At 75.1% G+C, this 115,343-nt stretch carries 88 protein-coding genes, 2 tRNA genes and 1 pseudogene (2 of these 91 cut by a window edge); 35 read left to right on the top strand and 56 right to left on the bottom strand.

What is annotated here, in order from left to right; all coding sequences use genetic code 11:
* Positions 1 to 199: the beginning of a hypothetical protein gene (locus tag BMZ16_RS12380; protein WP_089800833.1), read on the bottom strand. 1,322 nt of this gene lie to the left of the window's left edge; 199 of the gene's 1,521 nt are visible here — the first part of the coding sequence; its start codon is at positions 197 to 199; the stop codon falls past the left edge of the window.
* A 283-nt stretch (positions 200 to 482) separates the two neighbouring features.
* Here BMZ16_RS12380 and BMZ16_RS12375 point away from each other — a divergent pair, with 283 nt between their 5' ends.
* Together BMZ16_RS12375 and BMZ16_RS12370 are read left to right on the top strand one after the other, a co-directional pair.
* Complete coding sequence (locus tag BMZ16_RS12375; protein WP_177199686.1) at positions 483 to 2,249, top strand: tyrosine-protein kinase domain-containing protein; 1,767 nt, start codon at positions 483 to 485, stop codon at positions 2,247 to 2,249.
* Positions 2,250 to 2,253: 4 nt separating this feature from the next.
* Positions 2,254 to 4,449, top strand: coding sequence for an acyltransferase family protein (locus BMZ16_RS12370; RefSeq protein WP_089800829.1), 2,196 nt, complete (start codon positions 2,254 to 2,256; stop codon positions 4,447 to 4,449).
* Between the two features lie 209 nt (positions 4,450 to 4,658).
* On the opposite strand, the gene BMZ16_RS12365 is transcribed toward BMZ16_RS12370, so the two are convergent.
* A complete protein-coding gene (locus BMZ16_RS12365) occupies positions 4,659 to 5,303 on the bottom strand; it encodes a hypothetical protein (RefSeq protein ID WP_089800827.1) in 645 nt (214 codons plus the stop codon).
* A gap of 88 nt (positions 5,304 to 5,391) precedes the next feature.
* Positions 5,392 to 10,029 (bottom strand): LamG-like jellyroll fold domain-containing protein, encoded by a 4,638-nt coding sequence (locus BMZ16_RS12360; protein ID WP_143082829.1) that lies wholly within the window; start codon positions 10,027 to 10,029, stop codon positions 5,392 to 5,394.
* Between the two features lie 217 nt (positions 10,030 to 10,246).
* Between BMZ16_RS12360 and BMZ16_RS12355 the strand changes: the two genes are divergently transcribed.
* The 3 genes from BMZ16_RS12355 to BMZ16_RS12345 are packed head-to-tail and all read left to right on the top strand — an operon-like array spanning position 10,247 to position 12,950.
* Positions 10,247 to 10,960: a CDP-alcohol phosphatidyltransferase family protein gene (locus BMZ16_RS12355; RefSeq protein ID WP_089800824.1), complete on the top strand. Its 714-nt coding sequence runs from the start codon at positions 10,247 to 10,249 to the stop codon at positions 10,958 to 10,960.
* Positions 10,957 to 12,246, top strand: coding sequence for a polysaccharide biosynthesis protein (locus BMZ16_RS12350; RefSeq protein WP_089800822.1), 1,290 nt, complete (start codon positions 10,957 to 10,959; stop codon positions 12,244 to 12,246). The genes BMZ16_RS12355 and BMZ16_RS12350 overlap by 4 nt, the downstream gene beginning before the upstream one ends.
* Complete coding sequence (locus tag BMZ16_RS12345) at positions 12,243 to 12,950, top strand: acyltransferase (protein WP_089800820.1); 708 nt, start codon at positions 12,243 to 12,245, stop codon at positions 12,948 to 12,950. Before BMZ16_RS12350 ends, BMZ16_RS12345 begins: the two co-directional genes overlap by 4 nt.
* A 38-nt stretch (positions 12,951 to 12,988) precedes the next feature.
* Here the strand turns inward: BMZ16_RS12345 and BMZ16_RS12340 are convergent, their stop codons facing one another.
* The 6 genes from BMZ16_RS12340 to glmU all read right to left on the bottom strand — a co-directional run bounded on the left by BMZ16_RS12340 (position 12,989) and on the right by glmU (position 21,315).
* Positions 12,989 to 15,049 carry a glycoside hydrolase family 71 protein gene (locus BMZ16_RS12340; protein ID WP_089800818.1) on the bottom strand — a complete coding sequence of 687 codons (2,061 nt, stop codon included), beginning with the start codon at positions 15,047 to 15,049 and terminating at the stop codon, positions 12,989 to 12,991.
* A gap of 277 nt (positions 15,050 to 15,326) precedes the next feature.
* Positions 15,327 to 16,853, bottom strand: a complete 1,527-nt coding sequence (locus BMZ16_RS12335; protein WP_089800816.1) for a sugar transferase — start codon at positions 16,851 to 16,853, stop codon at positions 15,327 to 15,329.
* A gap of 170 nt (positions 16,854 to 17,023) precedes the next feature.
* The gene (gene pth / locus BMZ16_RS12330; RefSeq protein ID WP_089800814.1) at positions 17,024 to 17,644 is read right to left on the bottom strand and encodes an aminoacyl-tRNA hydrolase; all 621 of its coding nucleotides are present in this window, start codon (positions 17,642 to 17,644) and stop codon (positions 17,024 to 17,026) included.
* 89 nt (positions 17,645 to 17,733) lie between these two features.
* Positions 17,734 to 18,351 carry a 50S ribosomal protein L25/general stress protein Ctc gene (locus BMZ16_RS12325; RefSeq protein ID WP_089800813.1) on the bottom strand — a complete coding sequence of 206 codons (618 nt, stop codon included), beginning with the start codon at positions 18,349 to 18,351 and terminating at the stop codon, positions 17,734 to 17,736.
* Positions 18,352 to 18,664: 313 nt separating this feature from the next.
* The gene (locus tag BMZ16_RS12320; protein ID WP_089800811.1) at positions 18,665 to 19,648 is read right to left on the bottom strand and encodes a ribose-phosphate diphosphokinase; all 984 of its coding nucleotides are present in this window, start codon (positions 19,646 to 19,648) and stop codon (positions 18,665 to 18,667) included.
* Entirely contained in the window at positions 19,645 to 21,315 is a 1,671-nt protein-coding gene (glmU, locus tag BMZ16_RS12315; protein ID WP_089800809.1) for a bifunctional UDP-N-acetylglucosamine diphosphorylase/glucosamine-1-phosphate N-acetyltransferase GlmU, read from the bottom strand. Before glmU ends, BMZ16_RS12320 begins: the two co-directional genes overlap by 4 nt.
* A gap of 242 nt (positions 21,316 to 21,557) precedes the next feature.
* Here glmU and BMZ16_RS12310 point away from each other — a divergent pair, with 242 nt between their 5' ends.
* The 4 genes from BMZ16_RS12310 (at position 21,558) to BMZ16_RS12295 (ending at position 28,467) form a co-directional block, all read left to right on the top strand.
* Entirely contained in the window at positions 21,558 to 22,184 is a 627-nt protein-coding gene (locus tag BMZ16_RS12310) for a TIGR00645 family protein (RefSeq protein ID WP_089800807.1), read from the top strand.
* A gap of 81 nt (positions 22,185 to 22,265) precedes the next feature.
* Positions 22,266 to 23,507, top strand: coding sequence for an MFS transporter (locus BMZ16_RS12305; RefSeq protein WP_089800805.1), 1,242 nt, complete (start codon positions 22,266 to 22,268; stop codon positions 23,505 to 23,507).
* Positions 23,508 to 23,666: 159 nt separating this feature from the next.
* The gene (locus BMZ16_RS12300) at positions 23,667 to 25,295 is read left to right on the top strand and encodes a hypothetical protein (protein WP_143082827.1); all 1,629 of its coding nucleotides are present in this window, start codon (positions 23,667 to 23,669) and stop codon (positions 25,293 to 25,295) included.
* A gap of 214 nt (positions 25,296 to 25,509) precedes the next feature.
* Positions 25,510 to 28,467, top strand: a complete 2,958-nt coding sequence (locus tag BMZ16_RS12295) for a glycoside hydrolase family 2 TIM barrel-domain containing protein (RefSeq protein WP_177199685.1) — start codon at positions 25,510 to 25,512, stop codon at positions 28,465 to 28,467.
* A gap of 79 nt (positions 28,468 to 28,546) precedes the next feature.
* Here the strand turns inward: BMZ16_RS12295 and BMZ16_RS12290 are convergent, their stop codons facing one another.
* From BMZ16_RS12290 to BMZ16_RS12265, 6 genes are all read right to left on the bottom strand, one after another.
* Positions 28,547 to 29,785, bottom strand: coding sequence for an ROK family transcriptional regulator (locus tag BMZ16_RS12290; RefSeq protein WP_089800801.1), 1,239 nt, complete (start codon positions 29,783 to 29,785; stop codon positions 28,547 to 28,549).
* Entirely contained in the window at positions 29,776 to 32,403 is a 2,628-nt protein-coding gene (locus BMZ16_RS12285) for a beta-galactosidase (protein WP_089800799.1), read from the bottom strand. Before BMZ16_RS12285 ends, BMZ16_RS12290 begins: the two co-directional genes overlap by 10 nt.
* A complete protein-coding gene (locus BMZ16_RS12280) occupies positions 32,400 to 33,326 on the bottom strand; it encodes a carbohydrate ABC transporter permease (protein WP_089800797.1) in 927 nt (308 codons plus the stop codon). The genes BMZ16_RS12285 and BMZ16_RS12280 overlap by 4 nt, the downstream gene beginning before the upstream one ends.
* On the bottom strand, positions 33,326 to 34,306 hold the full coding sequence (locus BMZ16_RS12275; RefSeq protein WP_089800795.1) for a carbohydrate ABC transporter permease: 981 nt from the start codon (positions 34,304 to 34,306) through the stop codon (positions 33,326 to 33,328). Before BMZ16_RS12275 ends, BMZ16_RS12280 begins: the two co-directional genes overlap by 1 nt.
* Positions 34,306 to 35,601 (bottom strand): ABC transporter substrate-binding protein, encoded by a 1,296-nt coding sequence (locus tag BMZ16_RS12270; RefSeq protein WP_089800793.1) that lies wholly within the window; start codon positions 35,599 to 35,601, stop codon positions 34,306 to 34,308. The genes BMZ16_RS12275 and BMZ16_RS12270 overlap by 1 nt, the downstream gene beginning before the upstream one ends.
* A gap of 183 nt (positions 35,602 to 35,784) precedes the next feature.
* Positions 35,785 to 35,856, bottom strand: a tRNA-Gln gene (locus BMZ16_RS12265).
* A 128-nt stretch (positions 35,857 to 35,984) separates the two neighbouring features.
* Here BMZ16_RS12265 and BMZ16_RS12260 point away from each other — a divergent pair.
* Entirely contained in the window at positions 35,985 to 36,590 is a 606-nt protein-coding gene (locus tag BMZ16_RS12260) for a TetR/AcrR family transcriptional regulator (protein WP_089801124.1), read from the top strand.
* Positions 36,591 to 36,638: 48 nt separating this feature from the next.
* A complete protein-coding gene (locus tag BMZ16_RS12255; RefSeq protein WP_089800791.1) occupies positions 36,639 to 37,157 on the top strand; it encodes a MarR family winged helix-turn-helix transcriptional regulator in 519 nt (172 codons plus the stop codon).
* 49 nt (positions 37,158 to 37,206) lie between these two features.
* Here the strand turns inward: BMZ16_RS12255 and BMZ16_RS12250 are convergent, their stop codons facing one another.
* From BMZ16_RS12250 to BMZ16_RS12180, 16 genes and pseudogenes are all read right to left on the bottom strand, one after another.
* Complete coding sequence (locus BMZ16_RS12250) at positions 37,207 to 37,602, bottom strand: ArsR/SmtB family transcription factor (RefSeq protein ID WP_255366610.1); 396 nt, start codon at positions 37,600 to 37,602, stop codon at positions 37,207 to 37,209.
* A 69-nt stretch (positions 37,603 to 37,671) separates the two neighbouring features.
* Entirely contained in the window at positions 37,672 to 39,042 is a 1,371-nt protein-coding gene (locus tag BMZ16_RS12245; RefSeq protein ID WP_369822580.1) for an ABC-F family ATP-binding cassette domain-containing protein, read from the bottom strand.
* Between the two features lie 9 nt (positions 39,043 to 39,051).
* A pseudogene (locus BMZ16_RS20055) lies at positions 39,052 to 39,534 on the bottom strand (ATP-binding cassette domain-containing protein); the annotation flags it as partial.
* Between the two features lie 45 nt (positions 39,535 to 39,579).
* A complete protein-coding gene (locus BMZ16_RS12240; RefSeq protein ID WP_089800787.1) occupies positions 39,580 to 40,695 on the bottom strand; it encodes an ABC transporter permease in 1,116 nt (371 codons plus the stop codon).
* On the bottom strand, positions 40,692 to 41,603 hold the full coding sequence (locus tag BMZ16_RS12235; RefSeq protein ID WP_089800785.1) for an ABC transporter ATP-binding protein: 912 nt from the start codon (positions 41,601 to 41,603) through the stop codon (positions 40,692 to 40,694). Before BMZ16_RS12235 ends, BMZ16_RS12240 begins: the two co-directional genes overlap by 4 nt.
* A gap of 125 nt (positions 41,604 to 41,728) precedes the next feature.
* The gene (locus tag BMZ16_RS12230) at positions 41,729 to 42,388 is read right to left on the bottom strand and encodes a response regulator (protein ID WP_089800783.1); all 660 of its coding nucleotides are present in this window, start codon (positions 42,386 to 42,388) and stop codon (positions 41,729 to 41,731) included.
* Positions 42,389 to 42,430: 42 nt separating this feature from the next.
* Positions 42,431 to 43,846, bottom strand: a complete 1,416-nt coding sequence (locus BMZ16_RS12225; protein ID WP_255366608.1) for a sensor histidine kinase — start codon at positions 43,844 to 43,846, stop codon at positions 42,431 to 42,433.
* A complete protein-coding gene (locus BMZ16_RS12220) occupies positions 43,843 to 44,778 on the bottom strand; it encodes a 4-(cytidine 5'-diphospho)-2-C-methyl-D-erythritol kinase (protein ID WP_177199699.1) in 936 nt (311 codons plus the stop codon). The genes BMZ16_RS12225 and BMZ16_RS12220 overlap by 4 nt, the downstream gene beginning before the upstream one ends.
* The gene (gene rsmA / locus BMZ16_RS12215; protein WP_089800779.1) at positions 44,778 to 45,737 is read right to left on the bottom strand and encodes a 16S rRNA (adenine(1518)-N(6)/adenine(1519)-N(6))-dimethyltransferase RsmA; all 960 of its coding nucleotides are present in this window, start codon (positions 45,735 to 45,737) and stop codon (positions 44,778 to 44,780) included. The genes BMZ16_RS12220 and rsmA overlap by 1 nt, the downstream gene beginning before the upstream one ends.
* 173 nt (positions 45,738 to 45,910) lie before the next feature.
* Entirely contained in the window at positions 45,911 to 47,182 is a 1,272-nt protein-coding gene (locus BMZ16_RS12210) for a resuscitation-promoting factor (RefSeq protein WP_255366607.1), read from the bottom strand.
* Between the two features lie 254 nt (positions 47,183 to 47,436).
* Positions 47,437 to 48,633, bottom strand: coding sequence for an aggregation-promoting factor C-terminal-like domain-containing protein (locus BMZ16_RS12205; RefSeq protein WP_089800777.1), 1,197 nt, complete (start codon positions 48,631 to 48,633; stop codon positions 47,437 to 47,439).
* A gap of 148 nt (positions 48,634 to 48,781) precedes the next feature.
* The gene (locus BMZ16_RS12200; RefSeq protein ID WP_089800775.1) at positions 48,782 to 49,714 is read right to left on the bottom strand and encodes a TatD family hydrolase; all 933 of its coding nucleotides are present in this window, start codon (positions 49,712 to 49,714) and stop codon (positions 48,782 to 48,784) included.
* Positions 49,715 to 49,717: 3 nt separating this feature from the next.
* On the bottom strand, positions 49,718 to 51,505 hold the full coding sequence (metG, locus tag BMZ16_RS12195) for a methionine--tRNA ligase (protein WP_089800773.1): 1,788 nt from the start codon (positions 51,503 to 51,505) through the stop codon (positions 49,718 to 49,720).
* A 10-nt stretch (positions 51,506 to 51,515) separates the two neighbouring features.
* Positions 51,516 to 52,676, bottom strand: a complete 1,161-nt coding sequence (locus tag BMZ16_RS12190) for a PH domain-containing protein (RefSeq protein ID WP_089800771.1) — start codon at positions 52,674 to 52,676, stop codon at positions 51,516 to 51,518.
* Between the two features lie 36 nt (positions 52,677 to 52,712).
* Complete coding sequence (locus tag BMZ16_RS19305) at positions 52,713 to 52,880, bottom strand: hypothetical protein (RefSeq protein ID WP_177199684.1); 168 nt, start codon at positions 52,878 to 52,880, stop codon at positions 52,713 to 52,715.
* Positions 52,881 to 53,085: 205 nt separating this feature from the next.
* Positions 53,086 to 54,333 (bottom strand): PQQ-dependent sugar dehydrogenase, encoded by a 1,248-nt coding sequence (locus tag BMZ16_RS12180; RefSeq protein ID WP_255366606.1) that lies wholly within the window; start codon positions 54,331 to 54,333, stop codon positions 53,086 to 53,088.
* Positions 54,334 to 54,501: 168 nt separating this feature from the next.
* On the opposite strand from BMZ16_RS12180, the gene BMZ16_RS12175 reads away from it, so the two are divergent.
* Complete coding sequence (locus BMZ16_RS12175; protein ID WP_089800766.1) at positions 54,502 to 55,086, top strand: isochorismatase family protein; 585 nt, start codon at positions 54,502 to 54,504, stop codon at positions 55,084 to 55,086.
* 43 nt (positions 55,087 to 55,129) lie between these two features.
* Here BMZ16_RS12175 and rsmI read toward each other — a convergent pair whose 3' ends face one another.
* Positions 55,130 to 55,978 carry a 16S rRNA (cytidine(1402)-2'-O)-methyltransferase gene (rsmI, locus tag BMZ16_RS12170; RefSeq protein ID WP_089801117.1) on the bottom strand — a complete coding sequence of 283 codons (849 nt, stop codon included), beginning with the start codon at positions 55,976 to 55,978 and terminating at the stop codon, positions 55,130 to 55,132.
* Between the two features lie 205 nt (positions 55,979 to 56,183).
* Here rsmI and BMZ16_RS12165 point away from each other — a divergent pair, with 205 nt between their 5' ends.
* Entirely contained in the window at positions 56,184 to 58,049 is a 1,866-nt protein-coding gene (locus BMZ16_RS12165) for a phospholipid carrier-dependent glycosyltransferase (RefSeq protein WP_089800764.1), read from the top strand.
* A 6-nt stretch (positions 58,050 to 58,055) separates the two neighbouring features.
* On the opposite strand, the gene BMZ16_RS12160 is transcribed toward BMZ16_RS12165, so the two are convergent.
* The gene (locus BMZ16_RS12160) at positions 58,056 to 59,525 is read right to left on the bottom strand and encodes a family 20 glycosylhydrolase (RefSeq protein WP_089800762.1); all 1,470 of its coding nucleotides are present in this window, start codon (positions 59,523 to 59,525) and stop codon (positions 58,056 to 58,058) included.
* 197 nt (positions 59,526 to 59,722) lie between these two features.
* Between BMZ16_RS12160 and BMZ16_RS12155 the strand changes: the two genes are divergently transcribed.
* Positions 59,723 to 59,989 (top strand): GlsB/YeaQ/YmgE family stress response membrane protein, encoded by a 267-nt coding sequence (locus BMZ16_RS12155; protein WP_089800760.1) that lies wholly within the window; start codon positions 59,723 to 59,725, stop codon positions 59,987 to 59,989.
* A gap of 103 nt (positions 59,990 to 60,092) precedes the next feature.
* Here the strand turns inward: BMZ16_RS12155 and BMZ16_RS12150 are convergent, their stop codons facing one another.
* Entirely contained in the window at positions 60,093 to 61,484 is a 1,392-nt protein-coding gene (locus BMZ16_RS12150; RefSeq protein ID WP_089800758.1) for a UTP--glucose-1-phosphate uridylyltransferase, read from the bottom strand.
* 305 nt (positions 61,485 to 61,789) lie between these two features.
* Here BMZ16_RS12150 and BMZ16_RS12145 point away from each other — a divergent pair, with 305 nt between their 5' ends.
* Complete coding sequence (locus BMZ16_RS12145; protein WP_218143353.1) at positions 61,790 to 62,839, top strand: glycoside hydrolase family 6 protein; 1,050 nt, start codon at positions 61,790 to 61,792, stop codon at positions 62,837 to 62,839.
* A gap of 85 nt (positions 62,840 to 62,924) precedes the next feature.
* On the opposite strand, the gene BMZ16_RS12140 is transcribed toward BMZ16_RS12145, so the two are convergent.
* The 4 genes from BMZ16_RS12140 to glp form a co-directional block, all read right to left on the bottom strand.
* Positions 62,925 to 62,997: transfer RNA gene (locus BMZ16_RS12140), tRNA-Ala, on the bottom strand.
* 121 nt (positions 62,998 to 63,118) lie between these two features.
* Positions 63,119 to 64,258, bottom strand: a complete 1,140-nt coding sequence (locus tag BMZ16_RS12135) for a hypothetical protein (RefSeq protein WP_089801113.1) — start codon at positions 64,256 to 64,258, stop codon at positions 63,119 to 63,121.
* 80 nt (positions 64,259 to 64,338) lie between these two features.
* Complete coding sequence (locus BMZ16_RS12130; RefSeq protein WP_089800756.1) at positions 64,339 to 64,950, bottom strand: GNAT family N-acetyltransferase; 612 nt, start codon at positions 64,948 to 64,950, stop codon at positions 64,339 to 64,341.
* A gap of 4 nt (positions 64,951 to 64,954) precedes the next feature.
* The gene (gene glp / locus BMZ16_RS12125; RefSeq protein WP_089800755.1) at positions 64,955 to 66,199 is read right to left on the bottom strand and encodes a molybdopterin molybdotransferase MoeA; all 1,245 of its coding nucleotides are present in this window, start codon (positions 66,197 to 66,199) and stop codon (positions 64,955 to 64,957) included.
* Positions 66,200 to 66,321: 122 nt separating this feature from the next.
* Between glp and BMZ16_RS12120 the strand changes: the two genes are divergently transcribed.
* Positions 66,322 to 67,005 (top strand): 5-formyltetrahydrofolate cyclo-ligase, encoded by a 684-nt coding sequence (locus tag BMZ16_RS12120; protein WP_089800753.1) that lies wholly within the window; start codon positions 66,322 to 66,324, stop codon positions 67,003 to 67,005.
* Positions 67,006 to 67,049: 44 nt separating this feature from the next.
* On the opposite strand, the gene BMZ16_RS12115 is transcribed toward BMZ16_RS12120, so the two are convergent.
* The gene (locus BMZ16_RS12115) at positions 67,050 to 69,632 is read right to left on the bottom strand and encodes a penicillin acylase family protein (RefSeq protein ID WP_089800751.1); all 2,583 of its coding nucleotides are present in this window, start codon (positions 69,630 to 69,632) and stop codon (positions 67,050 to 67,052) included.
* A gap of 244 nt (positions 69,633 to 69,876) precedes the next feature.
* On the opposite strand from BMZ16_RS12115, the gene BMZ16_RS12110 reads away from it, so the two are divergent.
* The 3 genes from BMZ16_RS12110 to mscL all read left to right on the top strand — a co-directional run bounded on the left by BMZ16_RS12110 (position 69,877) and on the right by mscL (position 71,793).
* On the top strand, positions 69,877 to 70,236 hold the full coding sequence (locus tag BMZ16_RS12110) for an FmdB family zinc ribbon protein (RefSeq protein WP_089800749.1): 360 nt from the start codon (positions 69,877 to 69,879) through the stop codon (positions 70,234 to 70,236).
* A gap of 204 nt (positions 70,237 to 70,440) precedes the next feature.
* Positions 70,441 to 71,130: an SAF domain-containing protein gene (locus BMZ16_RS12105; RefSeq protein WP_089800747.1), complete on the top strand. Its 690-nt coding sequence runs from the start codon at positions 70,441 to 70,443 to the stop codon at positions 71,128 to 71,130.
* 126 nt (positions 71,131 to 71,256) lie between these two features.
* Positions 71,257 to 71,793: a large conductance mechanosensitive channel protein MscL gene (gene mscL / locus BMZ16_RS12100; RefSeq protein ID WP_255366603.1), complete on the top strand. Its 537-nt coding sequence runs from the start codon at positions 71,257 to 71,259 to the stop codon at positions 71,791 to 71,793.
* A gap of 77 nt (positions 71,794 to 71,870) precedes the next feature.
* On the opposite strand, the gene BMZ16_RS12095 is transcribed toward mscL, so the two are convergent.
* Together BMZ16_RS12095 and BMZ16_RS12090 are read right to left on the bottom strand one after the other, a co-directional pair.
* The gene (locus BMZ16_RS12095) at positions 71,871 to 72,209 is read right to left on the bottom strand and encodes a hypothetical protein (RefSeq protein WP_143082826.1); all 339 of its coding nucleotides are present in this window, start codon (positions 72,207 to 72,209) and stop codon (positions 71,871 to 71,873) included.
* A 71-nt stretch (positions 72,210 to 72,280) separates the two neighbouring features.
* On the bottom strand, positions 72,281 to 76,801 hold the full coding sequence (locus tag BMZ16_RS12090) for a hypothetical protein (protein ID WP_089800742.1): 4,521 nt from the start codon (positions 76,799 to 76,801) through the stop codon (positions 72,281 to 72,283).
* A gap of 383 nt (positions 76,802 to 77,184) precedes the next feature.
* Here BMZ16_RS12090 and BMZ16_RS12085 point away from each other — a divergent pair, with 383 nt between their 5' ends.
* Positions 77,185 to 78,507, top strand: coding sequence for an MFS transporter (locus tag BMZ16_RS12085; protein WP_255366601.1), 1,323 nt, complete (start codon positions 77,185 to 77,187; stop codon positions 78,505 to 78,507).
* Positions 78,508 to 78,602: 95 nt separating this feature from the next.
* The gene (locus tag BMZ16_RS19300) at positions 78,603 to 78,827 is read left to right on the top strand and encodes a hypothetical protein (RefSeq protein WP_089800740.1); all 225 of its coding nucleotides are present in this window, start codon (positions 78,603 to 78,605) and stop codon (positions 78,825 to 78,827) included.
* Positions 78,828 to 78,911: 84 nt separating this feature from the next.
* On the opposite strand, the gene BMZ16_RS19805 is transcribed toward BMZ16_RS19300, so the two are convergent.
* From BMZ16_RS19805 to BMZ16_RS12070, 3 genes are all read right to left on the bottom strand, one after another.
* Positions 78,912 to 79,034 (bottom strand): hypothetical protein, encoded by a 123-nt coding sequence (locus BMZ16_RS19805; RefSeq protein ID WP_255366599.1) that lies wholly within the window; start codon positions 79,032 to 79,034, stop codon positions 78,912 to 78,914.
* 169 nt (positions 79,035 to 79,203) lie between these two features.
* Positions 79,204 to 80,499: a helix-turn-helix domain-containing protein gene (locus BMZ16_RS12075; RefSeq protein WP_089800738.1), complete on the bottom strand. Its 1,296-nt coding sequence runs from the start codon at positions 80,497 to 80,499 to the stop codon at positions 79,204 to 79,206.
* A gap of 55 nt (positions 80,500 to 80,554) precedes the next feature.
* Positions 80,555 to 81,496 (bottom strand): CPBP family intramembrane glutamic endopeptidase, encoded by a 942-nt coding sequence (locus BMZ16_RS12070; RefSeq protein WP_143082824.1) that lies wholly within the window; start codon positions 81,494 to 81,496, stop codon positions 80,555 to 80,557.
* A gap of 148 nt (positions 81,497 to 81,644) precedes the next feature.
* Here BMZ16_RS12070 and BMZ16_RS12065 point away from each other — a divergent pair, with 148 nt between their 5' ends.
* The 4 genes from BMZ16_RS12065 to BMZ16_RS19965 all read left to right on the top strand — a co-directional run bounded on the left by BMZ16_RS12065 (position 81,645) and on the right by BMZ16_RS19965 (position 85,515).
* Positions 81,645 to 82,034: a hypothetical protein gene (locus tag BMZ16_RS12065; protein ID WP_089801108.1), complete on the top strand. Its 390-nt coding sequence runs from the start codon at positions 81,645 to 81,647 to the stop codon at positions 82,032 to 82,034.
* Between the two features lie 73 nt (positions 82,035 to 82,107).
* Positions 82,108 to 83,385 (top strand): sensor histidine kinase, encoded by a 1,278-nt coding sequence (locus tag BMZ16_RS12060; RefSeq protein ID WP_089800734.1) that lies wholly within the window; start codon positions 82,108 to 82,110, stop codon positions 83,383 to 83,385.
* A gap of 121 nt (positions 83,386 to 83,506) precedes the next feature.
* Positions 83,507 to 84,202: a response regulator gene (locus BMZ16_RS12055; RefSeq protein WP_255366597.1), complete on the top strand. Its 696-nt coding sequence runs from the start codon at positions 83,507 to 83,509 to the stop codon at positions 84,200 to 84,202.
* A gap of 2 nt (positions 84,203 to 84,204) precedes the next feature.
* On the top strand, positions 84,205 to 85,515 hold the full coding sequence (locus BMZ16_RS19965) for a sensor histidine kinase (RefSeq protein ID WP_304441041.1): 1,311 nt from the start codon (positions 84,205 to 84,207) through the stop codon (positions 85,513 to 85,515).
* Positions 85,516 to 85,608: 93 nt separating this feature from the next.
* Here BMZ16_RS19965 and BMZ16_RS12045 read toward each other — a convergent pair whose 3' ends face one another.
* A complete protein-coding gene (locus BMZ16_RS12045) occupies positions 85,609 to 87,273 on the bottom strand; it encodes a GH39 family glycosyl hydrolase (protein ID WP_089800730.1) in 1,665 nt (554 codons plus the stop codon).
* Between the two features lie 317 nt (positions 87,274 to 87,590).
* Between BMZ16_RS12045 and BMZ16_RS12040 the strand changes: the two genes are divergently transcribed.
* Complete coding sequence (locus BMZ16_RS12040; RefSeq protein WP_089800728.1) at positions 87,591 to 88,736, top strand: YihY/virulence factor BrkB family protein; 1,146 nt, start codon at positions 87,591 to 87,593, stop codon at positions 88,734 to 88,736.
* Positions 88,737 to 88,790: 54 nt separating this feature from the next.
* Here the strand turns inward: BMZ16_RS12040 and BMZ16_RS12035 are convergent, their stop codons facing one another.
* Positions 88,791 to 90,425 carry a non-homologous end-joining DNA ligase LigD gene (locus BMZ16_RS12035; protein WP_255366630.1) on the bottom strand — a complete coding sequence of 545 codons (1,635 nt, stop codon included), beginning with the start codon at positions 90,423 to 90,425 and terminating at the stop codon, positions 88,791 to 88,793.
* Positions 90,426 to 90,459: 34 nt separating this feature from the next.
* Complete coding sequence (locus tag BMZ16_RS19795) at positions 90,460 to 90,591, bottom strand: hypothetical protein (protein ID WP_255366596.1); 132 nt, start codon at positions 90,589 to 90,591, stop codon at positions 90,460 to 90,462.
* Positions 90,592 to 90,801: 210 nt separating this feature from the next.
* Between BMZ16_RS19795 and BMZ16_RS19295 the strand changes: the two genes are divergently transcribed.
* The 3 genes from BMZ16_RS19295 (at position 90,802) to BMZ16_RS12025 (ending at position 94,916) form a co-directional block, all read left to right on the top strand.
* On the top strand, positions 90,802 to 90,945 hold the full coding sequence (locus tag BMZ16_RS19295; protein ID WP_177199682.1) for a hypothetical protein: 144 nt from the start codon (positions 90,802 to 90,804) through the stop codon (positions 90,943 to 90,945).
* A gap of 62 nt (positions 90,946 to 91,007) precedes the next feature.
* Positions 91,008 to 92,876 (top strand): glycoside hydrolase family 15 protein, encoded by a 1,869-nt coding sequence (locus BMZ16_RS12030; RefSeq protein WP_089800724.1) that lies wholly within the window; start codon positions 91,008 to 91,010, stop codon positions 92,874 to 92,876.
* Positions 92,877 to 93,035: 159 nt separating this feature from the next.
* Positions 93,036 to 94,916 carry a glycoside hydrolase family 15 protein gene (locus tag BMZ16_RS12025; RefSeq protein WP_089800722.1) on the top strand — a complete coding sequence of 627 codons (1,881 nt, stop codon included), beginning with the start codon at positions 93,036 to 93,038 and terminating at the stop codon, positions 94,914 to 94,916.
* On the opposite strand, the gene BMZ16_RS12020 is transcribed toward BMZ16_RS12025, so the two are convergent.
* Entirely contained in the window at positions 94,913 to 96,628 is a 1,716-nt protein-coding gene (locus BMZ16_RS12020) for a CocE/NonD family hydrolase (protein ID WP_177199681.1), read from the bottom strand. The genes BMZ16_RS12025 and BMZ16_RS12020 overlap by 4 nt on opposite strands.
* Positions 96,629 to 97,224: 596 nt before the next feature.
* Between BMZ16_RS12020 and BMZ16_RS12015 the strand changes: the two genes are divergently transcribed.
* The 4 genes from BMZ16_RS12015 (at position 97,225) to BMZ16_RS12000 (ending at position 100,985) form a co-directional block, all read left to right on the top strand.
* The gene (locus BMZ16_RS12015; RefSeq protein ID WP_089800718.1) at positions 97,225 to 98,655 is read left to right on the top strand and encodes an FAD-dependent monooxygenase; all 1,431 of its coding nucleotides are present in this window, start codon (positions 97,225 to 97,227) and stop codon (positions 98,653 to 98,655) included.
* A gap of 111 nt (positions 98,656 to 98,766) precedes the next feature.
* Positions 98,767 to 99,144: a YciI family protein gene (locus BMZ16_RS12010; RefSeq protein WP_089801104.1), complete on the top strand. Its 378-nt coding sequence runs from the start codon at positions 98,767 to 98,769 to the stop codon at positions 99,142 to 99,144.
* Positions 99,141 to 100,355: an RNA polymerase sigma factor gene (locus tag BMZ16_RS12005; RefSeq protein ID WP_089800716.1), complete on the top strand. Its 1,215-nt coding sequence runs from the start codon at positions 99,141 to 99,143 to the stop codon at positions 100,353 to 100,355. The genes BMZ16_RS12010 and BMZ16_RS12005 overlap by 4 nt, the downstream gene beginning before the upstream one ends.
* 72 nt (positions 100,356 to 100,427) lie before the next feature.
* Complete coding sequence (locus BMZ16_RS12000; protein ID WP_089800713.1) at positions 100,428 to 100,985, top strand: DUF427 domain-containing protein; 558 nt, start codon at positions 100,428 to 100,430, stop codon at positions 100,983 to 100,985.
* A 39-nt stretch (positions 100,986 to 101,024) separates the two neighbouring features.
* Here the strand turns inward: BMZ16_RS12000 and BMZ16_RS11995 are convergent, their stop codons facing one another.
* Positions 101,025 to 101,900: a L,D-transpeptidase gene (locus BMZ16_RS11995; RefSeq protein ID WP_089800711.1), complete on the bottom strand. Its 876-nt coding sequence runs from the start codon at positions 101,898 to 101,900 to the stop codon at positions 101,025 to 101,027.
* Positions 101,901 to 102,031: 131 nt separating this feature from the next.
* On the opposite strand from BMZ16_RS11995, the gene BMZ16_RS11990 reads away from it, so the two are divergent.
* A complete protein-coding gene (locus BMZ16_RS11990; protein WP_089801102.1) occupies positions 102,032 to 103,834 on the top strand; it encodes a thiamine pyrophosphate-requiring protein in 1,803 nt (600 codons plus the stop codon).
* A gap of 62 nt (positions 103,835 to 103,896) precedes the next feature.
* Here the strand turns inward: BMZ16_RS11990 and BMZ16_RS11985 are convergent, their stop codons facing one another.
* The 6 genes from BMZ16_RS11985 to BMZ16_RS11960 form a co-directional block, all read right to left on the bottom strand.
* Positions 103,897 to 104,304 carry a PIN domain-containing protein gene (locus tag BMZ16_RS11985; RefSeq protein ID WP_089800709.1) on the bottom strand — a complete coding sequence of 136 codons (408 nt, stop codon included), beginning with the start codon at positions 104,302 to 104,304 and terminating at the stop codon, positions 103,897 to 103,899.
* Positions 104,289 to 104,546, bottom strand: a complete 258-nt coding sequence (locus BMZ16_RS11980; protein ID WP_089800706.1) for a type II toxin-antitoxin system Phd/YefM family antitoxin — start codon at positions 104,544 to 104,546, stop codon at positions 104,289 to 104,291. The genes BMZ16_RS11985 and BMZ16_RS11980 overlap by 16 nt, the downstream gene beginning before the upstream one ends.
* 109 nt (positions 104,547 to 104,655) lie before the next feature.
* The gene (locus BMZ16_RS11975; RefSeq protein WP_143082823.1) at positions 104,656 to 111,363 is read right to left on the bottom strand and encodes a prealbumin-like fold domain-containing protein; all 6,708 of its coding nucleotides are present in this window, start codon (positions 111,361 to 111,363) and stop codon (positions 104,656 to 104,658) included.
* 159 nt (positions 111,364 to 111,522) lie between these two features.
* Positions 111,523 to 112,638, bottom strand: a complete 1,116-nt coding sequence (locus BMZ16_RS11970; protein WP_369822555.1) for a fatty acid desaturase family protein — start codon at positions 112,636 to 112,638, stop codon at positions 111,523 to 111,525.
* Between the two features lie 194 nt (positions 112,639 to 112,832).
* Positions 112,833 to 113,396: a DUF4334 domain-containing protein gene (locus BMZ16_RS11965; protein ID WP_089800702.1), complete on the bottom strand. Its 564-nt coding sequence runs from the start codon at positions 113,394 to 113,396 to the stop codon at positions 112,833 to 112,835.
* A 15-nt stretch (positions 113,397 to 113,411) separates the two neighbouring features.
* Complete coding sequence (locus BMZ16_RS11960; protein WP_143082822.1) at positions 113,412 to 113,951, bottom strand: MarR family winged helix-turn-helix transcriptional regulator; 540 nt, start codon at positions 113,949 to 113,951, stop codon at positions 113,412 to 113,414.
* A 141-nt stretch (positions 113,952 to 114,092) separates the two neighbouring features.
* On the opposite strand from BMZ16_RS11960, the gene BMZ16_RS11955 reads away from it, so the two are divergent.
* A complete protein-coding gene (locus tag BMZ16_RS11955; protein ID WP_089800698.1) occupies positions 114,093 to 114,653 on the top strand; it encodes an NADPH-dependent FMN reductase in 561 nt (186 codons plus the stop codon).
* Between the two features lie 57 nt (positions 114,654 to 114,710).
* Here the strand turns inward: BMZ16_RS11955 and BMZ16_RS11950 are convergent, their stop codons facing one another.
* Positions 114,711 to 115,343, bottom strand: the end of a protein-coding gene (locus BMZ16_RS11950; protein ID WP_369822554.1) for a DEAD/DEAH box helicase. Its footprint extends 1,536 nt past the window's final position; the window shows 633 of its 2,169 coding nt (coding positions 1,537–2,169); its start codon lies off the right edge, out of view — the gene reads right to left on this strand; the stop codon is at positions 114,711 to 114,713.

Raw genomic sequence — 115,343 nt, 5'->3', positions numbered from 1 at the left:
CCGCCCAGACCATCACCGCGAGGGTGAGCCGCCAGGCGCCGCTGCGCAGGTCGTCCGGCACCGCCTGGAGCAGCGCCAGGGGGACGACGCCGGCGAGGACGGCGGCCACCAGGACGAGGACGAGCCAGCGGACGGCCGCGGGACCGAGCCCCGCGAACCCCTCGGCCGCCGCGCGGTCCGTGCCGGCCGGGGCGGTCACGGGCAGGCGGCGACGGCGCCGCCGGGACGGGCAGCGCCGGAGGCTGCGGGGCCGGGCGTGTGCATGCAGCGAGGCTACGGACGGGGCAAGGGGTTGCCCACCCTCGGCACCCCGGCGGACGGGTGAAAAGCGCCGCAAAAGGGGACAGACGGGTGCTGATAGGGTGAAAACTGCCACTGTCGGGCCCGGCAGGCCCGGATGTCGGTTCTCATGAGAACTCCGGAGCGCCGTGCTCCGGACCTGCTCCCCGACCCGGGGCGCGTCGACACAGAAGGAGATGCCGGTGCGCGACTACGTGGCGATGGCACGTGCTCACTGGCTCGGGCTGTCCGCCTTCGCCGTCGTCGGGGTGCTGCTCGCCGCGCTGGCCTCCCTGCTCACGACGCCCCAGTACACGGCGCGCGCCGAGATGGTGGTCGTGGCCGACACCGGCAGCGCGACGGACCTGGTCCAGGGGTCGGAGTACACGCAGAAGCAGGTGCGCACCTTCAGCGCGCTGGCCACCCGCCAGGTCGTCGTGCAGCCGGCCATGGCGGAGCTCGGCCTGACCGGGAGCACCGGGGCCGTCGTGGAGCGGCTGTCCGCCACGAGCGTGCTCGGCACCAACGTCATCTCGGTGACGGCGACCGACCCCTCGCCGCAGGCCGCGGCGGACCTGGCCAACGCGGTGGCCAAGCACCTCACCGCGGCGGTCGGCGACATCGTGCCGTCGCTGCCCAACGGCTCCAAGAGCGTGCGGCTGGAGCCGATCACGACCGCGACGCCCCCCGCGCAGCCCACGTCGCCGCGCGTCGTCCTGTGGATCCTGCTGGGGGCGATCGGCGGTCTCGCGCTGGGCGCGACGCTCATCACGCTGCGCCAGCTCGTCGACACCAAGGTCCGCGACGAGGCGACCGCCCTCGGGCTCGTGGGGGCGCCGCTGCTCGCTGCGGTCACCGCCCACCGGGGGCGCGCCCGGGTCCCGGCGCCCGCGGACTCGCCGCAGGCCGAGGAGTACCGCCAGCTGCGGACCAGCGTCGCGGCGCTCGCGGCGGGCGGACGCCGGCTCGTGGCCGTCACCTCCGCCGTCCCGGGCGAGGGCACCACGGCCACGGCCGTGAACCTCGCGGCGGTGCTCGCGGCGGCGGGCGACCGCGTCTGCCTCGTCGAGGCGAACCTGCGCCGACCCCGGCTCGCGGACCAGCTGGGGCTCGGGCAGCGGGACGGCCTCACCTCCGTGCTGACCGGGCGCGTCCCGCTCGACGACGTGATCGCGGCGCAGGGGCCGGGCCTGCCGGACGTCCTGACGTCGGGGCCGCTCACCGCCCACCCCAGCGAGCTGCTCGCCACCGGGCGGATGCGGGAGCTGCTCGACGAGCTGACGCAGCGCTACGACCACGTCGTGCTCGACTGCCCGCCGGTGCTGCCGGTCACCGACGCGGTCGTCGTGGGGCGGATGTGCCACGGTGTCGTGCTCGTCGTCGGCGCCGGCACCGTCCGTCGCCACGAGGTCAGGGCCGCCGCCACGACCCTGGCCGCCGGGGGTGTGCCGGTCGTCGGCCTCGTCGCCAACCGTGTGCCGCGCACCGCCTGGTCGCGGTACGGCGACGCCCTGCCGGCCCCGGAGACGCCGGTCGCACCGGCTGCGGCACCGGGTGCGGCGACGACCGCCGAGCCCGCCGGCGGTGCGGCCGCCGACGCACCGGGTGGCCAGGGCGAGGCTCCCCGCACCCTGGGCGGCGCGGCACGTGCCGCGGACGTCGCACGCCACGTCGAGCGGACCCCGCAGCCCGCCGACGCGCCGCCGCCGCGTGACGACGCCCCGGCAGCCCCGCCCGCGGCCCCCGCGCCGGGCGAGTCCGGTCGGGCGACCCCGGAGCCCTCGGACGACACCCCGCTCACCGCCGCCGACGCCGGCCCCGACCTCGACACCGCGCGCGAGGGCCGGGTCGGCGACGGGCACACCGTCGACGCACCGCGTCCGGTGGCACAGGTCCCCCACTCCCCCCCGGGGCCGAACGCCCCGCGGGAGGCCGTGCGGCACGACGACTCGAGCTTCGTGAGGGGCTGACGCCATGACCGCGCACGCGCCGACGGACCACCGCCTGGACATCGGTGGGCTGCGCGCGATCGCGGTCCTGCTCGTCCTGCTCGCCCACACCGTCGGCCTGCCGGCCGGCGGCTACCTGGGCGTCGACGTCTTCTTCGTGCTGTCGGGCTTCCTCATCACGGGGATCATGCTGCGCGAGCACGCCCGGACGGGGCGCATCAGCTTCGCCGAGTTCTACCGACGCCGGGCACGACGCATCCTGCCCGCCGCGGTGCTGGTCGTCGCCGCCACCGTCGGGGTCGCGCAGGTGCTCTTCCTGGCCAACCGCGCGCACGACGTGCGCGTCGACGCGCTGTGGTCGACGTTCTTCCTCGCGAACGTGCACTTCAGCGCGCAGGGCACCGACTACTTCGACGCGACGGGGGCCGTGAGCCCGTTCCAGCACTACTGGTCGCTCGGGGTCGAGGAGCAGTTCTACGTGGTCTGGCCCCTGCTCGTCGTCGGGGGCCTCGCCCTCGGACGACGTACGGGGTCCCGCCCCCTCCTGCCGTTGACCGTCATGGCCGCGCTCGTGACGGTGGGGACGTTCGCCTGGGCCGTGCACCGCACGGCGACCGCACCGACCGACGCGTACTTCTCGACCGCGACGAGGGCGTGGGAGCTCGGCGTCGGCACGTTGATCGCGGTGGGCGCCGGCTGGATCGGCAGCCGGCCCGGCCGGTGGTGGCGGCACGCGCTGGCCTGGGGTGGCCTGGCGGCGCTCGGTCTCGGGGCGTTCTGGCTGACGCCCGCGTCACCGGTCCCCGGCCCGGGTGCCGCACTGCCCGTCCTGGGCACCGCCGCCGTCGTCGTCGCGGGCACGGGGGCACGGGCGCCGCGGCTGCTCGGCATCCTGTCGAACCCCGTCGCCCAGTACGTCGGGCTCGTGTCGTTCTCGCTGTACCTGTGGCACTGGCCCGTCGTCGTGTTCCTCAACGCGGTCATGGCACCCGGCCGCACGGCCCAGCTGGTGGCGATCGTGGTCTCCGCGGCGCTGGCGGTGCTGTCGTACCACCTGGTCGAGGACCCGGTACGCCGCTCGACGTGGCTCGAGCCGCGCGTGCGCCGCGCCGCGGCGGGTCCACGGCCGGCGCTCGTCGCCCGACCCGCCGCCGTCGCCTGCGTGGCGAGCCTCACCGTCCTGGCCGGCGTCGCGTCGGGCTACGCCGTCCTGCGCACACCCGCACCCGCCGGGCCGCCGCCGGGGGCGGTCGCCGCGGCGCCCCTCGGAGCCGTGCCCGCGACCGGGGCCGAGCCGGTCGCGGCGGAGCCGACCGGTGCGGCGGCGGAGCTCGCCCAGCAGGTGACCGCGGCTGTCGGCGCCGCGCAGTGGCCCGACCTGTCACCGGCGATCGACAGCCTCGGCGAGGACGACCTGGCCGCCCCCTGGGCGACGGACGAGTGCCTGGACGTGCGGGACGACGACGACGTCGAGCGCTGCCGGTACGGTGCGGCCGACGGCGCGCAGGTGGCCGTGGTGCTGGGCGACTCCGTCGCCACGAGCTACGTGCCCGGCATCGCCGACGCGCTCGGTGCGGCCGGCTTCGCGGTCCAGCCCCTGACGCTGCAGGCGTGCCCGGCGGCGGACGTCGCCGTCGACGACTTCCAGGGCGAGCCCTGGGCGCCCTGCGGACCGCACCGCGAGTGGATGACGGCGAAGCTCGCGGAGCTCCGGCCGGCGCTCGTGGTGGTCGCCGCCGCGGAGGACTCCGTGGCCCGGCTCAGCTCGGGGGCGACCGGCGCCGCCGCGTACGACGAGTGGACCGCCGGGCTCACCCGCACGCTCACGACGCTCGAGGGCCTGGCTCCGGACGTCGTGGTGCTGGCACCCCCGCCCAGCGGTGAGCACCCCGCCACGTGCGCCACGGCGCGCTCCGGGCCCGGGGAGTGCCTGTCGGCGGTCCACGACACGTGGTGGCAGGTGCGCAGGGCCGACCAGGCCGCCGTCGAGGCCGCCGGCGGCGCCGCGGCGGGGATCCGCTACGTCGACAGCCTGCGCTGGTTCTGCACCGACCAGGGGTACTGCCCGGTGTTCGTCGGCAGCACCCCCGTGCGGGTCGACCCGAACCACCTCACCGACGCCTACTCGCACGCCCTGGCCCCAGTCCTGCGCGACGCGCTCCTGCCGCCGGCGGACGGTGCCCCGGCGGACGAGCAGGCCGTGACCGCCGGCGACGCCTGACGCGTCGCCGGATCGCCACCGCGGGCCGCGGCGTGTTGCCCGGGCCGCGGGGCGTTGCCCGGGCCGCAGGGCGATGCACGACCCGCAAGGGCCGATGCCCGACCCGCGACGTGCAGGGCGGCGCTCAGACCGCGCTACGGCCAGGGCCACCGGGCCGGCCGCGGGACCAGGGTCCGCGGGCCGACCACCGGCGAGGTGCTCGGCGCCGGTCAGCCCGCCACGGGGAGCCACAGGCCGCAGCCGGTGGCGGTCACGGCCGCGTCGGTGGCGCCGACGACGAGCGTGGCGACCTCCCCGGCCGTGGTGACGGCGCCCTGCGAGCTCGTGGCACCCGCGCCGTCGCGGACGCTCCACGTGCAGCCGGATCCCGCCGTGACGCTGCGGTACTCGCCCGGGGCGACCGTACCGGGGGTCGCGGCGGCGACCGTCGACTCCCCCTCCCCGATGCCCCCGCGTGCCCGGGCGAGGGGGCCCAGCAGGTCGGGGCACAGCAGCGGCACGGCCGTGTCGGCGAGGGTGAGCGGGCCGTCGAGCGCCGCCCGGAACTCGTCCTCGCTGACCTGCACGAGGTACGACACCCGCTCGCAGGTGTGCTGCCCGGCCTCGACCACCGACTCGGGGAAGACCTCCCCCGTGCTGTTCAGCGACACGTAGAGGTCGACCGCACCGGCGTCCGGGCTCGGCGCCGCCAGCGGCGTCACGGTCGGGGCGGGCCCCAGCGGCGTCGCGTCCTCGGTCGCGCCGGCGACCACCGGGTCGGCGGTCGACCCGGTGCCCGACGAGCAGCCGGCGGCGAGGCCCCCGGCGAGCAGACCGACCAGCAGCGGTGCGAGGAGACGGGGGCGGGCGGACATCAGGACTCCTCGGGACGTGCGGGTGGCGCGGTGGTGCGCCGGCGAGATGGTGGGGCGGCGGCGGGACGCCGGTCCCGCACGGTGCCTGTCACGGCTCCGTCACCCCGGGGTCCGTGCCCGGGTCCGCCGCGGGCGGCGGCCCCGCCGCGGTGCCGGGCGTCGGCTCGGGCTCCGTGACCGGCTCCGTGGGGACGGCGGCCGGGGCCTGCTCCGGGCGCGGCGGGGCCGGTGCCGGGACCGCGGGCACCGCGTGCCGGTCACCGGGGGCGGTGCCGCCCGTGCCCGACGGCGCGGGTGCGCCGCCCTGGCCCACGGCGGTGTCCGCTGCGGCTGCGGCGGCCTCCGGCGCCTCGGCGGGCGCAGCCACCGGGGTGAACGTGAGGGTGAGGACCGGTGCGTACGCGGCGTTCGTCGCCTCACGCGACCAGAACCGCGCGTTGTCCGACCCGCCACCGGCCAGCCGCAGGGTGACCCTGCCACCCAACGACGACGCCAGCACCGCCGGGTCACCGACCACCTCGTAGGCCGTGTTGCGCAACGGCACCTGCGGCAACGAACCCAGCACCACCCCGGCACCCGTCGGCCGGTTCGCCCAGGTCACACCCGACTCGGTCCACGACCCCCCGACCACCGAGGCCGTCACCTCACCCTCCGACGCCGCCGCCGGATCGGTCGAGGTCCGCACCCCCAGCACCGCCGACGTCAGCCCCGCACCCGCCGGCGCGGCCGGCAGGTCGAACGACAGGAACGACTCCTGCGCCGAGGCCTCCGAGCGCACCGCCAGCTGCGTGTTCGACCCGTAGTTCGTCGAGGCCGCCGAGGCCAGCACCATCGCATCACCCGAGGCCTGCACCACCACCGTCACCGGCTCGCCGGCCGGCTCGGGCACCGTCACCGACACCACCTGCGACGGCTCGGACACGTTGCCCGCCGCGTCGAACGCCACGACCTTGTAGAAGTACTCACCCGGCGGGCGACCCTGGTCCACCACCGACAGACCCGTCACCTCACCGACCAGCACACCCTCACCGACCACGAAGTCCGCCGACACACCCCGGAACACCCGGTACCCGGCCACCCCACGATCGTCCGACGCCGCCGACCACACCACCGACACCGCACCAGCACCGTCCACCGACCCCGACACCCCACCCGGAGCACCAGGAGCCGACACGTCCGGCCCGAGCAGCGTCACCTCGGCGGCCGCGCCCGGCTCGCTCGCGTTGCCTGCCGCGTCGTACGCGACGACGCGGTAGTGGTAGGTCCCGACGTCGAGGCCCGTGTCGGTGTGCGACGTGCCCGTCACCTCGGCGACCTGCGTCGTGCCCGCGGGCGGGAAGTCCGGCGACGTCGAGCGCTGCAGGACGTAGCGGGTGACGGCGCGGTCGTCCTGCGCCGCCTCCCACGTGAGCCCCACGGCATCCTCGCCGGTCACCGTCGCGGTCAGACCGGCCGGCGCGTCGGGCGCCGTGGTGTCCGGCCCCGCGACGGTGATCTCGACCGTGGCGCCCGGCCCGCTCACGTTGCCCGCGGCGTCGTGGGCCAGCACCTGGTAGTAGTACGTGCCGGCCGCCAGCCCGGCGTCCGTCACCGACGTACCGGTGACGTCCTCGAGCTCGGTCGTCGACCCGGCCGGGAAGTCCGGCGAGGCGGACCGGCGCACCGTGTACCCGGTGACGGCGACGTCGTCCGTCGCCGCCTCCCAGACCAGCGCGACGGCGTCGTCCCCGACGGCCGTGGCCGTCAGCCCGGCCGGCGCGCTGGGCGCGGTCGTGTCGGGCAGCGGGAGCTGCGCACCGAGCGCGTGGTGCAGGGCCACGTCCTGGCCGGTCAGCACGGTCCCGTAGACGGCGACCTCGTCGATCGACCCCGTGAACCAGGGGCTCGTGGTGCCACCCCAGGAGGTGTCACCGCCGACCCGCCAGTACCCGGTGTAGGACTGCGCCCCCGTGGCGGCGTTGGTGCCGACCAGCTGACCGTCGACGTACAGGCTCATGCCGGTCAGCGGCGAGTGCGTCGCGACCACGTGGTGCCACGCACCGTCGGTGTACGCCGCCGGGCTGACGACCGTGTTCTCGGTGCCGGTCCAGACCCCGAACACGAGCCGGCCGTCGTCGCGCTGGTACACGTGCCGGTCGTAGTTGCCGGACAGCCCGGACCGCTCGTTGCCGAAGCCGATGAGCTTGCCACCCACGGCCGACGACGACTGGAACCACAGCTCGAGCGAGTAGCCGCGCGGGTCGGTGAACGACACGTCGGAGGCGATCGTGCCGCCGTCCGCTGCACCGGTGCCCACGGGCGTGAAGGTCGCGGCCGTGCCCGGCTCCACGACGCCCGGCGCGCCCAGGGCGACCCGGCCCGTCACGGTGCCGGTGACGCCGTAGCGGCCGGAGTCCGCGACGGTCCCGGTGGCCGACGGCTCGTCCAGGCGCCAGTACAGGTCGGGGTCCAGCCCGTGGACCGCGGCACCGTAGGCGTCGACCGGAGCGGGCGGGACGGCGGGCTCGCGCCCGGTGGCACGGTAGTGCGACTCGACCTGGGCGCCCGTCAGCGCCGTGGGGTACACGGCCGTCTCGTCGATCTGCCCCGCGAAGAAGTTGCTCGTGGGCCGCGACGGCCACCCGTTCAGCTGGTCGCCGCCGATCCGCCAGGAGCCCTCGTAGGCCTGCGCCACCGAGTTCGCGTTGCGGGCGACCCGCTTGCCGTCGACGTACAGCGCCATCCCGGTCGGACCCTGCGTCGCGACCACGTGGTGCCACTCACCGTCGTTGAACGACTGGGCGGACGTCACCGCGACGGCGCTGCCCGTGTACGTGCCGAACACGAGCCGGCCGTCGTTGGTCATGTAGACGTGCCGGTCGTAGCTGCCGGACAGGCGCGTGGCGCTGGTCCCGGTGTTCGGCTTGCCGTTGCCGAAGCCGATGATCTTGCCGCCCCGCGTCGTGGTGGTACGGATCCAGGTCTCGACCGAGTACACCGACGGACCGGGCACGGTGCGCTCGTCGTACGCGTAGCCCGTCGCACCGTCGAACGTGGCCGACCAGCCGGCGGCCCCGGTCGCGGCGTCGTCGCCGCCCCGGTGCGTCACGCCCTCCATGTAGTTGACCTGCGAGGCGCCCGACGCGGAGTCGACCCCGTACCGGCTCGACGCGAGCTCGCCGCGCCAGTAGAGCTCCGCGCCGTCGTCGATGACCGCGGAGGCATAGGCCTGCGTCGTGGTCGCCGCACGGGCGTTCACACCGCCCGACTGGGGGCTGGTGTTGGTGCCGTCGCTCGCGGTGACGCGGTAGGTGTACTGGACGCCGGGCGTCGCCGTCGTGTCGACGAACGAGACCTGGGGACGGACCCACCAGCGCGAGTCGCCCGTGACCGTCGCGATGGGCTCGCTCGACGACCCGCGGAAGACGCGGTACGTCAGCGCCCCGTCGTCGTCGTCGTACGACGCCCGCCACGCCAGCCGGATCTCACCGGTGCGCAGGGACTCCGCGCGCACCACCGGGGTCGTCGGCGCACCGGTGTCCGGGCCGTCGGCGAACCGCGTGAGCGACTGCTGGGTGTTGCCGTTGACGCGCGTGAACTCGCCACCCACCCACAGGTAGCGCCGGGCACCGGCCTCGGCGACGGTCAGCGCACGCGGGCCGATGCCCTCGCCGATGCCGTCGTTGAGCCGCGGGCGCCACGCGAGCATCTCGTTGCTCGCGTCGGCCCGGTTGGCCGTGAGGTACACGCGGACACCGTCGGTGAACTCGCCCCGGTTGTTCGACGCGCAGTCGTGGTGGTGGTGCGCCTCGTAGACGATCGAGCGGTCGACGAGGATCGCCTGCGTCGCCCCGAGGCACCGGTCCCGCCAGCGCTGCGCGAACGACCCGTAGTCGACGGCGAACGACCCGTCGAAGACGCCGCCGCCGGTCCCCTCCGCACCCGCGTAGTACCCCGTGTCGTCCGCCGTGACCGCGTGGATGACGGACGTGTCGGGGATGAAGCCGCGCGGGAAGTTCCGGACGTTCGCCCCCGTGGTGGCGTCGACCACCGCGAACCCGTGGCTGTCCTGGCCGTTGACGGTGAAGAAGTCGCCGCCGACGGCGACCGTGCTGCCGTCCTTGCCGGCCGCGACCGCGAAGCCGCGCAGCTCGGCGTCCGCGACCCACGGGAGCAGCGCGCCGTCGGTCGGGGAGACCGCGGCGAACGAGCCGCGCGGCTGCCCGGCCACGCTCGTGAAGTCGCCCCCCAGGTAGACGGCGTCCTGCGTCACCGACACGGCGCGCACGACCGAGGAGATGCCGGTGGGCCGGAACGCCGCGCGCACGGTGCAGGTGGGGACGTCGAGCGCCGCGAGGCGGGCCACGTTGGTGCCGCCCACGTTGGAGAAGTTGCCGCCGATGTACAGGGTGCGGCCGTCCGGCGCGAGCGTCAGCGCGCGGATCGTCGCCGTCCCGCCCGACAGCGTGACGGACGGGCGGCAGGACCGCGGCGCACCCGTCGTCGCGTCGAAGCTGGCGAGCGCGGAGACCGTGATCGGGGACCCGCTGCCGCCGACCGGCGGGTCGAGCCGGCTGAAGGTGCCGCCGGCGAAGACGGTGTCACCGACGGCCGCCACGGCCCAGACGGTGCCGTTCGTCTGCCAGGTCGGCAGGTCGTCGGCCGTGAACCCCAGCCCGTCCGACAGCGCGTGCGCTGCCGGGCCGGACACCACTGCTGCCCCGACGAGCGCGATGGCCGCTGCCACCGAAGCCCCGCGAGCGACGATCCTCTTCATTGCCGACCTCTCCCGGACTTCAGTCCCACGACGTGGGGGAAGAGTAGGCCTACCAAACGGTGTCAAGGGAGACATCTCGGGCATCTTCACCCCCGGTCGCACGGGCTCCCGTCGCCCGCAGGGGCCGCACGGGTGAATCACGGGAGGGGATTTGCCCCGATTGGCCGGTTGTCGCCACAGTTGGCACATGCAGAGGTGGCGCAGGACGGTCGGCGAGCTCGCCGCGGCCCAGAAGGCGGCCCGGGGGGTCTCGCTGTGGTCCCGGTACGTGAACCGCCCGCTGGGGCGCCGGCTCGCAGCGGCGGCGATCGTCCTGGGGCTGTCGGCCAACGCCGTGACGGTGCTCAGCGCGCTGGTCACGGCCGCGGGGCTCGCACTGGTGGCGCTGGTGCCGCCCACCCTGTGGTCCGGCCTGCTCGCGGCGGCCCTGCTGGTACTGGGCTTCGCCCTCGACTCGGCCGACGGCCAGGTCGCGCGGTACACGGGCACCGGGTCGGCCGCCGGCGAGTGGTTCGACCACGTCGTCGACGCCGGCAAGATGGTCGCCGTCCACGCGTGCGTGCTCGTCGGCTGGTACCGGTTCGGGGACCTGCCGGGTGAGGCGTGGCTGCTGCTGCCGCTGGCGTACCAGCTGGTCGCGGTGGTCGTCTTCGCGGGCGGCACGCTCGCCCCCCTGCTGCGCCCCTCCCCCGCACCGCCCGCCGCCGCCTCGACCGCGCGGGCCGTGGCGCTGCTGCCCGCGGACTTCGGCGTGCTCGCCCTGACGTTCGCCACCTGGGGTGCACCGGTCGTGTTCCGGTCGCTCTACGCGCTGCTCGCGGTGGCGACCACCGTCATCGGCACCGCGCTCGTCGTGCGCTGGTTCACCGGGCTCCGGGCCCCGCAGGCCGTGCTGTCGTGACGGCCGCCGGGGGGACGGGCCGCACGGGCGGGACCCTGGGCCGCGGCGTGCGCCAGACCGCGGGCTTCGCCCTCGGCATGGTCGTGCTCGCCGTGGCGTCCCTGCTCCTGGTGCCGGCTCTGATCGCCGCGGGCGGACCCCGCGCGTGGGGCGCCGTGGCCGTGGGCCAGTCGGTCGGCACCGTCGCCGCCGTGCTGATCGGGCTGGGGTGGGGGGTGTCGGGCCCCGCCGTCGTGGCCCGGGCCGGGACGGCCGTGCGCCGGCGGGAGTTCCTCGACGCGGTGCTCGCGCGCGGCGTCGTCGCGGTGCCCGTCGTCGCGGTGGCAGCAGGGCTGGCGGCGGTCCTCGCCCCCGGCCACCGCCCGCTCGCCGCCCTCGCAGCGGTCGCGCTGTCGCTGGTCGGGCTGTCCGCCAACTGGTACTTCGTCGGGACCGCCGCACCGTGGGCGCTGCTGCTGACCGAGACCGTGCCGCGCGCGGCGGGATCGCTGGTCGGCGTGACCCTGCTGCACGGCGGGGCGGCACCCGCCGTCGGCATCGGCGCGCAGGCCGGCGGGATCCTCGTCGGCGTCCTCGCCTCGACGCTCTACGTCACCACCCGCACGCGCGCCGCCGGGCCGACGCCCCCGCGGCGCACGGTCCGCCGGGTGATCGCCGGTCAGCGGCACGGCGTCGCCACCACCGTCCTCAGCGCGGCGTACGGCGCGGCCCCGGTGCTGCTGGTCAGCCTCCTCAGCCCGGCGGCACTGCCCGTCTACGCGCTCGTCGACAAGCTGCAGCGCCAGGTCTACGTCGCCGCGACACCCGTGGTGGTCGTCCTGCAGGGCTGGGTCGCCCGCGCGTCCGGCCGCACGATGCGCGCCCGGATCCGGCGCTCCCACGTGCTCGTGCTGGCGGCCACGACGACCGGCGGCGCGCTGGTGACCGTGCTGCACGAGCCCGTCTTCGACTGGTTCGGCGCGGGCGAGGTCGAGGTCCCCGTCGCAGTGGTGGCACTCGCGGCGCTGTGGCTCCTGCTCAACCTGCAGGAGTCCGTCGCCGCACGGGTGGCCCTCGTCCCGCTGGGGCGCATCGACCTCGTCGCGCGGGTCACCGCGATCGGCACGGCGGTCGGGCTCACGGCCGTCGCGGTCCTCACCGTCTTCTGGGGTGCGGTCGGTGCGCTCGTCGGCATCTGCCTGGGGCTCGTCCTGCGCCTCACCCTCTGCCTGTACGGCGCCCGCGCGGGCGCCGCCCCCTCGGCCCGGCCCGTGCCGGACGCCGTCCACCAGGAGGTCACCACATGAGCCGGCTCCTGCACCTCGCCCGGGCGGTCGTGTGGCTGGCGCCCGCCGGCCGCGCCAAGAACGGCCTGCTGCGCACGTTGGGCCACCGGGTCCACCCGGACGCGGTCGCCCGCGCGAGCCTGGTGTGGAGGGTGGACGCGCTGACGCTCGGCGCCGGCGCCCGCCTGGGACGCCACAACCTGCTGCGCGACCTCCGCGAGGTCGTCGTCGAGGAGGGCGCGTCCATCGGCCGGATGAACGTCATCACGGCGCACCCGGCGTTCGCACGCAACCCGGGCAGCGGGCGCCTGCACGTCGCGCCCCACGGCAAGATCACCAGCCGCCACAGCATCGACTGCTCCGCCGCGGTGACCGTCGGGGCGTACTCCTCGATCGCCGGGCGGTCCTCGACGCTCATGACCCACTCCGTCGACCTCGCGATCGACGCGCAGCGCGCCCTGCCGATCACGATCGGTGAGCGGTCGTTCGTCGGCACGCACGCGGTCGTGCTCGGCGGCGCGTCCCTGCCCGCACGCTCCGTGCTCGGCGCGGGCGGCCTGCTGCTGCCGGGCCTGCCGGACGACAAGCCGGGAGGCCTCTTCGCCGGCGTCCCGGCCCGGCGTCGCGCCGACGTCACCGGCCGCTGGTTCGAGCGCACCGGCACCCACACCCGGCACATCGTCCGGGTGGACGAGCAGGGCCACGAGACGGTCGAGGACTTCTGACGCGGCGGTCCGGACCGGACCGCCGCGTCGGCCGAGCGTCAGCCGCGGCTCGAGGCCGCCACGTACTGCAGGTCCTGCACGAGCGGTGACGAGACCACCGCGAACGGCGACGTCACCCGCGCGATGGTCGCCCCGCTGCGCGTCGCGGAGGCCGACACGGTGCCGAGCGCGAGCGGGAAACTCCGGGCGTCGACGCCGGCGGGTGCGGTGTACGTGTGCGTCGCGCCGCCGATCCGCACGGTCACGGCCGCCGGCGCCGTGAGGAACGTCTGGACCTCGACGGTGTCGCGCGGCTTGGTCGACGTGGTGCCGCCGGACATGAGCTCCATGAGGTCGTGGCTCAGCTGCGGCTTCGCGTCGACGGGCTGCATGCGGTGGGTGAGGTACACCGCGTCTCCCGTGACGGCCGGAGCGCGACCCTGCTTGAACTGCGTGCCGTAGTACCCGCTCACGTCGAGGAAGACGTTCCCGTGGTGCACCGAGGGCGCGAACACCGTGTTCTCGCTGTAGTCGTTCCACGCGACGAGCTGCACCATGTCCGCGCCGTCCTCGATGGCCCGCTGCCAGCTGGCACGCAGCGTCTCGAGGTTCGCCGCCTCCTGGAACACCCCCTGCATGGGCCGCGAGTCCTGCACGGAGACCGGAGCGAGCCACTGGTCGCCCAGCTCGTGGGCCTGCGCGGCGAAGTTGCGCCCGGCCAGGATGTTGCCGGGGTTGCGGGTGCCCCAGACGCCCTGCGCGTAGGTGATCGGCGCGAACGCCTCCATGTTGTCCACGGCGTTGAGGAACGTCGGCATGAACGCCGCGTCGACCCCGTGGTCGGTGCGCAGCTTCGTCAGCACCTGACGCCACCAGTCGACCGACTTCGCCTCCGCCTTGAACGCGGAGATCACGGGACGGCCGTCGGGCAGGCGGTAGGCCGACGGCTTGGCGACGTACTCGGCGAACTTGGCGGTGATGAGGTCGATGTCGGACTTGCCGGCGGACGTCGTCATGTCCAGCTGCGGGATGACCACGAACCCGCGACCGTCGGCCTGGGCGGCGTCGGCCATGCGCACGGCCCGCTCCCAGTGGAAGTTCTCCAGGTTGAGCAGGTCGACGATGAACCCGTCGATGCCGGCGTCGACCGCCTGGTCGATCTCGGTGCGGGCGTCCGTCGTCTTCCAGTCACCGGACAGCGGGGAGCGCTCGACGGGTCGGTCGCGCAGCAGGCCGCCGTACTCCCGGTGCGCGCCGCCCTCGCCGTCGGGCGCCAGGTAGTTGCGGGCGTAGTAGTCCTGCGACGGGGCGGCGTTGTCCAGCGAGATCGGGTACGGCGTGAAGTAGTGGGCGAACACCTTGGCCTGCCCGGTGCCGGCGACCTGGTACGGCAGCCGGGTGCTCTGCGGCGGGTTCGGGGCGGCCGTGGGCGAGGGCGCCGCGGACGCCGTCGGCGTCGGGCGCACCGTCGCGGTGGCGGTGGGGCGCGGCGTGCTGCTGGGCCGCGGCGTCGCGCTCGCCGACGGGCGGGGCGTCGCGGTGGTGCGCGTCGGTGTCGGCGTGGGGGCGGCCGTCGAGCCGCCGGTCGTCCACGTGAGGACGAGCCGGGGCCCCTTGCTCCCCAGCTTGTCGAGCCGGACGCCCGACGCGCGCACGTCGTACAGCACCTCGAAGGACGTCGCACCGCCGGCGACGACGCCGGAGGGGTCCAGGCGTGCCGACATGGTCGCCCCGGGGACGGCCGTCACGGGCGCGTTGAGCGCCGCGCCGCGGGCCGTGGGCCGGTTGGCGGACGTCACGGCCGAGGCCCGCCAGCCGGCCGGCACGCTGCGCACGGCGAGGCCCGGGGTCCGGGTGGCGCTCGTGCGGACCGACAGGCGCAGCTCCGCGTTCGTCACGGTGGCGCCGGCCGGCACCACGGACGTGTCGAAGGTGAGGTACGTCCGGTAGACCGACGACGTCGAGACGAGGACGTCGTACTGCGCGTAGTTGGTGCGTGGCGCCGCCGACGACGTGAACGTCGCCTGGGTCGGCGTCAGGGTGACGGACCCCGAGTCGGCGGCGGACGCGTCGTCCGCCCGCGAGAACGAGACCAGGACCACCATCGCCGCGAGCAGCATGGCCGCCCAGCGTCGGAGCGGGGAGCCGGCGACGGGGGCGGCGTGCCGCCCTGCCCGTGAAGTCGTTTCACCCATACGACGACATGATGGTGCAATTCACCCGGTCGCTCCCCCTCGCGGGTGAAGTGTGACGTACGTCACTGTCTGCGGTCGGGCGCTTTCCCGTCGCTGACCGGCACCGATCCACGGGAGGTCGCCGGGGGCCCGCAGTCCGGCATCTGGACAGACGACCGCACCGGCACCCGCGTCGCCGGGTACCGGTGCGAATGCGCCTCCGTCAGTACGCGCCGGAGCTGCGCAGGACCGCGCGGGCCGTCTTCCACAGGATCATGAGGTCCATGGCGACCGACCAGTTGTCGACGTAGCGCAGGTCCAGGCGCACGGACTCGTCCCAGTCCAGGTCGGACCTCCCGCTCACCTGCCACAGCCCGGTCAGTCCGGGCTTGACGTGCAGCCGGCGGTGAACCTGGTCCTGGTACGCCTGCACCTCGTGCTCGAGCGGCGGGCGCGGGCCCACGAGCGACATGTCGCCGCGCACGACGTTCCACAGCTGGGGCAGCTCGTCCAGCGAGTACCGGCGCAGCCAGCGGCCCACCGGTGTGACCCGCGGGTCCTGCCGCATCTTGAAGAGCACGCCCGCGCCCTCGTTGCGCGCGCGCAGCCCTTCGAGGCGGGCGTCGGCGTCGACGTACATCGTCCGCAGCTTCCACATGGTGAAGCGCCGCCCGTCGACACCCACGCGCGTCTGGTGGAAGAACGCCCGCCCGGGGGACGTGGCCCGCACGACCGCCGCCGCCGCCAGCACGACCGGCAGCGCGACCACACCCGCGACCAGCGCCAGCGTGACGTCGAGCACGGCCTTGGCGACGGTCCGCCGCCGGGGCGCGCCGACCTCCACCTCGAGCAGGGACAGCCCGGCGGTCGGGCGCACCGCGAGGCGCGGGCCGGCGACCTCGACGAGGTCCGGCACCACGACGAGATGGGCCCCGGCACGGCCGAGCGCCCAGCTCAGCCGTCGCAGCGCCTCACCCCGCAGGTGACCCGCACCGACCACCACGACGTCCGCGGCGTGGTCCACCACCACCTGGACGACATCGGCGGTGGCGCCGAGCACGGGGACGTCCGTGGCCGGCACGGAGTCGAGGTCGGACACGCAGACCCCGATCACCTCGTACCCGTGGTGCGGGGCGGCGTGCAGGTCCGCGGCGACGCGCTGCGCCGTCGCGACGTCCCCGATGACGACCGTGCGCATCATGGCCTGGCCCGCGAACCGCCACCGGTGCACCCGCCGTCGGCCCGCGTGCCGGACGACCGCGACGACGCCGACGGTCAGCGGGACACCCAGCAGCACGGTCTGGCGCGGCACGGGCAGGTCCAGCAGCCACGACAGCGCCACGAGGGTGGCCGCGACACCGGCGCCGGCACGCAGGACGGCCTGGAACTCGGTGGGTCCGTCCCCGACGCGGTCCCGGTCGTACCCGCGGAACGCTCCCACGAGGGCGACGAACAGCAGCGCCCCGAGCAGGCTGGCGAGCACGGCACGCGGTCCGTCGGTCGACCGCGCCAGCAGGGCGTAGGTCACCCCCGCGGCGACGATCGCGTCGAGCGCGCACATGAACCGCACGTAGTGGGCACCCACCGCACGCCAGCTCTCGGCCAGCAGTCCGCCGTCGGAGTTGACCGGCGTCACGCGCCGCTCGAACGGCTGCGCGGAGGCCCAGGACCGGCGGGGCTCACGAGCCGTCCCGCGTCGCTCACGTTCGTCGGTGGTCCGCCACGCGTGCTCGTCAGCCGTCAGTGTCATGGCGTCCCCCGGGCTCAGCGCGTGCCTGCAGTACCCAGGAGGCTATATGCCCTGTTCGGGCTGTTGCGGGTGATCCGTCCGATTTCACCCGTTTCACACGCAGTTGTCACCCACCGCAGAACGGCGGGTCGGTGAACATCCGGTGAACGCCCGGACGCCCGGTCGCGACCTCAGGAACGGGTGTGGAACCGCAGCTGGGCGGCCTCCAGCCCGTCGAGGACGACGGCCTCCACGGCGTCCGCGGCACGGTCGACCAGCCACGGCAAGTCCTTCTTCTCCGCGCCGGTGAAGTCCTTGAGCACGAAGTCCGCGGGATCCTGCCGGCCCGGGGGGCGCCCCACGCCGACCCGGACACGCACGTAGTCCTTGGACCCCAGGGCCTTGCTGGTGTCGCGGAGCCCGTTGTGGCCGCCCTCACCCCCGCCGCGCTTGAGCCGCACGTCCGCGAAGGGGATGTCGAGCTCGTCGTGCACCATGACCACCCGCTCGACCGGGACGTCGTGGTACCGCGCGAGCGCCGCCACCGGCCCGCCGGACACGTTCATGTACGTCGTGGGCTTGGCCAGGACCACCCGGGGGCCCGGGGCCCCACCGGGCAGCGTGCCCAGACGCACGTCCGCCGTCACGGCCTGCGGCCGACGACCGAGCAGACCCGCGCTACGGGACCCGAACGACGCACCCGTGCGCCGTGCGAGCTCGTCCAGCACCATCTGGCCGACGTTGTGCCGGTTGCCGGCGTACTGCGGGCCGGGGTTGCCGAGGCCGACGACGAGCCAGGGTCCGTCGCTCACGGGGAGGTCTCCTCCGGGGTCGGGGGTGCGGGGGCACGGCGACGCCCGGCACCGTGGACGGTACCGGGCGTCGCGGGGAGCGGGGTCGCTCAGCCCTCGGAGGCCGAGGCGGCCGACTGCTGCGCGGCGAGGTCGGCGGCGGCCGCGTCGGCGGCGACGTCGGCGGCGGACGCCTGCGGGGTGCTGATGGTGACGACCGTGATCTCCGGGTCGGTGACGAGCGTGGCGCCCTCGGGCAGGACGACGTCGCCGGCGGTGATCGTGGCGCCGTCGGCGAGGCCCTCGATGGAGACCTCGACGCCCTGCGGCAGGTGCGTGGCCTCGGCCTCGAGCGACAGGTTCTGCGTCTCGACGACGTGGATGGTGCCGGGGGCCGACTCGCCCACCACGTGGACCGGGACGTCGACGGCGACCTTCTCGCCCTTCTTCACGATGAGCAGGTCGACGTGCTCGATGACCTGGCGCACGACGTCACGCTGGACGTCCTTGACGATCGCGAGCGTCGTCGTGCCGTCGAGCTCGATCGAGTACAGGGCGTTCGAGTGCTTCAGCGCGAGCATCGTCTCGTGGCCCGGCAGGGCGACGTGCAGGGGCTGCGTGCCGTGGCCGTAGAGCACCGCGGGGACCTGGTGCGCGCGGCGCAGACGGCGCGCGGCGCCCTTGCCGAACTCGGTGCGGGCGGTGGCGGCGAGCTTGATCTCGGACACGTGTGCTCCTCAGCGTGGGGTGGCGCCGCGGTGGTGCGCGGGCGCGGGTCTTCGTGGTTCGGCCCCGTGGGAGGTGCCCCTCGGGTGGTTCGGGCGCGGGGCCCGGTGGCCTCGACGCGGGACGCAGGACGGGCACGCGGAGGCGACCACCCAGTCGATCACGGAGCCGGATGGGCCCGCGGGGATGGTGCTTCCCGCTCGACCGTCCGTCGTCCCTCGCCGAGGCAACCTGACGATCCTACCGGACGACCGTGTGCCGGACGACCGTGTGCCGGACGACCGTGTGCCGGACGACCGGGAGGTGGCGGACGTCTCAGGCGTTGCCGTCGAACAGCGAGGTCACGGAGCCGTCGTCGAACACCTCACGGATCGCACGGGCGAGCAGCGGGGCGATCGACAGCACGGTGAGCTGCGGGAACCGACGCTCCTCGGCCACGGGCAGCGTGTCCGTGATGATGACCTCACGGGCACCGCACTGCTGCAGCCGCTCGACCGCCGGGTCGGACAGCACGCCGTGCGTCGCCGCGACGATGACGTCCTTGGCGCCGGCCTCGAGGACGACCCGCACGGCCCCGGCGATGGTGCCGGCGGTGTCGATGAGGTCGTCGACGATCACGCAGCTCTTGCCCTCGACGTCACCGACGACACGGTTGGCGACGGCCTTGTTGGGGCTGCGGATGTCGCGCGTCTTGTGGACGAACGCGAGCGGTCCCCCGCCGAGCTTGGCGGCCCACTGCTCCGCGACGCGGATGCGCCCGGCGTCGGGCGAGACCACCGTGACGTTCGAGGTGTCGACGCGCGTGCGCACGTACTCGACGAGGATCGGCTGGGCCCACAGGTGGTCGACCGGCCCGTCGAAGAAGCCCTGCGTCTGCGCCGCGTGCAGGTCGACGCTCATGATGCGGTCGGCCCCGGCCGTGCGGAACAGGTCGGCCATGAGGCGGGCCGAGATCGGCTCGCGACCGCGGTGCTTCTTGTCCTGGCGGGCGTACGGGTAGAACGGCGCGATGACCGTGATCGTCTTGGCCGACGCGCGCTTCATCGCGTCGATCATGAGCAGCTGCTCCATGACCCACTGGTTGATGGGCGAGCAGTGCGACTGCAGGATGAACGCGTCCGCGCCGCGCACGGACTCCCCGAACCGCACGTAGATCTCGCCGTTGGCGAAGTCGTACGCGGTGGTCGGCAGGAGCTCGATCCCCAGTGCGTCCGCCACGTCCTGCGCGAGCTCGGGGTGCGCCCGGCCGGAGGCCAGGACCAGTCGCTTCTCCCCGTCGTGGCTGATGATGCCGGTCATCGCTGCTGCCCGTCCTCGGTCGTGGTGCCGTCCGCGGGGGTGTCCGCGGGGTCGTCGAGCTGCGCCGGCTGGCCGGGCAGGTGCGGGGGCGGCGTCACGGGGACCGACGCGGTCGCCGCGCGCTCGAGCTCTGCGCGCGCCTGCGGCGAGAGCCCGGCGACGTCGCGCGTGCCCCGGGCCCGCGCGGCCGCCTCGGCCGCGGGCGTGCCGGCGCGCGAGCGCGCCACCCAGCCCTCGATGTTGCGCTGCGAGCCGGCGCTGACCGCCAGCGCGCCGGGCGGCACGTCGCGGCGCACCACGGTGCCCGCGCCGGTGTACGCCCCGTCGCCGACGACGACGGGCGCGACGAACATGTTGTCCGAGCCCGTGCGCGCGAAGGAGCCGATGACCGTCCGGTGCTTGTTGACGCCGTCGTAGTTGACGGTGACGGACGCGGCGCCGATGTTCGAGTGCTCGCCGATCGTCGCGTCGCCCACGTAGGACAGGTGCGGGATCTTGGAGCCGGTACCGATCTGCGCGTTCTTCGTCTCGACGAACGTGCCGATCTTGCCCTCCGCGCCCAGCTCGGTGCCCGGGCGCAGGTAGGCGAACGGGCCGACGGTCGCGCCCTCGCCGATCACGGACAGGGACCCGTGCGTGCGCACGACCGTCGCGCGAGGTCCGACCTCGCAGTCGGTCAGCGTGGTGTCGGGGCCGACGGTGGCGCCCTCGCCGACCGTCGTCGCACCGTGCAGCTGGGTGCCCGGCAGCAGCGTGACGTCGCGCGCGAGGTCGACGTCGACGTCGACCCACGTCGTCGTCGGGTCGACGACCGTCACGCCCTCACGCATCCAGTCCTCGAGGATGCGGCGGTTCAGCTCGGCCCGCAGGGCCGCGAGCTGCACGCGGTCGTTGACGCCCTCGACGCTCAGCGGGTCGTCGGTGCGCAGCGCCCGCACGTGGCCGCCGTCGGCCCGCGCGATCGCGAGCACGTCCGTCAGGTACACCTCGCCCTGCGCGTTGTCCCGCCCCAGCCGCGCGAGCGCGGCGCGCAGCACCGCGGCGTCGAACACGTAGACGGACGTGTTGATCTCGGTGATCGCGCGCTGGGTGTCGTCGGCGTCCTTCTCCTCGACGATCCCCAGCACATCGCCCGTGCCCGGCTCGCGCAGGATCCGGCCGTAGCCGGTCGGGTCCGGGACCTCGGTGGTGAGCACGGTCACCGCGTTGTCGTCGGCGGCGTGCGCGGCGAGCAGCTCGCGCAGCGTGCCGGCGTCCAGCAGCGGCACGTCCCCGGCGATCACGACGACGGCTCCGGTGACGACGGCGTCGGCGGCGGCACCACCGACGTCGTGACCCGTCGCGGCGGCGTCGGCGGCGGCGGCCTGCGCGGCGGCGTCCAGCGCGGTCATGGCGACCTGGACGGCCCGGCCGGTGCCGGGGATGTCGTCCTGGTCGACGAGCAGCGCGTCCGGGTCCACGCCGAGGACGTGCGCGGCGACACGCTCGCGCTCGTGGCGGACGACGACGGCCACCCGGTCGGGCTCGAGCGCGCGCGCCGCGGCGAGCGCGTGGCCGACCATGCTGCGGCCGGCGAGGGGGTGCAGCACCTTCGGCGTCGAGGAGCGCATCCGCGTGCCCTCACCCGCTGCGAGGACGACGACGGCGGCTGGGCGGGGGACGGTCACCAGTGGGTGCTCCTCGCGGGTCTGCCCGGGTGGGCGCGAACGTCTGCCGTGACAGGACTCTACCGTCGACCCGCCGACCCGCGGCACGGCCCGGGCGCGTCGCGGGGCCGCCGCAGGCCCGTCACCTGCGACGTCCCGCCACCCCCTGTGGGAGAGGTCACCCGGTCGCACGGGAACGGGGCGCTGCGCCCACGCGTTCAGTGCGCGCCGGGATCCCGGCCCCCGTACCGACAAGGAGCACCGTGACGTCGTCGCAGCCGGCCGTCGAGACCGTCCCGCCCACCGACCCCGCCCAGCCCGTCGAGGCGGTCGAGCCGACCCGGCCGTACGCACGGTCGGTCTCGTCGCTGATCTTCTTCTCCCGCTGGCTGCAGGTGCCGCTGTACCTGGGCCTGATCGCGGCGCAGGTGGTGTACGTCTGGCAGTTCCTCAAGGAGCTGTGGCACCTGGTCGACTTCGCGGTCTTCGGCCACGAGGTCGAGTCGATGGCGGGCTTCGGCACCGAGGCCACGACGATGCTCATCGTCCTGGGCCTGGTCGACGTCGTGATGATCTCGAACCTGCTCATCATGGTCATCATCGGCGGCTACGAGACGTTCGTGTCCCGCATGCGCCTGGACGGGCACCCGGACCAGCCGGAGTGGCTCAGCCACGTCAACGCCAACGTGCTGAAGACCAAGCTCGCCATGTCGATCATCGGCATCTCCTCGATCCACCTGCTGCGCACGTTCATCGAGTCCTCGGTGGGGCACGTGACGGGCGAGACGATGATGTGGCAGACCCTCATCCACCTCGCGTTCGTCGCCTCCGCGCTCGCGCTCGCGTGGATCGACCGGATGTCGCAGGGCACGGCGCGCCCCGCACACTGACCCCGCACGGGGCGGGGCGGGGCCCGGGGGCGCGTGCCACAGTGACCGCGCCCCGCCCGCCCCGCGCCACCGAGGACGCCCGTGCCGACGACGACGCCCAGCTACACGACCACCCGCCACTCCGCGCACGTCGCGTACGTGGTGCAGGCTGTGGTCAACAACCTCGCGCCGCTGCTGTTCGTCGTGTTCCACACCGCGCTCGACGTCCCGGTGGCGCAGCTCGGTGCGCTCGCGGCGCTGAACTTCGGCGTGCAGCTGCTGACGGACCTCGTCGCGGTGCGGGTCGTCGACCGCATCGGGTACCGCCGTCCGATGGTCGCCGCGCACGCGCTGGCGGCGCTCGGGCTCGTCCTGCTCGCGGTGCTGCCGTTCGTGCTGCCCTCGCCGTTCGTGGGGCTGTGCGTCGCGGTCGTCGTGTACGGCATCGGCGGCGGGCTCCTCGAGGTCCTGGTGTCGCCGATCATCGAGCACCTGCCGCAGCCGGAGGAGGCCAAGGCGGCCGGCATGGCGTTCGCGCACTCCTTCTACTGCTGGGGGCAGCTCGCCGTCGTCGTGCTGAGCACCGCGCTGCTCGCCGTCGTCGGGTCGGACCTGTGGCCGCTGCTGCCGGTGCTGTGGGCCCTGGTGCCGCTGGCCAACCTGGCCGTGCTGCTGCGGGTGCCCATGCCGGGGACCGTGCCCGACGAGCACCGTACGAGCCTGCGCTCGCTGTTCGGCACGCCGCTGTTCCTCGCCGCCCTCGTGCTGATGGCCACCGGCGGTGCCGCCGAGCTGACCATGGCGCAGTGGTCGTCGTTCTTCGCCGAGCAGGGCACCGGGGTGCCCAAGGAGGTCGGCGACCTGCTCGGCCCCGGTCTGTTCGCGCTGCTCATGGGCCTGGGGCGGGTCGCGTACGGGCTGTGGGGGCACGGCGTGCCGCTGCGGCCGCTGCTGGCGGCGTCGGGAGTCGCGACGGCGGTCTGCTACGTGGTCGCGGCCACCGCCGCGGTGCCGGTCGTGAGCCTGGTGGCGTGCGCCCTGTGCGGGCTGACCACGGCGCTGCTGTGGCCGGGGACGTTCTCCCTGACGTCCGCGCGGTTCCCGCTCGGGGGTGCCGCGATGTTCGCGGTGCTCGCGCTCGCCGGGGACGCCGGCGGCACGTTCGGCCCGCTGGGCGTCGGGCTGTTCGCGGACCTCGCCGCCGGCCCCCTGGCGGGGGTCGCCGCGGCGCTGCCGCCGGACACGGGCACGGGCCTGCGGGTCGGGATGCTGCTGAGCGCGGCGGTGCCGGCGGTGTTCGCCCTGACCGTCCTCGTCTCGGGGCGGGAGCGCACCGCGGCCTGATACCGACCGGCTCGTCGGGAATGCTTGACCCTGGGCGAAGTGCCTCGTTACGGTCGTGCTAAATCGGTTCAGCACGCTGAACCGGCACGGGGGCCGCGCAGCCGACGACGGCTGCCGCCGGGGGCGGCCACCCTCGACCAGGTCGAAGGAGACACCGGTATGAGGAGACCCCTGCGCACGGGCACGACGCGCACCAGGACCCGGGCGGCAGCAGCGGCCGCCGTGGCGGCACTCGTCGCGGCGACGGTCGCCGTGGCCGCACCCGCGAGCGCCGACCCCACCACCCCCGCCGCGCCCGCGGCCGGCATCCTGTCCGTCACACCCGTCACCGAGGTCGGGTCCTACGGGCAGCAGGTCACGCACGTGGTGGTCGAGTACGGCGCCGCGGTCGACACCGCCCGCCTGACCCCCCAGGACTTCGCGGTGGCGGACTCGGTGTACAACTTCCGGTTCCACGGCGTCGAGCGCCTGCCCGAGCTCGTGGACCGGCAGGTCGCCGACGTGTGGACGACGGACGACCCCGCGCGGCTGCTCGACGAGGACCGGCCGGCGACGACGGGCCGGTACGTCGTGCTGGAGCTCGCGGACTCCCCCGACGGCGGCTGGACGGTCGTCGTCTCGCTGTGCCCGACGTTCCTGTGCTCCGTGGGCGTCAACCCCGACCAGCTCACGCAGGTGACCCAGCTCGGTGACGTGCACGCCACCGACGGCACGCTCCTGGCCGGCGGGGACCCCGCGACGGCCCACCGGACCACGGCGGAGCCGATCGACCGCGAGGTGGACCAGTTCGTGCTGCGGACGTTCGCGTCGAGCACGGGTGACGTCGAGTACGCCTACCGCCTGCCCGACGACTACGACCCGGCACGCGCCTACCCGCTGGTCGTCGCGCTGCCCGGTCACGGCATGGGCTTCGACGGGCAGAACCTGGGCGTGCAGCTCGCCTCCGACATGCTCACGACCGCGTGGTTCCAGGAGTCGTGGACCGGCACCGACGAGGACGTCATCGTGCTGGCGCCGCAGAACCGCCGGGTCGGCAAGGTCACCGAGGGCGCCCAGGCGGTCGAGCTGGTCGAGGCCTTCCTGGCGGAGCACGCCGTGGACCGCGACCGCGTGTACGCCACGTCGGTGTCGTACGGCTCGCAGCTGCTGTGGGAGATGTTCTCCGAGCGTCCCGACCTGTTCGCCGGCGGGCTGCTGACGGGCGGGTTCCCCGCGGACGCGGACGAGCTGCCCCGCATCGCGCAGGCCGAGGTCCCGCTGTGGATCACCCACGGCACGAACGACCACCTGCTCCCCGTGGCGAACGCGCGGGCGTCGTACGAGGGGCTGGTGGCGGCCCACCGCGCGCTGGGCCGCACCGAGGCCCGGATCGCCGAGCTGGTGCGCTGGACCGAGTACGGCGACGAGGCGTTCACGCTGCCGGACCACCACCTGGCGTCCGCCCCCACGTACGAGGACCCCGCGACCCTGCAGTGGCTGCTGGCGCAGCGCAAGCGCCCCCTCGCCGCCTTCGGGCTCGAGGTGGGGACGCAGTGCCACGCCCGGTGGGCGGTGCCCACCGTCACGGTCCGCAACGACGGTGACCGGCGTCTGCGGGCCCTGGTCGTCGCCGGCGACTCGCAGCACACGCTGACGGTCCCCGCGGGCAAGGACCGGTTCCACCGGTTCACGCACCGCGCCGCGCAGCTGCCGGCCGGCACCGTGACGGTGACGGTCGAGACCGTGGTGGACGGGGTGCCCGTCACGGACACCCGCACGGTGGCGCACGACGCGCTGACCTGCCGGTGAGATCGGCGGTGGCGGCCCCGTCGGGGGTCGCCACCGCGCCGCCGTGGCACGGCAGGCCGCCCGCGGTGCGGCGGCGCGTGACCCGGGGGCGACACGCGCACGTTCCGGCCCACCGTGGCCCGTCGGCAGCGCCCGTCCATTAATCTGACCGTCGATGGAACTACCGTCGACCTCCCGTCCGGCACGGGAGGTCCGCACGTCGACGAGGACAGGCATGACGACCCATCCCACGCACGAGTCCCTGCTGCCCCCGACGGGCGTGCGCGCCCCACGGTTCGCGGCGACCGCCACCGACGCCCCGCGCGTCCCGCTCGGCGGCGACTGGCGGTTCCGCCTCTTCCCCACGGCGGACACCGGGGTCGACCCCGGCGACCCCGGCACGGGCTGGGGCACCGTGCCCGTCCCCGGCCACTGGCAGCTCGCCGGGGCCCCCGACGCCTGGCCCCACGGGCGGCCCGCGTACACCAACGTCCTGTACCCCGTCCCGGTCGACCCGCCACGGGTCCCGCGCGACAACCCCACCGGCGAGTACCGGCGCACGCTGACCGTGCCCGCCACGTGGTGCGACGGCGGGCGGGTCGTGCTGCGGTTCGAGGGCGTGGACTCCTGGTTCGAGGTCGCCGTGAACGGGCAGGTGCTGGCGCAGTCGCACGGCTCCCGCCTGCCCACCGAGGTGGACGTGACCGACGCGGTGCACGCGGGCGAGAACCTGCTCGCCGTGCGGGTCACCCAGTGGTCGGCGCAGACCTACGTCGAGGACCAGGACCAGTGGTGGCTCTCGGGGATCTTCCGCGACGTCACCCTGCTGCACCGCCCGGACGACGGCATCGAGCACGTGACCCTGCACGCGGCGTACGACCACACCACCGGCGAGGGCGTGCTGCGGGTCGACGTCGAGCCGGCCCGGCCCGACGCGGTCGTCGAGGTGCCCGCCCTGGGGCTGCGCGCGCGCCCCGGCGAGGAGACGCGCACCCCCGTCGAGCCGTGGAGCGCCGAGTCGCCGCGCCTCTACGACGTGGTCGTCCGCACGCCGGGCGAGACCGTGACCCTGCGCGCCGGCTTCCGCACCGTCGCGGTGGTCGACGGGGTGCTCACGCTCAACGGCGCGCCGCTGGTGCTGCGCGGCGTCAACCGGCACGAGTTCGCGCCCACCGACGGCCGCGCCGTGACGCGCGAGACCATGCTCGCCGACGTGCTGGCCATGAAGCGGCACCACGTCAACGCCGTGCGGACCAGCCACTACCCGCCGCACCCGCACTTCCTCGACCTGTGCGACGAGCACGGGCTGTACGTCGTCGACGAGAACGACCTCGAGACGCACGGGTTCGAGCTGCTCGGCTGGCGCGGCAACCCCACGGACGACCCGCGCTGGGAGCCGCTGCTGGTGGACCGTGTGACGCGGATGGTGCGCCGCGACGCCCACCACCCGGCCGTCGTCATGTGGTCGCTGGGCAACGAGGCGGGGGCCGGGTGCAACGTCGCCGCCATGGCCGCGGCCGTGCGCGCCCTCGACGCGACACGCCCCGTGCACTACGAAGGTGACCGGACCTGCGAGCACGTCGACGTGTACTCGCGGATGTACCCGACCATCCAGGAGGTCGCCCTCATCGCCCGGGGCGAGGAGGACCCGCTGCCCGACGCGGTGCTGGACACCCGGCGGCGGGCGATGCCGTTCGTGCTGTGCGAGTACGCGCACGCGATGGGCAACGGCCCCGGCGGCCTGACCGGGTACCTCGACCTCGTCGAGGACCACCCGCGCCTGGCCGGCGGGTTCGTGTGGGAGTGGTTCGACCACGGCATCGCCACGCGCACCCCGGACGGCGAGCCCTACTACGGCTACGGCGGCGACTTCGGCGAGGACCTGCACGACGGCACGTTCATCGCCGACGGGCTGCTGCTGCCGGACCGCACGCCGTCGCCCGGCCTGCTCGAGCTGGCCGCCGCGTACGCACCCGTGCGGGTCCGCGCGGGTGCGCGGCCCGGCACGCTCGAGCTGCGCAACCGGTACGCGTTCACGTCGACCGCGCACGCGCGCCTGGTGTGGACGCTGGTCGCCGACGGCGACGTCGTCGCCGAGGGTGAGGTCGACCGCGTCCTGGCCCCCGACGAGCGGGCCGAGGTCCGCCTCGCCGACGTGCTCGGGGACCGCCTCGACGACGTGCTCGCCGCGACCGACCCGACCGCCGCGGCGTGGTGGGTCCTGCGCGCGGTCCCCCGGGACCCCGGCGCGGACGTCCCCGCCCACCTGGGGCTCGGCGCGGGCCAGGTGCTCGTCCGGCAGCCGGCCGCGCCACCGCGCGCGACGGGGTCCGCGGTCACGGTGGGCGACGGCCGCCGCGTGGGCCCGGTCGAGCTCGACGCGACGGGCCGCCCGGTGCGCATCGGCGGGACAGCGGTACGGCTCGCGCGCGTCGACGCGTGGCGGGCCCCGACCGACAACGACCGCATCCGGTCCTGGTACGACGCGATCGGCGACGCGGACGCCTGGGAGCAGGCGGGCCTGTCCCGCCTGCACGAGCGCGTCGACGACGTCACCGACGTGGACGGTGCCGTCGTCGTGACGTCCCGGGTCGCGGGCGCCGCGAGCGACTGCGGGCTGCGCGTGCGCACGACGTGGCGCACCGTGGACGAGCGCACCGCGGACCTGGTGGTCGAGCTCACGCCCGAGGGCCGCTGGCCCGGCACGGTGGCGCGGCTCGGGTGGCTGCTGGCCCTGGAGCAGCCGGACGCCGGCGACGTCCTGGTCGACTGGACCGGGCTGGGACCCGACGAGTCGTACGCCGACTCGCGGCTGGCGGCGCTGGCCGGCCGGTGGCAGCACACGGTCGACGCGCTGCAGACGCGCTACACGCACCCGCAGGAGAACGGCGCACGCCGTGGCGTCACGCGCGCGGTGCTGCACCTGGCCGGTGGCCCGCTCACGCTCACCGCCGGCGAGGTGCGCGTCGCCGACCGCGCGGTGCCCGGGCTGGAGCTCACCGCACGGCCCTGGTCGGACCGGGCCCTGGCCGACGCCCGCCACCCGCACGAGCTGGTGCCCGACGGTGCGCTGTGGCTGCACCTGGACGCGGTGCAGCACGGGCTCGGCTCGGCCGCCTGCGGCCCCGGCGTGGAGCCGGACGCGGCCGCGCGGCCCACGACGGCGACGCTGCAGGTGCGGCTGCAGGTCTGACGTCGCGGGCGGCCGGCGCACGTGCGCCGGCCGCCCGGGTCGTCGTCCGTCCGGGTCCCACGGCCCGCGGCCGCCCGCGTCAGAGCGCGAGCGGCACGCGGGTGGTGAGCAGCCCGACGTCCCCGAGGAACCGCTCGAGCGCCAGGGTCGCCATGCCGATGGCGGCCGAGTTGCCGCGGACCGTCGAGATGCCGACGGTGTGGTCGGTCGCGGTGCCGCGCGGCGCCTGGGCCCGCACCTGCGCCACCGTGGCGGGCAGCAGGTGCTCCCCCAGGGCCCACGCGGTCCACCCCGTCAGCATGACGAGCTCGGGGTTGATGACCGCCACCAGGTCCGCGATCGCGGAGCCCAGGTAGTCGGCCGTCCGCTCCAGCGTGCGCACGGCCGCCGGGTCCGGGTCGGGGCCGTCGAGCGCCGCGGCGAACCCGGCGATGAAGTCGCTCTGCTGCTGCGTCGCGGTCAGCGGGTGGTCCGGGGCGGTCTCGCGCAGCGTCTGCTGGATGCCCGGCGCCCCCACGTACGCCTCGACGCACCCGCGGCGCCCGCACCGGCAGCCGCGCCCCTCGTGCACCAGCAGGGTGTGGCCCCACTCGCCGGCCGAGTTGGTGGCACCCCGCAGCACGGCGCCGTCGAGCACGATGCCGGCGCCCACGCCGGTGCCGAGGTTGACGGTCACCAGGCTGTCGACACCGCGGCCGGCGCCGAGCCACAGCTCGGCCGTCGCGATCGCCTTGAGGGGGTTCTCGACGACGATCGGGGCGTCGAGACGGCCGCGCAGCAGGTCGAGGACCCCGACGCCGCGCCAGTGCCACGCGGGCACGACCACGGACATCTCCCCGTCGCGCCCCTGCACCAGCCCCGGCAGCGCGACGCCGACGCCCAGCAGGTCGGACCGGTCGCGGCCGGCCTGGCGCAGCGCCGCGTCGAGCGAGCGGAGCACGCCGTCCACGACGTGGTCCGGCGACTCCACGCGCTCGTCCAGCGCGACGTCGGCGCGGGCGAGCTCGGTGAGGGCTGCGTCGAACACGTGCGTCGAGACGTACGTCTCCGCGACGTCGACGCCCGCGAGGATGCCCCGGGCGCCGCGGATCGCCAGCGTGGTGGTGGGCCGGCCCACGCCGCTCGCCGAGACCCCGGTCTCCGCGACCAGCCCCTCCGCCAGCAGCTCGGACACGACGGTGGCGACCGTGGCGAGGCTCAGACCGGTGGTCCGTGCCAGCCCGTTGCGGGTCGCGCCGCCCTCGGCGAGCAGCGCGTGCAGCACGTCGAGGCGTGACTCGCTGCGGATGTCGCGCGACGAGCGCTTCCTCACGGCCATGCGGTTCCTCCGGTCGGCTGCACGAGCACCGCACCCAGCTCGGGTGCCTCGGCTCCGACGGTCCCGCGGACCATCAGCCGGATGATCCCAGAGTTCCACGCCGCGGGCAGCCAGAGCCTCCCGGGATCACCCCCCGTGAACCGGGGGCTCGCCGGGTCCCCGAGCCACACACGGCCCAGCAGCTCACCGTGCGCGTACGCCGCGACGCGCACGTGCGTGCCGGCGAACCGCAGCGAGCAGCCGCCGGGCGGCACGTCCACGTCGAGCCACAGCTCCTCACCGGGCGCCGGGCGCAGGGGCAGGTCCACGGGCTCAGCGGGCGCGGTCCGGCCCGCGAGCGCGACCAGGTCGCGGTCCGGCTGCGGCTCGACCTGCCACCCCTCGACCGGGGTCAGCCGCAGCAGGGTCGCGCCGCCCAGGACGCCGGGCACGTGGGGCACGGTGACCGCCACGTCGCGGCCGGCCCCGGGTGCCAGGTGCAGCCAGGGGTCGTGCAGCGTCACCAGGTGGTCGGTGCCGTCCACGGTGACCGTGACCGGCGTGCCGAGCCCGGGCAGGTGCAGCGCGTGGTGGTGCGCGCCGTCGACGTCCAGCGTGCGCCGGTACGTGACGGGTGCGCCGACCCGCGTGCTGCTCCACCCGCCGAGCGGGCGCAGCGGTGCGGGGGTGCCGGCCCACTGGGCCCCGGGCGCGACGGTCCACAGCGCGTGCACGTCGGACCGGCCGGTCACGGACCACACCCTGCCGAGCCCGCGCAGCGAGCCCATGGCCAGGCCCGGCAGGCGGGCGTCGTCGAAGTTGGGGTGACCCCACGTCTCGGCGGTCGCGGTGAGGGCGCTCGCCCCGGCGACGGGCACCACGACGGTGGCGCCGAACCCGGCGAGGGTGGGCAGCGAGCGGCCGTCCAGCGCGAGGTCGACGATGTCGCCGGCACCCTCGAGGAGCAGCTCGTCGGCGCCCGTCACGTCGGCCGCGTAGTGCGTGCGGCCGCGGTGCACGCCGACCTCCTCGGACGCCGGTGCGGTGCGGTGCTCCCGGACCGCCCCGTCACGGGTCGGCAGCGCGGGCCGCCGCGCCGCGGTCAGCCGGATCGGCTCCGCCACGGGGGCGTCGACGGGTGCGGCGACCGGGCCGTCCGGGCCCGGGACGTCGACGGGGTGGTGCACGACCACCTGCCACCGCAGGTGCTCGCCGTCGCCGGCGGGCGGTGCGTCGACGACGACGCGCACGGGCGACCCCGGGCGCGGTGCGGGCAGGTCGACGAGCGTGGGGGAACCGCCGGGTGCCGCCAGCGCGACGGCCCCGGGCACGGCGGCGGCGAGCTCGACACCGTCGGGCCCGGCACCGACCAGGTCGCCGGTCGCCAGCACGAGCGTGCCGTGCCCGCCGAAGCCCTCGAGCGGCAGGTCGCGCACGACCAGTGCGCAGGCGTGCCCCGGCACCGTGAGCGTCACGGCGGGCAGGGCGTCCGTGGCCGCGAGCTCGAACGTCGCGTCCGCGTCACCGAGGTTGGGCACGCCCAGCAGCGAGCCGCCGCCGTCGAGCGCGACGCGCGAGGGTGACGCAGCGGTCGGCGCCGTGCCGGTGTACGCGCCGTCGGCCGCACCCGCCACGCCGCGCGCGAGGCGCGGGCCGAGGGTGCGGGTCACCGCGGTGAGGACGCGCGCCTCGACGGTCTGCGGGCGCGGCTCCCCGGTCGGCGACAGGTACCCGCCGAAGTCGTAGTCGTGGGTCATGAACCCGCCGGGGTCGCCCCAGTTGCCCACCGACGGGGTGAACCCGAAGTCGTACCCCGAGGCCTGCAGGTACGGCGCCAGGACCGTGGCGCCGCTGACCAGCAGCCGACGCAGCGTCACGTGCGCACGGTTGGTCTCCGTGACCAGCAGCGGCTCGTCCCGGGCGGCGAGGAGGTCGGCGTAGCGCCGCACCTCCGGCTCGACGAACGGCGAGCGGTCGTCCGGGTAGAAGTTGAACGCCGGGGTCACCCCGGGCACCCCGCCGGTCGCACCGACGAGGTCGCCCTGGCCGGCGCACGCCACGAGCGGGACCTGCACGCCGTGCCGCACCGCCATGTCGCGCAGCGCGCCGATGTAGGCCGCGCGGTCCGCGGTGTCGAAGAAGTCGAGCTCGTTCTCGAGCTGGACCGCCACGACGGGCCCGCCCCGGCCGTGCTGCCGCTGCACCAGCAGCGGCAGCACCTGGTCGAACCAGCGCTCGACGTGGGCGAGGTACCGCGGCTCGGCCTGGCGCAGCGCGAGGCCGTCCTCGAGCGGCAGCCACGCGGGCAGCGCACCACCGTCCCACTCGGAGCAGATGTACGGCCCGGGCCGGGCCAGGACGCCGAGGCCCGCGGCGTGCGCGAGGTCGAGGAACTCCCCGACGTCGCGCCGCCCGGTGAAGTCCCACTCGCCGGGCGCGAGCTCGTGGAAGTTCCACGGCACGTACACGTCGACGAGGGTGTAGCCGGTCGCGCGCACCGCGGCCAGGCGCGCCGCCCACTCCTCCCGCGGGATGCGGAAGTAGAACAGGGACGCGCACGCGAGCACCTGCTCACGGCCGTCGAGCACCAGCCCGCCGGCCCCGAGCCGCACCGTGCCGTCCTGGAGGGTCGTCGTCACTTCACACCTGCGCTTCCGCCGGAGAGGTTCATCTCGTACAGGTACTTCTGGCCGGCGTAGTAGACGGCGATCATCGGCACGGTCAGCAGGATCGAGCCGACCATCACCAGGTTCCACGGGGGCAGCTGCATCGCGTTGCTGGTCGAGGTCATGAACTGCAGGCCGAGGGCCAGCGGCATCGTGTCCTCCTGGTTGAGGTAGATGAGCGGGCCCATGAAGTCGCCCCAGGCCGCGGTCAGCGTGAAGATCGCGATCGCGGTGAGGATCGGCCACATCATCGGCAGGACGATCCGGCGGTAGATGCCGAAGTAGCCGAGCCCGTCGACCTGGGCCGCCTCGTCGAGCTCGCCCGACACCCGCGAGACGAACTGCCGCACCAGGAACACGTTGAACGCGTTGGAGAAGAAGTTCGGCACGATCAGCGGCAGGAACGTGTTGACCCAGCCGAGCTCCTTGAACAGCAGGAACTGCGGGATCATCGTGATCTGCGCGGGGATCATCATGGTGGCCAGCACGACCATGAACATGAGGTTCTTGCCCGGCGCCCGCAGCCGCGCGAAGGCGTAGCCGACCAACGAGGACGACAGCACCTGCCCCACCGCCGACAGGGTCGCGATGACGACGGAGTTGAGCACGAACCGGCCGACGGGCAGCCCGGTGGCGGTGAACACGTCCGCGAAGTTCGACCACTCCCACTCGGTGGGGATGATGGTGAACATGTTGGTCGCACTGGTCGCGTCCGTGGCCAGGGCGATCGAGACCATGAGCACGAACGGCACGAAGAACACCGCGGAGACGACGAGCAGCACCGCGTACGTCGCCGGGGACGCGCGGAACGCCTTGAGGGTGCGCGCCGGCGTGTGCTCGTGGCGCGGTCGCGTGGCCGGCGGTGGTGCCGGCGTGATCGGCGTGGCGACGGCCATCACCGCACCTCCGTCTCGTAGAAGACCCAGCGGCGGGACGTGCGGAACGCGACGATCGTGAACGCGATGATGACGACGAACAGCAGCCAGGCGATCGCCGACGCGTACCCGAACTGGTAGAAGCTGAAGGCCTCGCGGAAGAGGAGGGGCACCATCATCATGCTGGCGTTGTCCGGCCCTCCGACGGGCTTGGTGAGGATGTAGACCTGCCCGAAGACCTGGAACGCCCCGATCAGCCCCATGATGAGGTTGAAGAAGATGATGGGCGTGATCTGCGGGAACGTGATCGACCAGAACTGCCGGACGGGACCGGCACCGTCGATCTCGGCCGCCTCGTAGAACTCCTTCGGGACCCCGTTCATGGCGGACAGCAGCAGCACGGTCGCGCCGCCGGCTCCCCAGGCGGACAGGACGACGAGCGCGGGCTTGACCCACGTCGGGTCGAGCAGCCAGTTCGGCCCGGTGATCCCGACGAGCCCCAGCAGGTCGTTCAGGGGTCCCGACGGTGCGAGCACCATCTTGAAGACCATCGCCGTGGCGACCATGGGCACGAGCGTCGGCAGGTAGATCATCGTGCGGAAGAGCTTGCGGCCCCGCACCTGCTTGTTCAGCAGGTTGGCCAGCCAGACGCCGATCACGAGCCCGACGGGCACGGAGACCAGGGCGTAGAAGAAGGTGTTCCGCAACGCCTGCCAGAAGACCGGGTCCTCGGTGAGGGCACGGACGTAGTTGTCCCCTCCGACGAACGTCGGCGGTGTGAACGAGTCCCACTCCGTCAGGGAGATGTAGACCGACGCGACCATCGGGCCCAGCAGGAACCCGACGAACCCGATCAGCCACGGGGAGATGAAGAGCCAGAACCAGCGCGCCTCGACCTTGCGCCGCCGGGTGAGCTTCTGGCGAGGGACCCTGCGCCCCCCGGCACGGTGCGAGCGGGTCGCCCGCACCGTGCCGAGGGCCTCGCCGAGGTCGACGGCCATCAGCGCGCCGGCTTGATGACGGCCTCGAGCTTCTGCTGGACCGCGTCCAGCTGCGTCTTCGCGTCCCCGCCCTCGTTCCAGAAGGTCGAGAGGCTGTCGTCGAAGGCGGCCTGCATCTGGTTCCACTCGGGGATGAGCGGGGAGGTGAAGACGAACGCGGACGACTCCCCGAACGCACCCATGTTGACCTCACGCGTGGCCCACGCGGGCTTCAGGAACTCCTCCGAGGCCTGCACCTCGAGGTTCGCGGGCACGTCCTGGGCGTTCTTGATGATGACCGCCTGCGCCTCGGCGTCCGTGAGGAAGTCGATGGCCTCGAACGCCTGCTCCGCGTGCTTGCTGTCGCGGGAGATCGCCAGGCCGGACCCGAACGCGGACACGGCCTGCTCGCCGCCCTGCCACAGGGGCGCGATGTCCCACTCGAAGTCGGCCTCGAGCAGGGAGTTGATCGCCCAGAAGCCGGTCGTGTTCATCGCGACCTTCTGGGCCGCGAACGCCGGGTCGCCGCCCATGTCGGGGCCCATGTCCGCGTACTCCGCGGCGGTGGGCGCGACGTGGTGCACGTGCGTGAGGTCGTTGGCCCACTGCAGCGCCTCGACCACCTCGGGCGAGTTGGCCGCGGGCAGACCGTCCTCGTCGATGATCCGGCCGCCGTTCTGGTACGCGAACGACCACCACTGCGCCCACCAGCCCGCCCCGGCGTAGCCCCACTGCTCGCCGGGGACCGTGAGCTGCTCCATCGCCGTCTGCGCGTCCTCCCACGTCCAGTCGGCGCTGGGGTACTCGACGCCCGCGGCGTCGAACATGTCCTTGTTGTAGTAGACGATCATCGCGCCGGACCGGTCGGGCACCGCGTAGACGCTGCCGTCGTAGGAGTACAGCGTCCCGACGGGGCCGAACCGCTCCTCGAGGTCGAGACCCGCGTCCGCCGCCAGGTCGTCGAGCGGGATGATCTGCTTCTTCGAGGAGTAGACGTTCACGCCCTCGGCGACCTGCATGATGTCCGGCCCGTCGCCACCGGCGATCATGGTCTGGACCTTCTGCTCGTACTTGTCGCCCGGGATCAGCTGCAGCTTGATGGAGATCTCGTCCTGCGACGCCTCGAACAGGTCGATGCGCTCCTGGTACGACTTCTTGTCGACGTCGCCGCCCCAGACCGTCATCGTGAGCGTCACGGGGCCGTCCGCCGCCGCGTCACCCCCGCCGCTGCCGCACGCCGCCACCATCGCGAGCGTGCTCAGTGCGGCGATCGCCGCCGTCCCGGTGCGCCTGACGCGCGACCTCGTGGTGCCCATGACTGTCCGCCTCTCTGCGGTCGCCCGGTGCGGACCCCGTCGTCCGAGCACCGTCGCGAAACTGTGGCGGTAAATATAACCATTGGACTAATGGCCTGGCGATCACCCTCACGGGGGGATCGCGGGAAGGCCGGGCCGGCCCGCGGCCGTCACGGCCGGCGGCCGCGGCCGGCGGGGAGCGGGCTCCGCCCCCAGGATTCGAACCTGGACCGCAAGGCTCCAAAGGCCTGCATGCTGCCGTTACACCAGGGCGGACCGACGCCCCAGTCTGCCAGCCCGCGGGCGCGGCGCCGCGCAGACGGCCGACGCCTTCGGCCGTCCCGACGTGCCCGCACGGCACAATGGAGCCCATGGCCTCCGACCCCAAGCGGTCCCGCGCGCGCATGACCGGCGTCCAACGACGCGCGCAGCTGCTGGACGTGTCGCGCACCCTGTTCGCCGAGAAGGGCTTCGACAACACGTCGGTCGAGGAGATCGCGGCCCGCGCCGGGGTGTCCAAGCCCGTCGTCTACGAGCACTTCGGGGGCAAGGAGGGCGTGTACGCGGTCGTCGTCGACCGCGAGATCCAGGCCCTGACCGGCGCCCTCACCGGGGCGCTCGAGGGCGGTGGCCACCCCCGCGCCCTGCTCGAGCGGACGACCCTGGCCCTGCTGTCGTACATCGAGGCGTCCGAGGCGGGGTTCCGCATCCTCGTCCGCGACTCGCCCGTCGCCCAGGCCACGGGCACGTTCTCCTCGCTCATCGGCGACGTCGCCACGCAGGTGGAGCACCTGCTGGCCAACGAGTTCCGCAAGCGCGGGCTCGACGCGCGCACCGCGCCCATCTACGCGCAGATGCTGGTGGGGATGGTCGCCCTCACGGGCCAGTGGTGGCTCGACGCCCGCAGCCCCCGCAAGGCGGAGGTCGCCGCGCACCTGGTCAACCTGGCGTGGAACGGCCTGGAGGCGCTCGAGCGCCACCCGCAGCTCGTGAAGCCGCCCACCTCCTAGCGCGCCGTCCGCACACCCCGGTGTCTTGACGTCGACTAATCTCGGACCATGGCCGAGAGCGACACCGCAGGGCCGCCCCGCGACGAGGTCGACCGCATCGTCCTCGCGTGGCAGCGCGAGCGACCCGACCTGGACGTCCGGCCCCTGACCGTGCTGTCCCGGGTCAGCCGTCTGGCGCGGCACCTCGACCTCGCCCGGCGCGGCGCGTTCGCGCGGCACGGCCTGGAGACGTGGGAGTTCGACGTGCTCGCGGCGCTGCGCCGCGCCGGCGAGCCGTACCGGCTGTCCCCCGGCGCGCTGCTCACGCAGACCCTCGTGACCAGCGGGACGATGACCAACCGCATCGACCGGCTCGCGGAGCAGGGTCTGGTCGAGCGCCAGCCGTCCCCCGACGACCGGCGCGGGGTCCTGGTCACCCTCACCCCGGCCGGCCTGCAGCGCGTCGACGAGGCGTTCGCGGACCTGCTCGACGTCGAGCGGGGCCTCATCGGGGAGCTCCCGGAGGCGGACCGCGAGCGCCTGGCCGCGCTGCTGCGCGACGTCCTCACGCTGTTCGACGCGTCCTGAGCCCGACGCGTCCCGAGCCCGACCCCGCGCGGTCGGGGCCGCCGCGTGGTCAGTCGCGGTGCCCGTGCTGGGACAGGCGGTCGAGGGCACGCTCGGCGTGCAGCCGGTGCCGGTCGAGCCAGGTGCGCGCCGTGAGCGTGCCGTCCGGGGTCAGCCGGTAGGTGCGCACGCGGCCGACCTTCTGGGACGCCACCACGCCCGCCCGCTCCAGGACCGCGAGGTGCTGGACCACGGCCGGCATCGACATGGGGAACGGCGCGGCCAGCGCGGACACCGACGCGGCGCCCTGCGCGAGCCGCTCGACCATGGCCCGGCGGGTCGCGTCGGACAGCGCGTGGAACAGCCGGTCCAGCTCGGCGTCGGGTGAGGGCTCCGGCATCTCGACCGGTCGCATGTACGACCGTCCCGCCGTCGTCCCGCTCGTCACGTCACCGCTCGTCGACATGGCACCACCCGTCCTCGCTCCGGCACGGTCGACTCCATCCTGCGGAGGAACGCCGCACCGCGCCACGGCTCAGCCCGCGGTCTCGGCCGCCTCGAGCCACGCGGCCTCGAGCTGGTCGCGCTCCGCGGCCAGCGCCCGCAGCTCCGCGTCGAGCGCCAGCACGGCCGTGTGGTCGGTCGCCTGCTCGGCCATGCGGCCGTGCAGGTCCGCCTCCAGCGCGGCGATGCGCTCCAGCCGGCGCTCGATCCGCTGCACCTCCTTGCGGGCGGCCCGCACCTCCGCCGCGGACGGGGCGGGCGGACCGTCGGCGGACGGTCCCGGGGCACCAGGGGCGTCGGACGAGCCCGGGGCCGCCCCGGCCGCCGCGCGCGCCATCGCTCCCCCGACGCCGCCGGTCGCCCGGGCGTCCGCGGCGCCGGCGGCGAGCGCCGCCCCGCGCAGCTCGAGGTACTCCTCGACGCCGCCGGGCAGGTCCCGCAGGTGCCCGTCGCCGAGCAGCGCGACCTGCCGGTCGCAGACCCGCTCGAGCAGGTAGCGGTCGTGCGAGACGACGACCAGCGTGCCGGGCCAGCCGTCGAGCAGGTCCTCGACCGCCGCCAGGGTGTCGGTGTCGAGGTCGTTGGTGGGCTCGTCGAGCAGCAGCACGTTGGGCTCGGCCACCAGCAGCCGCAGCAGCTGCAGGCGGCGGCGCTCCCCGCCCGACAGCTCCCGCACGAGGGTGCGGGCTCGCTCACGCGTGAACCCGAGCTTCTCCACCAGCTGGGCGGCGGTCAGCTCCTTGCCACCGACGACGACGGTCCGCTTCTCGCGCTCGACGGCCTCGACGACGGTCAGGTCCGCGACCTCGTCGAGGTCCTCGACGTCCTGGCGCAGCTCGGCGACGCGCACGGTCTTGCCCCGGCGCACGCGTCCCGCGGTGGGGACGACCTGCCCCGTGAGCAGCCGCAGCATGGTCGTCTTGCCGGCACCGTTGACGCCGACGACCCCGTACCGGTCCCCCGGGCCGAGGCGCCACGTGACGTCGTCGAGCAGCACGCGCCCGTCAGGCAGCGTGTACGTGACGTCCTCGAGGTCGAGCACGTCCTTGCCGAGCCGGGCGGTCGCGGTGCGGGCCAGCGCGAGGGAGTCGCGCGGCGGCGGCTCGTCGGCGATGAGCGCGGTCGCGGCGTCGATGCGGAACTTCGGCTTGGACGTGCGCGCCGGTGCGCCGCGCCGCAACCAGGCCAGCTCCTTGCGCAGCAGGTTCTGCCGCTTCGACTCGACCGTCGCGGCCTGCTGCGCCCGCTCGGCACGCGCCAGCACGTAGGCGGCGTACCCGCCGTCGTACTGGTCGACGACGCCGTCGTGCACCTCCCACGTCCGGGTGCAGACCGCGTCGAGGAACCACCGGTCGTGGGTCACCACGACCAGGGCCCCACCGCCGCGCGCGTACCGGTCCACGAGGTACCCCGCCAGCCACGCGACGCCCTCGACGTCGAGGTGGTTGGTGGGCTCGTCGAGCACCAGCACCTCGTCGTCGCGCACGAGCAGCGCCGCGAGCGCGACGCGCCGCCGCTGGCCGCCGGACAGCTTCGCCAGCGGGGCGTCGAGGTCGACGTCCGCGAGCAGGCCGCTGTGGACGGCGCGGACGCGGGCGTCGGACGCCCACTCGTGCGCGTCGGCGGAGCCGTGGACGGCGTCGAGCACGGTGCCGGGGCCCAGGTCGTCGCGCTGGTCGAGCAGGGCGACCCGGGTGCCGCCGGCGCGGGTCACGCGGCCGGTGTCGGGCTCCTGACGGCCCGAGAGCACGCGCAGCAGGGTGGACTTGCCGGCGCCGTTGGGGCCGACGACGCCGATGCGCTGGCCGTCGTCGACCCCGAGGCTGACGCCGTCGAGGAGGGTGCGGGTACCGAGGGTGAGGTGGACGCGGTCGGCGCCGAGAAGGTGGGGCATGAGGACCTCAGCGTGCCAGGTACGCCGCCGGCCTGTCGAAGAGGCTCAGTCGGCGCCCGACCCGGCCAGCACCTCGCGGACCCGGACGCGCCCGCCCATCCGCAGCACCGACCGCTCGTAGATCCGCGCCGCGATCGCGATCACGACCAGGCACGACGCCGCCAGCACCGCCAGCGACAGCAGCGGCTCCCACCACGCCGCCTCGCCGAGGAACAACCGCACCGGCATCCCGACCGGCGCGCTGAACGGCACGTACGACATCACGGTCATCACCGTGGGGTTGTCGTTGAAGAACACCACGAGGAAGTACGGCAGCATGGTCAGCCACATGGCGGGCTGCAGCACCACACCCGTGTCCTCGACGCGCGAGACCAGCGACGCGCTCGCCGCGTACACCGCCGCCAGCAGCACGAACCCGATCGCGAAGAACACCACGAACCAGACCAGCGGCGTGCCGAGCATGGTGAGCAGGCCGTCCTGGCCGGTCACGACCAGCGCGAGGACCGAGACCGCCGCGATCGCCGCCGTCTGCCCCAGCGCGAGCACCGAGTTGCCGAGGATCTTCCCGGCCAGCAGCGCGCGGGCCGGCACCGCCGACAGCAGGAGCTCGACCGTGCGCGTCTGCTTCTCCGTCACGGTGTTCTGCGCGATCGTCGAGCCGAAGCCGATCGCCGACATCATGAAGACCAGGCCGAACGCGAAGGTCACGATGTACCGGACGCCGCCCTCGGCGGCGGCCGGGTCGAGCAGCTCGACGTCCGGCTCGACCGTCAGGGCACCCAGGAGCACCTGCGGCGCCGAGCTCATCGCCACGACCTCGACGCCCAGCGGGCCGTCGCCCGGGACCACCGCGGCGTCCACGTCGCCGGCACGCACCGCCTCGAGGGCGGCAGCGCGGTCCGCGACGTCGCGCACCTCCAGACCCTCCGTCGTCGGCACCTGCCCCGCGACCGACGAGACGACGGCCACCGGCACGTCGTCGCCCGTCCGCCCCGAGAACACCGAGCTCAGGATGATCGCCGCGAGCACCCCCACCAGCAGGACGGCCGTGGAGACGAGGAACGACTTGGTCCGGACCTGCGACGTGATCTCCCGCTCGGCGACCAGCAGCGTGGCACGCCCCAGGGACGGCGGGGTCGGGGCGGACGGACGGGCGCTCATCGGGCCACCTCTTCCAGCTCGGGCTCGTCGGTCACGACGTCGCGGAAGATCTCCGCGAGCGTCGGCCGCAGGGGGGTGAACGCGCGCACCGGTCCGCGCGCCAGGGCGGACGTCAGCACCTGCTGGGCGACGTCCTCCGGGGCCTCGAAGACGGCCGAGCCGCCGGCGAGCTCGTCGACGCGCACCTGCGGGACGTCGCGCAGCCAGCCCATGTCGCCCTCGGCGACGATCTCGTGGCGGGCGGTGCCGAACTGCCGCCGCAGGTCCTCCCGCGTGCCGGCCGCGCGCACCCGGCCCCCGCCGATGATGACGAGGTCGTCGCACAGCCGCTCGACGACGTCGAGCTGGTGCGAGGAGAACAGCACGGGCACACCCTGCGCGGCCCGCTCGGCGAGGACACCCTGCACGACCTCCACGGCCATGGGGTCCAGCCCGGAGAACGGCTCGTCCAGCACCAGCACGTCCGGGTCGTGCACGAGCGCCGCGGCGACCTGCGCCCGCTGCTGGTTGCCCAGCGACAGGCTCTCCACCGGGTCCTTGGCCCGCGCCGACAGGCCCAGCCGCTCGACGAGGGCCTCGGCGCGCTGGGTGGCACCCGGCCTGTCGAACCCGTGCAGCCGCGCCAGGTACGTGAGGTGCTCGACGAGCTGCATCTTGGGGTACAGGCCGCGCTCCTCGGGCATGTAGCCGAACCGGGCGCGCTGCGCACCGTCCACCGGCGCGCCGTCGACCGTCACGGTCCCCGCGTGCGGCGCCAGCACCCCGAGGATGATGCGCATCGTCGTGGTCTTGCCCGCACCGTTGCCGCCGACGAACCCGGTGAGCCGCCCCTGCCCGACCGTGAAGCTCACGTCGTCGAGCACGAGCCGGTCACCGAACGACCGGCTGATCCCGCGCAGCTCGAGCATCGTCCCTCCCTGCCGTTGCCGCGTCCGGGCCTCCCGGACGTCTGCCACCACGGTAGGCAGGGCGCCACCCCGGCGGATCAGGCGCTGGGCCGATCCCGCGTCTCCGTCCCGGGACGGAGACGCGCTCAGCCCGTCAGGCCGTGCTCGTGCGCGTACACGACCGCCTGGACGCGGTCGCGCAGGCCCAGCTTGGCCAGCACGTTGGACACGTGGGTCTTCACGGTGGCCCGGCTGACCACGAGCTCGGCGGCGATCTCGTCGTTGTTGAGCCCGCGCGCGACGAGCGCGAGGACCTCCTGCTCCCGCTCCGTGAGGGGCACGACGGGCTGCACGGCGGACCGTGCCGGAGCACGCTCGCTCACCGCGCGGGCGATGACCGCGCGCGTGACCTCGGGCGACAGCAGGCCCTCGCCCGCGGCCGCGCTGAGCACGGCCTCCGTGAGCTGCTCCGGCCGGGACGTCTTGAGCAGGTAGCCCACGGCGCCGGCACGCAGCGCCTCGACCAGGTAGTCGTCACGGTTGAAGGTCGTGAGGATCACCACCGCCGCCGTCAGCGCCTCGTCCGCGACGATGCGCCGCGTGGCCTCCAACCCGTCCATGTCCGGCATCTGCACGTCCATGCACACGACGTCCGGGCGGGTGGCCCGCACGACGTCGAGCGCCTGCACGCCGGTGCCCGCCTCGCCGACGACGTCGATGCCCGGGTGCGCCGACAGGATCGTGCCGATCCCCGCACGCAGCAGGGCCTGGTCGTCCACGAGCACCACACGCACGGGCGCCGTCATCGCTGTCCTCCGTCGTCCGTGCCGCGACGCGCGTCGCGGTCCTCAGCCATCGTCCCCGGCCCGCGCCACGGCGACCGCCGCCAGCGGCAGACGCACCCGCACCACGAACCCGCCGGACCGGCGCCGGACCGCCTCGAACGTGCCGCCGTCGGCGACCGCGCGCTCCCGCATCCCGATCAGCCCCAGCCCCGTCGACGGCGCGGACGCGGCACGACCGCCCCCGCCGTCGTCGGACACCTCCAGCTCGACCTCCTCGGCCAGCCACCGCAGGCGGACCTCCGCCCGGACGTCCGGACCGGTGTGCTTGCGCACGTTGGTCAGGGCCTCCTGCGCGATGCGGTACAGGTTGAGGGAGGCCAGCGGCGTGAGGCGTCGCGGCTCCCCGACCACCTGGTAGCCGACGTGCGTGCCGGCGGCGCGCACGCGCTCCACCAGGTCCGGCAGGGCGTCGACGTCCAACGAGCCGGTGGGCTCGTCGGGCCCCGGGGTCGCGGGCGCGCGCGTCACCGCCGCCGACGCGTCACCACCGTCGCGCAGCATGCCGAGGATGCCGTGCAGCTCGCGCACCGCGTCCCGCGCGGACTCCTCGACGTGCCCGAGGGCCACGGCCGCCCGGTCGGGGTCCCCGCCGAGCAGCATGCGGGCGGCGGCGGCCTGCACGCCCATGAGGGACACGTGGTGGGCGACGGCGTCGTGCAGCTCGCGCGCCAGCCGCAACCTCTCCAGCGTGACCGCCTGCTGCTCGGCACGGCGACGCTCGAGCACCAGCAGGTGCGTGCGCCACGCGGTGCGGGCCCGCTCGCGCGCCGAGCGCCAGGCGTGCTCGCCGAAGAACCAGGACCCGGCGAAGTACAGGACGTTGGTCAGCAGCTGCAGCAGGGTGAACGCCACGAACGGCGAGAAAGCCCCGACCTGGTCCGGCAGGTCCTGCGCCGTCTCCGGGTCGGTGGCCGCCATGAACAGGGCCACGAGCAGCCACAGGATCATCGCGGCCACCACGACGGCACGGACCAGTGCGGCGCGCCGCCGGTCCGCCTCCCACGCGCCCACGGTGTACATCGCGCAGAACAGCGCGATGTTCGAGATCAGCGTCTCGGGCACCGACAGCGACTGCGCGGTGATGAAGGCGGTGGCGACCACCAGCAGGACGGCCGCGGGCCACCGACGGCGCACGGCGAGCGGCAGCGTGGTGGCCGCGAGCAGCAGCGCCGACACCCAGCCGGGCGCGGGCTCGGTATACATGCCGGAGACCTGCACGAGCACCATGGCGAGCAGCGCCCCGAGGTACAGGCCGCCGGCGAGCATCACGTCCCAGCGCAGCGCGTCGGCGTCCGGCGCCGGGCGCACCCAGCCCCGCTCGTCGGGGTCGGCGGCCTGCCGCGCCTGCAGCCCCGTGGACGGGTCGATCGGCGCGCGCGCCGACTCGACGGTCGCGCGCAGGTCGTGCACCTCGGTCACTCCCCCTGCACCACCCGGGCGCCGGCGACGGGGCCGGTCGCCGTGAGCACACGGTCGGCCACGCCCGACGCGGTGAAGGCGGCCGCCACGGCCAGCGCGTGCTGCCGGCTGCGGGCCAGCGCCGCCACCGTCGGCCCGGAACCCGAGACCACGACACCCAGGGCGCCGGCGTCGGTCGCGACGGCCAGCGGCTCGGTGAGGCCCGGGTCGAGCTCGATCGCGGCACTCTCCAGGTCGTTGTGCAGCGCAGCACCGAGCGCGGCGGCGTCGCCCGCGCGCAGCGCCTGCATGAGCGGGACGTCCTGCTCGTCGTCCGGGGGGACGGCGGTCTCGCCGTGCAGGTCGTCGAAGGCGTCGTAGACGGCCGCGGTCGACAGGCCACGGTCCTGCACCGCGAACGCCCAGTGGAACTCGCCGCGGCTGAGCGCGGGCGTCAGCAGGTGACCACGCCCCTGGCCCACCGCGGTGTGCCCCAGCAGCGAGAACGGCACGTCGGACCCCAGCCCGGCCGCGAGCTCGAGCAGGTCGTCACGGGACAGGCCGGCGTTCCACAGCGCGTCGCACGCCACGAGCGCGGCCGCCGCGTCGGCGGAGCCGCCCGCCATGCCACCGGCCACGGGCACCCCCTTGGCCAGGTGCAGGTGGACGGCCTCGTCGATGCCGGCGCGCTCGGCCACCGCGCGGGCCGCGCGCAGGGCCAGGTTGGACGCGTCGGTGGGCACGGCCTCCGCCTGCGCCCCGCTCACGCTCAGCCCGTACTCGTCGGCGGGCGTCGCGACGACCTCCTCGTACAGGGAGACCGCCTGGAACACCGTCGACACCGGGTGGTAGCCGTCGGCGGCGCGGGGGCCCACGCGCAGCGACAGGTTGACCTTGCCGGGGGCGCGCACACGCACGGCGCGCTCGGGCAGGTCGTCCAGGGGGGTCGGCATCACGGTGCCACTGTGCCAGGTCCGGGCTGCACGGGCTGCGCCGATGCCAGCGCCTCGGCGATCCGCGCGAAGCCCACGACGTCGACCTGCTCACCGCGCGCCTGCGGGTCCAGACCCGCGGCCCGCACGGCGGTCTCGGCCGCGGCCGAGGAGCCCGCGAGCCCGGCGAGCGCGGAGCGCAGCATCTTGCGCCGCTGCGCGAAGGCCGCGTCGACGACCGCGAAGACGTCCTGCCGCCGGACCGTGGCGGCCGGCGGCTCGCGCCGGTCGAGGCGCACCAGCGCCGAGTCCACGTGCGGCGCCGGCCAGAAGACCGCACGCCCCACGGTCGCGGTGCGTCGTGCGGACGCGTACCACGCGACCTTGGCCGACGGCACGCCGTACGTGCGGCTGCCCGGCGGGGCGGCGAGCCGGTCGGCGACCTCGGCCTGCACCATGACCAGGCCCCGCTGCAGCGAGTCGAACCGCTCGAGGAAGGTCAGCAGCACGGGCACCGACACGTTGTAGGGCAGGTTGGCGACCAGCGCGGTGGGCGGCGGCCCGGGCAGCGCGGTCACGGTCAGCGCGTCCTGCGTGACGACGGTCAGGCGCGCCCGCCCGTCGGGGTCCCGGAGCACGACCGTGCGGGCGTCGGGCGTCTCGTCGGCCGCTGCCGGGTCGACGGCGAGGCCGGGGACGTGGGCGGCCACCGTCTGCGGCAGCAACGCCGCGAGCACGGGGTCGATCTCGACGGCCACGACGTCGGCACCGGCCTCGAGCAGCCCCAGCGTGAGGGAGCCCAGGCCCGGGCCGATCTCGACGACGCGCTCGCCCGCGGCCACGTCGGCCTGGCGCACGATCTTGCGGACCGTGCCCGCGTCGAGGACGAAGTTCTGCCCGAGGGTCTTGGTGGGCCGCACACCGGCACGCTGCGCGAGCGCCCGGATCTCCGCAGGCCCGAGCAGGGTGATCGCCGACATGGCCCCCGAGCCTACGTGGCGCGGCGGCGCGGCGAGGACGGCGCGGCGGCGCAGCGAGGACGGCGCGGCGGCGCAGCGAGGACGGCGCGGCGGCGCAGCGAGGACGGCGCGGCGAGAACGGCGACGGACCGCCACCCGCGGGGTGACGGTCCGTCGTCGGGACGAGCCGTTCGTCAGCTGAACAGGTTCTTGCCGCAGTGCGGCCACTGCCCGGCGCCGGCACGGTTGTAGAGCATCTTGGCGCGGGCGGTCTGCTCCTCGGCCGAGGCCTGCGAGGGCAGCCCGGAGCCGCCGACGGCCTGCCAGGTGGCGACCGAGAACTGGTACAGCCCGTGGTACTTGCCGGTCGACGACACCGCGTCGACCCGACCGCCCGACTCGCAGCGGGCGAGCGCCGCCCAGTTGAGCGAGTCGGCGCTGCCGCCGGCCGTGATGGGGCCGGCCGCCGCGGACGAGCCCGACGACGACGGTGCGGGCGCGGACGGACGCGGGGCGGCCGGCGCGACCGGGCGCGCCTTGGTGCCGACGCGGACGACCTCCTCGACGGGCTCCTGCGTGACGTCGCTCAGCGCGACGCGTCGCGACTCCACGCCGTCGACCGTGGTGACGCGCTCGACGATCGAGCGGACGCCCGGCGCGCCGGCCTGGGCGACGACCTTCTCGCCGGTGAAGCGGGTCGGGTCCTCCTCGGTGCGCGAGGTGAACGGCACCTCGGACTGGGTGGTGACGTCCTGCTCGACGACGCGCTGCACGACGACCTGGACGACGTCCTGCTGACCCTGCTGCACGGTGACGCGGTCGAGCGGCTGCACCGTCACGCCGAGGTCCGCCAGCGCCTCGCTGACCGTGGCGTCGCCGTCGGGCACGGGGTGCACGGCCCCGTCCACCAGGACCTCGGCGCGGTCCCCGAGCGCGAGCTCCATCGGCAGGTCGGTGCGCTGGGCGGACCGGGACGCGAGCAGCGCCACCGAGTCGGCCCGCACCGCGAGCGCGTCGAGCGCCTCGTCGGCGGTGAGCGCGGTGGTCCAGACGACCTCCTGGGTGCCGTTCAGCGCGACGAGGATCGCGGACGCGGTCCGCACGACGATCTCCGCGCCGTCGGTGAGGGCACCGCTGTGGGACACGGTGTCGCGCTCGCCGAGCTCGATGCCCTGCGCGTCCAGCAGCCCGTCGACCGAGCCGGCGAAGGTCGAGACGCGGGTGATCTCGCCGTCGACGTCGAGGGCGACGGTCTTGTGCGCCTGCGCGTACGCGGTGCCGCCCGCGGCGACGACGAGCGCGGCGGTGCCGGCGGCCACCAGGGGCCAGCGACGGCGGCCGCGGTGGGTGTGGGGTGCGGCGTCCTGCGGGGCGTCGGGGGTCGCGGCGTGGGCCGCGGGCGGGGTGGGTCCGGTGGGGCGGGCGAAGAACTGCACGAGGCTCCAGGCGTCGTCGATCCCGGGCACGGGGAGACGCGCGGCGCTCGACGACGACGGGCGTCGGGAGCGGCCGCACGACGGAGGGTCCCCGATCCGGCGGTCACGGCGACCCCGGAGGGCCACCGTCGTCGCACCCGGACGGGGATCACCCGTCCGAGCAATAGCGACACGCGACCGTAACGGAATTGTGACCCTGAGTCCAACCCCCAGCGGCAGTGGCGGGGGTCACCCCGCCGAGGCGCAGGGGTGCCGCGCGGCGGCACCGGCCGTGCGGCAGAGGGTCAGTACCAGCCCTTGGCCTGCGAGTGCGCCCACGCGCCGCAGGGGGTGCCGTACCGCCCGGCGATGTACCCCAGACCCCACGAGATCTGCGTCGCCGGGTTGGTCCGCCAGTCCGCACCGGCGGACGCCATCTTCGACCCGGGCAGCGACTGCGGGATGCCGTAGGCGCCGGACGACCGGTTCTCGGCGTTCCAGCGCCAGCCGCTCTCCTTGTTCCACAGCGACAGCAGGCAGGCGAACTGGTCGTCGCCCCAGCCGCGCGCGGCGGCCATCTCCTTGCCCATCGCCTGGGCCGTGCCGGGCTCGACCGCCACGGTCGCCGGGTCGGGCAGCTCCGCGGTGCCCACCCGGACCACCTGGTGCACCGGCGCGACCGTCTCGACCGACGCGAGCACCGAGCGCCCCACGACCACGCCGCCGACCACGTCGAGCGAGTACGTCGTCGTGCGCTGCCCCGCCCGGCCGGCGTTCTTGACGACCTTGTTGCCCTTGACGAGCGTCGGGTCCTCGATCTCCTGCACCTCGAACGGCACCGCCTCGGTCACGGTCTCCCCGGAGGTGACCGCACGCGTCACCAGCACGACGAGCCCGTCGACGGCGGCCGCGTCGAGCGGCACCGACACCTGGTCGGCCTCCTCGAGCACGAGCCCGATCTCGCGCAGCGCGTCGCGCACCGTGGACCCGCTGGTCACCCCGTCGATGACCTGCCCGTCGACCACCAGGTGCACGGTCTTCTGCGTGGAGACCCGCAGCACGTCCCGGCCGACCGCGGCGGAGCGGGACGCCGACAGACGAACACCCTCGCGCAGCCCGAGCTCCTCGACCGCCTCGCCGACCGTCAGGGCGGTGGTCCACACGCTCTGGGGACGCCCGTCGACCTCGACGTCGATCTCGCGGCCGTGCCGCACCACGACCTGCCCGGTGCGTCCGACCGGCTGGTCGAGGCCCGGCGCCACGAGGTCACCCTCGGTCACCTCGATGTCGCCCGCCGCCAGCACGTCGGCGACGGTGCGCCCGAACGTGCGCACGTTCACCTCGGTGCCGTCCACGTCGACCGTGACGTCCTTGTGCATCGCCGCGAACGCGCTGGTGCCGCCCGCGACGAGCGCGAGCACGACGGCCTGCGCGGCGGTGCGTGCGGCCCGGTCGCGCGCACGAGCGGCGCGGCGGCCCGGCACCTGCGGGTGACCGGTCACGGTGTCCTTCGGGTCGGCGGGAGGGGCGCTGCCCTGAAGTTCTTCGGCACCTCGTCGTGCGGCCTTGACGGGTCGCACCCGGGGCGCCGCACAGACCGTAACCGATCCGTGACCCCCGCGACCAGCGGTGGCGCGCAGCCCGCGCGGGTCACCACTCCCCGTAGACGGCCGTCGCCACTGCGCTGACCCGCGCACACACGTCCTCGACGGTGCGTCCGGTCACCTCCGCGACCGTCCGGACCGTGCCCGCCAGCAGGTACGGCGCGTTGGGACGTCCCCGGAAGGGGTGAACGGTGAGGTAGGGCGCGTCCGTCTCGACCAGCACCAGGGAGGCGGGCAGCTCCCGCAGCGCCGCGCGCAGGTCCTCGTTGGCCGGGAACGACACCGGGCCCGCGAACGAGCAGAACCAGCCCTCCTGCGCGCACACCCGCGCCAGGTCGGGCCCGCCGGAGAAGCAGTGGAACACCGTGCGCTCCGGGGCGCCGTCGCGGCGCAGCACGTCCACCACCTCGTCGTGGGCGTCCCGGTCGTGGATCTGCAGCGCCAGGCCCAGCTCCTTGGCCAGGGCGACGTGCGCCCGGAACGCCTCGCGCTGCACCGCACGGCCCCGCTCCCCCGCACGGAAGAAGTCGAGGCCGGTCTCGCCGATGGCACGCACCCGGGGGTTGTCCCGGGCGACCGCCGCGACCGCCGCCAGGGCGTCGTCGAGCGGGACGTCGTGGTGCGGCTGCGGGTCGGGGTCCAGCCCGTCCGGCGCGACCTCGCGGACGCCGGCGTGCAGGACCGCCTCGTTGGGGTGGATCGCGACGGCCCCGAGCAGCGCCGGATGCTCGCGCACCACGGCGTCCGTCCACGCGACGGCCTCCAGGTCGCACCCGACCTGCACCATGCGCGTCACGCCGACCTGCGCCGCGCGCGCGAGGTGCGCGGCCAGGTCCGGGTGCGCCGCGGCGTCCGCCGGGTCCCAGCCCTCGGCCCGCCACCCGACGACCGACTCGAGGTGCGTGTGGTCGTCGACGACGGGCGACGGCAGCGGCTCCGGCGACGGGGGCCAGCCCGTCTCCCGCTTCCTGCGCGCCACGCCTCAGCCCTGCCGCAGGCGCTCGAGCTCCTCCTCGACGATCGCGTCGTCGAGCTTGGTGAAGACCGGCGTCGGCTTGTCGACCTTGGTGCCCGGCACGATCGCCTTCGGCTGCCACGTCCCGCGCACCGCCGTGTAGTCGCCCGTGATGACCGGGTAGTGGCGCGAGTCGTCGTCGAGGTCCGTGACCTCCTCGATGCGCGGCTGCGGCGAGAACGTCCCCGTGCCGCCCAGCGCCTCGTGCACCGCCTGCGCGCTGTGCGGCAGGAACGGCGCGAGCAGGGTGTTGAGGTCGCTGACCGCCTGGGTCGTGGTGTGCAGCACGGTGGCCAGACGGTCCGGGTCCGTCTTGAGCTTCCACGGCTCGGTCTCCGAGACGTACCGGTTGGCCTCGCCGACCACGCGCATGACCTCCTGCAGCGCCTGCCGCTGCCGGTGCGCGCCGACGAGCTCACCGACACGGCCGAAGGCCGTCGTGACCTCGGCGACGAGCGCCTCGTCGACGGGGTGCCGCTGCCCGGGCGCGGGGATCTCGCCGAAGTTCTTGTGGACCATGCTCGCGGTGCGGTTGACCAGGTTGCCCCAGCCCGCGACGAGCTCGTCGTTGGTGCGGCGCTTGAACTCCGCCCACGTGAAGTCGACGTCCTGCGTCTCCGGCCCCGCGACCGAGATGTAGTAGCGCAGGGCGTCCGGCTGGTACCGCGCGAGCATGTCGCGCACCAGGATCACGCGGCCCCGCGACGTCGAGAACTGCTTGCCCTCGACGTTGAGGAACTCGCTCGAGACGACCTCGGTCGGCAGGTTCAGCGAGCCGTACGCACCGGGGGCGCCGCCGCGCGCGCCCTTGCCGTCGTAGCCCAGCAGCTCCGCCGGCCAGATCTGGGAGTGGAACGTGATGTTGTCCTTGCCCATGAAGTAGTACGACAGGGCCTCGGGGTCGTTCCACCACTGCCGCCACGCGTCCGGGTCGCCGCTGCGGCGCGCCCACTCGATCGACGCCGACAGGTACCCGATGACGGCGTCGAACCACACGTACAGGCGCTTGGTCGGGTTGTCCTCCCAGCCCTCCAGCGGCACGGGGATGCCCCAGTCGATGTCGCGCGTCATGGCGCGCGGCCGTACGTCGTCGAGCAGGTTGAGCGAGAACTTCAGGACGTTGGGGCGCCACGCGGTGCGCGTGCGCAGCCAGTCGCCCAGCGCGTCGACGAACGCCGGCAGGTCGAGGAAGAAGTGGTTCGACTCGACGAACCTCGGCGTCTCCCCGTTGATCTTGCTCGTGGGGTTGATGAGCTCGATCGCGTCGAGCTGGTTGCCGCAGTTGTCGCACTGGTCGCCGCGCGCGCCGTCGTACCCGCAGATGGGGCAGGTGCCCTCGATGTACCGGTCCGGCAGGGTGCGCCCCGTGGACGGGCTCACCGCGCCCATCGTCGTGCGCTCGACCATGTACCCGTTCTTGTGGACGGTGCGGAACATCTCCTGCACCACCGCGTAGTGGTTGCGGGTCGTGGTCCGGGTGAACAGGTCGTACGACAGGCCCAGCTGCGTGAGGTCCTCGACGATGACGCGGTTGTACCGGTCCGCGAGCTCCTGCGCGCTGACGCCCTCCTTGTCGGCCTGCACGAGGATCGGCGTGCCGTGCTCGTCGGTGCCCGAGACCATCAGCACGTCGTGCCCCGCCATGCGCATGTACCGGCTGAAGACGTCCGACGGGATGCCGAAGCCGGCGACGTGACCGATGTGGCGGGGGCCGTTCGCGTAGGGCCACGCGACGGCGGACAGGATGCGGGACATGGCCACGATCCTAGGTGCGACCGCCCCCGGGGTTGCCCTCGATATCGGGTGCGGGACCCGCCGGCGGCGTCGACGGGTCCGGCGAGGGCTGCGCCGGGGTGTCCTCGGACCAGCCGCGACGGCCCAGGTCGACGAACGTCCCGGTGGGCTCGGACACGTCCCAGGACCGCTGCTCGGCCTCCTCCTCGTCCAGCCGCAGCGCCTCCTCGCCGGCGATCGCCTCCGCCTCGAGCGCCGTGCCGTCCGCGGCGGCCTCCGCGAGCGTCGGCGGCAGGCGACGCGCCGGCTCCGCGTCCTCCGGCGACGTGACGTCCGGGTCGTCCGTCTCGTCGGGGGTGCGCAGGCGCAGCGGCCGGGTGTCGTCGGGCTCGAACGGGTCCTCCCGCGACGGCCACACGACGACGGGCTCCACCCAGCGCGGCGGGGCCCCCTCCTCGGGGGCACCGGGGACGTCCGGCGCGGCGGGCCGCACCCCGGACGGGGTACCGGACCGGGTACCGGACGGTGCCTGCGCCGGGGCGTCCGCCAGGGCGACCCCTCCCTCGGGTCGGGGTACGCGGCGGGCCGGCGGCACGGCCGGCGGCCTGCCCTCGGGGCGCCGACGGGCGCGCGGGGCCGGTCCTCCGTCGTCCTCACCGTCGGACGCCGGCGCCGTCACGGGGGTGAAGATCAGCGCGCACAGGTCGCGGTACGTCGCGTCCGGGCGCGCCACCCACCCGATCTGCCGCAGTGCCTGGTCCTGCCCCGCGGACTCGAGCAGGAACTGCCCGTAGCCCAGCATCTGGCCCAGCACGGACCGCGAGTAGCGCATGTCCGTGACCTTCATCAACGGCATCATGCCGATCTGGTGGGTGACCAGGCCGGTCAGCAGCAGCATCCGCTTGTCGGTGGCGACGAACCACTCGACGCGCCACACCAGCAGGTACCAGGCGAACCGGGCCAGGGCTGCCAGCCACAGCCACCACACCACCAGGGCACCGTCCCCCACCCGGGGCTGCAGCACCGCGGTCAGCCAGCCGCACACCGCGAACACCGCGAGCGTCGTCGCCGCCGGCTCGAGCAGCTTGGCCCAGTGCCGACGCGTCGCGAGCACCACCCGCTCCCCCGGCAGCACGTAGCGCCGCAGCAGGCGGTGCGACATGACGATGCGCGTCGCGTGGTCGGCCGTCACGTCGCCACCCCCGTCACGTCGTCACCCCGCGCGCCGTCAGGACGACAGGTCGTCGAAGAACCGGGCGAACCCGGAGAACGCGCCGTACACGAAGTCCCAGATCGAGCGCACCACGTCCGCCGCCTGCTCGGGGTTCGTCACCACGGCGTAGAGCAGGAAGATCACGACGATCCAGATGAGGATGCTCTTGGCCCTCGCCGGCATGGTGGGCTCCTCCGTGTCGCTCGTCGTCACGTCGTGCTGGGGTCACCGCCGCCGTCGTCGCCGGGTCGGTCACCGGTGCCGCGGGTGCGGCCACCGGACGGCGCACACAGTACCGATCGGGACGTTCCGCCCGAACAGCACACGCCGGGACACGCCGGACTCTCCGCCGTCTCTCATGTTCTGCGCGGTCTCGCGCGCGGACGGGTCAGCCGACCGTGACGCGCAGGACCCGGTCGTCGCCCGCGACCGGGTCGCCCCGGCCGTCCGTGTTGCCGGTCAGCACCCACAGCGAGCCGTCGGGCGCGACCTCGACGGCCCGCAGCCGGCCGTACGCGTCGGCCAGCAGCGGTTGCGGGTCCCCGACCCCCGCCGCGTCCGCCGCCGGGTCGGCGAGGACCGCGGGGTCGACGGGGCGCAGCGGCACCCGCCAGAGCGTGCGGCCCCGCAGGCCGGCGACGTACACCCCCTCGTCGGTCACGGCGATCCCCGACGGTGACGCGTCCGACGTCGGCCACACCGCCACCGGGTCGGCGAACCCCTGCGCCGCCCCGCCGCGGCCCTCCACGGTCGGCCACCCGTGGTCCGCGCCCGCGCGCAGCACGTTGAGCTCGTCCCACGTGTCCTGACCGAACTCGGAGGCGAACACGCGCCCGTCCGGCGCCCACGCGATGCCCTGGACGTTGCGGTGCCCGCGCGTCCACACCGGCGACGTCGGGTCCGGGTTGCCCGGGGCGGGTGCGCCGTCCGCGGTCACCCGCAGCACCTTGCCGCCCAGGCTGTCCCGGTCCGGGGCGAGCCCGGTCTCGTACGTGTCCCCCGTGGTGACGTACAGGTACCCGTCCGGCCCGAAGGCCAGCCGTCCCCCGTTGTGGTTGCGCCCGCGCGGGATCCGCTCGACCACCACGCGCGCCGGCCCGAGCACCGTGCCGTCGAGCGTCGCGCGCAGGACCCGGTTGTCCTGCGCGGACGTCAGGTGGACGACCACGTCGACGGGTCCGCCCGCCGACCCCGGGACGACCGCGACGCCCAGCAGGCCGCCCTCCCCCTGCGCCACGGTCGCGTCCGCGATCGCGTCGGCGCCCGGACCCGTCACGTCCACGACCGCCCCGTCCGCCCCGACGAGGACGAGGCGCGCGGCGTCCCGCAGCGTGACCAGGGCACGGCCGTCGGGCAGGAACGCCAGGCCCCACGGCACGTCCAGGCCGGTGGCGACGTCCTGCACCGACGTGACGGCGACGGTCGGGACGTCACGGACCGCCCCGGGCGCCCGCGGCGACGCGGGCGGCGACGCGGGCGACGCGACGACGGGCGGGGTGGCGGGCGCGGACGGGGTGGCGGGTGCGGACGAGGGCGGCTCCCCGGTGCAGGCCGCGAGCGCGAGGGCGAGCACGACCGGCAGCGCCGCGGCGACGGCGCGCCCCGCGGCCGTCCGCGCGGGACCGCGGCGTCGCACCGCACCGGCTCGTCGCACCGCACCGGCTCGTCGCACCGCACCGGCTCGTCGCACCGCACCGTGTCGCCGCACCGCACCGCCCGCGTCCATCGCCCCACTGTGCCGGGCCGCGCCGCGTCGTGCAGCGCCGCGGGCCCGTCAGGGGCGAGGATGTCGCTCATGACTGACATGACGGGGACCCCGCGGCGCGCACTGCTCGTCGTGGACGTGCAGCCGACCTTCTGCGAGGGCGGGGCGCTGGCGGTGACCGGCGGCGACGCCGTCGCCCGGGCGATCGCGGAGTACGCGGCCGCGCACCGGGACCGGTACGACCTGGTCGTGACGACGCAGGACTGGCACGTCGACCCGGGCGCGCACTTCTCCGCGACGCCCGACTACGTCGACACCTGGCCCCCGCACGCCGTCGCCGGCACCGCCGAGGCAGAGCTCCACCCCGCGCTGGCGGACCTGCGCCCGGACGTCGGCGTGCGCAAGGGCGAGTACGCGGCGGCGTACTCCGGCTTCGAGGGCGTCGACGCCGACGGCCGACCGCTGGCCGACGTGCTGCGGGAGGCGGGCGTGAGCGACGTCGACGTGGTCGGCATCGCCGAGTCGCACTGCGTGCGCGCCACGGCGGTCGACGCGCTGACCCTCGGCCTGCGGACCCGCGTGCTGACGGACCTCACCGTCCCGGTGACCCCCGAGCAGGGCGCCGCCGCGCGCGCGGCGATGGCGGCCGCGGGAGCCGAGCTCGTGGACTCCGACCTGCTCTGAGGCCGACGGGCCACCGCGCCGGGCCCGACGTCGGGCCCCGTCGTCAGGGGGTACGGGAGGCGAGGGCAGCGGCGTAGAGGTCCCGCTTGGGCACGCCCGTCGCCTCGGCGACCTCCGCGACGACGGTCTTGAGCCGCTCACCGCCGTCCACGCGCGCCAGCACCTCCGGCACCAGCTCCTCGACCCCACGGGGACCGCCCTGCGGCGCGCCGCCGACGACCAGCACGACCTCGCCACGCACCTCACCGGCGTGCGCCCACGCCGCCAGCTCGGCCAACGGACCGCGGCGCACCTCCTCGTACGTCTTGGTCAGCTCCCGGCACACGGCCCCCGGCCGCTCGGGCCCGAACGCCTCGACCAGGGCGTCGAGCGCCTCGGCGACCCGGTGCGGCGCCTCGAAGAGGACGATCGTGCGGCGCTCGCCGGCGAGGGCGGCCAGGGCGCGCGCCCGGTCCCCGGCGCGGCGCGGCAGGAACCCCTCGAAGCAGAACCGGTCGGTCGGCAGGCCGGACAGCGCGAGGGCCGCGAGCACGGCGCTGGGGCCGGGCGCCACCGTGACCGGCAGCCCGGCAGCGACCGCCGCCTGCACCGCCCGGAAGCCCGGGTCCGACACGGTCGGCATGCCGGCGTCGGTCACGACCAGGACGGTTCCGCCCGCCGCGACGACGTCGAGCAGCTCGTCGGACCGCCCCGACTCGTTGTGCTCGTGGTGGCTGACGACCCGCCCGCCGATGGTCACCCCGAGGCGTGCCGCCAGCGCACGGGTGCGGCGCGTGTCCTCCGCCGCGACGACGTCCGCCTCCGCCAGCAGACGCCGCAGCCGCACCGACGCGTCCTCCGCGTCGCCGATGGGCGTGGCCGCCAGCACCAGCGCGCCCTGCCCGGGTCGCAGCGAGCGGGCGGGCGCGACGGTCGGCCCGGTGGCGGCCGGCTCGTCCGCGGGCGCGGCCGGCTCGTCCGCGGGCGCGGTCGGGACGTCCGCGGCGGCGGGGTGGGGCGGGGGTGCGGCGGCGGGCGTCGGGGTCACCGGACCAGCCTGCCACCACGACCCGGGGACGCCCGGAACGCCCCGGTCCGGGTACCTCTACGATGGCCCGGTGCCGACCGACGACGACGACACCGCACGCGCGCCCCAGGGCCGGGGACCGAGCCCGCACGCCGCCGCCGCGGACACGCTCCCCACCGCGTCGGAGACCGGGACGGACCCCGCCACGCCGGACGGCTCGCCCGCGCGGACGACCGGGAACGAGCCGGGGACGACGACCACGCCCGAGCCCGCGACCGGCACCGATCCCCGCGGCACCGACGCCACCGGCACGGCCCCCCGGGCGGCCGTCGACGTCGACGCCGACGTCGAGCCGAACGGGCCGCGGCTGCTGCGTCGCCTGCTCGGGGCCGACACGCTCGCCCTGGACGCGACGCCCCGCGCGCGCCTGCACGGCTGGCTGTGGGCGCTGGGCGTCACCGCCCTCGCGGGCTTCCTGCGGCTGTGGGACCTGGGCCGTCCCCACCGGCTCGTCTTCGACGAGACCTACTACGTCAAGGACGCGTACTCGCTGCTCGTCCACGGCTACGAGGCCACGTGGGTCGGGGAGTCCAACCCGCAGTTCGAGGCCGGCGACACGAGCGTGCTCAACGCGGACCCGGCGTACGTCGTCCACCCGCCCGTCGGGAAGTGGATGATCGCCCTGGGCATCCAGCTGGGCGGCGGCGTCGAGAGCTCCGTGGCGTGGCGGCTGGCGGCGGCGGTCTGCGGGACGCTCGCGGTGCTGATGATCGCCCGCATCGCGCGGCGCCTGTTCGCGTCGACCGCGCTGGGCACGGTCGCGGGCCTCTTCCTCGCGCTCGACGGCCAGGCGATCGTCCAGTCACGCATCAGCCTGCTGGACCCGTTCCTCATGTTCTTCGCGCTCGCCGCGTTCGGCTGCCTGCTGCTGGACCGGGAGCAGGCCCGGCGGCGTCTGGCGGTGCGCACGGCCGCGGTCCTCGACGCCGGCGGTCCGCTGCGCTGGGGCCCCGGTCTCGGCTGGCGCTGGTGGCGCCTCGCGGCGGGGGTGCTGCTGGGCCTGGCGATCGGCACCAAGTGGTCGGGCCTGTACTTCCTCGCCGTGTTCGGCCTGCTCACCGTGCTGTGGGACGCCACCGCGCGCCGCAGCGCCGGCGTGCGGCCCTGGGTGCGCGCGACCCTGGTCAAGGACGCGGTCGTCGCCTTCCTCGTCATGGTCCCCACGGCGGCAGCGACGTACGTCGCGTCGTGGGCAGGCTGGTTCGCCACCGACAACGGGTGGAACCGCCACTGGGCGGAGGCGAACCCGGGCCAGGGCGTGCAGTGGCTGCCCCCGGCGCTGCGCTCGCTGCTCGCGTACCACCAGGACATGTGGCGGTACCACACCACCCTGGAGACCCCGCACGGCTACGCCGCCGGACCGCTGGGCTGGATCGTGCAGTGGCGGCCGACGTCGTTCTGGTACCCCACCGAGGTGTCCGGCCTGACCGGTGAGGCCGCGGAGCGGGCGTGCGGTGCCACCTCCTGCTCCCAGGCGATCGTCTCCGTCGGCAACCCCGTCATCTGGTGGGCGGGGGCGGCCGCGGTCCTGGTGGCGCTGTTCTGGCTGGTCCGCTACCGCGACTGGCGCGCCGGTGCGGTGCTGTCCGGGCTGGTCGCCGGCTGGCTGCCGTGGTTCGCCTACATGCACCGCACGATCTTCACGTTCTACAGCGTCGCGTTCGTGCCGTGGGTCGTCCTCACGCTCGTCTACGTGCTGGGGCTGCTGGTCGGACCACCGGTCGAGGCCGACGGCACCGCGCGGGAGGTCCGCGCACGGCGCTGGACCGTCGCCGCCGTCGGGGTGTTCGTGGCCGTGGTCGTGGGCGTCGGGCTGTTCTTCTACCCGGTCTGGTCGGCCTGGGTCATCCCGTGGGAGCAGTGGCACATGCGGATGTGGCTCCCCACCTGGATCTGACGGACGTCAGTCGTCCCAGGTGCCCTGCGGGGTGCGGTGCCACGCCAGGCCGGTCCGGTCCCAGTGCCGGCCGTGCGCCCGCAGCCGCCGCACCAGGTCGTCGTAGTCGCGGTGCTCGGGCGCGCTCCACGCGACCTCGGCGACGGCGGCGAGCCGCGGCAGCAGCATCGTCGTCAAGTCGTCCAGGGTCCGCAGCGTCTCGGTCCAGAGCGCGGCCTCGACGCCGACCACCGCCTCGGGCGGCAGCCCCTCCACCAGCTCCGCGGGCTCCCACTCGTAGGCGTCCCGCAGCTCGACGAAGCCGGCCCACTCCTGACCGAGCGGGAACCCGGGCCCGTACCGCATGTCCAGGTAGACCCGCGGCGCCGGCGACAGCAGGATCCGCGCGCCGGCGCGCGCGGCCGCGACGAACGGCTCGGCGTCGCCCCGGGTGTCCCAGTACTGCACGACCGTCCCGGCCGGCAGGTCGGGCACGCTCGCCACCTCCTGCCACCCGACCACGCGCTTGCCGTGCGCGGTCACCGCCGCGGCCGCCGCGCGCACCAGGCGCGCGTACTCGTCCCGATCCATCGTCAGGACCTCGTCGCCGCCGATGTGCACGTGGCTGCCCGGGGTCATCTCCGCCAGGTCACCGAAGACGTCGATGAGGAACTCGTGCGTGGCCGGCAGGTCGTCGTGCAGCCGGGAGAAGCCGACGTCGGTGCCGAGGTACTCCGCCGCGGGCTGCCCGTCCGGGTTGAGCTCGCCGTACGCGTGCAGCGCCGCGTTGACGTGACCGGGCACGTCGATCTCCGGGACCACGCGGATGGCACGCGCCCGGGCGAACGCCAGGATCTCGTCCCAGTCCGCCGCCGCGTAGTGGCCGCCCGGGTCGCCGTCGACCGAGTGCGCGCTGGAGCGTCGGACCAGCTCGGGCCGCGACGGCACGTCGAGGCGCCACGCCTGGTCGTCGGTCAGGTGCAGGTGCAGCACGTTGAGCTTGTAGTGGCCCATCAGCCCCATGACGACCTTGAGGTCCGCCACGCTGACGAAGTGCCGGGCCACGTCCAGCGACAGGCCTCGCCACGGGTACCGCGGCGCGTCCTCGATGTGGACGGCGGCGACCTCGACGCCCCCGTCGGGACGCTCGCGCAGCAGCTGGCGCAACGTCACCACCGCGTGCACGAGGCCGTCGGTCGTCCGTGCCTCCAGCCGCACCCGCCCGTCGCCCACGACGACGCGGTAGGTCTCCGGCCCCGGCGGCAGGTCCGTCACCAGCCGCATGCGCACGACCCCGGGCGCGTCCGGCCCGGCGTAGCGGATCTCCACGGCCCGGCCGCTGACGCGGCCCAGCAGGTCCGCGGTCAGCACGGCGACGGGCACCAGCTGTTCGTCGGCGTCGACGACGACTGTCGTCGAGCCCGTGATGACGTACGGCTCGCCGGCCGAGGGCCGGACGACGAGCGGTGCGGGCACCACCGTGATCGGGTCGGACACGGCTCTCCTCGAGGTCGGTGGACGGGACCCCCGGTCGAACCTACCCGGGACCGCGCCGTCCGGTGCCCGATTCGCGCCGGATGGGGCCGCACCGGACGGACCCGGCGGGGGGAACCACCGAGTCGGGAGGCGGGTTCGTCCGGGTTGCCCTAAGTTCCTCGCAGACCGGTCAACGGTCCTGACACCGAGGAGTGGACATGGGTTTCGGCGGAATCATCAGCGCCATCGTCGTCGGCGCCATCATCGGCGCTCTCGGCCGCCTCGTCGTGCGCGGCAAGCAGAACATCTCGATCCTGGTGACGATCATCATCGGGATCGTGGCCGCGCTCATCGGCACGTGGCTCGCGCAGATCATCGGCGTCGAGGTCACCGACGGGATCGACTGGATCGAGATCCTGCTGCAGGTCGTCGTCGCGGCTCTCTTCGTCGTCGTCTACACGAACTGGGCCGGCAAGCGCCGCTGACCAGCGGCCGACCAGCACCGACGCGAGGGCCGGCACCACGGCGCAGGACGCCGGGTGCCGGCCCTCGGGCGTGCAGGGTGCCCGCGCGGGGTGAGCGTGCCGGTCAGGCGTGGACCGCGTCCGCGGCGGCGTCCGCGACCAGCGTGGCGCCGTCGGGGACGGTGCCGCCCTCCCCGCTCAGCTCCGCGTCACCCACGACCGCGACGTCCCGGCCCAGGCGCCAGTCCCCCCGGACCCGCAGCGCCGTGGCGCCCCGCAGCGACGGCACGTGCGGCACGCGGGCGTCGAACTCGCCCACGAGCGCGTAGTACGCCGGGTCCAGGTCGACGAACGGCGCGTCGACGACGGCGACGAGCCGGTGGGCGTCGTCCTCCTCGTAGACGTCGGAGCGCAGGACGAGCAGGTCGTTCGTCGTCTTGACGGGCAGGAAGCGCTCACGCCCGACCTCCAGGACGGCCGCGCCGTCGAAGACCTCGATCGCGGCACCCATGGCGGACTCGATCTGCACGACCTTCGGGGACGTCTTGTCCGTCGGGTCGACGTGCTTCTCGTTGCGGATCAGCGGCAGGTCCAGGACACCGCCGGTGCGCTCCAGCTCCGCGGACAGCGCCTCGAGGTCCAGCCACAGGTTGTTCGTGTTGAAGTAGGCGTGCCTCGCGATGTCGGCCGCGGCCTCGGCGTCGTCCGGCGTGGTCTGCGCGGACTCCCGCAGCACGATCCGCCCGTCGGAGCGGCGCACCACGAGGTGACCGCCCTTGCGGTCCGCGGGCGTGCGCCGCGCGACCTCGGCCGCGAACGGGGCACCCGACGCGGCGAACCAGCCGGCGACCCGCGCGTCGGGCGTCGCCCCGAGGTTGTCGGAGTTGGAGACGGACGCGTACCGGAAGCCGGCGGCGAGCAGGGCGTCCAGCACACCGGACGCGTACAGCGCCGGGTACAGGTCGCCGTGCCCGGGCGGGCACCACTCGAGCGTGGGGTCGGCGTCCCACGTCACGGGCGTCAGGCCGTCGACCAGGAGCTTGGGCTCGCGGTTCTGCAGGAAGTCCAGCGGCACCCCGTCGACGGCGAGCCGCGGGTGCGCGGCGAGCGCCGCGAGGCTGTCGTCCCGGGTGCGGAACGAGTTCATGAGCACCAGCGGGAGCCGCGCCCCCGTCGCCTCCCGCGCCGCGAGCACCTGGTCGGCGATCACGTCGAGGAACGTGCGGCTGCCGCGCACGGGCAGCAGCGACTTGGCACGGTCCATGCCCATCGAGGTGCCGAGCCCGCCGTTGAGCTTGATGACGGCGGTGCGCGCGAGGGCGTCCGCGGCCGCCGCGTCGTCGACCTCGAGGTCGTCGAGGTGCGGGACGTCGGTGAGGGGGTCGACGTCCGACTCGCGGACGATCCCCGTGCTCCCCGACTCCAGGAGTCCGTGGAACCGGGTGAACACGTCGACGGCAGCGGCGGGGACGCCGGCGTCACGCATCTTCTGCTGGGCGAGATCGAGACCGGTCATGCGCCGACGTTAGCGGCGAACCGGTCGCGGACCGCGGTGACGCCGCTCACACCGGTGCCGTCGTCGACGTGCCGCCTCCTCGCCGTCCACGGCCGTTCACCGGACGACGACAGGGCCGCCCCGGGTACGCTCGCGGGCGGCTGCTGCGCACCCCGCCGCACCGCGGTGTGAGCACCGTCACCGTCCCCCGCCGCCGGGAACGCCGCGCTTCGCACGGAACGCCCGGGGATCGCTCACCCGCACCGGACCGCGAGGACCCGCCCTGCGCGAGCCGATAGAGGAGGGACCCCGACGAGGAGCCCCCCATGTCTTCCCCTGCGCCCACCGCCCCTGCCACCACCCGCCGGCTGCCGCGTGCCGTCGCGGCCGCCGGCGCCGTCCTGGCGACCGCGTGCGTCCTGCTGCCCCTGCCCGCGGCCGCCGCACCCGCCACGGGACCGGCCACCGTCGGACCCGCGCAGGCCCACCGCACCGTCCTGCAGGACCGTCCCGCCTACGTCGACCCCGCGTCCGACGCCGCGACGGCGGCCCGCACGGCCCGCGCGGCAGGACGCACGGGCGACGCCCGACTCCTCGAGAAGGCGGCGGCGCAGGGCACGGCACGCTGGCTGGGGCCCGTCGACGGCACGGCGCGCGTCCGTGCGTACGCCCAGGCCGCCGTCGCGGCGGGTGCGACGCCGGTCGTCGTGACCTACGCGATCCCCGACCGCGACTGCGGCAACCACTCGGCCGGGGGCTTCACCACGCCCGCGGAGTACCGCGCATGGGTCGACGCCGTGGCCGCGGGCCTGGCGGGTGCGCGCGCCGTCGTCGTGGTCGAGCCCGACGCGCTGCTGCACCTCGACCGCTGCGGCGACCGCGAGGCCCGCCTGGCGATGCTGCGCCACTCGGTGGACGCGTTCGCGGCCGCGGGCGCCGAGGTCTACCTCGACGGCGCGTCGAGCAACAGCTTCGGCTGGAGCGCCCGCCACCTGGCGGACATCGCCCAGCGGCTGCGTGACGCCGGGGTCGACCGGGCAGCCGGGTTCGCCGTCAACACGTCGAACTTCCAGACCGACGCGCAGGAGGTGGCGTACGGCGACCGGCTGTCCGCGCTGGTCGGCGGCGCGACCTTCGTCGTGGACACGTCCCGCAACGGCAACGGCCCGCTGGCCGGGCCGAACGGCACGGTGTGGTGCAACCCTGAGGGCCGGGCCCTCGGCAACCCGCCGCGCGCCACGGGCACCGGCCCGCACGTCGCCGACCTGTGGCTGAAGACCCCGGGCCGGTCCGACGGCACCTGCAACGGCGGCCCCGCCGCCGGACGCTTCTGGGAGGCGTACCTGCTGGGGCTGGCCGCCCGGGCCGCCTGGTAGCCCCGGACACCTGGTAGCCCCGGACACGAAGAAGGCCGGACCCACCGGGTCCGGCCTTCTTCGACGTCCTGCGACGCCGTCGGGGTGGAGCTGAGGGGATTCGAACCCCTGACCTTCTCATTGCGAACGAGACGCGCTACCAACTGCGCCACAGCCCCTTGAAGCGGGGACCACAGTAGCATCACCGCGGCCCCTGGACGAAACCCGCGGTACGCGTCCCCGCGCACCGCCCGGGAGGTCCCCGCGCACGTCACCCGGTGCGCCGGCACCGGGCACCGGCTACTGGCCGGCGGCGCGGCGGCGCGCGAGCACCGCGTTGAGGTCGATGCTGCCCGTCGTCAGGGCTGCCGGCTCGTCGGCCACCACGGCCGCGCCGGACGTGACCTCCTCGGTCGCCCCCGGCGCATCGGCCGGGCGTCGCACGGTCGACGCCTCGGCGTCGGACTCCTCGAGCGGGGCCGGGGTCCGGCGCGGGGCCGGGGCCTTCATGGCGTACGTCGGACGCGGCACCCGGACGGGCGACCACTCGGCGTCGCGCTCCTCCTCGGTCGACGCGTCGGCGGCGACCTCGGTCGGCGCCGCCGACGCCCGTCGGACCACCGGGGTCTGCCCGGTGGCGTGCCGCGCCGGACCCGCGGACTCCCCGCGGTCGGCGACGATCGCCTCGAACACCTCGGTGTGCGCGTCGGACGGGCGCACCGCGTGACCGGTCACCAGCGGCACGGGCACACCGGGCTCCGTGTCCCGCCGCACGACCGGCGTGGCCCCGCTGCGGGGACGGACCGCGGGCGTGGCGCCCGTGCGCGGCCGCGCGGCGAGCCGCTCCTCGCGCTCGATCGTCTCGGCCCACTGCGCGTCGGACGCCTGACCTGCGAGCACCGCGCGGCGACCCAGCACGACCACCGACGTGAGCAGGGCCGACGGCACCGCCCCGGCCACCCACGTGACGGCGGGCACGGCGGCGACCAGGACCCAGCCGACGAGGGCGGACAGCGCGAGGACGCCCGCGAGCAGCCCGCGGCGACGTGCGGCGGCGCCGCGGCGCGCAGCAGCGGCGGCCCGGGCGGCGCGCGCCTGGGCGAGCCGGCGCGCGGCCTCGGCCGAGATGCGCTCGGGTGTGGCGTGCGGTCGGTCCACGGTGGTGCCTCCTGTCAGCGTGCCGACGTACGCCGCCGGCACCCCCGTCCCCGGGGTCAGCAGTGCCGACGTGCTCGGTCCCCACATCCCGGCCGCCGCGGCTCCGCGTCCCAGCCGGCGGCGCGTGCTGCTCGCCACCGCGACCACGCGCAGCCCCGCGGAGAACCGGTCGTCGGCCCGGGCCTCCAGCAACCGTTGACGGTGCCGCAGGTGGTGCGGCACCAGATACGCCGCCCACAGACCCACGAGCGCGAGCGCCACGGGGCCTGCGAGATCGTTCACGTCACGACGGTAGGGGTCACGACCCCCGACGCGCCGCACCGGTGCGGCGTGTCGCGCCGACGTCCCACCACGGAGCGGTGCTAGGGGCTGCCGATGCCGCGCTGCCGGCGGTGCCAGCGGGCGAGCAGACCGTCGGGCACGTCCTCCGCCGTCAGCGCGAACGTGCGGTGGTCGCACCACCGGCCCTGGATGTGCAGGTACCGCTCCCGCAGCCCCTCGTCGCGGAACCCCAGCTTCTCGACGACGCGCAGCGACGGCGCGTTCTCCGGCCGGATGTTCACCTCGACCCGGTGCAGCCCGACCGCGCCGAAGCAGTGGTCGGTCGCGAGCGCCACCGCCGTCGGCGTGATCCCCTGCCCCGCGACGTGCTGCGACACCCAGTACCCGATCGCCGCGGAGCGCAACGAGCCCCACTGGATCGACGACACCGTCAGCTGCCCGACGAGCTCACCGCCGCGGTCCACGGCGAACGGCAGCGCGGACCCCTCCCTCGCCTGGGCCGACAGCGCACGCACGAACTGCCCGAAGGTCGGCCGCGGTCCGCGCACCGGCTCCGGGCTCGTCGCGTCCCACGGCTCCAGCCAGCCGACGTTGCGCGCCCGCAACGTCATCCACGCGTCCGCGTCACGACGGCGCAGCGGACGCAGGCGCACGTCACCGTCGACCAGCTGGGCGGGCCACCCGGCCGTCACGCCGTCAGCCCTCCAGCACCAGGCAGTGCACGACCGTCCCCGCCTCCACCCCGAGGTCACCCTCGCCCACGACCGCCAGCGCGTTGGCGTGCGCCAGCGCGGTGACCGACGGGGCCGCGGGGTCACCGACGGGAGTCACGCGGTACCCCTCGTCCGGGGAGCCGAGCACCGTGGCGGGCACGAACTGGCGCAGCCCCGGCGGGGACGCCCAGCCGTGCGTGGCCGCCGCCGCGACGGACGGGCGGAACAGCTCGGTGTGCCCCGCCATGGCCCGCAGCGCGGGACGCACGAACACCTCGAACGACACCTGCGCGGCCACCGGGTGCCCCTGCAGCGCGAACAGGGGGACGGTCCGTCCGCCCGGGTCCACGTCGTCGAGCCCCAGCGCGCCGACGGTGCCGAAGCCGTGCCGCGTGCCCGGGGTCATCGCCACCTGGTCGAGGCGCACGGTGCCCAGCGGCGCCAGGACGTCCTTGACCGTGTCGTGGGCCAGCTCGGACAACCCGCCCGTGAGCACCACGAGGTCGGCACGGACCAGCTGGTCCTCGAGGGCCTCGCGCAGCGCGGCGTGCTCGTCGGGGACGGCCCCCACGCGCACGGGCGTCGCGCCCGCGTCCCGGACGGCGGTCTCGAGCGCGTGCCCGTCGACCTCGAACACCGTGCCCGGCCGGGCCTGCGTCGTCGGCTCGACGAGCTCGTCGCCCACCGACATCAGCACGACGCGCGGTGTCGGGTGCACGGGCAGGCGACCGCGGCCCATCGCGGCGGCCAGCGCGATCTGGCGCGCCCCCAGGCGGGTGCCGGCGGTGAGCACGACCTCCCCCGACCGCACGTCGGCCCCCGCGTACCGGACGTGCTGACCGGGCCGGGCGACGCGCTGGAACGCCACGCGCGCCTGCCCGCGGTCCGTCTCCTCGACCGGCACCACGGCGTCCGCGCCCAGGGGCAGCGGCGCGCCCGACGCCACCCGCACCGCGGTGCCCGGCACGTGCCGCAGGCCGGCCGGGCTGCCCGCGTGCAGGTCGTGCGCCACCGGCAGCTCCGGCCCGCGCGTCCCCGCCGCGTACGTGTCGTCCGCCGCGACGGCGTAGCCGTCGCGGGTGGCCACCGGCACGGCCGGCACGTCGACGGGCGCGAGGACGTCGGCGGCGAGGATGCACCCCGCGGCGTCGTGCAGGACGACGTCGAGCGGCGGCACCGGGCCCGCGGCGGCGAGCACGGTGGCGAGGTGGTCCTGGACCGATCTCATGCGCGCATTGTGCCCGCACGAGTGCTCGGCCGGGGGTGCGCCGCGCCCCGACCACCCACGTCAGCGGGCGTCCGGTCCGCACAGGGCTCCCGCCGGCCCCGTGGGTTTGCGACACTTGCCCCATGAGCGCCGTCGCCCAGCCCCCCTGGCACGCCGAGGAGGAGGCGACCGGCCGCCGCTCGCGGCCCCGTGACGCGTCCGAGGAGAAGGACCTCCTGCGCCGCCGGGTACGCACCCGCCGCGCACAACGCTCGGCCCGGCGTCGCACCGAGTCCGCCGAGCGGCTCGCGCAGGTGGTCCTCACGATCCCCGAGGTGGCGGCAGCCCGCTGCGTGAGCGTCTACGCGTCGCGCCCCACCGAACCCGGGACCGGGCCGCTCATCGACGCCCTGGCGGCGCGCGGCGTGCGGCTGCTGCTGCCCGTGCTCGGCACGGGCCTGCAGCGCGACTGGGCCGAGTACGCCGGCCCGGACGACCTGCACGAGCGCGCCCCGGGCCGACCGCCGGAGCCGAGCGGGCCCGCGCTCGGCGCGGCCGCCCTCGGTGAGGCCGACGTCGTGCTGGTGCCGGCGCTCGCGGTCGACACCGTGGGCGGCCGGCTCGGCCAGGGTGGCGGTTGGTACGACCGCGTCCTGGCGCACGTGCGCCCCGACGCCCCCGTCGTGGCGCTGGTGCACGAGGACGAGGTCCTCGACCGGGTCCCCCGGGAGCCCCACGACAGGCCCGTGGGCGTGGTCGCGACGCCCGACGGCTGGCGCCGGCTCGGCACGGCGACGTCCGACACCGCCGCCGACGCGCCCGCCTGAGCGTCGGGGCGTCGCCGCGACCCGTCGCCGCGACGCCCCGCCCGTCAGTCCTCGGGCGGGGTGAGCGTCTGACGGTCGACCGCGTCGGCCTGCACCGCGGCCGCCGAGAACGGCCACGGGAACTGCCGCCCCTGCGCCCACGCCTCGAGCTGGTCGTCGTAGTGCACGCTCGCCGGGTGACCCGACGTGCCGGTGAGGTTCACCCACGTCGAGGAGTCGAGGTCGCCCAGGTCGACCACCATGCGCATGGACGGTGCGGACGTCACCTCGTAGGAGCCGCTCGACGCGTCCCAGCCCGTGGCGTCCACGAGCGACGCCCCGCCGCCCACACCCTGCGGGGCCGGGTTGACCAGCCGACGCACCGCCGCGGGCGACCCGGGGCCGCCGAGCACGGGGTGCTCCGGCACGGCCACGTGCAGCAGCCCCCACGCCCAGTCGTCGGTGCGGCCGCCGATCTGGGCGGTCAGGGCATGACGTGCGGAGACCATCGCCCGGGCCAGGACGTCGTCGCGGCCCTCGATCACGCCGGCGGTCGTCCGGTCGTCCCACCACGGGGACGTCGGGTTCTGCAGCATGGTGCCGACCACCTCGAGCCAGCGGGAGTCGCCCGTCGGCGCGTGACCCTCGGGCAGGTCGTCGGCGAACGTCAGCTCGAGGATCTCCGCCCACACGGCGGCGAAGTACATCGCGGCGGACGAGTCGGCCTCCATCGTCAGGTCCCACTCGCGCAGCAGGTCCTGGCCCGCGCGGTCGAAGGCGTCCGGCAGGTCGATCTCCAGGAGCGCGGGCAGCAGCACCTGGGCGTACGGGCTGAACCGGTCGGTCTGCAGGTCCGCCGTGCTCGCCACGTCCACGGGCTGCCCCGCCGCGATACGTGCGGCCAGCACCTCGCGGATCCGCTGGCTGCGGTAGCCGTAGTCGGTGTCGTCCGCGAGGAACGGCCCCACACCGGCGGGTGCCACCGCCTGGTTGGCGGCCACGACGAAGCCCTCCGCCGGGTCCAGCACGCGCGGCAGCGTCGCGGGGTCGACCCAGCCCTGCCAGTCGTACCGGGAGTCCCAGCCCGGACGCGGCCACGTGCCGTCGGACGGGAACGGCCCCTCGACGGCGGCGCGCACGGGGATGCGCCCGGGCGCCTGGTAGCCGATGTGCCCGTCGGTCGTCGCGAAGACGATGTTCTGCGCCGGGACGTCGAACAGGACGGCGGCCGCCGCGACGTCGTCCGCGTCCCGCGCCGTCATGAGCGCGAAGAACGCCTCGACGGTCCGGCCGGGCTCCAGGGCCGTCCACGCCAGGGACACGGCGAACCGGTTGCCCGGCGCGTCCTCGGGCAGCGGGCCGCGCGTGGCGTCGTCGACCGGCAGCACGTCGGAGATGATCGGGCCGTGCCGGGTGCTGCGGACCGCGAGCTCGACGTCGTCGCCGCCGGCGACCTCGATGGTCTCCATCCGCACCTCGAGCGGCTCGTGCGTGCCGTCGACACGGACGTCGTTGCGGTCGAGACGCTCCAGGAAGAAGTCGGTGACGTCGGCACCCATGTTGGTCAGGCCCCAGGCGAGCTCGCCGTTGTGGCCGATCGCGACGCCCGGCACCCCGGCGAGCGCGAATCCCGTGACGTCGAACGGGCAGGCGTCGGAGACCTCCGCGCAGCGCAGGCCCACCTGCGCCCAGATGCCCGGTGCCGAGAGGCCGAGGTGGGGGTCGTTGGCCAGGATCGGCTTGCCGGACGTGGTGTGCGCGCCGCCCACGACCCACGAGTTGGAGCCGACTCCCTCGCCCTCGCCGACCAGGCGCGGCACCGCGGCCAGCGCACGGTCGGCGGACTCCAGCGCGGCCTGCAGGTCCGCACCGGTCAGGTCCGGGCCCAGGTCGACACCGGCCGGGACGGTCGCCGCGTCGGCCGGGACCCCCGCGTCGGCGGCGCTGACGATCGGCAGGTTGCGGTCCTGCGGGTACGGGGGGAACAGCTCCTCGACGCGGGCCACGTCCGGCACGAACCGGTAGGTGCTCGCCCGTGACAGCTCACGGTCGTAGTTGGAGCGCAGGTCCCACGCCATCGCCTTGAGCCACGCCAGCGAGTCGACCGGCTCCCACGGCTCGGGCGCCTGCTGCGGCACGCGCATGCCCAGCACCGTGTACTCCATCGCGATCGAGCCCGGGTCGCGGTCCTGCAGGTAGGCGTTGACGCCGTCGGCGTAGGCCTGCAGGTTGTCCCGCGACTCCTGCGAGAGCAGCCCCCACTCCTGCTCGGCGACGCGGCGCCAGCCGAGCGTGCGCACCATCCGGTCCGCCGCCAGCGCGTCCTCGTCCTGCCCGACGAGCTCCGACAGGCGACCGGCGGCGACGTGCCGCCGGTAGTCCATCTCGAAGAACCGGTCCTGCGCGGACACGTAGCCCTGCGCCATGAACAGGTCGGCGGGCGTCTCGGCGACGATCGTGGGGACGCCGCGGGCGTCGCGCGTCACCTCGACCTCCGCACCGAGTCCGGGCAGCGTCTGCGAGCCCTGCACGTCCGGCAGCGGGCGCCGCAGGACGAGTGCGGTCACCAGCACCGAGACGAGCAGCGCGAGCACGACGAGGACGGCGACGACGACCAGCGCGGTACGTCGGGGGCGAGGGCGGGGCACGCTGGCAGGGTACCCGCGAGGACGCTTGACGGTGGGGTTAGAGTTGGCACTCGGATCCTGAGAGTGCCAGCCGCCCCTGCGGCACGCGGCGACATCCGCCGACACCCGCGTCGTGACCCGCGCGCCCACCGGGCGGCGTGACGTCCGCGCCCGTGCACCGGCGCGCCCGTGCCCACCCGGCCACCGCAGGACCCGTGTCCGAGCACCGCCGGGGACGCCCGGCCGACGACCATCGGGAGCCACGTTGCCCACCTATGCCTACCGCTGCACGGCCTGCGACCACGCGTTCGAGGTCCAGCAGTCGTTCACCGACGACGCCCTGACGGTCTGCCCCGCCTGCGAGGGGCGGCTGCGCAAGGTCTTCTCCGCCGTCGGCGTCGTGTTCAAGGGGTCGGGCTTCTACCGCAACGACGCCCGCTCGTCGTCGTCCTCGTCCTCCTCGGGGCGGTCCGGCTCGTCGTCGTCCTCGTCCTCCTCGGACGCGTCGTCCACGGCGAGCAAGGCCCCCGCCGCGTCCGGTGACGCGTCGAGCACGTCGACCGCGGCCCCGTCGTCGGGGTCCTCGTCCGCGACGCCGGCAGCCGCACCGGCCGCGTCCGCCTGACGGACACCGACCCGGGGACGGCGGGGCCGGGCGCCTCGCCGCAGCGCCGGGCCGCGCCTGCCCGCGCCACAGGCGGGCCGCGCCTCCCCGCCGCACCGGCCCCGGCGAACCGCCGGGCCGACCCCAGACCCGGGCGCGTCGGCCGCCTCCACCGCCGTGGCGCCGGCAGCCCGGGACGGCGGTCCCCGCTCCTAGCGTCGCGGCATGACCACGCTCCCCACCGCGACGACCGGCGCGACGCCACGGCCCCTGCCGAGCGCACGGGCACCTGCCCGGCTGCGGTTCCGTGCCGCGCTCTGGCGGCTGCGCTTCCTGTGCGCGGCGCTCCTGCTCGGTGCGGCCGCGGGCGTGGTGGTCCACGCCCTGCGGCCACCGCCCCCGGCGACGGCGCCGGTGGTCACGCTCGCGCACGACGTCCCGGCCGGCACGGTGCTCGCGCCCGGTGACCTCGTCGTCAGCGCACTCCCACCCGCTGCCGCGCCGGCGGGTGCCCTGAGCGGTATGGCCGCGGCGGAGGGCAGGTCCACGGCCGTGGACCTGCCGGCCCGCACCCCGCTGGTGGCCACGATGCTCGTGGACGCGGCCCTCGCGGGGCCCGCGGGCACCGTCGTGGTGGCGGTGCGGCTGGACGACCCCGCCGTGGCCGCCCTGCTCGAGCCCGGCCTGCGTCTCGACCTGGTCGCCGCCCGGCACGAGGGCGGCCCGGGCGAGACGGTGGCGCGGCGCGCGCTGGTGCGACCCGCACCCCCGGGCGCTGACCTGCCCGACGGGCTGCTGGGAGGCGGGTCGGCGGACGTCGGGCCGCCCGTCCTGGTCGCGGTCTCCCCGGAGGAGGCGGTCCGCATCGCCGAGACGTCCCTCTCGGCGCGGCTCGTGGCGGTGGTCGTGCCATGATCGAGCGAGGACGTCAGGTCGGCTGTCGTCGGGCGGGGGGCTCGGATGTCGAACAACAGGCGTGACCGCGTGCGCGGAGCGGGTGACCGCATCAAGTCGGTAGGCGGGAGCCCCCGGGTCAAGGGTGTGGCGAAGGTGCTCGAGGGGTTCAAGGACTTCATCGCCCGCGGCAACGCGGTCGAGCTGGCCGTCGGCGTCGTGGTCGGCGCGGCGTTCACCGCCGTGGTGGGTGCCGTGCAGGACGCCCTCATCAGCCCGCTCATCGGGTGGATCTTCGGCAAGCCGGACCTCGAGAACCTCTGGGACATCGGCCCCTACACCTGGCGCACGCCCGGTCCCGGCGAGGACCCGATCGCGGCGATCCAGGTCGGCGTCATCCTCAACGCCCTGATCCAGTTCCTCATCACCGCGGCGGCGATCTACTTCCTCATCGTCCTGCCGCTCAACGCCCTCGCCGCCCGCCGCAAGAAGGGCCAGGAGGACGAGCCGGCCGCACCGGCCGAGGACATCCTGCTGCTGCAGGAGATCCGGGACCTGCTCTCGCAGCGGCTCACTCCGGCGATCGCCAACGACACCTCACCCTCACCGGGCGACCCCGGGTCGACGACCCCGCCCCCGCCCCCGCCGGGCACCGCACCCCCGGGCGTCCCGCCCGCACCGTGAGTCCCGTCCTCCGCTGACGCGGTCGCGCGGGTCGGTCACCACGGCCGGCGGGTCGGTCACCGCTGCCGGCGGGTCGGTCACCAGTGGGGCGGCTTGTCGCGCTGCAGCCGGTCGTCGTTCGACGTCGGCTCCTCGCGGCCCCACCCGCGGTCGGAGTCGTCGGCGGAGCGTGTCGCGCGCCACAGGTCGTCCGCACCGGTCGCCCGGACCCCGGTGGCGGCCCGGCCCGGACCCGTTGCCGCCCCTGCCCCGGGGGCGTCGGTCGCCGCCTCGGCCGGGGGCGCGGCGGGTCGAACGGGGGTGAGCGACGGGTCGGGCGGTGCGGCCGGCAGCGTGGAGCGCAGCACGGACTCGTCGGAGCCGACGGTCCCGGACGGCCGCACGGCGCGTCGGGGACGACGACGGGCGGAGCTCATGCCCCGATCCTCCCACCGACGGCCGGCACCCGACGCGCCGGGGCGACCTCGCGCGGGAGGCTGCGGGCGCCTCAGCCGGTGAACGCGCGGGTGACCGCGGACCGCACGGCCGAGTCCACGCGGTGGCTGCGGCGCGTGATGCCGAGCTCGGCACGCAGGGCGTCCGCGAGCTGCTCGCGGGTGCGCTCGACGCCGTCCGACCTCAACCACCGCACCAGGTCGTCGAGCTGGTCGTCGCTGTACGCGTTGATCGGCAGCCCCGCGCGCACGTCCGGACGCGGTGCGGTCCGCACCGGCAGCGCGAGCTGCTCGCCGCCCGCCGGGGCGCCGGCGTCCTGCGCGACGGCCGCGGGTGCGACGGGCGCGGGCGCGACGGGCGAGGGCACGGCGGGGACGGGCGCCGACCCGACGACCGGCATCACACCGGTCGGCGTGCGCACCACGGGCACCGCACCGGTCGCCGGGGGCACCACCGGCACGGCACCGGTCGGCTCCCGCACCACGGGCACCGCACCCGTACGGGGCCGCACCACCGGCACGGCACCGGTCGGCTCCCGCACCACGGGCACCGCACCCGTACGGGGCCGCACCACCGGCACCCCACCGGTGACCGGGTGCGTCACGTACGGGCGCACGGGGCGGCTCACCTCGTCCTGACCGGCACCCTCGTCGTCGCCGACGTGCTCCGGCACCCGGGCCGTCGGCGTGGACACCGGGGCGACGGACTCCGGGCGGCGTGCGACGAGCGCGGCGTGCACGGCGCGACGGATCCGGTCGACCTCGCCCTGGGGGTCGAGGAACGCGGCGGCCGACCACACGCGGACCACCGACCACCCGAGGCGCTCCAGCCGGTCGGCGACCAGCCGGTCGCGCACCCGCACGCTCGGCTCGCCGACGTACGCGTCGTCGTCCGTGAGCACCGCGACGAGCATCTCGTCGGGCAGGTCGGGGTGGCCTACGACGAGCGGGATCCGCGACCCCCCGGGCACGCCGTGGTCCACGTCGACGAGCAGGCCGTGGCGCCACAGCCGCTCGGCGAGGTCGAGCACCAGGCGGTCGGGGTCGGCACCACCGACGGGCCGCTCCCCCGCACCGTGCGCGGCGCTGTGCGATCCGCGCTCGGCGGCGAACCGCAGGACGTCGGCCAGGAGCTGCGGACCCGCGCCGCGCAGCCGGTCCGGGTCGAGGTCGTCGCCGCGGAAGCACGACACCACGGTCAGGCGGTGACGGGTGGACCCCAGCGCGTCGAGCAGCAGACCCTCGCCGCCCGGCCGGCTGACCGGCCCGAACGTGTGCAGCACGCGTCGGTGCGGGGTGCGCCCCAGCCCGAGGGACAGGATCACCGCGTCCCGGCGCAGGCCACCGACGTTGGTGACGTCGACGACGACGAACGGGTCCGCCCGGCCGGCGTCGAAGAACGCCGCGAGCGCGGGGTTGTCCCGGACCTCGCCCATGACGGTCTCCCGCACCGCGTCGGCGTGGCGGGGCGTCAGCGTGACGACGGCCAGCGACTCGTCGGGGTGCTGCAGGACGTGCTCGACGACGAGCTCGAGGACACGCTCGACCTCGGCCGAGGTCGAGTCCACCATGCTGGTCGCCGGGTCCGGCATGCCGGTGCCGTCGACGACCTCCAGCCCGACCAGCGGACGCGCGTCGGGCAGCGGCGTGGGCACCAGGACGCCCTCGTAGCCGTGCTCCGCGAGGAACCGCGTGAGGTACGGGTCGCGGCGGGACGCGTCGGCGTGCAGCGCGACCGTCGGCAGGACCGCGGCCAGCTCGCGCACCGCGCTGCCGGACGCGCACCGGGCGTCACCCACGACGACGACCTGACGACCACGCGCGATCGCGGGCAGCGCCGCCTCGACCGGCAGGTGCGCCGCGGCGTCCACGACGACGAGGTCGATCGTGCGGGACGCGGGCAGCACCTGCGAGACGAGCATGGGCCCGGCGACCAGCACCGGCCGCAGCCGGCGCGCCAGGTCGGGGTACCGCGTGACGGTGTCGCGCAGCGACGTCATGCGCTCCTCGACGAGCTCGGCGAACAGCCCCTCGGCCTGGTCGCGGTGCACCCGCACCGCCGATGCGATCCGGCCGAGCGCGGCGGCCAGCACGGGCGCCGTGCGGCTGACGACGTGCCGGCGGTCCAGCTCCGCGTAGCGCGCGGACAGGGCCCCGAGCGCCGCGCCGTCGTACCCGGCCAGCGCGGGGTCGGCGGCCAGCACGTGCTCGAAGACGGTGCTCCACCACGCCAGGTCGAGCTCCGCGGGGGCCTGGGTCGGCTCGACGCGGCGGGCGGCGAGGTCGTCGACCAGGTCCCCGAGGCCGGCGGCCCGCAACCCGTGCAGCAGGTGCGTGCGCTCGGGCAGGGTCTCCAGTGCGGCGGCACCGGAGCGCAGCCGGTTGAGGCGCTCGCGCAGCGCGTCGAACGGCGTGCTGGTGAGGTCGCCGCCCAGCGGGGTCGTGGCGAGGACCTCCGCGAGCCCCTCGACGTCCTGCCGCACCGCACCGTGCTCGTCCTCGATGACCTCGAGGCTCTCCGGCAGACGCGGCCAGCCGCCGGCCGGGCAGTGCGCCTGCCACACCTCGCGGCGCTCCTGCACCTCGATGAGGGCCCCGTGCAGGTCGGCGACCGGCCGACCCGGGCGCACCATGTCCTTGGCCTGCTTGCGCAGACGCCGGCGCAGCCAGAAGCCCATCGGCACGCCGTGCTCCTCGCGCCACTCCTTGGTGGCGGTGGCCGCGACGAGGTCGGCGGCGGTGCGCTCGAAGACCATCGGCTGGAAGACGTCGAGCGAGGCCCGCACGCCGTCGAGCATGCGCAGCTGCTCGGCCCACTGCTCCAGCGTCGTCGCACGGGTCAGGCCGGTCTCCGCGGCCACCTGCTCGACGCGCCCGACCAGCAGCGGGAGCGTGACGTCGAGCAGCCGGTCGAGGCGGCGCCGCACGACCTGCGCGTCGGCCGCCGTGCGCAGGTCCGCACCGAACCAGGGGGTGTCCTGCGCGCGCAGCGTGAACGCACCGAGCTCACCGGCACGCACCAGGTCCTGCGCCAGGCGCGAACGTCGCTCGGGGTCCAGGGCGCGCGCGACGTCGGGGTGCAGGCGGACGGTCGTGGCGGGCGTGGGCCGGGTCGCGGTGAGCCGTGCCAGCTCCTGCAGGGCGTCGTACGCGGACGCGCCCCACGGTTCGCGCGGCTCGTGCAGGGCGTCGACGTACCCGCGCAGGCGCTCGCGCTGCTCGACCAGCGGGACCCGCACGGCCTGCACGGCGTCGGTATCGACGACGGGCGGCTCGAGGGTCATGGCACCCAGCAGGCGGCGCGCGGCGGCGGTGCGCCACCCGGCGTGCGGCTCGACGTCGAGGGCGATCTCCCCGAGCCCGAGGCGACGCAGCCGGTCCACCAGGGCGACGGCGGCGCGACGGTGCCCCGGCACGTACAGGACGGTGCGCCCCTCGGCGGCGGCGTCGGCGACGATCGCGGCCAGCGTGCCGGTCACGTCGGAGCCCGTGGGCGCGTCGACGAACACGTGCGCGCCGGTCGCGACGACGTCCAGCACGTGCTGCTGCGCGGGGTCCAGGTCCCCCACCCCCCGCTCGAGGGCGGGGTCGCGGTCCCCGACGACGGGCTCCGGCAGCGGCACGTCCACCGCCTCGCGGGCCTCGGCGATGCCCGCCATGGCGCGCACGACGTCGTGCCGTTCGAGGGTCCCGGCCAGCTGGTCGAGGTCGTCGACGATGACCTGACCCGGGTGGACGAACGTGCCGACCACGACCTTCTCGACCAGCGAGAAGTCCTCCAGCACCGCCTCGCCGAGGGAGGCGAGCCGCTGCAGCGCGCCGCGCGGGTCGAACCCGGAGCTGCTGAACGTGCCCCGGGCCACGGCGGCGGGGTCGAGCAGGGCGCCGTGGCCGCGCAGCGCGCGGGCCAGGACGGGGTTGACCTCGATGGACGGTTCGAGCTCGAGCTCGTAGTCACCCTCGCCGCTGCCGCGGGCACGCAGCCCGACGGGACGCAGCAGCACCGGTGCGCGCACCGTGCGGACGGCCGCGTCGCGGGCCTCGCCGGTGCCCCGTGCGGCCTCCGGGCGCGGGTGACGGGTGACGTGCGCGAGCGCACCGACGTCGTCGGACCCGAGGTCGGCGCTGGACCGGTCGGTCCAGGTGGCGACCCCGATGGCCAGGGACGTCGAGGCGATCCCGTAGCGCTGCGTGTACCCGGCGGCGCGCGCGCTGACGGCACGCGCCCGGCGGCGGGCGCTGGACAGGGCGCCGGGTTCCCGCACGAGGTTGGACAGGCGCGTGGGGCGCCCGGCGAAGAGCTGGGCCATCCCGGAGGGGTGGGCGGACGACAGGTCGAGGGCGGCGTCGCCGAGCTGGTCGACGTCGGCGAGCGTCGAGGCGCCGGCGGCCTCGACGAGCGCGGCACGCCAGGTCGCGACCGCACCCTCGAGGAGCTCGGCGGGCGACGGCGGCTCGACGAGCGCCACGGGTGGGGCCTCGACCGCGTCGGTGCCCTCGGCCGTGGCGGCGTCACCCTCGGCGGGCACCGAGGTGCCGGCGGGGGTGCCGGGGGTGCGGGCGGGAGCGGTCACCCTGGCACGGTAACCGCGCGGTGGTCCGATCCTCCGGCGGCCACGCCGGGACCGCCCGGGTTGCGCGGGGTTGCACCCGACCGGGTGGCGCGGCCCCTCGGGGCTCGGCGCGCGCGCCGGCCGGGAACGACCGACGGGACGGGCCGCTGGGGCCCGTCCCGTCGGATCGAGAAGTTGAAGACGGTGCGCACCGCGCAGGGGGCAGGCGATACGCACCGTCGAGGTCAATGATGCGCCCTCGGTAACTCTTGGTCAACTGTCCAGGCCAACGCCTCCTGCGGGTGGGATCATCGAGGGCGGGACGGGCGCCGCCGCGCCCGGAACGTCGCAGTCAACGCAGGCAGCACGCCCGACCAGGGACGACATCACTCCACCCCCGGTCGGTGACCACGATCGGGGGACGCATGACGGGGCACCGGGGGCCCACCGGGGCCACGGCCGTGTGGGCCGTGGCCGCGACGGCCTACCTCGTCGCCGTTGTGCACCGCACGGCCCTGGGCGTGGCAGGCGTCGAGGCCATCGCCCGGTTCGACCTCGGGGCCACCGGGCTGGCCCTGTTCTCGGTGCTGCAGCTCGCCGTGTACGCCCTCCTGCAGATCCCCGCCGGGCGCCTGGTCGACCGCCTCGGCGCCCGCACCCTCATCACGGTGGGGTCCGCGGTCATGGCCGTCGGCCAGGGCGTGCTGGCGGTGGCGGACGACGTGCCCACCGCGCTGGTCGCCCGCGCCCTGATCGGCGGGGGCGACGCGGCCATCTTCATCAGCGCCTGCCGCCTCATCGCCGAACGCTTCGAGCCTCGCCGCGTGCCGGTGATGGTGCAGGTCACGGGCCTGGTCGGGCAGTCGGGGCAGATCGTGTCCGCCCTCGCCGTGGCATGGGTCCTGCACACGTCCGGCTGGACGACGACCTTCGGCGTGCTCGCCGTGGCCGGTGCCGCCGTCACGGTGGCCGCCGCCGTCGGGATCGGCGCGCCGCCCCCGCGACCGCCGGGACCCCACACCCGGGAGCGCTTCGTGCCCGCCGTGCGGGTCGCCGCCCAGCCCGCGGGCACCCGGCTGGGCTTCTGGTCCCACTTCCTCACACCGTTCTCGTTCAACGTCGTGGCGATGCTGTGGGGCGTCCCGTTCTTCGTCACCGCCCAGGGCCGCACCCCGGCCGAGGCGTCCCTGCTGCTCACCGCGATGACGCTGGCGGCGATGGTGACGGGCCCGGTCGTCGGCCTGTTCACCGGGCGGCACCCGCTGCGCCGGTCCTGGGTGGTGCTGATGTCGGCGGCGGCGACGCTGGTCGCCTGGGTCACGGTCCTCGTCCCCGACACCCCCCGGCCGTTCCCCGTGCTCGTGGTCTTCGCGATGGTCCTCGGGGCCGGGGGCCCGGTGTCCCTCGTCGGCATCGACTACGCCCGCACCTTCACGCCGCCCGACCGGCTGGGCACGGCGACCGGGTTCGTCAACACCGGCGGCTTCGCGTCCACGATCATCGGGGTGCTGGCGGTCGGGGTGGTCCTCGAGCTCGTGTCGCCACCGGGGGTGAGCACGTACACGCTCGACGCGTACCGGGTGGCGTTCGCCGTGCTCCTCGTGCCGTGGGTGGCCGGTGTGCTCGGGGTCGTGAGCAGCCGGCGCCGCACCCGCGTCGCCCTGGCGCAGGCGGGCACGGTGGTCCCGCCGCTGCGCGAGGTGCTGCGCCGCAGCCGGCCCCGCTGACGCACCGCGCCGCGGCCACCCGGTGCGTCGGTGACGCCTGCGCACCACCGGGACGGGCGACGCGCGGGAGCCGTCGTGCGGGATAGGTTCGGCCGATGGACCCGGTGGATCCCGCGCTCGCCGGCGTGCGCGCCTACCTCAGCCACCTCGACGGGTGCGAGGTCGTCGTCCGGACGCTCTCCGGCCGCGAGTACACCGGTCCGCTGTCCTGCCTGCTGTCGGGGAACGTGGTGTTCGTCGGACCGTCCGGTGCGGCACCGTGCATCCGCATCGACGCGGTCGAGTCCGTGCTCCTGCTGCGCGGGCAGCCGGGTCGGTGACGCAGCGGGCCACCCGCGCCGCCGGCCCGGGGCACGTGAGGCCCCGGTCCGGCGGCGCGAGCGGGTCGTGTGGGATCGCTCCCGTCAGATCGCGATCTTGCAGCAGGGCGCCGTGACCTGGGAGGAGGCGGTCGCCGCGGCCGGCGCGCCGATGAGCCCGGCGAGGGCGACGACGGCGGTCAGGGTGGCGACGGTGAGCTTCTTCATGGTGGGACTCCTTCGGGCTGGCGTGCCGGACCGTCCGGCACCCGGGCATCGTCCCGAGGAGGTGTCGCCCGTGCAATGACTCCGGGCACACCGGGATAGACACGCCCAGGTCTTGCGTCACCCGGGCGTGTCGCACCCGGGCGGGGCGTGCTGCCGCCGCGTGCGTGCGTCAGGGGCGGGGCGTCCCCACACCGGCGGCGTCGAGCGCCCGCCGGTAGGCCTCCGCGACGCGGGCGCGGTCGTCACCGGCCGCACGCAGCCTGTCCCCCAGACGCCGCCACGCGACCGCCGACGAGCGGCCCGCGGGCACGAGGTCCAGCCGGTCCTCGACCTGCCGGTACGTCTTGACGGCGGCGTTGCGGTCACCCGACGCCAGCAGCGCGTCGCCCAGCGCCTCCAGGGCGGGCGCGGCGTCACGCCGCTGCCCGGTGCCGATCAGGTCGACCGCCCGCTGGGCCTGGTCGAGCGCCGCGCCGTACCGCCCCAGCAGGAGCAGTGCCCGGCAGCGCGTGGTGGCCGCCCGCGCCAGCTCGACGGCCGACTCCGCGACCTCGAGCGCCGTCCCCGCCGCGTCGAGCTCCGCCAGCGCCTCGTGCGGCCGGGCGGGCGTCACGGCCAGGAGCAGGTCCGCCAGGTCGAGCCGCAGCCGCGGCACGTCCCGCTCGGCCTCCGCACCGCCGGCCAGTGCCAGCGCCGCACGCAGGTGCCCGAGCGCGTCCTGCGCGTCACCGAGCGCGTCGTCGACGAACGCGAGGTTCCAGTGCACCGACCAGACGGCGCGTGCGGACCCGTGCACCAGGGCACGCGCGAGCAGCTCGTTGCCGCGCACCCGTGCGTAGGTCGCGTCCCCCCGGGCGACGTACGCCCACACCAGGGTCGTCTCGAGCCGGAAGAGCTCGTCGGTGCCGGCCGCGGACTCGGCGAGCACGGTCAGCCGCTCCTCGCCCGCCTGCACGGCCCCGTGCACGTCGCCCGCCTCGATGAGGGTCATCACGAGGCGCGTCGTCGCGTACGCGGCGCGTCGGGGCCGGTGCCCGTCGACGAGCAGCCGCGCGGTGTCCGCCAGGACCCGCGCGGCGCCCTCCAGGTCACCGAAGAGGTCGAGCGCCTCGGCACGGGCCAGCAGCACGCGGGCGCCCTGGTCGACGTCGAGGGCGTCGAGGTGCACGTCCTGCAGCTCCGTGACGGCCTCCGCGGCGCGGCCGGCGCGCAGCAGCTGGCGGGCGCGCACGACGGCGGCCTCGGACGCCCGGTACTCGGGTGAGCGCTCGCCCTGCTCGAGGTACGTGGTGGTGACCCCGAGGGCACGGGCCAGCCGCTCCAGCGCACCGTCACCGGGCCCCCGGACGCCGCGCTCCAGGTGCGAGACGTAGCTGGGGTGCATCATGGCCGCGCGAGCGAGGTCGGCCTGGGACAGGCCGGAGCGCTCACGGGCGTCGCGGATGCGTTCGCTGACTGGGTGCACGCCCTCACGATAGGGACCTGCCCCGCCGCACGGAAGAGGGCCGGATGGACTCCGGTCACGGCACCGGTGACACCACGGGCGCGACGACACGGACCCGGGCGGTCCCGGTGCGGCGCAGCAGCACCTCCACCGCACCCGCGTACGCGAGCGTCGAGGCGGTCGACAGGGCCAGGGCGAGGGGGCCGATGTCGACGACGTCCAGGTCCGCCAGGTCGACGGCACCGAGGGTGAACACGACGACGTTGTTGACGACGTGCGCCGCGGCCGCGGCCTCCAGCCCACCGGTCCGCCAGACCAGCCAGCCCATCGTCAGTGCCCACACGGCGGTGTCCACCATGGCCAGCCCGACGTAGGTGTGACCGAGGACGAACAGCGGCACCGGCAGCACCACGGCGAACGCGGGGTGCCGCAGCCAGGTGCCGATCGTCTGCGCGAGGTACCCGCGGAACACGACCTCCTCGGCCACGCACTGCGCCGGCACCAGCAGCAGCACCAGCCCGATCATCAGCCAGGACGACGCGTCGACGCGGGGCTGCCAGGTCACGCCCAGCGCCGTGTCCAGCAGCGCGGCACCACCCTGCACGAGCACCGTCAGCGCCGCCGCCACGGCCAGGCACCGTGCCGCCCAGCCCCAGCGGACGCGACCTGCCACCGAGAGGAGGAGCCCCACGGGACGCGCCCCGAGCAGCCGCGTGGCGACGAGCACCGCGGGGAGCATGGCGATGATGGAGAGCATCGCGAGCGTGAACGGCAGCGGCTCGGCCAGGTCGGTGACGTCCAGCCGCTCGAGCGCCTCGAGGCCGCCCGGGCCGGACGTCACCGCGGTCACCATCATCACGACACCGCCGGCCACGAGGATGCCGACGTACAGGCCGAGGCCGACGAGCCCGACGACCAGGGGCCGCCACCAGCGGGAGGCCGGGCTCGTGCGCTGCAGCCGGTGGTACGGGTAGGTGCCGGGGATCTCGTGGACGTCGACGACGGTGGGGCTGCTCACGGGTCCATCGTCCGGGTCGTGGGCGGCGTCCGCCTCCGCCACGCGGCCGACACCCGCGGCACCGCGCTCCGTCCCGCGGCCGACCGCAGGCACGGCTCGGCCGGAAATGCCCTGCCCCGCCCCGGGCCGGGCCGCCTACGCTCCCGGGATGCCGGACGAGACGTGGGTGGAGCACCGCCGCAGCGGTGACCGTGAGGTGCTGGGCTGGGTGCGCCCGCAGGGCGACGGGTACGTGGCCGTCGACCGCCTGGGCCGTGACGTCACGGGGCCGGTCGACTGGCTCGAGGCCGAGGCGGCGCTCGAGGAGCTCGGCCTGCACTGGCTGGGCGACCTGTGGCAGCTGACCCGCGAGGACGGCAGCGTCCGGCGCGTGCGCCTGGTCGAGGTCGGGCCGCACGGCGTCGTCGCGAAGGACGACGACATGAACGCCGTCGGGGAGGGCGTCGTCGCGACCTACGAGCTGCCGTTCCCGGCGCCGCCGTCGCTGGCGCCGTTCGCGGGCGACCGGCACACCCTGGACCCCGACGACCTGCCGTGAGGGACGGGGCCGCGGGTGCGGGTCGTCCGCGCGACCGATCCCGCCGACGACCGGGTCCGCCTAGCATCGCTGCGTGACCAGGACCGCCGCGCCCGACCCCGCGCCCGGCGCGGGGCGGTCGGGACGGGTGTGGGCGCGCACGTGGCGCCTGGTGCTCGGGATCGGCATCGGTGCGGCCGCGGGCTTCCTCACCTACGCCGCGGCCTTCGTCATCCCGGTGGACGAGGCGTTCGAGCCGGTCGTGTACGGACCGGGGGCGCCCTTCTGGATCGCGGTCGACGTCCTCTGCCTGCTCGCCTGCATCCCGTTGTACCTGCGCCGGTACCGGTCCCCGCTGCTGATCACCGGCCTGCTCGTGACCGTCGGCTCGTTCTCGGTCCTCACCTCGGGGCTCGTGCTCCTGGCGGTGGTGTCGCTCGCGACGCGCCGGCGCTGGTCGGAGATCCTGCCCGTGTACGCCCTGTGGCTCGGCGCGATGCTCGTCGGCGAGCGCGCGTTCAGCGCCTGGGTGATCGCGGACGAGCAGCCCGGCGCGGCCACCGACGAGCTGTGGACGGTCATCATGACCGCGGCGTTCGCCGCGCTCGTCGTCGTGACGGGCATGTTCGTCGGGGGGCGGCGCGCGCTGGTGACGTCCCTGCGCGAGCAGGCCGCGATCGCGCGCCGTGAGGCGGACGCCCGTGACGACTCCGCCCGGGCGAGCGAGCGCAACCGCATCGCCCGCGAGATGCACGACGTGCTCGCCCACCGCCTCTCCCTGGTCGCGCTGCACTCGGGTGCCCTGGAGTACCGCTCCGGCCTGGACCCCGAGCAGGTCCGGCAGACCGCCGCCGTGGTGCGGGAGAACGCGCACGAGGCCCTCGGTGAGCTGCGCGAGGTGCTGGGCCTGCTGCGCGAGCCGTCGGCCGGTGACGAGCAGTCGCGGCCGCAGCCGACGTTCGCGCAGGTCCACGAGCTGGTCGCCGGGGCGCGCGCGGCGGGCTCGCCCGTGGTCTTCGAGCTGGACCGCGTCGCGGACGACGACCTGGCGCGGCTGCCGGCGTCCACCAGCCGCCACCTGTACCGCGTCGTGCAGGAGACGCTGACCAACGCCCGCAAGCACGCGGCGGGCGCACCGGTCCACGTCCGCGTCCACGGCGCACCGGGTGAGCGCGTCGCGCTCGAGGTGACCAACCCCGTGCCGCGCACGGCGCCCGCCACCCGCCTGCCGTCGTCCGGCTGGGGCCTGACGGGCCTGGCCGAGCGGCTGCGGCTGACCGGGGGCGAGCTCGACGCGGGGGCACGCGGCGACGGCACGTTCGCGGTGCGGGCGTGGCTGCCGTGGGCGGCGGCCCCGGAGGACCCCGCGTGACCGCGGCGCCACCGGACGCGGCACCACGAGACGCGGCACCACGAGACGCGGCGCCGCGCCACGCGGCACCACGAGACGCACGCCCGCGGCACCTCGCGACGGGCTCGACGGAAGGACGGACGTGACGGCGACGGTGGAGCAGACGGGGACCCCGACGGAGCGGCAGACGGTGCGGGTCGTGCTCGTCGACGACGAGACGCTCGTGCGGGTGGGACTGCGCCTCATCCTCGGGGCGGACCCCGCGATCGACGTGGTCGGCGAGGCCGGGGACGGTCTGGAGGCGATCGACGTGGTGCGGCGCACCGCGCCCGACGTCGTGCTCATGGACATCCGGATGCCGCGGCTCGACGGGCTCGGCGCGACCGAGCGGCTGCTCACCGAGCAGCCGGACTCCCGGGTCGTCATCCTCACCACGTTCGACACGGACGAGATGGTGCTCGGCGCGCTGCGGCTGGGGGCCGCCGGGTTCCTGCTGAAGGACACCCCGCCGGCCGAGATCGTCCGGCACGTGCTCGACGCGGGCGCGGGGCGCACGACCCTGTCACCGTCGGTCACCGACCGGCTCATCGCGTCGGTCACGCAGCGTCCGCGCGACGAGCGGCGCACCGCCGCCCGTGCACGCCTCGACGCGCTCACGGAGCGCGAGCGGGACGTCGCGCGCGCGATCGGGCGGGGCCTGTCGAACGCCGAGATCGCCTCCGAGCTGTTCATCACGGTCGCGACCGTGAAGACGCACATCAGCCGCATCCTGGAGAAGATGCCGGCGGACAACCGCACGCACATCGCGATCTGCGTGCACGAGGCGGGCGACGTCTGACCGTGGACTCACCCAGCACGGCCCGGCGGGTCTGGGCGCACGCGTGGCGGCTGCTCGTCGCGGTCGTTGTGGGCGTCCCCAACGGGCTGGTCGTCTACGGCCTCGTCCTGACGACCGGGCCGTACCCCGGCGGGCCGCTCGGGGAGATCTGGATGCTCGTCGACCTGGCGTGCCTGCTGCTGTGCGCGGTGGCGTACGTGGCCCGGCACCGTGCCCCGCGCCTGGTCACGAGCATCATCGTGGTCGCCGGGTCGTTCTCGCTGTTCTCGTCGTTCGTGGTGCTGTTCGCCGTGGCGTCCCTCGCCGCGCGACGCCGACGCCTGGAGACCGCGGTGGTCTGCGCGCTGTGGTTCGTCGCGGCGCTCGTCGGCCAGCGGGTCTTCGTCGCGTGGGTGCTGCCCGCCGGCGTCCTGCCCGACGACCTGCGCCTCCTGGCGGCCGGGCAGGTGCTGAACACGGCCCTCGCCGTGGTGACCGGCATGTTCATCGGGGGTCGCCGCGCCCTGCTCGCGTCGCTGCGCGAGCAGGCCGCGATCGCCCGGCGCGAGGCGGACGCGCGCGGCGACGGGGCCCGCGCGGCCGAGCGCAACCGCATCGCCCACGAGATGCACGACGTGCTCGCCCACCGGCTGTCCCTGGTGGCGCTGCACGCCGGCGCGCTGGAGTACCGCGCGGGGATCGACCCCGAGCAGGTGCGCGAGACCGCTGCCGTGGTCCGCCAGAGCGCGCACGAGGCGCTCGGGGAGCTGCGCGAGGTCCTGGGGCTGCTGCGCGACCCCTCGGCCACCGACGAGCAGTCCCGGCCCCAACCGACGTTCGCGCAGGTGGACGAGCTGATCGAGGGGGTCCGGGCGGCGGGGTCCCCCGTGACGTCCACGCTGGACCGGGTCGACGCGGAGGCCCTGGCGGGACTGCCGGTGGCGACCAGCCGCCACCTTTACCGCGTCGCGCAGGAGGCCCTGGCGAACGCCCGCGCGCACGCGCCGGGCGCACCGGTGCACGTGCGGGTGCAGGGCGCACCGGGCGGACGCGTCGTCCTCGAGGTCACCCACCCCCTGCCCGATCAGGTGCCGGCGACGCGGCTGCCGAGCTCCGGCTGGGGGATGACGGGGTTGGCCGAGCGGCTGCGCCTCGCCGGTGGGGAGCTCGACGCCGGGGTGCGGCCCGACGGGACCTACCTCGTCCACGCCTGGCTGCCCTGGTCGGCGCCGACGGAGGAGCACGACCCGTCGGGTGCCACGACCGACGGCGTGGGCGACGGCGTGGACGGCGGCCGGGGCGACGACCTCGACGTGGTGGCGTCCCGCACCTGACCGTGGCGGGGCGGCACCGGACGCGGGCAGACCGCCACCGGCAGGGTGCGCGGGACGGTCGCGCCCGTCGCGGAGGACGGGCGCGACCGTGCGTCAGGACGCGACGAGCGGTCCCGTCTGGACGATGCCCACGACGGCCCAGGCCGGCAGCTCGAGGTCGATCTCCAGGACGCCGTCGTCCGACGCGGTGAGCGTGCTCCGCAGCAGGTCGTCGGCCACCGACCGCAGGTGCGCGGTCTGCGGCAGCGTGAGGTTGACCGGCTCGCCCATCGCGTGCCAGGCCTCCGCGACGTTGCCGTGCTCCCAGTCGAGCTGGACGACGTCGAACGTCGCCCCCGCGGGGAGCCCCGCGACGGTGTGCGTCACGCGGCGGCTCGTGCCCACCTCCGCCAGGCCGCGGGCAGCGGTGTAGCTGTTCTGCGCGAGGACGGACCGGCCGCCCATCTCGTCCGGGTAGTTGAACAGGACGCCGGCGACGCGACCGGTCGCACCGTCCCGCGTCACCATGCCGTGCGGCAGCTCGGCCACCACCTCGTCGCCCAGCTGCGCGAGCATCCGGAACGCGTGGAACGTCGGCTTGTGCAGACCCTGCTCGTTGACGAGCCCGAACCCGCCGTGGAACGGGCCCACGCCCGCCCCGCCCTCCTCGAAGACGTCGGTGAACGTCCAGTACGAGATGGAGTCGGCGAGCGCCGCGCAGCGCAGGTAGGCGCGCGTGATGTACGTGGCGGCGAACAGGGTGTCGTGGCTGCGGTCGCGGCTCGACGGCGACGTCGACCACTCGGTGATGTGGATCTCGGCGCCCGCGTAGGGACTGTCCGCGACGATGCGCTGCAGCAGCGTCAGGTCGTCGTAGGTGGCGTCGACGTACCGGCTGATCGCCTTGGACCCGCCGTCCGGCGTCGCGGCGTAGTCCGTGGGGTACAGGTGCGCGGTGAAGAAGTCCACGGGCAGGTCGCGCTCGTGGCACCAGGCGATGAACTCCTCGACCCACACCGGACGCCAGTCGAGGGCGTCGGGGTCCTCCGCCAGGCCGGTGGCGATCGACTTGCTGCCGTCCTCGTACTCGCCGGCGTACCGGTCGTCGGGGACGAAGACGCTGGTGGACGGCCCGCCGACGAGCAGGCGCTCGTCGATGGCCTTGATGGCGCGCACGCTCGCCTCGTACAGCTCGAAGTACTGGGTGCGGGTGCCGGTCCAGAACTTCGGGACGAGGTTGGGCTCGTTCCACACCTCGAACCGCCACTGCAGCACCTCGTCGATGCCGTAGCGCTCGATCCAGTGCCGCACCGTGGCCGCGACCAGGTCGGCCCAGCGCCCCATGTCGGTGGGCGGGCTGCAGTGCGCCTTCCACCAGAACAGGGTCTCGGTCTGCGTCGCCAGGTCGCGTGGCATGAAGCCGAGCTCGACGAAGGGCCTGGCGCCGGTCTCGAGGATGAAGTCGAAGACCTTGTCGACGTAGCTGAACGTGTGGACCGGCTCCGCGAGCGGCGTCGGCGGACCGAAGCCGCCGCCCCCGCCGTCGTTGCCGCGGTACACGAACATGTCGTCGTGGAAGAGCCCGTGGAAGCGCACGTAGCGGGCGCCGAGCACGTCGACGGCCTCGCGGAAGTGCGCCTGCCAGTCGGCGCGCAGCGCCTCGTTGGCGCGGCCTGCGCCGACGCACTGGTTCCACACGTGGTGCAACGGGCGACCGTGGGCTGCGGCGCCGTCCACGGTGAGCGGGCGGGGGGTGTCGGACTGCGCCGGCGCGGCCATGCCGTCTCCTCGTCGAGATCGAAACAGTTTCGCAACGCCTCGGTTGCGGGTTGCGACCGTACGGTGCCAGCCCTGGACAGTCAAGGCATCCTGCCTGCGACGTCGCACGGACCATGCACGGCGCCGCGTCTCGAAACCATTTCGGGCACTTCGCGTCACCTGGGGCGCGCGACCTCCGCCGCGCGCGGTCGAGGACGGGGCCCGGTCGCCCTCGCACCGCGCTGCCGGTGCGACGGCCGACGGCCCTGACGTGCGGCACCCGGTCGTCCCCCCCATGCTGGCTGGTGCCCCTGACGTGACCCGCACCGGGAGTGCCCATGAGCTCCGCGACCCCCGCGCCGGCCGACGACGCCACCGGTGCTGCCGCCCACAAGGCCGACGCGCCGAGCCCCGACGACCCCCGCAAGCCCGGCTCCCCCACCGACCTGCACAAGCCGTCGTGGCTGTACGTGCTGCGGACCACGGTGCGGGAGTTCCTCGGCGACCAGTGCACGGACCTGGCCGCGGCGCTGACCTACTACGCCGTCCTGGCGATCGCCCCGGCCCTGCTGGCCGTCGTGTCGCTGCTGTCGCTCGTGGACGACCCCGACGAGACCGTCCAGGGCATCGTCGACCTGGCGACCGACGTCGGTGCGGGCGAGCAGGTCGAAGGGCTGCGTCCGGTGCTGGAGCGCCTGACGGACGTCCCCGCGGCCGGGTTCGCCCTGGTCCTCGGCCTCGTCCTGGCGCTGTGGTCGGCCTCCGGGTACGTCGCCGCGTTCAGCCGCGGCATGAACCGCATCTACGAGGTCGACGAGGGCCGCCCGATCTGGAAGCTGCGCCCGGTGCTGCTGCTGCTGACCGCAGTGCTCGTCGTCATCGCCGTGCTGGTCGTCGCCCTGCTGGTGCTGTCCGGTCCGGTCGCGGAGGGCATCGGCGAGGCCGTGGGCCTCAGCTCGACCGTCGTGACGGTCTGGCAGGTCGTCAAGTGGCCGATCGTGCTGTTCCTCGTGGTCATGGCCGTCGCGCTGCTGTACCACGGGACCCCGAACGTGCGGCAGCCGAGGTTCCGGTGGATCAGCCTCGGCGCCTTCCTCGCGATCGTCGTCTGGGTGCTCGCGACGGCCGGCCTGGGCCTGTACGTCAGCAGCTTCGCCGACTACGACCGGACGTACGGCTCGCTCGCCGGCGTGATCGTGCTGCTGCTGTGGCTCTGGCTGACCAACCTGGCCCTGCTGTTCGGTGCCGAGCTGGACGCCGAGCTCGAGCGCGGCCGTGAGCTGCAGGCGGGCCTGGAGGCCGAGCGCACCCTGCAGCTGCCCCCGCGCGACACCCGCGCCAGCGAGAAGCGTCAGTCACGCCTCGAGAAGGACGTCGAGCGCGGGCGCGCCCTGCGCGAGACCGCGGCGCGGCGCACGGGGAGCGCGAACGCGGACGACGGGGACACCGGGGACGGCGGCACGCGCGCGACACCCGGCGCCTGAGCGGCGCCGCCGCCGGGTCGTCCGCCCGCGGACCGAGGTCAGCGCGGGGCGCCCTCAGCGCAGCGGCGGCAGCACCTGGTCACCCGCGAGCGCGCCACGGAACGGGTCGCCGCGCTCCGCGACGCGGTCCAGGACGGTGCGGACGGTGAAGGCGTCGGGGCGCAGCCACTCGGCGTCGAGCTCGTCCCACGTGATCGGCGCGGACACCGGCGCACCCGCCGCAGCCCGAGGGCTGTACGGCGCCACGAGCGTCTTGTTCACCGCGTTCTGCGTGTAGTCGAGCCGCGCCTGACCACCGCGCTCCCGCACCTCCCAGCGCCAGCTCACCAGGTCGGGCACGACCTTGCCGACGGTCCGCGAGAGCCGCTCGACCCAGGCCCGTGTCTCGTCGAACGACGGCCCCACGGTCACGGGCACCCACACCTGGATGCCGCGGCGCCCGGTGAGCTTGGGGAACGCCCGCACGCCGACGTGCTCGAACGCGTCGCGGTGCAGCCGGGCGAGCAGCACCAGGTCGTCCCAGGCCGTCGACGGACCGGGGTCCAGGTCCACGAGCGCGTACGTCGGCAGGTCCGGCGCCGACGTGCGCGACGTCCACGCGTGCCACTCCAGCGCCCCGAAGTTCGCGGCCCACACCAGCGCCGCCGGCTCGTCGACGACGAGGTACGTGGTCGACTCCCCCGGGTCCACGTCGGGCCGGTCCCAGCGCGGCACCCAGTCGGGCGCGTGGTCCGGCAGCTGCTTGTGCCAGAACCCGGCCGTCGCGGCACCCTGCGGGAAGCGGTGCATGTTGAGCGCCCGGCCCGCCAGGTACGGCAGCGCGACGGGCGCGATGCGCGCCGCGTAGCGCAGCAGCTCGCGCTTGGTCACGGGCGGCTCGCCGTCGCGGCCGGGGAACAGCTCCTTGTCGAGGTTGGTGACGCGCAGGCGCCGCCCGAAGACCTCCCACGTGCCCGACGCACCGAGGTCGTCCAGCGCGGCGAGCTCGTCGTCCGACGGGCCGGCGACCTGCGGCGCCGCCGGGTGCGTCTCGACCTCCGCCTCGGCAGCCGGGACACCCGAGCGCCACAGCCGGTCCGGCGCCGCCGCGACCTCGTCGTTCGTGCGCCCCGACACCACCGACGTCGGGTGGTCCTCGGCGTCCCAGCCGTCGACGGCGTGCTCGTCCTTCTTGTGGAGCATGAGCCACTGCTCCTTGCCCTCGCGGGCACTGCCGTCGCGGGCACTGCCGTCGCGGGCGCTGCCGTCGCGGGCACTGCCGTCGCGGCGGACCAGCAGGAACTTGCCGCGCAGCCGCTCGCCGTACAGCTCGGCGTGCAGCTGGCCACCCGCGACCTCGGCGGCCGGGTCGTCGCTCTTGTAGGGCTCCCACGTGCCGCGGTCCCACACGATGACGTCGCCGCCGCCGTACTGCCCGTGCGGGATGACGCCCTCGAAGTCCTCGTACTCCAGCGGGTGGTCCTCGACGTGCACCGCCATGCGGCGCGCCTTCGGATCGAGCGTCGGGCCCTTCGGCACCGCCCAGCTCACGAGGACGCCGTCGATCTCGAAGCGCACGTCGTAGTGCAGCCGGCGCGCGCGGTGCCGTTGCACCACGAAGCGACGCTCCGGTCCTGCGGCCCCCGCCGGGGGCGCGCCCGCGGGCTCGGCCGTGCGCGTGAAGTCACGCATCGACCGGTAGGTGCCCAGCGCGTCGGGCGCCTCCGGCGGCTTGGGGGTGGCGTCAGCCTTCCGTGGCGTCGGGGTCCTCCTCCGGCTCGAACGTGCTCGGCTCGTCGGTCGCGGTGCCACCCACGCCGTCGTCGGACAGCTCGTCGGCGCCCGTGCCGCCGCGGCCGTCGTCTGTCTCGCTCATGGGAGCCTCCTGCGTCGTCGGACGTGCGTCCGCCCAGCGTGCGTCGGCACCCGCGCACCCGCAACCAGAGCGCCCACCCTCCGGGGTCCCGCCGACCGGTCGAGTGACGGCCGACCAGGCGGCGCCCGCCGAGGTGCGCGACCTGCCGGCGACGGCGATGCTCGATGGGCGCGGCGTCGGCGCCGCGCCACCGGACGCGAAGGAGCGACCATGAGCGAGAACCCCGGACCCGCCTCCCCCGGCACGCCGCACCCGGGCGACGACCCGCACACCGTGGACACCGGCCCGGGTCCGGACCCCGCGGACGTCGGCACGACCGGACCGGACGAGCCGGACGAGCCGGACGAGGGCTGACCCGGGGTGCTGGACCGGCGCCCCGGCTGCGAGTCACCCGTCCAGCACGTACAAAGGACGAGGTGAGCACCCCCCTCGAGGACTACGCCCTGCTGTCCGACCTGCGCACCGGCCCGCTGGTGTCGCGCGACGGCAGCATCGACTGGCTGTGCCTGCCGCGGTTCGACTCCCCCGCGGTGTTCTCCGCCGTCCTCGGCGGGCCCGACGACGGCCGCTGGAAGCTGTCGGTGGTCGACGGCGAGGTCGTCGGGCGCCGCTACCTGCCCCACACCTTCGTGCTCGAGACCACGTGGCGCGGCCCGACAGGCACGGCCCGCGTCACCGACTTCCTGCCGGTGTCGGACCAGCGGGACGACCTGGTGCGCCGGGTGGAGTGCCTCGAGGGCACCGTGGAGGTGGAGCACGACCTGCGCCTGCGCTTCGACTACGCGCGCGCCACCCCGTGGGTGCGCGTCGTGGACCACCACGGGCAGCCGGCGCTGACCTCGCTGGCGGGCCCCGACGGGGTGCTGGTGACCGGCCCGCTGCTGGGCTGGAGCGACGACCACGAGGACGCGATCGAGGATCCGGAGGCCGCGGCCGACCAGCCCGGGGCGTTCACCGGCGGCGACCGGCCCGGCGGCCTCCGGGCGCCCCGCCTGACGGGCCGGTTCCGTCTGGACGCGGGTGACGTGCGCGACTGGGACCTCGCGTGGTTCCCGTCGTACCACGCGCCGCCGGAGCCGATCGACGTGGACCAGGCCCTCGCGGAGACGCTGCGGTTCTGGACGGACTGGTCGTCGAAGGTGACGGTCCGCACCAGCCGGGACCCGCAGGTGCTGCGTTCCATGCTCGTGCTGCGCGCCCTCACCCACGGCGAGACCGGCGGGATGGTCGCCGCGCCCACGGCGTCGCTGCCCGAGGAGGTCGGCGGGGTGCGCAACTGGGACTACCGCTACGTGTGGCTGCGCGACGCGGCGCTGACCATCGAGGTGGCCGTCGCGCACGGGCTGACCGAGGGCGCGTGCCTGTGGCGCGACTGGCTGCTGCGCGCCGTGGCGGGCGACGCCCACGACGTGCGGATCATGTACGGCGTCGGCGGGGAGCGCGAGCTCGACGAGAAGGTGCTCGACCACCTCGACGGCTACGAGGGGTCGCGGCCCGTGCGCATCGGCAACGGCGCCGCGGACCAGTACCAGGCGGACGTGGTGGGCGAGGTGATGATCGCGCTCGGGATGCTGCGCGACGCGGGCGTCGCGGACGACGAGTACACGTGGGGCCTGCAGAAGAGCCTCCTGCGGTTCGCGGAGGAGCACCTGGACCGCAAGGACCACGGCATCTGGGAGATGCGGGGCGAGCTGCACCACTTCACCCACGGCCGGGCGATGATGTGGGCCGCGTTCGACCAGGGCGTGCGCGCGGTCGAGCAGCACGGCCTCGACGGCCCGGTCGAGCGGTGGCGCGAGCTGCGCGCGCGGCTGCGCGAGGAGATCGAGACCCGGGGCTTCGACGAGGAGCTCGACACCTTCACGCAGACGTACGACAACAGCGAGGTGGACGCGTCGCTGCTGCAGCTGCCGCACACCGGGTTCCTCGCCTACGACGACCCGCGCATGCTGGGCACGGTCGCCCGGATCGAGCGGGACCTGGTCGACGAGCACGGGCTGGTGCACCGGTACCGCACGGACACCGGCATGGACGGGTTGGAGGGCGACGAGCACCCGTTCCTCATCTGCTGCTTCTGGCTGGTCGAGCAGTACGCCCGCAGCGGGCGCGTCGAGGACGCCCGGGTGCTGATGAAGCAGCTCGTCGGGTACGCGAACGACCTGGGGCTCCTCAGCGAGGAGTACGACCCGGGGGCGGGCCGGCTCGTCGGCAACTTCCCGCAGGCGTTCAGCCACATCGGCCTGATCCGCGCCTCGGACGCGCTCGCGGACGTGACCGACGACTGATCGCGGCGGCACCGTCGCAGGTCCGCCACGTCCCCGAGGTGCGCGCGGTGCGCCGAGTCGGGATGCTCGACGGGAGCGACGGACGAGCCGTCGCCGGTGCGCAGGAGCCGCGATGAGTCGGACTGCTCGTCCCGCCCGAGGGCGGGGCCGGAGGCCGCGATGAGCACGCCCTTGGAGGACTACGCGCTGCTGTCCGACCTGTGCACCGGCCCGCTGGTGTCCCGTGACGGCAGCATCGACTGGCTGTGCCTGCCGCGCTACGACTCCCCGGCCGTCTTCTCGGCGCTCCTGGGTGGCCCGGACGACGGCCGCTGGCGGCTCTCGGTCGTCGACGGGGAGGTCGTCGAGCGCCGCTACATCCCGCACACCTTCGTCCTGGAGACGACGTGGCGGACCCCGACGGGACGCGTCCGCGTCACGGACTTCCTGCCGCTCACCACCGAGCACGCCGACCTGGTGCGGCGCGTGCAGTGCCTGGAGGGGACCGTCGAGGTGGAGCACGACCTGCGCCTGCGGTTCGACTACGCGCGGGCCACCCCGTGGGTGCGCGTCGTCGAGCGCGGGGACGCGCGTGCGCTGCTGTCGCTCGCCGGCCCGGACGGGCTGGTGCTGTACGGCTCGCTGCTGACCTGGGCGGACGACGACGACGCGGGAGCGGACGACCGGCGTGCAGGACGGCTCGGCAGGTTCGACGCGCAGGCCGAGGGCGGTGCCGGCGCGCCCGCCCCGCGGCTGACGGGCCGGTTCCGGCTGGAGGCCAGGCAGACCCTCGACTGGGACCTCACGGTGTTCCCGTCGCACGAGGAGGAGCCGCCGGCCGTGGACGTCGACAACGCACTCGCCTCCACCATCGAGTTCTGGACGCAGTGGTCGGCGGAACGCCGCGTCGACACCGGCCACAACGCGCAGGTGCTGCGCTCGATGCTGGTCCTGCGGGCCCTCACCCACGCACGGACCGGTGGTGTCGTCGCGGCACCCACCGCGTCGCTGCCCGAGAGCCCGGGCGGCAGCCGCAACTGGGACTACCGGTACGTCTGGCTGCGGGACGCGGCGCTCACGATCGAGGTCGCCGTCGCGCACGGGCACGCGCACGCCGCCCTGCCGTGGCGCAACTGGCTGCTGCGGGCCGTCGCCGGCGACGCGGACCACGTCCAGATCATGTACGGGGTGGGCGGCGAGCGGGAGCTGACCGAGAAGGTCCTCGCCCACCTCGCCGGGTACGAGGGGTCACGCCCGGTGCGCATCGGCAACGGCGCCGCCGACCAGTACCAGGCCGACGTGGTGGGCGAGGTGATGATCGCCCTGGCGCGGCTGCGCGACGCGGGTGTGGCGGAGGACGAGTGGTCCTGGGGGCTGCAGAAGAGCCTGCTGCGGTTCTGCGAGCGGAACCTCGACCGCAAGGACAACGGCATCTGGGAGATGCGCGGCGAGCTGCACCACTTCACGCACGGGCGCGTGATGATGTGGGCCGCGTTCGACCGCGGCATCCGCGCCGTCGAGCACCCGCACGGCCTCGACGGTCCTGTCGAGCGGTGGCGCGAGCTGCGCGAGCAGCTGCGCAGCGAGATCGAGGACCTCGGGTTCGACGCGGAGCTGAACAGCTTCACGCAGGTGTACGGCGGCACCCGCGTGGACGCGTCGCTGCTGCAGCTGCCGCACACGGGATTCCTCGCGCACGACGACCCGCGCATGCTCGGCACGGTCGCCCGCATCGAGTCCGAGCTGGTCGACGACCACGGGCTGGTGCACCGCTACCGCACCGACAACGGCATGGACGGGCTCGCGGGCGACGAGCACCCGTTCCTCATCTGCAACTTCTGGCTCGTTGAGCAGTACGCGCTCTCCGGGCGGCTCGACGAGGCGCAGGCCCTCATGGACCGGCTCCTCGGCTTCGCGAACGACGTCGGCCTGCTCGCCGAGGAGTACGACCCGGTCGAGCGACGGCTGATCGGCAACTTCCCGCAGGCGTTCAGCCACATCGGGTTGATCCGCGCGGCGGACGCGATCGCCGCCGCGCAGCGCCGGCCGTCGGAGGGCTAGTCCTCAGCGGGCTGGTCGTCGGCGGGCTGGTCGCCGGCCACGACGACCGGCAGCGTCAGCCGGGACAGGTGCGCGGCGTCGTGCAGGACCCGCTGGTGCGCGACCACGAAGTCCGCCTCGGCGACGCTCGCGGCGGGCGCGCCCGTGCCGGGGTTGCGGTCGAACCGGGGGAAGCTCGAGCTCGACACGTCCAGGCGGATCCGGTGGCCCGCGGCGAACTCGTGCCCGACCGCACCCAGCTCGACGACCAGCTCGTGCGGCTCGTCCGGGGTCAGCAGCGCCGGGTGCGCGGGGTCCTGCCTGCTGGCGCGCAGGATGCCGTCGACGAGGTTGAGCGCGGTCCCGTCGGGGTGGACGTCCACCAGCTTGGCCGTCCAGTCGGTGTCCGCCGCGCTGGTCGCCGCGTGCAGCGTGAGCCGCACCGTCCCGATCACGCGCACGGGCGCCGGGAGCGGGTCGCCGACGAACCGCAGCACGTCGGTGCGCGCGTCGAGCGGACGCTGGTCGACCGACCCGCACATGCCCGCGGCGTCCCCCTGCGGCAGCAGCGTGTTCCCGCCGCGGGTCGGCACGGGGTCGCGCGGGTCGAACACGTAGCGGCTGGGCGGCGTCCCGTCGGCGGCGGGCCCGGCGGCCAGCGCACCCGGGTGCAGGTGCAGGTCGACGTCGCGGGCCGCGGGCGGCCACGTCGCGTGGTGCGTCCACACGTTCGCCCCGGTCACGAAGACCTGGACCGGCGCGTCCGGGACCGGGACGTCGTCGGAGGCCAGGTGCGCGGCGAGGAAGTCGAGGATCTGGGCGTCGAGGCCGATGGCCGCACCGCTCGCCGCGGGCCCGTGGTCGACGTCGCCGAGGGACCGACCCGCCGGGCCGTGGCTCCACGGGCCCACCACCAGACGCGACCCCGGGTGCCGCGGCTCGCGGGCGAACTCGCGCAGCGAGAGGTCCCGGAACACGTCGTGCCAGCCGGCGACCACGAACGTCGGCAGCGCGGGACGGTCCGGCAGGGCGTGCGCCCGCCAGTAGTCGTCGAGGTGCGCGTGCTCGGCCCAGTCCCGCCACGCAGGGAACAGCTCGTCCAGCACGGGGACGTCCGTCAGCGGCGTGGTGGCGAACCCGGCGGGGAACCCGCCCAGCAGGGCGGCCCACTCCTCCTGCAGCCGCGTGACGTCCTCCCCCGCGGCAGCGCGCCGCGCCAGCGGGACACCCGCCATGGCGGCCGCCCAGCCGAGGGTCGACCCGAGGTTCAGTGCCCCACCCGTGTACGTCAGCGACCACGGGTCGCTCGGGACGACGCCGGTGACCATCGCGCGCAGCGCCGGCGGCGCCCCACCCGCGGCGTACAGCTGGGTCTGCGCGACGTAGCTGCGCCCCGTCGTCGCGACGCGCCCGTTCGACCACTCCTGCTCCGCGCACCACGCGATCGTGTCGACGCCGTCGCGCTGGTCGTCGGCCCAGGGGTAGAACACCCCGTCGGACGCGCCGGTCCCGCGCAGGGCGACCATCACGAGCGCCAGCCCACGCTCCGCGAGCCCCATGAGGTCCGTCTCGAAGCGCGCGTCCGCCAGCGGGTACGGGCTGCGCAGCAGCACCACCGGGACCGGCTCGTCCACCAGCGGGCGCACCACCACGGCCCGCAGCACCGTCCCGTCCCGCATCGGCACCGGCACGTCGTGGTCGGTCCGGGTGGACGGGCGCGGGGACGTGCTCATGCCGGGCTCCTTCGGTGGCGGGGAGCCCATCCTGCCGCGGCCGCGGGGCCACGGGGTGGGACGGCACGCCGGTGGTCGGTCCGGGGCCGGAGCCGGCCGCCGCACGTCGGCACCGCACGGCGGACGCGCACGAAGCCCGAGCGCGGCGGGTCGAGCACGCACGGGGCCAGGCACACGAGAGGCAGGGGACCGAGGTCTCCCTGCCGTAGTCAGACTATGGCGCAGACGGGGGCTTGCCGCAAGGCCCCCGTCGTCGCCCAGGATGGTCGGCCGCGGCCCGGTGTACGCGGGCGCTGGGCGGTGACCACTGGTCAGTTGGGAGCTCCGGCCAGTGACCAGTGGTCAGTTGGGGACAGCAACACGGGGCCGTGGTACCCCCAGGTGACCACTGGTCAGTTGGGGACTCCGGCAGGTGACCACTGGTCAGTTGGGGACTCCGGCAGGTGACCACTGGTCAGTTGGGGACTCCGGCAGGTGACCACTGGTCAGTTGGGGACTGCAGCAGGTGGCTGAAGTGCTCCCGAGTGACCAGTGGCGGGATTCGGCGGTGGCACGTGGTGGCCGCGCGGACGGCGCGGGCGCGGACAGGGGGACGCATGACGGACGTGGTCATCAGTGGCGGCGGGCCGACCGGCATGATGCTGGCCGCCGAGCTGCGCCTGCACGGCGTGGACGTGCTGGTGCTCGAGCGGGACGCCGAGCCGAGCCCGGCGGTGCGGTCGCTCGGCCTGCACCCGCGCAGCATCGAGGTCCTGGACCAGCGCGGGCTGCTCGACCGGTTCCTGGCGCACGGGACGCCGTACCCGCAGGCGGTGGGGCACCTGGCGGGGATCGACCGGCCCGCGCCGGCTGACCTCGACACGGCGCACCGCTACGTGCTCGGCATCCCGCAGCCCGTGACCGACCGGCTGCTGACCGAGCGGGCGGTCGAGCTGGGCACGCGGGTGCGGCGCGGGGCCGAGGTCACGGGCGTCGAGCAGGACGACGAGCAGGTCACCGTCACGCTCGCGGACGGGACGCGGGAACGAGCGCGCTGGCTGGTCGGGTGCGACGGTGGCCGCAGCCTGGTGCGCCGCGCCGTCGGCATCGGGTTCCCGGGTGAGGCGGCGACGGCCGAGTGGATCCTCGCCGAGGTCCAGGTGACCACGCCCCCGGACGAGCTGGCGCGCGTCGTCGCCGCCGTCCGCGAGCGCCACCAGGGGTTCGGTGTCGGGCCCGCGGGTGACGGGCTGCACCGCGCGGTCGTCCCCGCGGCGGCGGTCGCCGAGGACCGCACGGTGCCGCCCACGCTCGACGAGCTGCGCACGCAGCTGCAGGCGTACGCGGGCACGGACTTCGGGGTCCACTCCCCCCGGTCGCTCACGCGGTTCGGCGACGCCACGCGCCTGGCCGACCGGTACCGGGTGGGCCGGGTGCTGATCGCCGGGGACGCTGCCCACGTGCACCCGCCGCTGGGCGGGCAGGGCCTCAACCTCGGCATCCAGGACGCGGTCGACCTGGGCTGGAAGCTCGCGGGGCAGGTGGCCGGGTGGGCGCCGGACGGGCTGCTCGACACCTACGGGGACGAGCGGCGTCCGGTGGCCCAGGACGTGCTGACGCTGACGCGCGCCCAGAGCGAGCTGCTGCGCACCGAGCCCGGTCCGCAGGCGGTGCGGCGCCTGCTCACCGAGCTGATGGCCCTGCCGGACGTGGGACGCCTGCTGGCCGAGCGGGTCAGCGGGACCGGCATCCGCTACGACCTGGGCGAGGGGCCGCCGCTGCTGGGTCGGCGCCTGCGGGACGTCGCCCTGTCCCGCGGCCGGCTGTACTCCCTGCTGCACGCCGGGCGGGGTCTCGTCCTGGATCCCGGCGGGACGCTGTCGGTGGACGGCTGGGACGACCGCGTCGACCACGTCGTCGACTCCACGGACGAGCTCGACCTGCCGGGCGTCCTGCTGCGGCCCGACGGGTACGTGGCCTGGCTCGGTGAGGACCAGGCCGCTCTCGCGGACCACCTGGCGCGGTGGTTCGGTGCGCCGACGCCGTGACGGCGCCGGGACGGCCGGGTGTCTGCCGGACGCCCCCGAGATCGTCATGAGGGTGTGCGGCCGGCACGGCCCGCGACGAGGATGACGACGAGACCGTCCGAGGAGGACGCCATGCGCTACACGATCCTGCTGCACTACCCCGAGATGACGGCCGAGCAGATGGGCGAGGACGCCTGGGCGCAGGGCGAGCGTGAGTTCGCCGCGTACGCGGCCACGCTGCAGGCCGCCGGGGCCCTGATCGGTGCGGAGGTGCTGCAGCCGTCGTCGAGCACGACCACGCTGCGCACCGTCGACGGTGCCCTGCAGGTGCAGGACGGCCCGTTCGCGGACACCAAGGACCAGCTCGGCGGAACGTTCGTCGTCGACGTCCCCGACCTCGACACGGCGATCGAGCTGGCCCGCCGCGCGCCGGGCGTCTCGTGGGGTGCGGTCGAGGTGCGGCCCGGTGCGCTGTACACGGTGGACGGCGTCTGGACGCCGAACGCGTGAGCGCCGCACGGGCGCGGGCGGCCGCCGAGCGTGCCGCCCGCGACTCGTACGGCCGGCTGGTCGCGCTGCTCGCGGCGCAGTCCGGGGACGTCGCCCTGGCGCAGGACGCCCTGGCGGACGCCTTCGAGCAGGCGCTGACGCGCTGGCCGGACGACGGCGTGCCCCGCACCCCCGACGCCTGGCTGCTGACCGTGGCCCGCAACCGCATCCGTGACGTGTGGCGCTCCGCGGCGCACCGCCGCACCGCGCCGCTCCTCGACGACACGCTCGCCGACCTGCCGGCGGACGACCCGCTCGCCGACGTCGACCCCGCCGCGATCCCGGACCGCCGCCTCGCGCTGCTGTTCGTGTGCGCGCACCCCGCCATCGCCCCCGACGTCCGCACGCCGTTGATGCTGCAGACCGTGCTCGGGCTGGACTCGGCGCAGGTCGCGACGGCCTTCGCCGTGACGCCGGCGGCCATGCAGCAGCGCCTGGTGCGTGCCAAGCGGCGCATCGCCCGGGCGCGCATCCCGTTCGTGGTGCCGGACCGCTCGGCCATGGCCGAGCGCCTGCCGCCGGTGCTGGAGGCGGTCTACGCGTGCGCCGCCGTCACCTGGCGGCAGGACGCGCACGACCTCGCGGGCGAGGCCCGGCACCTGGCCGTGGTCCTGGCCGCGCTGCTCGGCGACGAGCCCGAGGCGTGGGCGCTCGCGGCGCTGGTCACCCTGTCCCTCGCCCGCCGGCAGCCGCCGGGGGTCTTCGTCCCGCTCGACGAGCAGGACCCGGCGACGTGGGACGCGGACCTGCTCACCGAGGGCGAGGCGCTGCTGCGGCGGGCGCAGCGGCCGGGTGTGCCCGGGCGGTTCCGCCTGGAGGCGGCGATCCAGGCGGTGCACGCCGACCGCCGCCGCACCGGCCGCACCGACTGGGCGGCGCTGCGCACGCTGTACACGGCCCTCGACGCGGCCGCGCCGAGCCTGGGCGGGCGGGTCGCGCTCGCGGCGGTCGTCGGGCGGGTCGACGGCCCGGACGCCGGGCTCGCGGCGCTGCCGCCCGAGCCGTCACCGGCGTTCCAGCCGTGGTGGGCGGTCCGCGCGGACCTGCTGGCCCGGGCCGGGCGGGGAGCGCAGGCCGCGGGGGCGTTCCGTCGGGCGGCGGAGCTGACCGACGACGAGGCGGTGCGGGCGTACCTCACGGCGCGCGGTGCGGAAGGTCGCGGTGACGGCTGAGCGTCAGGTGCCGACGGAACGGTGGGCACCTCCCGGCGCGCCGGGAGAGCGCGCGTCGGCGATCGTGAGGGCATGGCACCCGACGCCGCCCGCACCTGGCACCCGCGCACACCCCCGCCCGGCGGCCGCACCGCCGAGGTACCCGGCCCCGGGCAGGAGTCGGTCTGGGACTACCCGCGCCCGCCCGCGGTCGTCCCGAGCACGGAGCACGTCGTGGTGAGGCTCGGGACCACGGTCGTCGCGGACACCCGCCGCGCGCTGCGCGTGCTGGAGACCTCGCACCCGCCGACGTACTACCTGCCGCTGGCCGACGTGACGGCCGGTGCGCTGGAGCCCGTGCCGGGCGCGCAGTCGTTCTGCGAGTTCAAGGGCCGCGCCGGCTACGCCGACGTCGTCGGCACGGACACCGACGGCCGGCGCCTGGTCCGGCCGCGGGGCGCCTGGGGCTACCCGCACCCGGCGCGCGGCTACGAGGCGCTGGCCGAGCACGTCGCGCTGTACCCCGCGGGACTGGTCTGCACCGTCGACGGCGAGACCGTGCAGGCCCAGGAGGGCGACTTCTACGGCGGGTGGCGCACGAGCCGGGTGGTGGGGCCGTTCAAGGGCGGTGCGGGGACGCGCGGGTGGTGAGCGCGGCGCGCCCGGCCGGACGCCCGGTGGAGGACCGTCTCAGGTCACGGTGAGGACAGTGCCCGCCGGGACCTGGTCCCACAGCATGTCGAGCACCTCCTCGCTCACCCGGACGCAGCCGTTGGAGATGGCCCCGGTGCGGTCGAACGGGCTGGTGTGGATGGCTGTCGCCGACGTGCCGGTGGCCGTGTCGTAGACGTCGATGGTCTCGCTCTGGCTCGACAGCAGCAGCACGCGCGGCGTGGAGGTGCCGGGCTGCTCCCACTGCGACCCGACGACGAACTGCGGGATCGCGGGCGTCGGCGTGGCCGGTGCACCCACCGCCTTCACCGGCACGGTGCGGGTCGTCGCGCCGTCGTCGATCGTCAGGGTCAGCGCCGCGAGGTCGAGGTGCAGACGCCAGTCGGTGCCGGACGGGGTCGTGTCCTGCGCGCGGATCCAGGCGGTGCGCCCGTTGACCTGCGCGACGTCCTGGCTGGGCAGGGCGCTGCGCGTCGCGAGCATCACGCGCAGCCACCCGCCGCGCTGCTCGACGACGGGCAGCACCGTGGGCACGTCGAGCGTCACCGCGGGCACCGTCGCCACGGGGCTGCCGCCGACCGCGTCGTACCCGGCGGTGTCCCGCACGACGGTCGCGGTCTGCCAGGTGCCGAGCGCGGGGTCGTCGTTGCGCCGCTGCTCGAGGCCGTCGGTGCCGGGCAGCCCGGGCACGAGGTTGCGCGGCTCGGCGACGGGCAGCGTGGACAGGTCCGCCGCCGGGACCGTCGGGGGTGCCGGGACCGCGCCCTTCACGACGTCGACGGGTGCGCGCACGACCACGGGCGCGGGCGCGGGCGGTGCGCTCGCGCACCCCGCCAGCACGGCCGCGCCCAGCAGCGTCGCCACCACCGGTCGTGCCCAGGCGTTCGCTCGCATGCCCCCATGGTGCGGGACGCCGGGCGTTCCGGACGACCCTGCGGTGCGACGCACCGGCGGACCACCCGCCCGGATGCGGCATCCCGCCCGGACCCGCAGCATCGGTGGGGGACGAGGCGGAGGGGGACGCGATGACGACGGTGGCGGACGCGATCGTGCAGCGGCTCGGCGACTGGGGCGTGGGACGGGTCTTCGGGTACGCCGGGGACGGCATCGACCCGCTGCTGGCGGCACTCGCGCGGGCGGGCGGCGACATCGAGCTCGTCACCGCGCGGCACGAGGAGATGGCCGCGTTCATGGCCACCGGCCACGCCAAGTACTCCGGCGGCGTGGGCGTGTGCCTGGCGACGCAGGGCCCCGGGGCGATCCACCTGCTCACCGGGCTCTACGACGCCAAGCTCGACCGCACACCCGTCGTGGCGATCGTCGGGCAGGTGGCGACCACCGCGCTGGGCACGGGGTACCTGCAGGAGGTGGACCTGCCGGTCCTGCTCAAGGACGTGTGCGCGCAGTACCTGCAGACCGTGACGACGCCCGAGCAGCTGCCGGCCGTCCTGGACGCGGCGTTCCGCACCGCGGTCGCGACGTCCAGCCCGACGTGCGTGATCGTCCCGCACGACGTGCAGCAGGCCGCGGCCACCGGCCCGGAGCAGGCGCACGGCGTCGTGCAGACGTCGCGCGCGGTGTCGCGCACGGTGTGCGTACCGCCCGACGACGACCTCGACCGCGCCGCGCGGGTGCTCACCGCCGGCGAGCGGGTCGTGGTCCTCGCGGGCCGCGGCGCCCGCGGCGCGACCGACCAGGTGCTCGCGGTCGTCGAGCGGCTGGGCGCCGGGCTCGTCACGTCGCTGCTCGGCAAGCCCCTGTTCGACGAGGGCCTGCCCGTGCACGGCGGGGTCATGGGGCACCTGGGCACGACCGCGTCGGCCGACCTGCTCGGCCGCTGCGACACCTTGCTGATCGTCGGCAGCAACGACCCGTGGACGGAGTTCTACCCGCCGCTGGGGCAGGCGCGGACCGTCCAGGTGGACGTCGCCGCGCGCAACCTGGGTGCGAAGTACCCGGTCGAGGCGCCCCTCGCGGGGGACGCGGCCGCGACGCTCGACGCGCTGCTGACCCGGCTGCCGGAGCGCTCGGGCCCGTGGCGGGACGAGGTGACCGCGGCCGTCGAGTCCTGGCGGCGCATCGCGACCGAGCGCGTCGCGACGCCGGCCGAGCCGCTCAACCCCCAGCTGCTGCTGCACGAGCTGTCCGCGCACCTGCCCGAGGACGCCCAGGTGTCGGTCGACGTCGGCTCGGTCACGTACTGGTACGCCCGGCACCTGCGCCTGCCGCCGGGCGTGCCGGCGCACCTGTCGAGCACCCTGGCGTCGATGGGCTCGGCCCTGCCGTACGGGATCGCCGCCAAGCTGCTGCACCCCGACCGGCCCGTGGTCGCGCTGGCCGGGGACGGCGCCATGCTGATGAACGGCATCAACGAGCTGGTGACGGTCGCAGCCCGCTGGCGCGACTGGTCCGACCCGCGGTTCGTCGTGCTCGTGCTGGACAACGGGGACCTGGCGGAGGTCACGTGGGAGCAGCGCGAGATGGAGGGCGACCCGCGCTTCGACGTCTCGCAGGAGGTGCCGTCGTTCCCGTACGCCGACTACGCCGAGCTGCTCGGCCTGGCCGCCGTCCGGGTGAGCGACCCGGCGGACGTCCCCGACGCGTGGCGCATCGCGCTGGCCGCGGACCGGCCGTGCGTCGTGCAGGCCGTCGTCGACCGCGACACCCCGCTGCTGCCGCCGCGCGCGCCGGCGTCGGAGGTCGAGCAGATGCGTCGCGGCCTGGCACAGGAGCCGGTGCCGGACAACGCGCTGCGGCAGCTCGACGCCCAGCGCGCCGGCGAGCGGGCCGACGACCCGACGGGCCTGTCGGCCGAGCAGGACGGTTGAGGAGACGGCCCGTCCGGGCCCGCCGGATCCGCGCTGACGCGGCAGCGGCACCTTCCCGGGGGTCAGGCACCCGGGACGTCGACCACCTCGACCCCGGGCAGGCCGTGGAAGCGAGCACGGACGTCGTGCGACGCGACGGCACGACCGTGCTCGGCGGCGTGCGCCGCGATGATCAGGTCGTGGCCGCCGCGCGGCTCCCCTGCCCGTCGCACGTGCGCGATGAGGCGGGCATGCTCGACCGCCGTGCGCTCGGTGTAGTCGAGGACCGTCACCGCGGACGTGATCGCGGCCAGGACACGGGCGCGCTCGGCGGCACGGGCGGCCGTGTCGGCGAGCTCGATGCCCGTGCGGAGCTCGGCCACCGTGACCGTCGCGATCGCGAGGTCGTCGTCGTCGAGGGACGCGCGGTCGACGGTGCCGCGCTCGTAGGCGATGAGGGTGCTGGTGTCGAGGATCAGCCGACGCGCCACGGGTCGCTCTCGTCCGGCACCAGGAGCGCCGTCGCCGCCACGACGTCGCTCTCGACGTCGTCGTCCAGGCGCGGCACCCTGCTCAACGCCTCACGCAGGGCACGACCGGTCGTCGCGGCGGCGGGCCGGATCTCGGCGACGACCCGGCCACCACGGGTGATGGCGATGGTGTCACCGTGCTCGACGGCGTCGAGCAGGTCGGAGAACCCGCGCGAGGCGTGGGTGGCGGTGACGGTGCGCATGACCCCAGGCTACGCCTGGATCAGAGAATCAGATAGCGGTCAGGGCCGACCTGATCCGGTTCGGTGACGGGCGACGTCACCGGACGCCGCCCGTCACCGCCGCCGTCCGTCACCCCGTCGCGCCGCCCGCGGCGTCAGGACCGTCGCCCCGTGCCCGGCGCCGCACGGTCCGTGTGACCGCCGCACCGGCGGTGAGCAGCGCGAGCGCCGCCAGGAGCAGCGGCGCGATCGCCGCGCCCGTGGTGGCCAGGCCGCCGTACCACCCGGAGCCGCTCGCGGGGGGCACCGGCACCGGCGTGGGTGCCGGCGTCGGGGTGACCGTCGGCGTGGTGTGCTCGGTCGTCCGGCACCACTCGGGGTCGTCCGCGGCGGCCACGGCGGCCACGACGGCGAATCCGCGGCTGCCCAGGACCTGGGGCTCGGGGTCGCACGGCTCGGCGCCGGGAGCCGTGACCACGTTCCGCAGCACGTCCCCGTCGACGTCGTCGGCCACGCGCACCTGGTAGGTGAGCGTCTGCTCGCCCTCGAGCGTCCCGACGTCCCACGTCAGCGAGGTGCCGTCGAGCGACGCGGTACCGGTGCCCGCCTCGATGCTGCCCTCGACGAACGTCGCCGACGGCAGGACCTGCGACAGGTCGTCCGTGATGACGACGCCGTCGACGCTGTCACCGGTCAGGACCGTCGCCACCAGCAGGTAGGTGACGACCTGGCCCGGCTGCACCTCGGCCCCGGACACGGGGTCGCTGGTCTTCACGACCGTCCAGGTCGGCGGTGGCACGTCGTCGTTGACGACCGTGCACGTGACCGCGTCACCGGCGGCGAGCTCGACGGTGTCGTCCTCGAGCGTCAGCGGGGCGCCACGGTTCTCGCAGACCCAGCCCGTGGACGCGTAGCCCTCGGGCCCCGACTCGGACAGCGTGTACGCGCCGGGCGCCACGGGCGCGTCGGTGACCACCGTGCTGCCGGTCGTGCCGCTGACCGGCTCCGGGCCGTCGGCGGACAGCGTCCAGTCCGTGGCGACGGCCGTCCCGGTGTCGTCGTTGACGACCTCCTTGACGAGCGTGAGCACCGGCGCGTCGAACGTGTTCGTGATCGTGCAGACGACCGTCTCCCCGTTCGTCACGGTGAGCGCCGAGCCGGTGAGGCTGCCGCCCTCGCAGGACCACGCCGACGCCGTGTAGTCGGGCGGACCGTCCTCCGCGAGGTCGTACGTGCCCGCGCTCACCTCGGCCCCTGTGACCGCCGTGGTCCCCGACACGCCGCTGACGCCCGCGGTCGGGCCGTCGGCGGTCAGCGTCCAGTCCGTCGCCTCGGCGGTGCCGCCGTGGTCGTTGACGACCACCTTGGTCAGCGTGAGCACCGCCGGGAGGTCGTCGTTCACGACGGTGCACGTGACGTCCTGGTCCAGCGCCACCGTCACGGTGCCACCGGTGACCGGCACGTCGGTGCCATCGCCGTCGACGCAGGTCCAGTCGCCGGCCGCGTACCCGGCCGGGCCGCTCTCGGACAGGGCGTAGTCGCCGATCGCGACGGTCGCCGCGGTGACGGCGGGAGCCCCGGTGGTCCCGGTGAGCCCGCTCGTGGGACCGGTCGCGGTCAGCGTCCAGTCGGTCGCCACGGCCGTGCCGCCGTGGTCGTTGGTGACCTCCTTGACGAGCGTGAGCGTCGCCGCGACCGCCGTGTTGGTGATCGTGCACGTGACGTCCGCGCCGTTGGCGAGGGTCACGACGTCGTCCGCCACGGCCACCTCACCCGCCGCATCGGTGCACGCCCACGTACCGGCCTCGAACCCGGCGACGTCGGACTCCGAGAGCGCGTACCCGCCGGCGAAGACCTCCACCGACGTCACGCCGGACGCCCCGTCACCGCTGACCGGGCCCTGACCCGTGATGCCCTGCGGGGTCGCGGTCAGCGTCCAGTCCGCCGGCGTCTGGGTGGCGCCGCTGGCACCCGCGTCCACCACCTTGCGCAGCGTCAGCAGCGCGGCGGCGTCGTCGTTGACGATCGTGCACGTCACGTCCTGGCCCAGCGCCACCGTCACGACCCCGTCCGTGACCGGCACGTCGGTCTGCCCGTCCAGGCACGTCCAGTCGCCCGCGGTGTACCCCGCCGGGCCGCCGGACTCCGACAGCGTGTACGCACCGGCCGCGACCTCGACGCCGGTCACCGGGTCGCTTCCGCTGGCGCCGCTGACGCCGGCGGTCGGGCCGTCCGCGGTCAGGGTCCAGTCGGTCGCCTCGGCGGTGCCGCCGTTGTCGTTGACCACGACCTTCGTCAGGGTGAGCACGCCCGGCTCGTCGTCGTTCACGACGGTGCACGTGACGTCCTGGCCCAGCTCGACCGTCACGACCCCGTCGGTGACCGGCACGTCCGTCTGCCCGTCCGAGCAGGTCCAGTCGCCCGCCGTGTACCCCGCCGGGCCGGACTCCGACAGCGTGTAGTCACCGATCGCGACCGGCACCTGCGTGACCGCCGGGTCACCGGTCGCGCCGCTCACGCCCGCCGTCGGCCCGGTCGCCGTCAGCGTCCAGTCGGCCGGCGTGGCCGTGCCGCCGTGGTCGTTGGTGACCTCCTTGACGAGCGTGAGCGTCGGCGCGACCGCCGTGTTCGTGATCGTGCAGGTCACGTCCGCGCCGTTGGCGAGGGTCACGACGTCGTCCGCCACGGCCACCTCACCCGCCGCGTCGGTGCACGCCCACGTGCCCGCCTCGAACCCGGCCACCTCGGACTCCGACAGCGCGTAGCCGCCGGCGAAGACCGCCACGGACGTCACACCCGACGCCCCGTCACCGCTGACCGGGCCCTGACCCGTGACGCCCTGCGGCGTCGCGGTCAGCGTCCAGTCCGCCGGCGTCTGCGTGGCACCACTCGCACCCGCGTCCACGACCTTGCGCAGCGTCAGCAGCGCAGGCTGGTCGGCGTTGACGACGGTGCAGGTGACGTCCTGCCCGACCGCCACGGTCACGACGCCGTCCGTCACGGGCACGCTGGTCTGACCGTCCAGGCACGTCCAGTCGCCCGCGGTGTACCCCGCCGGGCCGGACTCGGACAGCGTGTAGTCGCCGACCGCGACCGGCGCCTGCGTGACCGCCGGGTCACCGGTCGCGCCACTCACGCCCGCCGTCGGCCCGGTCGCCGTCAGCGTCCAGTCCGTCGCCACGGCCGTGCCGCCCTGGTCGTTGACGACCTGCTTCTGCAGCGTCAGCGTCGGCGTGACCGCCGTGTTGGTGATCGTGCAGGTCACGTCCGCGCCGTTGGCGAGGGTCACGACGTCGTCCGCCACGGCCACCTCACCCGCCGCGTCGGTGCACGCCCACGTACCGGCCTCGAACCCCGCGACGTCGGACTCCGAGAGCGCGTACCCGCCGGCGAAGACCTCCACCGACGTCACGCCGGACGCCCCGTCACCGCTGACCGGGTCCTGACCCGTGATGCCCTGCGGGGTCGCGGTCAGCGTCCAGTCCGCCGGCGTCTGGGTGGCGCCGGTCGTGCCCGCGTCCACGACCTTGCGCAGCGTCAGCAGCGCGGCGGCGTCGTCGTTGACGATCGTGCACGTCACGTCCTGGCCCAGCGCCACCGTCACGACCCCGTCCGTGACCGGCACGTCGGTCTGCCCGTCCAGGCACGTCCAGTCGCCCGCGGTGTACCCCGCCGGGCCGCCGGACTCCGACAGCGTGTACGCGCCGATCGCGACCGGGGCCTGCGTGATCGCCGCCGCCCCGGTCGTCCCCGTCACGCCCGCGGTCGGGCCCGTGGCCGTCAGCGTCCAGTCGGTCGCCACAGCCGTGCCGCCCTGGTCGTTGACGACCTGCTTGACCAGCGTGAGCGTCGGAGCGACCGCCGTGTTGGTGATCGAGCACGTCACGTCCGCACCGGGCGTCAGTGCGACGACCCCGGCGGTGACGGTGACCGTCGCGCCGGACGCGTCGACGCACGTCCAGTCACCCGCCTCGAACCCGGCGACCTCGGACTCCGTCAGCGCGTAGCTGCCGGCGACGACCTCGACGTCCGTGACGCCGTCGGCCCCGTTGCCCGACACCGGCTCCTGCTCCGTGGTGCCCTGCGGCGTCGCCGTCAGCGTCCAGTCCGCCGGTGTCTGGGTCGCGCCGGTCGTGCCGGCGTCGACGACCTTGCGCAGCGTCAGCTCGGCCGGGTCGTCGTCGTTGACGAAGACGCACAGGACGTCCTGTCCGGCCTCGAGGGTGATCTCGGTGACGGCCCGGGTCTCGCCGTCGACGGTGCACTGGATCTCCGTCGAGGTGTAGCCCGCCGGCCCGCTCTCGCTCAGTGCGTAGGGGTGCCCCGGCCGCACCTCGACGGACGTCGCGGCGTCCGGCGCGGCACCGGTCACCTCGACGGTCGTCAGACCTTCGACCGGCGGCGACGTGGACGGTACGGCGCGCAGCGTGAAGTCCGCCGGGGTGGCGGTGCCGCCGGCGTCGTTGACGACCTCCTTGGCGAGAGCCAGCTGCGCCGTCTGGTTGGTCGCGGTGCACACGATCCGCTCGGCGATCGGCACGGTGACGCCACCGTTGAGGCCGTCGCCGTAGCCCGCGACCTCGTTGCCGTCGGCGTCGACGCGCAGGCAGTTCCAGGACCCTGTCGACGCCGGGTAGGTCTGCAGGTCCGTGCGCTCGTCCACCTGGACGTAGGTCGGCGGACCGCCGGACTCGGCGAGCTGGTACGGGACGTTGGCGGTCACGACCTGGTCGGTCGCGCCCGCGGCGCCGGTGGTCCCGGTCGGCCCCGGCAGCTGCCCCGCCGGGGCGTCCGGCGCGGGCAGCGCCGACAGCGTCCACTGCGTCGGGTCGGCCGTCCCCTGGGCGTCCTTGACCAGGGTGAGCCGAGACTCGCACGTGACGGTGTTGCGGATCGTGAACGTGTTGGCGCCCGCCACCAGGGCGGTCTGGTAGCCGGTCGCCGGCACGTCGACCGGCGTCACGACCGCGCCGTCGACCTCGACGATCTGCGGTGTCGCGACCGTGCACAGGTCCGCGTCGATCGCGACCGGGTCAAGCGTGACCTCCTCGTCGATCGTGACGGACTCACCGGCGACGTAGCCGGTCCGGGTGACGCGCCAGTTCTGCTCGGTCGCGGCGGCGCCGCCCGGCCCGGTGAGGGTGAGCTGGGACGTGAACCCGCCGGGCTGGTTGCCCTGCGGGACGGGGTCCGCGCCGTTGATCACCCACTCCTTGTCGACCGTGACGGTCGCGGGGTCGGCGACCTGGTTGTACACGGTGCAGCTCACGGCCTCCGTGTTGGCGACGTCCACGCTGAAGCCGCCGGGGCCCGTGTTGGTCACGGGCAGGCTGGTGCCGGCGTCGATGTCGCGGCAGACCGCGTTGGCACCGTCCACCGGGAAGGGCGTCGTGCCCGCCTGCGTCTGCTCGGTCACCGCGACCGTCCCCGAGGTGACGCCGCCGTCGTACGTGAGCGGGAAGTTCACCGCGCTGGTCTGGTCCGTCGTGGCGCTGGTCGTGCCCAGCGTGACACCGGGCGACGTCGTCGCGGCGTCGAAGGTCCAGCCGGCACCGCCGGGCTCGGCGGTCGTGATGTCGCCGTCCGACCCGACGAGCTGCTTGACGACCGACAGCGACCCGGCGCACTCCCCCAGGGCCAGCTGGCGCAGGCCCTGCCCGACGACCTCGTAGTCCGACACCTGGAAGTAGTCCGCCGTGAGCACGTTCGTGCCGTCGTACGCGGTCGGGCCCGAGATCGCCGCGAGGTTGACCGCCGTCGCCGGGTCGCTGACGCCCGACCCGACGCCCACCGCGAGCACCCGGGAGCCCTCCGCCTTGACGGCGTTGGCCGAGAAGACGCCGTTGCCGACCTCACGCAGGCGGCTGAAGTTGCCCGGCCCCTCGGCGGGCTGGGAGTAGAACGTGGGGTCGCCGTCGGTGATGACCACGACGATGTCGTACGTCGGGTTCGCCTCGGCGGCCACCGCGAGGCCCCGGTCCCAGTTGGTGCCGCCGCCGGCCGTCCACGACGCGTAGCGCGCCTTGACCTGGTCGGCACCGGCCTGGGTCGCCACGCCCGTGAGCCCGGGGTAGTTCTGGTCGGCGCCCTCAGCGGGCGAGACCGTCGAGAAGGAGAAGAGCGCCACGTCCGAGGGTGTGCCGACGAGCGAGTCGATGAACGTGTCCGCGGCACCCTTGAGCTGCGGGAGCTGCGTCTGCGTGACGGAACCGGACAGGTCGAGCACGAGCGCGACGTTGAGCCCGCACTGCGTGGTGAGCGCGGGGTTCACGCGCGACTGCTGCCAGACGCCGCCCGACGCGGTGCGGTTGGTGGAGCCCGACGACACCATGAAGGTCGTCTGCGAGGTGTACGTGTTGCCGGCTCTCAGGGTCGCCCCGGTGCGGAACCGGTAGGGCGTGAGCTCCGAGCCGGTGCCGTCGCCGGGGCCGGTGCGCAAGGTCGGGTTGATGAAGAACCCGTCGGGGGCGCCGGTCTGCACCACCCAGAACCGGCGGTCGCAGTTGTCCCCGGCGTCGCTGCTGAAGCACCCGAACCGCCCAGCCTGGGTGTCAGGGACGACGAAGGAGCAGTCCCCGTCGGCGTCGGACACGCACGTCGCCCACGCGTCGGCGACCGGTGTCGTCGGCGCGGTCGTCCCGTCGTAGAGCTGCAGGGTCGTGCCCGCGACGCCGGAGACGGCGCTCGTGCCCACCCGATCCGCACCGACCCGCACCGAGATGACGGCCTCGTTGCCCGTCGGGACGGGCACGGCGAGCGGAGCGACCGGGGCGCTCCCCTGGGCCGTGGTCCCGCCGACCAGTGCGACGACCACCACCATCGACCACAGCACTGCCACGGCTCGCCGCGTACGGCCCGACGACATCGTCCCCATGGTGCCCCCCAGCGCATGGATGCCGACCCTCGCGGGCCGACCCGAGCCAGTATGCACGAAACGCCCGTCTCGCACGTTTCAAGGGGCAGACCCGGTCAGGCGGTCGCGCGGGCGACCGGTCGGTCAGCGCGCCATGCGGTACTCCGCCACGAGCGGGCACTGGAACGGGTCGCGCGCGGCCAGGCCCACCTCGTTGAGGTACCGCACGACGATCCGGTAGGACTCCAGCAGGGTGGTCTGCGTGTAGGTGATGCCGCGCGACTCGCAGAACTCCTGCACGACCGGGCGCGCGGCCCGCAGCGCCGGGCTGGGCATGCTCGGGAAGAGGTGGTGCTCGACCTGGTGGTTCAGGCCGCCCATGAACCAGTCGACCAGGCGCCCGCCGGTGATGTTGCGGCTGAGCAGCACCTGGCGGCGCAGGAAGTCCATCTTGGCCGACGCGGGGACCACGGGCATGCCCTTGTGGTTGGGCGCGAACGACGCCCCCATGTACACGCCGAAGAGGCCGAGCTGCACCCCGAGGAAGGCCAGCGCCATGCCGACCGGCAGGACCCAGAAGACGAGCGCGAGGTAGCCGCCCAGGCGGACCGTGACGAGCGTGATCTCGACGGCCCGGTGCTTCACGGGTCCCCGACCGAAGATCGTCTTGACCCCCGACGCGTGCAGGTTGATGCCCTCGAGCAGCAGCAGCGGGAAGAAGAACCACCCCTGGCGCTGCGCGAACCACCCCTTCAGCCCGGTGCGGGTCTTCTCGAGGTTCTCGGTGGTGAAGACGAGGACGCCGGGCTGGATGTCGCCGTCGGCGCCGACGGTGTTGGGCTTGGCGTGGTGCCGGCCGTGCTTGTGGTTCCACCACCCGTAGCTCATGCCCGCGTACAGGTTGGCGATGACGAGGCTGGCCCAGTCGTTCCACCGGCTGGAGGCGAAGATCTGCTTGTGCGCGGCGTCGTGGCCCAGGAACATCACCTGGCCCAGCACGACCGCGAGCACGGCCGCGGTCACCATCTGCCACCACGACGGGCCGATGAGCACGAACGCCACCCCGATGCCGACCAGCGTCAGCGTGAGGACGGCGAACCGGGTCCAGTAGTACGCGTGCCGGCGCCGCATGAGGCCCATCTCCCGGACCACGCGGGCGAGCTCGGTGAAGTCGCTGACCTGCCGTTCACGCGCGGAGCGGGCTCCCCTCGCTTCCGCCGGTCGGTCGTCGGACGGAGAGCTGTGTGTGACGGTGGTCAACGGGGCACCTCGGCTTCGGGGGGCGTGACACAGACGACGCGCGGGGGACGCGTGCGCGGTAGCCCAGCACAACCTGATGTCCGTTTCCAGTCGAACCGGAGAGGTTCGGACGACTGTTGCGGACGCAGCACCACATTCTGACCCGCCGCGGCCGCGCTCCGTGCAGGCTCACCGGTGCGGCGCCCGGGCCCGTGCTAGCCCTCCTGCCGCAGCACGAAGACGTACGGGAGCGCCGACCCCCGCAGGTCCATGACGCCGAGCACGGTGCGACCGTCGACGCGACGGAACGCGTCGATGATCGGCAACCGGTCGTAGACCATCGCGGCGGAGGCCACCCCGCGGTACGTCACGGTGCGCAGGCGAGCCTGCGGGCGTGAGGTCGTCAGCAGCGGGCGCAGGGCCGCGAAGGCCCGCGCGGCGACAGCGGGCGGTACCACGGGCGCCAGGCGCAGCGCGGGCCCCAGCGGCAGGAGCGTGGGCGTGATCGCGACGAGACGGTCGCCGCGCGCCGCGTGGAACACCAGGGGGTGGACGTCGTCGGGTCCGTCCATGCGCTTGCCGTACCAGCCGAGCGCCTCGAGCAGCCCGTCGAACGGGTGCGCCGTGGGGACGCCGCGCCCGGCCCAGCGGCCCAGCATCTCGTCGACCCCGAGCGGGGGCAGGTCGTCGAAGAGCTCGAGGGCCGCGGCCGTGGTGGTGCCGGGCTCGATCCGGGCGAGCCGCGCCGCGGGGGCCGTCCCGCCCTCGTCGCTCGTCATCACGGCCCGGACGGACTACCGGGAGCCCGCGCCCAGCGCGGGGTCCGTCAGGGCGTCCCGCGCCGCGAGGCAGGGGTCGAGGGCGGGCTGCGCGCCGTGGACGGTCGCGGCGAGCTCGGCCGCGCGCTGCGTGAACTCGCGTCGCGCGTCGTCGGGCACACCGTCGAACACCGCGTCCTCGGCGGCCGCGACCTTCGCCTCGAGGTCGGCGAGCGTGGCCTCGCCGTGCGGGGTCAGCGCGATGCGGCGGACCCGGCGGTCGGTGGGGTCCATGCGCCGCTCGACCAGGCCGGCCTGCTCGAGCGCGTCGATGACGTAGGGCATCACCGTCTTGTCGATGCGCAGGTGCTTGGCCAGGCCGCTCTGGGTCGGGGGGTCGTTGTGGCCGACCACGGAGAGGATCTGGTAGCCGCGCGTGCCGTGGGGCACGCCCGCGGACGCCTCCTCCACCAGCTCGGTCCACCGGCGCAGGACCACGCCGAGGCACCACCCCAGGTCCGCCCCCGGCATCGCCGCGAGGGCGCCGGGGCCCTCGTCGCACTCCCGGTCGTCCATGCGCTGATCGTACGCGGTCACGAAGCGATGCCGCTTCCGCCATACAGATGGCTAGACATCTAGTTTGTCGCACCATCTGTTTGATAGACATGTGGGACGCGGCCACCACGCCGACTCCTCCTCGACATCCCGGAGCACCCCATGACCACCATCGGCTACATCGTCGGCAGCATCTCCTCCACCTCGATCAACCGCCGCCTGGCCCGTGCGTTCGAGCGCGTCGCCCCGGACGGCGTCACGCTCGTCGAGATCCCCATCGGGGACCTGCCCCACTACTCCCCCGACCACGACTCCGACCTCCCCGCGGCCGCGCGCGCGTTCAAGCAGGCCGTGAGCGACGTCGACGGCGTCCTCATCGTCACGCCCGAGTACAGCCGCTCCATCCCCGGCGTCCTCAAGAACGCGCTCGACTGGGCGGTGCGCCCCTACGGCGCCAACGTCTTCGGTGGCAAGCCGACGGCCGTCGTCGGCACGTCCCCCGGCGGGACGGGTGCTGCGCTCGCCCAGCAGCACCTCAAGACGATCCTCAGCCACCTCGACGCCCCGACGCTGGGCCAGCCCGAGGGGTTCATCCAGAGCACGCCCGACCTGTTCACCGAGGACGGCCAGGTCACCGACCCGCGCACGGCCGCCTTCCTGCGCGGCTACCTGGACGCGTTCGTCGCCCTGGTCGAGCGGTACCGCGTGCGCGTCGGCGTCTGACCCGCGGCGCCGTCCCCGTGCGCCGACCGGCTGCACGGGGACGGCGCGCCGGGGTCGTCACGCGGTGCGGTCGGCCGCCCAGGCGTCGGTGAGCATCGAGACCAGCGCGTCGAGCTGCACGTCCGTCGACGACTCCGTGTCCTCGCCCGCGCCGTCCAGCGCCCGCGCGGCCAGACCGGACTTGCTGTCGATGAGCTCGGCGATCTTGGCGTCGATGGTCTGCGCGGCGATGATCCGCCAGGCCGTCACCGGGTCGCCCTGGCCGATGCGGTGCACCCGGTCGATGGCCTGCGTCTGCTCGGCGTCCGTCCACGACAGCTCGGCCAGCACGAGGTTCGACGCGACCTGCAGGTTCAGCCCCACGCCGGCGGCCATGAGCGAGCACACCGCGATCTGCACGTCGGGGTCCCCGACGAACGCCGCGACGTTCTTCTCACGCACCCGCGGGGTCTGGTCGCCCCGGATCGAGGCGAACCGGATGCCCCGCTCGGCGAACGTCTGCTCGGCGGCGTCCATGACGTCGACGTGCTTGGCGAAGAAGACGACCTTGCCGACGTTGCGGGCCAGCTGGGCGGCGTAGTCCGCGGCCGGTCCGGCCTTGGCCTGGCCGATGCGCCGCACCATCGTGAAGACGTTCTCGCCCTTGGCCTTCGAGCTCGAGTCCTTGAGCTCGGCGGCCGCGACACGACG

Origin of the sequence: Cellulomonas sp. KH9 (assembly GCF_900114185.1) — a bacterium.
In the GTDB taxonomy this organism is placed as follows: Bacteria; Actinomycetota; Actinomycetes; order Actinomycetales; family Cellulomonadaceae; genus Cellulomonas.
Note: the sequence above shows the minus strand (reverse complement) of the source record. Positions and strands in the feature narration are given on the sequence as shown.

What these genes read in the sequence shown, in the direction of transcription:
- BMZ16_RS12230 (WP_089800783.1), bottom strand. Translation starts at nt 42,388, where the DNA reads ATGACGGCGCCCGTGCGTGTGGTGCTCGTGGACGACCAGGCCCTGCTG.
- BMZ16_RS12345 (WP_089800820.1), top strand. Translation starts at nt 12,243, where the DNA reads ATGAGCCGGCTCCTGCACCTCGCCCGGGCGGTCGTGTGGCTGGCGCCC.
- BMZ16_RS11980 (WP_089800706.1), bottom strand. Translation starts at nt 104,546, where the DNA reads ATGCGCACCGTCACCGCCACCCACGCCTCGCGCGGGTTCTCCGACCTG.
- BMZ16_RS12120 (WP_089800753.1), top strand. Translation starts at nt 66,322, where the DNA reads ATGAGCGCCGTCGCCCAGCCCCCCTGGCACGCCGAGGAGGAGGCGACC.
- BMZ16_RS12270 (WP_089800793.1), bottom strand. Translation starts at nt 35,601, where the DNA reads ATGGGCACCACGAGGTCGCGCGTCAGGCGCACCGGGACGGCGGCGATC.
- BMZ16_RS11965 (WP_089800702.1), bottom strand. Translation starts at nt 113,396, where the DNA reads ATGACGAGCGACGAGGGCGGGACGGCCCCCGCGGCGCGGCTCGCCCGG.
- BMZ16_RS11995 (WP_089800711.1), bottom strand. Translation starts at nt 101,900, where the DNA reads ATGCGAGCGAACGCCTGGGCACGACCGGTGGTGGCGACGCTGCTGGGC.
- BMZ16_RS11960 (WP_143082822.1), bottom strand. Translation starts at nt 113,951, where the DNA reads ATGGACGACCGGGAGTGCGACGAGGGCCCCGGCGCCCTCGCGGCGATG.
- BMZ16_RS12260 (WP_089801124.1), top strand. Translation starts at nt 35,985, where the DNA reads ATGACCGGCGTCCAACGACGCGCGCAGCTGCTGGACGTGTCGCGCACC.
- BMZ16_RS12340 (WP_089800818.1), bottom strand. Translation starts at nt 15,049, where the DNA reads ATGCTGCTCGCGGCGATGGTGGTCCTGGTCTCGTTCTCGCGGGCGGAC.
- BMZ16_RS12365 (WP_089800827.1), bottom strand. Translation starts at nt 5,303, where the DNA reads ATGTCCGCCCGCCCCCGTCTCCTCGCACCGCTGCTGGTCGGTCTGCTC.
- glp (WP_089800755.1), bottom strand. Translation starts at nt 66,199, where the DNA reads ATGAGATCGGTCCAGGACCACCTCGCCACCGTGCTCGCCGCCGCGGGC.
- BMZ16_RS12015 (WP_089800718.1), top strand. Translation starts at nt 97,225, where the DNA reads ATGACGGACGTGGTCATCAGTGGCGGCGGGCCGACCGGCATGATGCTG.
- BMZ16_RS12335 (WP_089800816.1), bottom strand. Translation starts at nt 16,853, where the DNA reads ATGACACTGACGGCTGACGAGCACGCGTGGCGGACCACCGACGAACGT.
- BMZ16_RS12150 (WP_089800758.1), bottom strand. Translation starts at nt 61,484, where the DNA reads ATGACCGGTCTCGATCTCGCCCAGCAGAAGATGCGTGACGCCGGCGTC.
- BMZ16_RS12295 (WP_177199685.1), top strand. Translation starts at nt 25,510, where the DNA reads ATGACGACCCATCCCACGCACGAGTCCCTGCTGCCCCCGACGGGCGTG.
- BMZ16_RS12240 (WP_089800787.1), bottom strand. Translation starts at nt 40,695, where the DNA reads ATGAGCGCCCGTCCGTCCGCCCCGACCCCGCCGTCCCTGGGGCGTGCC.
- BMZ16_RS12155 (WP_089800760.1), top strand. Translation starts at nt 59,723, where the DNA reads ATGGGTTTCGGCGGAATCATCAGCGCCATCGTCGTCGGCGCCATCATC.
- BMZ16_RS12280 (WP_089800797.1), bottom strand. Translation starts at nt 33,326, where the DNA reads ATGGCCGTCGCCACGCCGATCACGCCGGCACCACCGCCGGCCACGCGA.
- BMZ16_RS12095 (WP_143082826.1), bottom strand. Translation starts at nt 72,209, where the DNA reads ATGAGCTCCGCCCGTCGTCGTCCCCGACGCGCCGTGCGGCCGTCCGGG.
- BMZ16_RS12020 (WP_177199681.1), bottom strand. Translation starts at nt 96,628, where the DNA reads ATGAGCACGTCCCCGCGCCCGTCCACCCGGACCGACCACGACGTGCCG.
- BMZ16_RS19795 (WP_255366596.1), bottom strand. Translation starts at nt 90,591, where the DNA reads ATGAGCGAGACAGACGACGGCCGCGGCGGCACGGGCGCCGACGAGCTG.
- BMZ16_RS12220 (WP_177199699.1), bottom strand. Translation starts at nt 44,778, where the DNA reads ATGCCGACCCCCCTGGACGACCTGCCCGAGCGCGCCGTGCGTGTGCGC.
- BMZ16_RS12235 (WP_089800785.1), bottom strand. Translation starts at nt 41,603, where the DNA reads ATGCTCGAGCTGCGCGGGATCAGCCGGTCGTTCGGTGACCGGCTCGTG.
- BMZ16_RS12000 (WP_089800713.1), top strand. Translation starts at nt 100,428, where the DNA reads ATGGCACCCGACGCCGCCCGCACCTGGCACCCGCGCACACCCCCGCCC.
- BMZ16_RS12320 (WP_089800811.1), bottom strand. Translation starts at nt 19,648, where the DNA reads ATGACCGGCATCATCAGCCACGACGGGGAGAAGCGACTGGTCCTGGCC.
- metG (WP_089800773.1), bottom strand. Translation starts at nt 51,505, where the DNA reads ATGTCCCGCATCCTGTCCGCCGTCGCGTGGCCCTACGCGAACGGCCCC.
- BMZ16_RS12300 (WP_143082827.1), top strand. Translation starts at nt 23,667, where the DNA reads ATGAGGAGACCCCTGCGCACGGGCACGACGCGCACCAGGACCCGGGCG.
- BMZ16_RS12065 (WP_089801108.1), top strand. Translation starts at nt 81,645, where the DNA reads ATGCCGGACGAGACGTGGGTGGAGCACCGCCGCAGCGGTGACCGTGAG.
- BMZ16_RS11955 (WP_089800698.1), top strand. Translation starts at nt 114,093, where the DNA reads ATGACCACCATCGGCTACATCGTCGGCAGCATCTCCTCCACCTCGATC.
- BMZ16_RS19305 (WP_177199684.1), bottom strand. Translation starts at nt 52,880, where the DNA reads ATGCCGGCGAGGGCCAAGAGCATCCTCATCTGGATCGTCGTGATCTTC.
- BMZ16_RS12370 (WP_089800829.1), top strand. Translation starts at nt 2,254, where the DNA reads ATGACCGCGCACGCGCCGACGGACCACCGCCTGGACATCGGTGGGCTG.
- rsmA (WP_089800779.1), bottom strand. Translation starts at nt 45,737, where the DNA reads ATGTCGGCGATCACCCTGCTCGGGCCTGCGGAGATCCGGGCGCTCGCG.
- BMZ16_RS12025 (WP_089800722.1), top strand. Translation starts at nt 93,036, where the DNA reads ATGAGCACGCCCTTGGAGGACTACGCGCTGCTGTCCGACCTGTGCACC.
- BMZ16_RS12290 (WP_089800801.1), bottom strand. Translation starts at nt 29,785, where the DNA reads ATGGCCGTGAGGAAGCGCTCGTCGCGCGACATCCGCAGCGAGTCACGC.
- BMZ16_RS12105 (WP_089800747.1), top strand. Translation starts at nt 70,441, where the DNA reads ATGACCACGCTCCCCACCGCGACGACCGGCGCGACGCCACGGCCCCTG.
- BMZ16_RS19805 (WP_255366599.1), bottom strand. Translation starts at nt 79,034, where the DNA reads ATGAAGAAGCTCACCGTCGCCACCCTGACCGCCGTCGTCGCCCTCGCC.
- BMZ16_RS12355 (WP_089800824.1), top strand. Translation starts at nt 10,247, where the DNA reads ATGCAGAGGTGGCGCAGGACGGTCGGCGAGCTCGCCGCGGCCCAGAAG.
- BMZ16_RS19300 (WP_089800740.1), top strand. Translation starts at nt 78,603, where the DNA reads ATGGACCCGGTGGATCCCGCGCTCGCCGGCGTGCGCGCCTACCTCAGC.
- BMZ16_RS12175 (WP_089800766.1), top strand. Translation starts at nt 54,502, where the DNA reads ATGACGGGGACCCCGCGGCGCGCACTGCTCGTCGTGGACGTGCAGCCG.
- BMZ16_RS12045 (WP_089800730.1), bottom strand. Translation starts at nt 87,273, where the DNA reads ATGGCCGCGCCGGCGCAGTCCGACACCCCCCGCCCGCTCACCGTGGAC.
- BMZ16_RS11990 (WP_089801102.1), top strand. Translation starts at nt 102,032, where the DNA reads ATGACGACGGTGGCGGACGCGATCGTGCAGCGGCTCGGCGACTGGGGC.
- BMZ16_RS12275 (WP_089800795.1), bottom strand. Translation starts at nt 34,306, where the DNA reads ATGGCCGTCGACCTCGGCGAGGCCCTCGGCACGGTGCGGGCGACCCGC.
- BMZ16_RS12255 (WP_089800791.1), top strand. Translation starts at nt 36,639, where the DNA reads ATGGCCGAGAGCGACACCGCAGGGCCGCCCCGCGACGAGGTCGACCGC.
- BMZ16_RS12040 (WP_089800728.1), top strand. Translation starts at nt 87,591, where the DNA reads ATGAGCTCCGCGACCCCCGCGCCGGCCGACGACGCCACCGGTGCTGCC.
- BMZ16_RS12145 (WP_218143353.1), top strand. Translation starts at nt 61,790, where the DNA reads ATGTCTTCCCCTGCGCCCACCGCCCCTGCCACCACCCGCCGGCTGCCG.
- BMZ16_RS19295 (WP_177199682.1), top strand. Translation starts at nt 90,802, where the DNA reads ATGAGCGAGAACCCCGGACCCGCCTCCCCCGGCACGCCGCACCCGGGC.
- BMZ16_RS12010 (WP_089801104.1), top strand. Translation starts at nt 98,767, where the DNA reads ATGCGCTACACGATCCTGCTGCACTACCCCGAGATGACGGCCGAGCAG.
- BMZ16_RS12250 (WP_255366610.1), bottom strand. Translation starts at nt 37,602, where the DNA reads ATGTCGACGAGCGGTGACGTGACGAGCGGGACGACGGCGGGACGGTCG.